General features: G+C 48.9%; 67 protein-coding genes (2 of these 67 only partly in view). 20 read left to right on the top strand and 47 right to left on the bottom strand.

Annotated elements, in window-relative coordinates; genetic code table 11:
- The 3 genes from BMZ54_RS25725 to BMZ54_RS25715 all read right to left on the bottom strand — a co-directional run.
- A protein-coding gene (locus BMZ54_RS25725) for a Crp/Fnr family transcriptional regulator (protein ID WP_162277670.1) crosses the window boundary here: on the bottom strand, positions 1–24 show its start. 480 nt of this gene lie to the left of the window's left edge; the window shows 24 of its 504 coding nt (coding positions 1–24); its start codon is at positions 22–24; its stop codon lies off the left edge, out of view.
- Positions 25–95: 71 nt separating this feature from the next.
- Positions 96–293 carry a helix-turn-helix domain-containing protein gene (locus tag BMZ54_RS25720; RefSeq protein ID WP_449384819.1) on the bottom strand — a complete coding sequence of 66 codons (198 nt, stop codon included), beginning with the start codon at positions 291–293 and terminating at the stop codon, positions 96–98.
- Between the two features lie 30 nt (positions 294–323).
- Entirely contained in the window at positions 324–803 is a 480-nt protein-coding gene (locus BMZ54_RS25715; RefSeq protein WP_089918892.1) for a DUF2975 domain-containing protein, read from the bottom strand.
- A gap of 212 nt (positions 804–1,015) precedes the next feature.
- Here BMZ54_RS25715 and BMZ54_RS25710 point away from each other — a divergent pair, with 212 nt between their 5' ends.
- Positions 1,016–1,315 (top strand): antibiotic biosynthesis monooxygenase family protein, encoded by a 300-nt coding sequence (locus BMZ54_RS25710; protein ID WP_143081134.1) that lies wholly within the window; start codon positions 1,016–1,018, stop codon positions 1,313–1,315.
- On the opposite strand, the gene BMZ54_RS25705 is transcribed toward BMZ54_RS25710, so the two are convergent.
- The 11 genes from BMZ54_RS25705 to BMZ54_RS25655 all read right to left on the bottom strand — a co-directional run bounded on the left by BMZ54_RS25705 (position 1,312) and on the right by BMZ54_RS25655 (position 20,369).
- Entirely contained in the window at positions 1,312–2,718 is a 1,407-nt protein-coding gene (locus tag BMZ54_RS25705) for a S41 family peptidase (protein ID WP_089918887.1), read from the bottom strand. The genes BMZ54_RS25710 and BMZ54_RS25705 overlap by 4 nt on opposite strands.
- Positions 2,719–2,763: 45 nt before the next feature.
- A complete protein-coding gene (locus BMZ54_RS25700; RefSeq protein ID WP_089918885.1) occupies positions 2,764–3,837 on the bottom strand; it encodes an SGNH/GDSL hydrolase family protein in 1,074 nt (357 codons plus the stop codon).
- 146 nt (positions 3,838–3,983) lie between these two features.
- Positions 3,984–7,157 carry a glycoside hydrolase family 2 TIM barrel-domain containing protein gene (locus BMZ54_RS25695; protein ID WP_089918883.1) on the bottom strand — a complete coding sequence of 1,058 codons (3,174 nt, stop codon included), beginning with the start codon at positions 7,155–7,157 and terminating at the stop codon, positions 3,984–3,986.
- A 43-nt stretch (positions 7,158–7,200) separates the two neighbouring features.
- A complete protein-coding gene (locus tag BMZ54_RS25690) occupies positions 7,201–8,169 on the bottom strand; it encodes a discoidin domain-containing protein (protein ID WP_162277669.1) in 969 nt (322 codons plus the stop codon).
- A gap of 42 nt (positions 8,170–8,211) precedes the next feature.
- On the bottom strand, positions 8,212–9,432 hold the full coding sequence (locus BMZ54_RS25685) for a RagB/SusD family nutrient uptake outer membrane protein (RefSeq protein ID WP_089918879.1): 1,221 nt from the start codon (positions 9,430–9,432) through the stop codon (positions 8,212–8,214).
- Between the two features lie 36 nt (positions 9,433–9,468).
- Positions 9,469–10,002, bottom strand: a complete 534-nt coding sequence (locus BMZ54_RS25680) for a RagB/SusD family nutrient uptake outer membrane protein (RefSeq protein WP_089918876.1) — start codon at positions 10,000–10,002, stop codon at positions 9,469–9,471.
- Between the two features lie 32 nt (positions 10,003–10,034).
- Positions 10,035–13,292 (bottom strand): TonB-dependent receptor, encoded by a 3,258-nt coding sequence (locus tag BMZ54_RS25675; RefSeq protein WP_162277668.1) that lies wholly within the window; start codon positions 13,290–13,292, stop codon positions 10,035–10,037.
- Between the two features lie 166 nt (positions 13,293–13,458).
- Positions 13,459–14,658: a FecR family protein gene (locus tag BMZ54_RS25670; protein ID WP_089918872.1), complete on the bottom strand. Its 1,200-nt coding sequence runs from the start codon at positions 14,656–14,658 to the stop codon at positions 13,459–13,461.
- Between the two features lie 63 nt (positions 14,659–14,721).
- A complete protein-coding gene (locus BMZ54_RS25665) occupies positions 14,722–15,333 on the bottom strand; it encodes an RNA polymerase sigma-70 factor (protein WP_089918870.1) in 612 nt (203 codons plus the stop codon).
- A gap of 306 nt (positions 15,334–15,639) precedes the next feature.
- The gene (locus BMZ54_RS25660; protein WP_089918868.1) at positions 15,640–17,181 is read right to left on the bottom strand and encodes a SusD/RagB family nutrient-binding outer membrane lipoprotein; all 1,542 of its coding nucleotides are present in this window, start codon (positions 17,179–17,181) and stop codon (positions 15,640–15,642) included.
- A gap of 11 nt (positions 17,182–17,192) precedes the next feature.
- The gene (locus tag BMZ54_RS25655) at positions 17,193–20,369 is read right to left on the bottom strand and encodes a SusC/RagA family TonB-linked outer membrane protein (protein ID WP_089918867.1); all 3,177 of its coding nucleotides are present in this window, start codon (positions 20,367–20,369) and stop codon (positions 17,193–17,195) included.
- 162 nt (positions 20,370–20,531) lie between these two features.
- On the opposite strand from BMZ54_RS25655, the gene BMZ54_RS25650 reads away from it, so the two are divergent.
- From BMZ54_RS25650 to BMZ54_RS25625, 6 genes are all read left to right on the top strand, one after another.
- Entirely contained in the window at positions 20,532–21,419 is an 888-nt protein-coding gene (locus BMZ54_RS25650) for an AraC family transcriptional regulator (protein ID WP_089918865.1), read from the top strand.
- 11 nt (positions 21,420–21,430) lie between these two features.
- Positions 21,431–22,987: a gluconokinase gene (locus BMZ54_RS25645; RefSeq protein ID WP_089918863.1), complete on the top strand. Its 1,557-nt coding sequence runs from the start codon at positions 21,431–21,433 to the stop codon at positions 22,985–22,987.
- A gap of 10 nt (positions 22,988–22,997) precedes the next feature.
- Entirely contained in the window at positions 22,998–23,945 is a 948-nt protein-coding gene (locus tag BMZ54_RS25640; protein WP_089918862.1) for an RraA family protein, read from the top strand.
- An 18-nt stretch (positions 23,946–23,963) separates the two neighbouring features.
- Positions 23,964–25,244: a mandelate racemase/muconate lactonizing enzyme family protein gene (locus BMZ54_RS25635; protein ID WP_089918860.1), complete on the top strand. Its 1,281-nt coding sequence runs from the start codon at positions 23,964–23,966 to the stop codon at positions 25,242–25,244.
- 150 nt (positions 25,245–25,394) lie between these two features.
- Positions 25,395–26,285, top strand: coding sequence for a right-handed parallel beta-helix repeat-containing protein (locus BMZ54_RS25630; RefSeq protein WP_089918858.1), 891 nt, complete (start codon positions 25,395–25,397; stop codon positions 26,283–26,285).
- A gap of 132 nt (positions 26,286–26,417) precedes the next feature.
- Positions 26,418–27,749 carry a DEAD/DEAH box helicase gene (locus tag BMZ54_RS25625; protein WP_089918856.1) on the top strand — a complete coding sequence of 444 codons (1,332 nt, stop codon included), beginning with the start codon at positions 26,418–26,420 and terminating at the stop codon, positions 27,747–27,749.
- Positions 27,750–27,754: 5 nt separating this feature from the next.
- Here BMZ54_RS25625 and BMZ54_RS25620 read toward each other — a convergent pair whose 3' ends face one another.
- Positions 27,755–29,080, bottom strand: coding sequence for a hypothetical protein (locus tag BMZ54_RS25620; RefSeq protein WP_089918854.1), 1,326 nt, complete (start codon positions 29,078–29,080; stop codon positions 27,755–27,757).
- A 179-nt stretch (positions 29,081–29,259) separates the two neighbouring features.
- Here BMZ54_RS25620 and BMZ54_RS25615 point away from each other — a divergent pair, with 179 nt between their 5' ends.
- Positions 29,260–30,315: a hypothetical protein gene (locus BMZ54_RS25615; RefSeq protein WP_143081133.1), complete on the top strand. Its 1,056-nt coding sequence runs from the start codon at positions 29,260–29,262 to the stop codon at positions 30,313–30,315.
- Between the two features lie 51 nt (positions 30,316–30,366).
- Here the strand turns inward: BMZ54_RS25615 and BMZ54_RS25610 are convergent, their stop codons facing one another.
- Genes BMZ54_RS25610 through BMZ54_RS25600 form a run of 3 tightly spaced genes read right to left on the bottom strand, consistent with a single transcriptional unit; the run spans position 30,367 to position 58,027 of the window.
- Positions 30,367–32,190 (bottom strand): OmpA family protein, encoded by a 1,824-nt coding sequence (locus BMZ54_RS25610; RefSeq protein WP_089918849.1) that lies wholly within the window; start codon positions 32,188–32,190, stop codon positions 30,367–30,369.
- 18 nt (positions 32,191–32,208) lie between these two features.
- The gene (locus tag BMZ54_RS25605) at positions 32,209–33,201 is read right to left on the bottom strand and encodes a PorP/SprF family type IX secretion system membrane protein (RefSeq protein WP_089918847.1); all 993 of its coding nucleotides are present in this window, start codon (positions 33,199–33,201) and stop codon (positions 32,209–32,211) included.
- Positions 33,202–33,241: 40 nt separating this feature from the next.
- Positions 33,242–58,027, bottom strand: a complete 24,786-nt coding sequence (locus tag BMZ54_RS25600; RefSeq protein ID WP_089918845.1) for a DUF8202 domain-containing protein — start codon at positions 58,025–58,027, stop codon at positions 33,242–33,244.
- A gap of 483 nt (positions 58,028–58,510) precedes the next feature.
- Here BMZ54_RS25600 and BMZ54_RS25595 point away from each other — a divergent pair, with 483 nt between their 5' ends.
- Complete coding sequence (locus BMZ54_RS25595) at positions 58,511–59,152, top strand: response regulator (RefSeq protein ID WP_089918843.1); 642 nt, start codon at positions 58,511–58,513, stop codon at positions 59,150–59,152.
- On the opposite strand, the gene BMZ54_RS25590 is transcribed toward BMZ54_RS25595, so the two are convergent.
- Positions 59,149–62,235, bottom strand: a complete 3,087-nt coding sequence (locus BMZ54_RS25590; protein ID WP_089918840.1) for a sensor histidine kinase — start codon at positions 62,233–62,235, stop codon at positions 59,149–59,151. The genes BMZ54_RS25595 and BMZ54_RS25590 overlap by 4 nt on opposite strands.
- A 150-nt stretch (positions 62,236–62,385) precedes the next feature.
- On the opposite strand from BMZ54_RS25590, the gene BMZ54_RS25585 reads away from it, so the two are divergent.
- Together BMZ54_RS25585 and BMZ54_RS25580 are read left to right on the top strand one after the other, a co-directional pair.
- Entirely contained in the window at positions 62,386–63,192 is an 807-nt protein-coding gene (locus BMZ54_RS25585; protein WP_089918839.1) for a 3-keto-disaccharide hydrolase, read from the top strand.
- Positions 63,193–63,379: 187 nt separating this feature from the next.
- On the top strand, positions 63,380–63,922 hold the full coding sequence (locus BMZ54_RS25580) for a hypothetical protein (RefSeq protein WP_089918837.1): 543 nt from the start codon (positions 63,380–63,382) through the stop codon (positions 63,920–63,922).
- A 31-nt stretch (positions 63,923–63,953) separates the two neighbouring features.
- On the opposite strand, the gene BMZ54_RS25575 is transcribed toward BMZ54_RS25580, so the two are convergent.
- The 4 genes from BMZ54_RS25575 to BMZ54_RS25560 form a co-directional block, all read right to left on the bottom strand.
- Positions 63,954–64,847, bottom strand: a complete 894-nt coding sequence (locus BMZ54_RS25575; protein WP_089918835.1) for a helix-turn-helix domain-containing protein — start codon at positions 64,845–64,847, stop codon at positions 63,954–63,956.
- 91 nt (positions 64,848–64,938) lie between these two features.
- Positions 64,939–65,706 carry an SDR family NAD(P)-dependent oxidoreductase gene (locus BMZ54_RS25570; RefSeq protein ID WP_089918834.1) on the bottom strand — a complete coding sequence of 256 codons (768 nt, stop codon included), beginning with the start codon at positions 65,704–65,706 and terminating at the stop codon, positions 64,939–64,941.
- A 149-nt stretch (positions 65,707–65,855) separates the two neighbouring features.
- Positions 65,856–66,260: a VOC family protein gene (locus tag BMZ54_RS25565; protein WP_089918832.1), complete on the bottom strand. Its 405-nt coding sequence runs from the start codon at positions 66,258–66,260 to the stop codon at positions 65,856–65,858.
- 124 nt (positions 66,261–66,384) lie between these two features.
- The gene (locus BMZ54_RS25560) at positions 66,385–67,020 is read right to left on the bottom strand and encodes a class I SAM-dependent methyltransferase (RefSeq protein WP_089918830.1); all 636 of its coding nucleotides are present in this window, start codon (positions 67,018–67,020) and stop codon (positions 66,385–66,387) included.
- Positions 67,021–67,221: 201 nt separating this feature from the next.
- On the opposite strand from BMZ54_RS25560, the gene BMZ54_RS25555 reads away from it, so the two are divergent.
- Positions 67,222–69,624, top strand: coding sequence for an ABC transporter permease (locus BMZ54_RS25555; RefSeq protein WP_089918828.1), 2,403 nt, complete (start codon positions 67,222–67,224; stop codon positions 69,622–69,624).
- A 95-nt stretch (positions 69,625–69,719) separates the two neighbouring features.
- On the top strand, positions 69,720–70,823 hold the full coding sequence (locus BMZ54_RS25550) for an acyltransferase family protein (RefSeq protein ID WP_089918826.1): 1,104 nt from the start codon (positions 69,720–69,722) through the stop codon (positions 70,821–70,823).
- On the opposite strand, the gene BMZ54_RS25545 is transcribed toward BMZ54_RS25550, so the two are convergent.
- The 8 genes from BMZ54_RS25545 to BMZ54_RS25510 form a co-directional block, all read right to left on the bottom strand.
- Positions 70,813–72,486: a glycoside hydrolase family 28 protein gene (locus tag BMZ54_RS25545; RefSeq protein WP_089918824.1), complete on the bottom strand. Its 1,674-nt coding sequence runs from the start codon at positions 72,484–72,486 to the stop codon at positions 70,813–70,815. The genes BMZ54_RS25550 and BMZ54_RS25545 overlap by 11 nt on opposite strands.
- A gap of 174 nt (positions 72,487–72,660) precedes the next feature.
- Positions 72,661–74,034: an alpha-L-fucosidase gene (locus BMZ54_RS25540; protein ID WP_089918822.1), complete on the bottom strand. Its 1,374-nt coding sequence runs from the start codon at positions 74,032–74,034 to the stop codon at positions 72,661–72,663.
- 310 nt (positions 74,035–74,344) lie between these two features.
- Positions 74,345–74,794: a cupin domain-containing protein gene (locus tag BMZ54_RS25535; RefSeq protein WP_089918820.1), complete on the bottom strand. Its 450-nt coding sequence runs from the start codon at positions 74,792–74,794 to the stop codon at positions 74,345–74,347.
- Positions 74,795–74,872: 78 nt separating this feature from the next.
- A complete protein-coding gene (locus BMZ54_RS25530) occupies positions 74,873–76,942 on the bottom strand; it encodes a CehA/McbA family metallohydrolase domain-containing protein (RefSeq protein ID WP_089918819.1) in 2,070 nt (689 codons plus the stop codon).
- A gap of 45 nt (positions 76,943–76,987) precedes the next feature.
- Complete coding sequence (locus BMZ54_RS25525) at positions 76,988–77,776, bottom strand: DUF2306 domain-containing protein (protein ID WP_202909357.1); 789 nt, start codon at positions 77,774–77,776, stop codon at positions 76,988–76,990.
- 77 nt (positions 77,777–77,853) lie between these two features.
- Positions 77,854–78,435 (bottom strand): Crp/Fnr family transcriptional regulator, encoded by a 582-nt coding sequence (locus BMZ54_RS25520; protein WP_089918815.1) that lies wholly within the window; start codon positions 78,433–78,435, stop codon positions 77,854–77,856.
- Positions 78,436–78,500: 65 nt separating this feature from the next.
- Complete coding sequence (locus BMZ54_RS25515; protein ID WP_089918813.1) at positions 78,501–79,424, bottom strand: polysaccharide deacetylase family protein; 924 nt, start codon at positions 79,422–79,424, stop codon at positions 78,501–78,503.
- A gap of 30 nt (positions 79,425–79,454) precedes the next feature.
- Complete coding sequence (locus BMZ54_RS25510) at positions 79,455–79,805, bottom strand: DUF6249 domain-containing protein (protein ID WP_089918812.1); 351 nt, start codon at positions 79,803–79,805, stop codon at positions 79,455–79,457.
- Positions 79,806–79,942: 137 nt separating this feature from the next.
- Here BMZ54_RS25510 and BMZ54_RS25505 point away from each other — a divergent pair, with 137 nt between their 5' ends.
- Together BMZ54_RS25505 and BMZ54_RS25500 are read left to right on the top strand one after the other, a co-directional pair.
- On the top strand, positions 79,943–80,515 hold the full coding sequence (locus BMZ54_RS25505) for an RNA polymerase sigma factor (protein ID WP_089918810.1): 573 nt from the start codon (positions 79,943–79,945) through the stop codon (positions 80,513–80,515).
- Positions 80,516–80,531: 16 nt separating this feature from the next.
- Positions 80,532–80,912, top strand: coding sequence for a hypothetical protein (locus BMZ54_RS25500; protein WP_089918808.1), 381 nt, complete (start codon positions 80,532–80,534; stop codon positions 80,910–80,912).
- Between the two features lie 9 nt (positions 80,913–80,921).
- On the opposite strand, the gene BMZ54_RS25495 is transcribed toward BMZ54_RS25500, so the two are convergent.
- The 8 genes from BMZ54_RS25495 to BMZ54_RS25460 form a co-directional block, all read right to left on the bottom strand.
- Entirely contained in the window at positions 80,922–81,326 is a 405-nt protein-coding gene (locus BMZ54_RS25495; protein ID WP_089918807.1) for a hypothetical protein, read from the bottom strand.
- 114 nt (positions 81,327–81,440) lie between these two features.
- Positions 81,441–83,345 (bottom strand): glycoside hydrolase family 97 protein, encoded by a 1,905-nt coding sequence (locus BMZ54_RS25490; protein ID WP_089918805.1) that lies wholly within the window; start codon positions 83,343–83,345, stop codon positions 81,441–81,443.
- A gap of 2 nt (positions 83,346–83,347) precedes the next feature.
- Complete coding sequence (locus BMZ54_RS25485; RefSeq protein WP_089918804.1) at positions 83,348–86,767, bottom strand: alginate lyase family protein; 3,420 nt, start codon at positions 86,765–86,767, stop codon at positions 83,348–83,350.
- Positions 86,768–86,796: 29 nt separating this feature from the next.
- The gene (locus BMZ54_RS25480; RefSeq protein WP_089918802.1) at positions 86,797–88,635 is read right to left on the bottom strand and encodes a RagB/SusD family nutrient uptake outer membrane protein; all 1,839 of its coding nucleotides are present in this window, start codon (positions 88,633–88,635) and stop codon (positions 86,797–86,799) included.
- Between the two features lie 16 nt (positions 88,636–88,651).
- Positions 88,652–91,837, bottom strand: coding sequence for a SusC/RagA family TonB-linked outer membrane protein (locus BMZ54_RS25475; protein WP_089918800.1), 3,186 nt, complete (start codon positions 91,835–91,837; stop codon positions 88,652–88,654).
- A 189-nt stretch (positions 91,838–92,026) separates the two neighbouring features.
- Positions 92,027–96,103, bottom strand: coding sequence for a hybrid sensor histidine kinase/response regulator (locus BMZ54_RS25470; RefSeq protein WP_089918798.1), 4,077 nt, complete (start codon positions 96,101–96,103; stop codon positions 92,027–92,029).
- An 82-nt stretch (positions 96,104–96,185) separates the two neighbouring features.
- Positions 96,186–97,820, bottom strand: coding sequence for a tannase/feruloyl esterase family alpha/beta hydrolase (locus BMZ54_RS25465; protein WP_202909356.1), 1,635 nt, complete (start codon positions 97,818–97,820; stop codon positions 96,186–96,188).
- 80 nt (positions 97,821–97,900) lie between these two features.
- Entirely contained in the window at positions 97,901–98,509 is a 609-nt protein-coding gene (locus tag BMZ54_RS25460) for a sigma-70 family RNA polymerase sigma factor (RefSeq protein WP_162277667.1), read from the bottom strand.
- 164 nt (positions 98,510–98,673) lie between these two features.
- Between BMZ54_RS25460 and BMZ54_RS25455 the strand changes: the two genes are divergently transcribed.
- Positions 98,674–99,048 (top strand): hypothetical protein, encoded by a 375-nt coding sequence (locus tag BMZ54_RS25455; RefSeq protein WP_089918795.1) that lies wholly within the window; start codon positions 98,674–98,676, stop codon positions 99,046–99,048.
- 9 nt (positions 99,049–99,057) lie between these two features.
- Here the strand turns inward: BMZ54_RS25455 and BMZ54_RS25450 are convergent, their stop codons facing one another.
- Positions 99,058–99,882 (bottom strand): AraC family transcriptional regulator, encoded by an 825-nt coding sequence (locus BMZ54_RS25450; RefSeq protein ID WP_238386694.1) that lies wholly within the window; start codon positions 99,880–99,882, stop codon positions 99,058–99,060.
- A 93-nt stretch (positions 99,883–99,975) separates the two neighbouring features.
- Here BMZ54_RS25450 and BMZ54_RS25445 point away from each other — a divergent pair, with 93 nt between their 5' ends.
- From BMZ54_RS25445 to BMZ54_RS25430, 4 genes are all read left to right on the top strand, one after another.
- The gene (locus BMZ54_RS25445) at positions 99,976–101,310 is read left to right on the top strand and encodes a TolC family protein (protein ID WP_089918793.1); all 1,335 of its coding nucleotides are present in this window, start codon (positions 99,976–99,978) and stop codon (positions 101,308–101,310) included.
- A gap of 5 nt (positions 101,311–101,315) precedes the next feature.
- Positions 101,316–102,380, top strand: a complete 1,065-nt coding sequence (locus BMZ54_RS25440; protein ID WP_089918792.1) for an HlyD family secretion protein — start codon at positions 101,316–101,318, stop codon at positions 102,378–102,380.
- Entirely contained in the window at positions 102,373–103,962 is a 1,590-nt protein-coding gene (locus BMZ54_RS25435; protein WP_089918790.1) for an MFS transporter, read from the top strand. The genes BMZ54_RS25440 and BMZ54_RS25435 overlap by 8 nt, the downstream gene beginning before the upstream one ends.
- Positions 103,963–104,052: 90 nt before the next feature.
- A complete protein-coding gene (locus BMZ54_RS25430) occupies positions 104,053–104,550 on the top strand; it encodes a hypothetical protein (RefSeq protein WP_089918788.1) in 498 nt (165 codons plus the stop codon).
- 66 nt (positions 104,551–104,616) lie between these two features.
- On the opposite strand, the gene BMZ54_RS25425 is transcribed toward BMZ54_RS25430, so the two are convergent.
- From BMZ54_RS25425 to BMZ54_RS25395, 7 genes are all read right to left on the bottom strand, one after another.
- The gene (locus BMZ54_RS25425; RefSeq protein ID WP_089918786.1) at positions 104,617–105,639 is read right to left on the bottom strand and encodes a LacI family DNA-binding transcriptional regulator; all 1,023 of its coding nucleotides are present in this window, start codon (positions 105,637–105,639) and stop codon (positions 104,617–104,619) included.
- A gap of 27 nt (positions 105,640–105,666) precedes the next feature.
- Positions 105,667–106,878, bottom strand: a complete 1,212-nt coding sequence (gene fucP, locus BMZ54_RS25420) for an L-fucose:H+ symporter permease (protein WP_089918784.1) — start codon at positions 106,876–106,878, stop codon at positions 105,667–105,669.
- A gap of 132 nt (positions 106,879–107,010) precedes the next feature.
- Complete coding sequence (locus tag BMZ54_RS25415) at positions 107,011–109,284, bottom strand: GH92 family glycosyl hydrolase (protein ID WP_089918781.1); 2,274 nt, start codon at positions 109,282–109,284, stop codon at positions 107,011–107,013.
- Between the two features lie 10 nt (positions 109,285–109,294).
- Complete coding sequence (locus tag BMZ54_RS25410; protein WP_162277666.1) at positions 109,295–110,467, bottom strand: DUF4185 domain-containing protein; 1,173 nt, start codon at positions 110,465–110,467, stop codon at positions 109,295–109,297.
- Positions 110,464–111,603: a prolipoprotein diacylglyceryl transferase gene (locus BMZ54_RS25405; protein WP_089918778.1), complete on the bottom strand. Its 1,140-nt coding sequence runs from the start codon at positions 111,601–111,603 to the stop codon at positions 110,464–110,466. Before BMZ54_RS25405 ends, BMZ54_RS25410 begins: the two co-directional genes overlap by 4 nt.
- 10 nt (positions 111,604–111,613) lie before the next feature.
- A complete protein-coding gene (locus tag BMZ54_RS25400; protein WP_089918776.1) occupies positions 111,614–114,754 on the bottom strand; it encodes a SusC/RagA family TonB-linked outer membrane protein in 3,141 nt (1,046 codons plus the stop codon).
- Between the two features lie 35 nt (positions 114,755–114,789).
- Positions 114,790–115,343: the 3' portion of a RagB/SusD family nutrient uptake outer membrane protein gene (locus tag BMZ54_RS25395; protein WP_089918774.1), read on the bottom strand. Its footprint extends 1,213 nt past the window's final position; the window shows 554 of its 1,767 coding nt (coding positions 1,214–1,767); its start codon lies beyond the right edge, outside the window — the gene reads right to left on this strand; the stop codon is at positions 114,790–114,792.

The following is a 115,343-nucleotide window of genomic DNA, read 5'->3' as shown; positions in this document are numbered from 1 at the left end:
CTGTACATATATCAGTTCCTTCAAATTTTCCCATTCCTGATCATTTAAAGGAGCAAGGCTGCTTAAATAAGTGCGCAGGGGCGTAAAGTCGTGGCTCATGAATGAGTTCTTTTCTCGTCATTTACATATTCCAAAATGTCGCCCGGTTGACAGTCTAATGCTTTACAAATTGCGTCTAATGTGCTGAAACGGATTGCTTTTGCCTTTCCTGTCTTTAAGATAGAAAGGTTAGATAATGTCAAATCAACTCTTTCAGAAAGTTCATTTAGAGAAATTTTTCGCTTTGCCATCATCACGTCTAAGTTTACAATAATTGGCATAGCTTAAATTGTTAAGTCATTTTCAGATTTCATATCTATGGCATTTTGCAATATTTTTTCAAATATTGCCGCAGCAGTTGCAACTACAACAGTAACAAAAGTAGTCACGATACACATGGCAAGAAACCCCGCAGGATCGTCCTCTTTATTATGAGCTACCCTTATATACAGTCCTGCTATCACAATTAAAACACTTAGTACGACCGCACAATACTTTATACTCTTTAAAGCTTTAACAGAGGCTGATGAGAATACTTTATTCTGTCCGATATATCCAAGTAATCTGAATGCCTTGTATAGCGCAACAAAAAAAGCGATGGATGCTGCGTATCCATACAGGATGAACGGGTCAGCGTAAATGCTGAACAAGTCTAAGTTTGCAGCTCTTCCTTCAGTTAGGGGAAACCGGATCAAAATGGCAAGTGCCACAAGGCCGATAAGCACGACAACTGCCTGAAGAAATACTATTGAAATTCTTTTCATAATGATTTTATGAATTTAGGATTCTACTGCAAACATAATAAATAATTATTGATAAACAATAAATATTTAGCGTTTTTAGGAGATATTGGGAAATAAATGTCTTGACCGGGTCAAACTGATTTATCAATTTCAGGATTTGAATCCGGCTGTAAAGATGCATTGATCTGACTTTACTATTCAGTAAATTGCTTGGATAAGCAAACCAACAAATTATGATCTCCCGGCAATGGACTGGTATCACCTCCGAAGAAAAAGCACCTGTATATATTGCTCATCTCCAAAACGATACCTTTCCCCAATTATCGTCTATGAAGGGCTTCATAAAAGCATCCATACTGAAAAGAAAAGTTCCGGAAGGTGTAGAATTCCTGATCATTACTGAATGGGAATCGCCGGAGGCCATCAAACAATTTGCAGGCGCTGATCCTGAAGTGGCAGTAGTACCGCCGGCAGTGCAGGAGATAATGATCCGTTATGATAAAGCGGTGAAACACTACGAAATAGCCGGCTAGGATCTTTCCTTCAGGTCTTTCAATACATACTTAACCCATTCCTCTTCAGGAATAGTAAGCTTCACATCGGGCGTAAAACCGGTATCATCAATCGGGTTTTCATCGGTCCAGCTTGATTTTGAGACGGGGATCATTAATATGAACTGTTTATGCGGAAGAGGCGTTGTTGTCCCGGGCCCCTCATAATCCATCATACCAACACTGTTTATGCCGTATCTCACTGTTTTACTGCTTTGCGCCATCAGCTTAAAAAAGTACTCCGCAGAGCTTCCACAGAGATCATCGGTGATGAGCGCTACTTTTGAAGGGTGCTGTAATATGCTGTCAACCGGAATGGTTAATCCGGGTATCGCGTAAAAAGCATTTTTTGTTACCGGCAATTCCTCATATGCTTTTTTAAGCTGCGCAATAAACGGATCTGGAAAGTATTTCTTTGCTTCCGCGGGAACCGGGTTTTTAACAAAATACTCCAGCTCTCCCCTTTTCAGCTTCACATTATCAGGCGAAACCCTTAGTAAGGGAACATCCTGTTTTATCGGGTTGGTCATCACATAAGGCAAAAGAAAGCTCCAGCCTGAATTACCTCCGCCATTTCCCCGCAGATCTATCACCAGGTATTTACTATTTCTGATCTCCTTATCATGAGCGGCGATCAGCTTCTCAATTTTGCTGTCATTATTGAAAAAAGTGGGGATCTTAACCAATGCGGTTTCCTTATCAGGCATTTGAAAATCCAACCCGTTATTATTATCCCGCCATTTGTTCAGCTCTGCTTTTTCCGCTGTGGTCATGGCTGTTGGGCCCACCTTTCCATACAGCGCGAAGTTCCACAATTGCAACAATCCGCCTCTTTGCTTTGCGTACATATCTACGCTATTGAACACATTATATTGTTTGAGCAAAAAACCTTTCTTATGGGGTGTCAAAGAAAAATACACGAGCCCTTTCTTTAGCTTTTCATCTTTTGCTTTTACAATGATGGCTTTATACTCGTTTCCCGGAAATTTTTTGATCCTGAGCCAGACCGTACTATCAGGATTTACCCACATCCCTTCTACAGCATCAGGTTTACCACTTATGGCATCATCCTCAACCATCTCCAGATCAGAATCATCCGCGTTCACGTAGGTAAACGAAAAGTGCTTGTCTTTAAAAAAACGTACATAGTCCCTGATCAGGTAAAAGCAACGCTTTGCATCCTTCTCTGAAGCTGCCTTGGATTGAAGGGCTCCGACAAGCTTATGATACCCGGCATTTTCTTTTGCAGGAAAGCCAGCATAGTTTTCCTCTGTTTTCTTAATTGTTTCATTGAGGTTTGCAAGACAATCACAAGCGCTCCCCTGGCCGGAAGCCAGGAAGGGCAGGGTAAAAACAGCAAATAAGATGATCAGTTTCACTTTCATAAAAATAGAAGGTTGAATTCACACGCGGATTACATGCCGGCTTTATTACCACCGGATATTATGCTCTATATAGCTGATCAGGTCTTTTGCCATGGCTTCCTGCTCATGCTTAGCCGGATGGCCCGGCGTATCTTTATAAGGAAAATAATGCGTGCTTATCCCAGTGTCGTGAAGATTGGCCACTGCTTTGGATATATACCCGGGCCAGGCTGAACCCTTCTTTGTTGCATCCATATTTCCCAGCGCGCATATGATCTTTGCCTGGGGATAGCGCCTCCGGATACTTTGCACAAATTTCTGGTAAGCTGCAACAATTTGATCAGCGGTTGGCCGGCTGCTGCCAAAACGGTGAATAAATTCAGCATGCTGCGGCTGGTTTATTAACCATGAATCATTCTGGAAAAGATTTATGACTACTACATCCGGTTTGAACTGACTGAAATCCCACTTGCTTTTTTCATCGGTCGCATCCTGGCGGTCAAACATTTCCGGCATAATGAGCGGAAACCAGCTTACCAGCACGCCAATACCGCTTTTAGCTATACAGCTATACTCCGCGTTGAAATGACGGGCGGTTATTGCGGCATAGCTCAGGGAATGATCCTCAAAAGGCGCAGAGCCCCGGTCCTGCCCCGTTGTGTCCAGCACTGCATATCCGCAGGTAATGGAATTACCATAGAACTCGATCTTCCGTTTTTTAGCCGCAGGCGCCGGGCCGATCGTGGTATTGGGAGCCAGCTCAAACTGATAGAACCAGGTTTTACCAAAGCTCCATTCCGTACGTTTAAATAAGGTTAACCGGTGTTTGCCGGCAGGTAAACCTGCTACCAGCGTATAAACATGCTTTGATGAATCAAGCTGCAGATCGGGCAATAAGCTGTCATCTACAATAACCTTGAAATAATTAGTCCCAAACTGGTCCTTCAACAGTGCCTTCACCCCGGTGCCGCTGAAATTTATGCTAATGGAATTACCAGGCCAGCTTAATTCAGCTGCATCCTGTTTAAAAGCCATGCGGCCCATATAATGAATATGCGGATCGTTGCTTTTTACAACGGTTTGTGCAGCACAGCTCTGCAGAATTAACAAGAACAGGTGAACAATTAAGAATATTCTCATCAATTAAAATGTTTATACAGTCCGGTAAAAATATATTAAAACAGTCATAAATTTTACCGGTTCAGGCTTTTTGCCTTTAAGCCATACCGTATAGGCGTGCTTACAAAAACGGCTGCATGAACTGCAGCCGTTTTTTACTGAAGATCCTACTGTAACTGCAGGCGGTAGCTAAACCGCGCCGGCGCTGCATGCACCACATAGGGAGGCAGCGGACGGGGTCCGCATGAATTGGAGCCTACGCCCAGCGTATACCGGCTAATACACAGCACCGTGCCCCGGGACACCGGCAGGTCTATCTTGTACTCTGTTTTTTCCAGATCGTCATCACTGTAGGGTAAGGCAGATACCTGCAGCAGGGCTGTATCCCGCTGCACGGTAAGGGAAGCGCCCCGGGAGCTGTTCAATTTTGCCCAGCGTACATCTTCATGATTACCGCACTCCATTGGCTTTTCGTAAGGGGTAAGCTGTTCTTTCACCGTGCTTTGATAAACACCTACATCAAAACCACTCTTCCGGTCGGCATAGTTTTCCATAGGCCCACGGCCAAAGTAGCTGAACCGGTCCAGATCTTTTGCCAGGAACAGCCGTACACCCAGGCGGGCCAGCACCAGATCGGGGTTGCTGAAAACAACGCTGTTATCTGCCAGCAGGCTGCCATCGCCATGGATGGTATATACAACAGTATGATGCACGGTAAAGTGTTGCCGGCCCGTTCCCGTGAGATGCGCGATGACCTGCACCGTACCTGGCGCGGGCTGTACAACGCCAATACTGTCTGCCGACCATTGCAGGTGTTTCAGGCCATATTTTTCCCATCCCTCATTGGCCCACATATCATCATTGCGGTGCGGTGCGCGCCACAGGTGCAGCAGTGGGCCGCCGCCTGCCTGCAGCAGCTGCCGGCCATTCACTGCCATGCTGCTGAAAGTGCCGGTATGCCTGTTAAACACCAGCAAAAAATTCCGGCCGCTGATCTTTATACTGCTGTCAGCTTCTGTGAGCTGTAAAGGAAGATCGCCCGCAGCCGTCGCCGGTGGCTGCATACCGGCAACAGGCAGCGCCAGCTGCTGTGCTGCCACCTCAAAACCTTTAGGCGCCCATAGCTGGCGTTGCAGGGTGGTAAAGGAAACCCGTAAAAAGTATTCAGCCCCGGGTTCCGGTTGCGCCAGGTGATAAGGTACTTTTACGGTTCTTTCTGCGCCCGGCTCCAGTCCGGCTATGGTAAGGCGGCCGCTGTCTGTTACCTTCCCGTTCTTTGATAAGGTCCACTTGCAGGCAAAGGAATCCAGGTTAGTGAACTGGTAACGGTTTTTAATGGTTACCATACCGTTTGCCAGGTCGGTACCCTGTATACCTATCCACTGGTAAGCATGCTTTAATTCCGGATAGTGCGGTTTTTCCGAACGATCAGAAGCTACTACGCCTTTGTGTATAAAATAATGATCATTCGGGTACTCCCCAAAACCGCCGCCAAAGGCCAGTATGGGGTGTTTGGGATCACGCCGGTTCCACAGGCCCTGGTCCTGCCATTCCCAGATACAGCCCCCCAGCAGCGAAGGGTATTTGTCAAAAAGGTTATTATAATCATCTACCGCGCCCATAGAGTTGAACATGGCATGCGCATATTCGCACAGGTAAAAGGGTTTAGTATACCCGTTATCGTTAGCCAGCTTTTCTACTTCTCCGGGCGAGGTGTACATGCGGCTGTCAATATCAGCCGGGTTATCCTTATCAATGCCAAATCCTTCGTAGTGTGTAAACCGTGTGGAGTCAATGTCACGGATGGCCTGTAATGCTGCGCGGAAGTTGGAGCCTCCCCTGCCGCATTCATTACCTAAAGACCAGATAATAACAGACGGGTGATTTTTAAAGTTCTCTACATTGGCCACATTGCGGTCTATGATGGCGGCCTTTATACGCGGCTCTTCATCAAAATCGCCCATGGCGCCGTGGCATTCCACATTTGCTTCTGCCAGCACGTAAATACCGTATTCATCACACAGCTCATACCAGCGGGGATCATCTGAGTAATGGCAGGTGCGCACGTGGTTGCAGTTAGCTTGTTTGATCAGTACCAGATCCCGTATCATCTGCGCTTCTGTAACGGCATGGCCCACATCAGGCCAGTGCTCGTGCCTGTTAACACCTTTGAGCTTTACCGGAACACCGTTCACCAGGAACTGGCGGCCTTTAATGGCAAGGTTGCGGAAGCCGGTACGTGCCGACAGGATCTCTTCTGCCCTGTTCCCACTTTTCAGGGTCAGCACGGTAGTATACAGCCGGGGCGTTTCTGCTGTCCATTGCTGCGGGTGCTGTACAGGCACTGTAACGTTTACAATGGTTTCCTCGCCGGGCGCTAATGCCGGCACAGGAACATGGCCGCTGCTTCCTTTTACGGGCTGCTGGCCGTTGTACAGGTCAACCGTAAGCTGCCGGGCCGGTACTGCGCTGCTGCCATAGTTCTTTATTTTAGCAGCCACCTGCAAGGCAGCATCACGGTACTGCCCATCCAACTGTGCATGCACGGTAAAATCCCGTATATGCGTTACCGGGCTGCTCCAAAGGCTAACGTTACGGAAAATGCCGCTCAGGCGCCACATATCCTGGTCTTCCAGGTAACTGCCGGTGGTAAAGCGGTATACTTCCACTGCAATCATGTTATTACCTGGCTGCACAAAAGAGGTAATGTCAAAATCCGCTGCGTTACGGCTGTTCACGCTGTAGCCAACCTTGCGGCCGTTCACCCACAGGAAAAAGCCGGCATCCACCCCGTCAAATGTAATAAAGATGCGGCGGCCCTTCCAGCCGGCCGGCACTACAAAATTGCGCCGGTAGCTGCCTACAGGGTTACGCTCTTTGTAAGTGGTGTATTTTTCAGGCGGTGTGCTCATTACATGCGGAAAGTCCTTCTGAAAAAGAAAGGTAAAGTTGGTGTAGGCCGGTGTGCCATATCCCTCTACCTGCCAGTTGGAGGGTACTTTGATCTCTTTCCAGCCTGAAACATCATAACCGGGTTTATAAAAATCTACCGGCCGCTGTTGCGGCCATGCTACCCAGTGGAACTTCCACATGCCGTTAAGGCTAAGGTTAAAGGAAGAGGCATGCCGGTTGGCCCGTAATGCTTCCTTCAGATCGCCATAAGGCATTAAGGTGGCATGTGCCGGCTGCTTGTTAATACCCAGGCATTGCGGGTCTTCTATTTCATGCGGAACGGGTGCGTTGCCACTGCTGTCCGTATTAAAGCCAGTTCTATTCGCATAGGCCGCCGGTTGCAGCGCCAGGCCGGCAGCCAGTAACCAGGTAATTTTGTTCATTCGCATTGCTGTTCTGCAGGTGTTTTATTTTAGCTGAGAAAATTAATATTTAAAAGGCATTCAACTCCGCCAGGTGTGTATAAGTGGCGTTATAGGAGGATAAGATATTCACCCGGAAATACCTGGCATCCCTGAAACCTGAAAGGAACTGCTTTTGCAGGTCTTTGGTATTCTGCAGGGTAAAGGAGCCGGCCGGCTCCCAGCTGAGATTGTCTATGCTGGTTTCTACCGTCACCGACTGTGGCTTACCATCATTATCGCTTTGCCGGTCCAGGAAAGACAATCCGTGCAGGGTTTTCACGGCGCCCATATCAACCGTAATATAATGCGGCGGGCCAGGACTGCCGCCCTGCCACTGGGTATGCCAGTAGGTAGCAGCATTATTGTCAATGGCAAAAACCGCCCTGCCATTATCCGCTCCTTCCCCGCTGGCTTCCTGTGATGAAAAGCCTATGATCCTCCATGCCGACCTGTCAAAATCGGGATAATCCGCCAGGTTCGGCTGCGCCCTGATAACGAAGTACACTGTACGCAGCTGCTCATTTACTGTTATGGTTGATTTTACGATGCTTATTGGCAGCAGGTAGTCTTTAAGTGCGGCAATGCCATCGGCACCGCTGGTTTTAACAGCCAGCTCCAGCGGCGGTGTGCTGAGCTGCCCGCGGGGTATTACCGCACTGGTTTCACTGAGCGTGTAGCCGTGCTCCGGCAAAAGCGTATATGCGGTATTGTTAGCCCGGTTAAAGCTGTCCACCAGCGCGGGGTTTACACTAAAGGTTACGGGTATATCTGCCTGCGGATAACCGGCCCCGCCATAGTCCGCGCCGTAAATGATCACCTGGGCGCTGTCTGTGATCGCTAAAACACGGCTTACCGGGTTATTAACAGCTGCCGGCATATATACTTTTATATAATTAGCCAGGGGCTGATCTGGCAGGTCATATTTGTTCTTACAGGCGGCCAGCAAAAGCAGGCTGGCAATAATAACATACAGCGTGCGGAATTTATTGAAAGACATATTTTTCATTTTTTCAGATCATTCAAAACTATTGATACAGCATTACCAACCCGGGTTTTGCACTACCAGGCGGCCCCTGTCCAGCTCATACTGGCTAATGGGGAACCAGTAGCTGCCGGGCAGCCACAGATGCTTTACGGCTACTATCCGCTGGTAAAAGCTATTGTTGTTCTGGTTAATGTTCATACCATGCAGGTCGCCCATTACCTGCGGCGCTATTTTCCAGCGGCGTATATCAAACCAGCGGTGGTACTCAAAGGCCAGCTCCACCCTTCTTTCCGCACGGATCTTGGTACGCATCTCAGCCTGGCCTGCCGGTACCTGCAGCGGATTATCGCCGGCGCCATATTGCGGAATACCGGCGCGCTCCCGTACCAGGTTCAGGTATTTAAGTATACCGGCATTGCCAGGGTCATACTCATTCAGCGCTTCGGCATAGTCCAGGTATATTTCTCCCAGGCGGAACAGCACCAGCGGCCTGTTTTGATGCTGGCCATTGCCGCCGGAACCGGCGTTGGTTTGCGGGCCTACATTTTTGCGAATGAGGTAACCTGTTTTAGACCAATCCGTAGGATGCCCGTTCTTACCATTAGGGCCGGAAATAAAAAATGATACCGGCGCCGGCGCGCTCATATTACCGCCCTGAAAAATGCTGTTGTTGTAGGTAATAGCGGCATAAAAGCGGGGCTCCCGGTTTATGTACATATTGAACACCTGCACGCCATTTACATCCGTAAAACCTGTTTCCGAATACAGGGAAGATTCCCGGATAGAGCGGCCATCTTTCATAAAATAGGCATCTACCTGCTCCTGCGTGGCCGCAATACCACACCATCCCCCGGCCTGGCGGGGCATGGCGTTCACGTCCCAGTCCCAAAGGCTATTATCTTTGCGCACAAAGATCTGCTCATTGTTCCAGGGCTCCATCAGGGCGCCCTGTACAGATTTAACAGGATCTCCGCCCGGATCTTTATACAGCGAGTAGAGATTAAGGTCTATAACTGCTTTAGCGGCATCGGCTGCACGCTGCCATTTTTCCTGGCTATAGCTTTGGGAAATGAGTGCGGTACCATCTGCATTCCTGAAACCTGCCATCTCTGTATTGCCGTTATAAAGCGGACTGGCGGCATATAGCAGCAGCCTTGCCTTTACCGCCAGGGCCATGCCTTTGGTGGCGCGGCCATATTCGCGGTCGGCATTAAGGCCATTGCTCTGTGGTGTCAGCGGCAGCACCGCTGCAGCCTTATCCAGCTCTGCTACCACAAAATCAACGCAATTATCAAAGGGGCTGCGCGGCAGCTACATGTCGGCAGCCGGCGCATCCGGCGGCGTAAGCGTATCGCTTACAAGCACTACCGGCCCGTACTGCCGCATCAGCAGAAAGTAATAATAAGCGCGCAGGAAACGGGCTTCCGCCTTGTACTGGTCAATCAGCTGCTGACCGTTCAAAGAACGGATCTCTTCATTTTCATCAATATGGGCAATGAAATATCCGGCGGAGCGGATACCGTTATAATAGTAGCCCCATTTCTCAAACAGGTTATTACCTGCGCTGATGTTGCCGATGTTAAGATTGTAAATGGTATATTTTGACCAGGTAATATCTCCTTCATCGCTGTTGCCCAGCCAGGGCCAGCCATCCCATTGATTGGATTCATCATCCACATAACTGTACACATTGGCAAGGTATTGTTCGGAGGTGGCTTTTTTATGGAACACCTCTTCTATTGTAATGCGGTCGTCGGGCACCTGGTCCAGGTATTTTTTGCAGGCAACGCTGCAGCTTACCATCACGAATAACAGGATGCTCCGGTAAATCAGGTTCTTGTTCATTGTCAGTAGATCTTTGATTGTTAGCAGCTGTTTTATTTCAGTGTGAGCCTTGCGCCCAGGTTATAGGTTTTTACCAGCGGGTACTGTGAGCCGCGGCCATCTCCCAGCTCTACATCCCACAACTTAAAGCCGCTTATGGTCCAGAGGTTGTAGCCAATGAAATACAGGTTCAGGTTGGAAATGCCCATGTTGTTCAGCCATTGTTTTCCTGCCAGGTTATAGCTGAACTGCAGCGTTTGCAGGCGCAGGAAAGCACCGTTCTTCACCCACCAGGAGCTGTTGGCATAGTTCATATTATCGTTACCATAGGTAAGGCGCGGGTACAGGGGATGGGGATGTGCGCCGTCCGGCGTCCACCGGTCTGTGATCTGTGACAGCAGGTTACCGCGCTCCCCGCCCTGGCTGAAAGGCTGCAGGCCATCGCCGTTCAGCTGTATATCCACATTGCTGATACCTTTGAACCAGCCTGCCAGCGACCAGCCTTTCCAGTTAATGGTAGGTCCGAAGCCATATACTATTTCCGGTATGCTGCCATAACCAATGGGCCCCTGATCGTAGGTGTCTATTTTACCATCGCTGTTCAGGTCCTTGTACTTAATATCCCCCGGCCGGTTGGTACCGGTCTGGTAAGGGCTGTTGGCAATTTCCTTATCGCTCTGGAAAAGCCCCAACGCCGTATAGCCGAAGCGCTGGCCCAGCTTGCGGCCGATGCGCTGCTGCCAGGGATAGGGCCAGGGTGCGTTTGCATCGTTGATCACAAAAGCCCTGTTCCAGGTAAAATTGCCACGCAGGCCAATGATCAGATCTTTGCCTATTCTTTTATTGAGCTCCAGGGTTGCACCCACTCCCCTGTTATGGATCTCGCCCAGGTTAGCGTAGGGCAGCGTGCGGATGCCTTCATATAGCGGTACATCACCGCGTTGCCGGAATATGCCCGTCCTGTTCTCATTAAAAACATCCACTACCAGGGAAAGCGCGTCGCGCAGGGTTTTGATCTCTACGCCAACATTAGTTTTCTTTGCTTTTTCCCAGGTAACAGCCACCGCGTAGTCGCCAATATCCAATCCGTCTCCTATGTTATTGTCAGCGCCGTTGCGCCCATAGGAATAACCACCATTACCACCGCCGACCGTAGAGATGTAGGCGAAGCGGCGGCCGCCGATATTGCTGTTTCCCACCAGGCCGTATGAAACACGGAGCTTGAGGAACTGTATGGCATTGCCGAGCGGTTTAAAAAAGGGCTCTTCAGAAGCTACCCAGCCGGCTCCAACAGAAGGGAAAAAACCGAAGCGGTGATCCGGCGCAAAAGTTTCTGAACCGTTGTAACCAAAATTGGCTTCAGCAAGATACCTGTTGTCATAAGCATAGGTGAGGCGGCCGGAGAGTCCCATATAACGGTAAGGGATGGAGCTAATGAAATCACCGGCAAATGCATCTTCCTTGTCGGACTGGTTGTATAACAACATGCCTGTTACATTATGCTTGCCAAAGGTGTTGTTATAGTTGATGGCTGCTTCCGTATAAAACTGCCGGGTGCCGCCGTTGCTGCGGCTGTAACCCAGAAAGTTGCTGCCAATGGAGGTTTGGTCCAGCAGCAGCTTTCCGGCGGAGTCCCTGCCACGCGCCAGGTAACCGTCAACAGTTTTGGTGCGGCTTATCGTATGTGCGTTATAGTTATCAAAGGAGAACATGCCTGTTACAGACAATCCCTTGAGCCAGCTGCCCAGGTCCTGTGTCAGGCGGATATTGCTCCACAGCTGGCTTCTGAACTCGCTCACATAACCGCTTTGGGTAAGCAGGTTGTAGGGATTGTTGATATCGCCCGTACGGATCTGGGAATGGAGGCCATTGGAATAAACAGGAGGTATAAGTATGGGTGGCAGCAGGTAGGCGGAGCCCCAGATCTGGTCTACCGAGCTGCCGGGAAAATTGCCATTGCTGATCCAGCCGGCCGCGCCAAAATCCACTTTTGTTGTTTTGCTCAGCTGCAGGTTCAGATTAGCGGTGAAATTGTAACGGGTGTATTTGATGGCGGAGTTATAATTTGCCAGCTGATCTGTTTTGTACATGCCATTTTCATCATAGTACCCTATGGAAAGATAATACTGTGCATTGTCGGAGCCGCCGCTGGCATTTACGCGGGCACGCCGGTTCTGCCCGTATTTATTGAACAGCGTTTTAAACCAGTCAACATTGGGATACAGATCCGGGTCCTTACCATTGGCGGTAAGCGCAATTCTTTCTGCCGAATATTTCGGCAGCGGATCATCAGGATTGGAGTTACGGTATGCTTCATTCGCCATCTGCATATAAGTAACGCCGTCTGCAAATTTTGGTATGCTGGTGAACTGTGTAATACCCTGGTCATACTGCATATTGATCCGGGGCCGGCCTACCTTGCCGGTTTTGGTTTGGATAAGAATAACGCCGTTGGCGCCTCTTACCCCGTAAACCGCTGTTGCGGAAGCATCTTTGAGGATGCTGAAGCTGGCAATATCCTCAGGGTCCACGTTGGCAAAATCACGTTCAATACCATCTACCAGCACCAGCGGTTTGCTGTTGGTGAAAGTAGATATGCCGCGGATATAAATTTCAGCGTTGTCATACCCCGGCTGCCCGCTGCGCTGCACGCCTATTACGCCTGCTACCCGCCCTGCTATTACGTCGGTGAGGTTGGCCACCGGCTGCTTCAGCTCCTCTGCGCGAATGGTGCTTTGCGCGCCAATAGTGGTGATCCTTTTCTGCTGGCCATAGCCTACTACCACTACATCATTCAGGCCCATGACCTGCTCCTGCATTGCGATGCTGATCTCACTGCGGTTATTTACCGGCACGGCCTGCGTTATATAACTTACAAAGCTGAATAGCAGCGTATCATTATTTGCCCGCAGCCGGATGGTGTACTGCCCATTGGAAAGAGAGGTGGTACCGGTTTTTGACACTTTGCTTGTAATGGTTACGCCGGGCAGGGGCTGCCCTTTTGCATCGGTTACCGTGCCGCTGACCGTTGTCAGCTGCGGCGCTGCGGGGGCCTGCTTTCTTTTTACAACAACGGAATGTTCCAGTACCTCAAAGGTCAGGGGCTGATCCCTGAAACACTGATCCAGCACCTGTTTCAAAGGCTGATTAGTTACAGCGAGGCTTACCGGTTTTGCTTCTTTCAGCATTTCATTTTCATACAGGAAGTCAAAACCGGTTTGCTGCCGCAGCTGCCGGAACACTTCTTTCAGCCCTTCATTGTTTACGTGCAGGCTTACCTGTTGTGCACGCGCCAGAGGCCCCAGCAGCAAACAGCAAACGATCAGTATAAGCTTACGTGAAATTGCATGCCAACGGCGATCAGGGACATAGCAATGCCGTTTGCATAAACATGCATTAAAAAACATACCCATTTGGTTGATTAATTTATGTGGTTGTGGAATTAATACTTCATACGCGGATTAGTTACAATAAAGCTTACGGCATAACAATAATCTTACGATCTTCTTTCTTAAAATGAACAACCCCGGTCATTTCCAGCCGTTTTAACACGGCTGTTACATCGTTATAGCGTGACACTGTTCCCCCAAAATTTCCTTTTATGCTGTTGTCTGTAAATACTACTTCTACATCGTACCAGCGTGCGATCTGCTGCATAACCTCCTGAATACCGGCATTGTCAAAGGCAAAATAACCGTTCTTCCAGGCTACTGCATCTTCCGGGTTCACCGTTTTTACGCGGAAAGCAGCAAGTGGCGAGGACAGCACTCCCTGCTCTCCCGGTTGCAGCAACACCTGGCTGGCAGCCGATACCAGCTTCACAGCGCCCTGCAGCAGCGTAGTCTTTATGAGGCTTTCATCCTGGTAAGCCGAAATGTTGAACCGGGTGCCCAGCACCTGCACTTCCATACCATTGGCCACCACTTTAAATGGCTGCTGCGGGTTGCCGGCTATTTCAAAATAGGCCTCCCCGGACAGCTTCACTACTCTTTCCGTACCGGTAAAAGCTACGGGGAACTGCAGTGATGAAGCTGCATTCAACCATACTTTTGTACCATCTGATAACGTTACCCGGAACTGGCTTCCGCGGGGTGTAGCCAGCGTGTTATAAGCAATAAGCGCTTCTTTTTCTTTTGCCTCATACTGCAGGCTATCCCCGTGCTGGCGAACGGCGGTGCCGCCCTGCCGGATAACCTGGTTACCGGTGCTGTCCAGTGTAATCCTGGACCCATCTGCCAGGGTAAGAATGGCCCTGTTAGCGCCAGGCGCCACATCACCTTTCTGCTGTACAACGGCTGCGGGCTGTTTAAACGACCCGCGCGGCCAGTAATAAATACCGGCTGCCAGCAGCAGGATGATGGCAGCAGCTGCCCATCCCCAGCGGCGCATGAAATGGATACGGGGAGCAGTATGGCCGGAACCTGCTACAGGCGCAAGGATTGCAGCGCCATCCAATTCCGCCATTTGCTGCTTAATTGCTGCAAGCGCGCTTTCAACATCACCTGCATTTGTTAGCCCATGCAGGTTTTCGCGGTTGCATAGCTGTTCAATAAACGCTTCCCAGGCAGCAGCATGCTCCGGTTCCTCCAGCGTTTCACATAACCGCTGCAGGTCTGCAGCAGAAATGGTTTCTGCCAGGTACTGATCAAATAATTTGTCTAGTTCGGCTCGTTGCATTGTACAATTTTACTACCGGCTTATATTAATGGAACCCAGCTTAAGAAAAAGGACGTGTCCGGGTTAAAAAAAATTTTTTACATAACCGGCAAACAGGCATACCAGCAAAATATCCCCATACTGGGTGATATATTTTCGCAGAAAAGCCAGTGCCTTTACAATATAATCCTTTACGGTATGCCCGCTCAGCCCCATTTCCCGGGCAATAGCCTCATGGGACAGGCCCTGTTCCCGGCTAAGCCGGAAAGCACGCTGCTGCTGTGGGGGAAGTTTTCGTATACCTGCTTCTATAAGCTGCTGCAGCTCTTTCAGACGGGCGTTCATTTCCGGGGTGGCTTCAGCCTGAGTAATATAACCGAGAGGATGGGACAGGGATCTTTTATAACTTTCTTCAATGGTAGCTCGTTTCAGCTTTCTGAGGATGAAATTCCGGGTGGCCTGGTACAAATAGCCACGTATATTCTGTACCGTAGTCATTTGCTGCCGCTCTTTCCATACCCATAGAAAGACTTCCTGTGCCACATCTTTGGCAAAATCAGCTGATCTTGAAGCCAGGAATGCAACAGAATAAACATGATCCCAATGTAGGCGGAAAAGGGTATCAAAAGCAACAGTATCCCCCGCTGCCATGCGCATCAGCAAATCCTGTTCGTTATGTACCACCTGGTTTGACAATCTGAATAACTCTGCTTTAGGTTTGCCAAATGTAGCGCAAAATGTTCCTGTTCAAAGCTAAAGCCTTGTATATCAATAAAGGGAATCAGGTCTTTACAACGATGCAGGCTATAGTAGCCTGCATCGTGTACCCGCTTTAAGGCGGCTGAAATTACAAAAATCTGCAGAAGTTTATTTTTTATTCACCCTGGAGAAGGGAACCGGTGGCTTATGTGGGTGTCTGATATCTACCGCATCAGGGTATAGGTATGGCGTCCATTGGCATAAAAGCTATCCAATGGAAAAGTTAAACTATGTATGGCAGCTTTACGGTTTATCCCACCATACCCGGGTGCTCAGCTTATCAGCGCCCTGCCGTTCAATGGCCTTATTCACCTTGTCGGTATTCACACTCAGCTCAGATGTTGGATAGGTGAGCCTTCTGATAAAAGTACCATTTGGCACATCCGGGTTACTGGGCTGCCCGTATGGATTGGGTGTGAGGGCCGGGAAACCGCTTCTCCTGAAATTAGCAAAAGCTTCAGGCCCGTTCAGAAAGGAAGCGATCCAGTATTGAGTATTGATCTGCTGCAGCTCAGTGCCGGCCGTCAATGGGTTGGCGGTAACATAAGTATCGCGGGCTGCCGCAGGAACAGCGGAATTGGGATCATATGCAGCCATCTGGTCCATATGCGCCCGGATGCCGTCGGCAAAATATTGGGCTGCAGTACCGCCGGTGATCCAGCCCCTGAAGCTCGCCTCCGCCAGCAGCAGATTGGTTTGCGCGGCAGTTACCAGGAATACCGGCGAAGAGATCTTCACGATCCTGCGGCGGTCTACCTGGCTGTAATCATAGAAGCTGGCCAGGCCGTCGGCAGTGGCGGCGGCCGTGATGGTACCGTTGTCTTTTCCAATGGGCATACCTATTTGCTTTGCGGGATCCGTGGAGCCAATTGCTACTGTTTGTCCTGCACCGCTGCCGGCGCCTACATACCGGATGGCAATGGCCGCTAAACGGGGATCATTCGTATTCTTTAACTGGTCTACAAACGGTTTGGCAAGGTAAAAGTTGGCGGCTTCACTGCCGTTGAGCGTAGCACCTATGGGTTGGGTGAAATTAGGATCATGACGGATATACGCATTATCTGCATTGGCGGTGATCACACCGCCGGTAACGGCTGCCTGTACCGTGCTCTGTGCTTTTGCTGCATCCGCTTTTATTAACCGCATGCCGGCGCGCAGCAGCAGGGAGTAAGCAAATTTTTTCCATTTAGCTACATCACCGGCGTATAATAGATCACCGGTTTCAATGGTGCCGGCGGGGTTCAGGGCGGCTGCCGCCTCTGTCAGCTCCTGGATGATCTTTGGATAGATGTCCTGCTGCGCGTCGTATTCAGGGAACAGGATACCGTCCGAATAACCGGCTCCGCCTTCTGTATAAGGTATATCTCCATATTCATCTGTAAGGATCATAAAAACGTACGACTGGTAAATGCGCGCCATATTGTACATATTGCTCCTGGCAGGATCGTCTTTTGTACGCATCAGGGCATCATGCGTATTCTTGATCACACTTTGATAATAGGCGGCCCATAAAGGCTGTGTAGTTACATCACGGCTGTCCTGGTTAAAATTGGCGCCGGCCAGCACCCCGCCGTTGGGTGTTACCATTTGCTGCACAATACCCACATCAAATACCAGTGATTTTACAGGAAAGGAAGTATTGATGATAGCCTGGTTCAATAACAGGGCCGGATCCAGCGAAGAGGGATTGGTTTTATTCACATTCAGATCAGACAATCCACTTTCGCAGGAAGCCATGGCCAGTACTAATAGGAACCCAATGCTATAGTTTAAGATCTTTTTCATAACGGAGGTTGTTAGAATTTAATATTCAAATTCAATCCAAGGCTGCGGGTGCTGGGCAGGCCGGGTGATTCCAGCCCCACCTGGTTATCTGATCCAAAACCAAATGTTTCAGGATCGATATTGTCTACCCATTTCTTGATGATCAGCACATTATTGGCTACAAAATCAAGCTTTACACCTTTGATGGGCCATTTAGGGGAAAGATGTTTTGTAAAGTCATAACCCAGGCTTAGCTGGCGCAGCTTCCAGTAACCACCATTATAAACAACTGCTTCCACGATCTGCTGTGTACGAAGATGTTCCCAATAGGTTTGTACCGCAGCCACCGCATTATTCGGGTTTCCGTTGGCATCCACCCCGTTGCCTTTCACACCCGATTCACGGCCCTCCAGCGTCATTTTATGCAGGCCATGCCGCACTGCGTTGAAGTTGGTGCCCGACAACATTTTATTGCCCAGCTTATAGTCAATGAGCACATTCAGTGTAATGCCGTTGTAATTAAAGGAGTTAAGGAAACCGCCTACCCATTTAGGCAGGGCACTGCCAAACAGTACGAAGTCGGAGGTACGCTGGGGCAAACCGTTCGACTGGAAGATCATCTGGCCTTTGTCGTTCCGCGCATATCCGTAGCCGGCAATCTGTCCGATCTCCTGCCCTACTACCTGCCTGGTTTCACCATTAAATACATGCGTGCCCGTAGTAATGCGCTCACCGGGTTTGTCAGTAACAATGCTCAGCACTTTAGTAATGTTGTAAGAAGTATTGGCCGTAAATTCCCAATTGAACTTTCCGGTCCTTACCGGCACCAGGTTTAATAGGGCCTCAAATCCTTTATTGCGGCTTTTGCCGCTGTTGATGGGTGTATTGAAATAACCGGATGCATCGGAGATCTGCACCAGTACTATCTGGTCGCTGGTGATCTTCCGGTAAGCTGCCAGATCTAAATTTACACGGCTGTCAAACATGCGCAATTCCAGGCCCACCTCTGTTTCTGCCACACGGCTGGGTCTCAGCCGGGGATTGGGCAGGGTGGTGCCGGTAACGCCGTTGCTGATATTACTGGTACCTACCGGTACCGGCACCCCGTTGGGATTAGTAGCAAAATTGGCGTTCGGAGTATAGAATAGCCGGTCCGAATAAGGCGCTACATCACCGTCGCTGCCTACCTCCGCATAGCCCAGCCGCACTTTACCGAAATTCAGCCAGCTTAAGGCTGGCAGGTGCTCAGAAAACACATAGCTGCCTGAAACAGATGGATATAAAATGCTTCTGTTGGCAGGTGCTAGTGTAGAGAACCAATCGTTACGCACCGTACCTGTTAAATAAAAAGTTTGCTTCCAGTTCAGCTCCGCTGAGCTGTAGAGCGAGTTCACACCCTGTTCCGTGAGCGTATACACCGGATCTTTTCCCCGCCCGTTCTGAACCGTATACAAACCCCTGATGATAAAATCGGTTACTGCCACTCTATTGATGTCGGACCTTTTGCGCATGCGGTTGCCGCCGCCATTCAGGTTCAGTCCCAGATCACCGAACTGCCGGTTTGCGTTCACCAGGAAATCCAGGTTGGTTTCCCGGAAGCGGCGTGATTCCTGTGTATATATACCGTTCACGAAACCGGGAGGCGCAGCTGCCCTGGAAGCCTGACCGGTTGGGAAGTTATTCACCTCCTCATCACGTGACCAGTAATCCTGCCCAAAACGGCCCTGTATACTTAGCCATGGCAGTATGTTATATTTCAACGCTACATTGCCAAAGATGCGGTCGCGTTTAATGTTGTGGAACTGCTCCGCCAGCACCCAATACGGGTTGGTGCGGTTCGTGAACCTGGACCATGGATATTCATTGCCTGCCGCGTTGTATTTGTTCTCATTGAGCAAATTTAACGGCATGGAGGTTGACATGGCCATTAAAGAAGTAGGAATGGAATTATCCTGGTTAGCGATATTCGGCGGGTTCTTATTAACCTCCCTGGAATAGTTGATATTGCCGGACAAGATGAGCTGTTCTGACAGGTTATAGCTATAACCCAGGTTCATGGACTTACGGTTAAACGAATTATTAGGCATGATACCTCTGTTCTCCGTATTATTCAGCGACAGGCGCATACCGCCTTTATCATTACTGGCCTCAAATGCCACCGTGTTGGCAACATTCTGGCCATGGCGGTAGAACTCCTTAATACGGCTGCCCTGTGGCTCGTATGGAACCGTTAAATTATTGAACAGCACCTGCGTCATGCCGGGTGCAAATTTTTCTCCGAACGACCACTGCCCCGAAGTAGGATTAGGAGTAGTAGGGCGAACGCCGCCCTCACCCTGGCCATATTCGCGCTGATAATCGGTAAAGTCCAATGGGGTATCATTCGTATAGTTCAGGTTATAGGTAACGCCAATACCTTTTGTTTTTCCTTTTGTTTTAGTGGTGATCATGATGACGCCATCTTTAGCGCGTGAGCCGTAGAGCGCCGATGCCGGTGCACCTTTTAAAACGGTCATGCTTTCTATATCATCCGGGTTTATGCTCGATAAGCCATCTCCCCCATCTGCAAACACCCCGCCCTCTTTTACATTTCCTGAAATAATATTGTCATTGAAGTTAGTGTTATCAATGGGCACGCCGTTAATAACGATCAGTGGATTGTTCTGCCCTGAAAGGGACGACTGGCCACGGATACGGACCTTGGAGGTACCACCGGGACCGGTACCCAGCGATGAAATATTAAGCCCCGCCACCTTGCCCTGTAAGGCATTCATTACATTGCTGGTGCGGTTCACCGTCAGCTCTTCGGTTTTAACACTGGTGGCGGAATATCCCAGACTACGGGCCTGCCTTCTGATGCCCAGGGCCGTAACCACCACCTCACCCAGGCTCTGGTTCTCCTCTGCCATAGACACATCCACCACGGTGCGCCCGGCAACTTCCACATTCATTGTTTTATACCCTACTGAGCTGAATACCAGCGTGGCATTGGCTGCAGCGGGAATACTGTATCTGCCATCGCCATCGGTGGTTGTGCCATGTGTGGTTCCTTTTACTCCCACAGAAACACGGTAGAGTTTCACACCTTTATCATCCGACACAGTACCCGTAACCGTTTGTGCATAAGCAGCAGATCGCAATAGAAAAAGAAAGAAAAGCAGCCGGAAGCTGGTCAGGCAGGGACGCCTGGCATTGGTATGTATTTTCATAACGGGAAGTTGTGAGTTCGCTCAACAAATTATCCGGTATTACATTCAAAAACTTCCAAAATAGAACGGCGTTGAATTTTGTACATCTCTAAAGAATAAATTTCTTTTCTTTATACAGTATTCCACGAGTGAAACTGATTACCCCGCATTTAGATAAACCTTATGCATCAATTTGTACTACAACGCGGTAAATCGGCAGAACTGAGGTTGTTCCCGCATATTTCCGAACTGGGCATAAAAAAGAATGGCGCTATTCAGCTCAATACCTTTCTAAGCACAGCCACAGAAGACATCCGTCTGTATTATATACTGGATGGCAAATTCGGATGGCGCATCAATCATCAGCCTTATGTTTTATATCCTGGCGATGTGGCCCTGGTTTTACCCGGCGTACCATTTGGCAGCGATAACGGTGTGCTGGATATCGGCTCCTTTACCTGGCTGCATATCAGCATGCAAAAGCTGGAAAATGGCCATTTGCTGCCCGGTAAGTGGAGCGGCTTATCGGAAAGCGAAGGCGCCGCTATCGGCAAAATATTATTATTAAACTACTCCCCCGTTTTGTGCAGGTTCAATGAAGCCGGTAAAATACTCAAATGCATACACGCAGAATTGTCCGGTCATGAAATAGGTTATCAAACGCGGGTCAATCACCAGCTTGATGAGCTATTGATACAGACAACCCGGCACATGACCATGCAAAGCAATCCCGGCCGCGACTTCCCCAAAACATTCATGCACCTTGAAGAGGCTTTGCGCCGGGACCTGAGCTATCAATGGACGGTAGAAGAAATGGCGGCGCTGGTTGGGCTGGGCACCACCCTGTTCACAGAGCGGGTAAAAAGCTATTCCGGTTTTTCACCCATCAATTACCTGATCAACATCCGTATTTCTGAAGCCATTAAGCTGTTGAAGCGGCCGGATATCAGCGTTACAGATATAGCGCTGGATACCGGCTTCTATTCATCGCAACATTTTTCCACCACCTTTAAAAAACTGACCGGTTACCGGCCCAGTGAGTTCAGAAAAAATCATTTATACAATAAATAATTACGATAGACATGGAATGTATCATTACTATTGAGCTGGGAACGAACGGGGTAAGGGTTTTTGCCTTTGACCTCAGCGGCCACGTCCTCCATTCGATGAAAGGCCATTATCCTACATTTCATACTGATCCCGATCACAGTGAGCAGGATCCCGAACAGATCTTTATCACCACCCTGTATGTGGTAAAGAACCTGCTGAACCAATATATTTACCCAAAAAAATATAAAGTAGCCTGCATTTGTTTCAGCGCAGCCATGCATAGTTTGCTGGCAGTGGACAAAAATGGTAATCCGCTCGGCAACGCCATTACCTGGGCCGATAACCGCGCCAAGAAAGAAGCGCAGGAGCTGCGCCGGTCGGCCCTTGGCTCCAGCCTGTATGCAGCCACGGGTACGCCCATTCATCCCATGTCGCCCCTGCTGAAAATAGCCTGGCTAAGGAACCAGGATAATGAACGGTTCAAACAAACCAGTAAATTCCTTTCCATAAAAAGTTATATCATTCACCAGCTCACAGGTAAGTACCTGATAGATTATAGTATTGCTTCTGCTACCGGTTTGCTGAACATACATACCGTTGCCTGGGAAGCGGATGCTTTGCAGTATGCAGGCATTACAGCCGCCAAACTACCTGAGCTGGCGCCCATATTTACCACTGCCGGTAAGCTGAAAATGGCTTACCAGCAATCACTGGGCCTGCCTGCCGATGTTAAAATACTTATCGGCTCCAGCGACGGTTGCCTGGCCACGCTGGGCGACGGTGTAAAAGGCGAAGGAAAAGCCACCATTACCATTGAAGACAGCGGGGCCGTACGGGTAATGGGCCCCACCGTGCTGAAAGATGAACAAATGCGTTTTTTCAATTACCTGCTTACCGACGATTGTTATGTAAGCGGCGGGCCGACCAATAATGGCGGGAATATCTTTGACTGGTTTGCCAAACAGTTCGGCGATTTCACGCAACCCTTTGATATAACACACAGCATACAACAGCTCCTGGACGAAGCAGCGCAGGTACCAGCCGGTTCGGACGGCCTGCTGTTCCTGCCCTATTTGCTGGGCGAACGCGCGCCCATCTGGAATGCCAATGCCCGGGGCGCCTATTTTGGAATAAACATTAAACATGAGCGCAAACATTTTATACGCGCTACCATTGAAGGCATATTGTACGAGATATACAGCATTGGTAAAAGCCTTGGTGAACAGCGCACTATCAAAAGCCTTTCAGTGAACGGCAGCTTTGGTACTACTCCCTTCTGTACCCAGATCATTGCAGATATGTTCAACAAACCCGTGCACCTGCGGCGGGAATTTCACAGCGTAAGCTTTGGCGCCTGGTTACTGAGCGCTACTGAAATGGGCCTTTACAGATCGCTGGATGAAGCGGCCCGCATTGTGGAGCTGCCTGATATGTATGAGCCGGATCAACAGCGCCATGCAATGTATGCCGACTACTTCAACATCTTTGAAAAGCTGAGCACCAAATTGTTTGATGAATTTGAGGCCATTGGCAACCTGCAGCAGCAATATGCTGCCACTAACCTGTTACCACATAATTCACCATTATAAACCTATTGCTATGCACAGATCAAAATATTGGCTGATGGCCGTACTACTGTTTTGGGTATACGGCTCAATACATGCCCAGCAGATCAGCCGCGAGCAGCTTATTGCACTAACACCTGAATGGAAAGGCGAACGCTTTGCCGATGGCAGACCCAAAGTACCTGACAGCCTGCTGGACCGTATGAAGCTGGTAACCCTGGAAGAAGCATGGGCCGTACTCCGGAATGAAAATTACAAGCACCAGTTTGAAGGCGAATGGCAGACCATTAACCCCGACAGTGTGCTGGTAGGCCGCGCTGTTACCGCCATCTTTGTGCCTGGCCGCCCTGACCTGCACCGCGTTATAGACCAGTTTGGCGTGCGTGATAAAAGAGTGAAAGCGCAAAACTCCTGGCCTATTGACCTGCTGGTGAAGCGTGATGTGTATGTAGTGGACCAGTTTGACGCTTATGAAGACGGCCCGACCATAGGAGATAATCTTGGCAATTCCATTTATGCCAAAACCGGCAACGGTATTATATACGATGGCGCCATCCGTGATATCAAAGGATTGAAAGAGATCGGCTCCTTCACTTCTTTTTTTCGCAGCTACCATCCATCGCACCACCTGAATAATCCTGCAGGCGAATTAAATACCACACTTGCCGGCATTAACCAGCCCACCCGCATTGGCAAGGCCACTGTAATGCCCGGCGATGTGGTGCTGGGCCGGGATGGCGGCGTGATATTCATTCCTCCCCAGCTGGTACAAAAGGTGGTGGTAACCTCTGAGATCGTGCGCCTGCGCGATATGTTCGGGCATGAGCGGCTGCGCGCAGGAACCTATACTCCCGGGCAGATCGACTCGCGCTGGAGCGATGAGATAGAAAGAGATTTCTCCAAATGGCTGCACGATCATATTAACGAGCTGCCTGTATCCAGCAGCCAGATACAGGAATTCTTGAAAGGAAGAACATGGTAAACCCAAAAACGAACTATAATGACCAATCCAACATCACGCAGATCTTTTATAACCAAAGCTGCCATAGCAGCCGCAATGGCACCCCTGGCCGGTTTACCCGCCTTTGGACAGGGATATGAACAGGCCGTGAACCGCGCTCCCAAAGCTTCCGCTCCTTCCAAACTAAAGATCACCGAAGTTAAATGCGGTTACATCAGGGGCAGCCTGTTTGTAAAAATATATACCGACCAGGGTATATGGGGATGCGGCGAAGGCGTGGACGCCATTCCCGGTACCTATTACCTGGTAAAGAATTTCGGTGAGCGCATCAAAGGGCAGAATCCTTTAAATGTGCACCGCCTGTTTGAGGACATCCGCAAATCGGGTTTCTTCCAGGGGGCGCAGTCGGGCATGTACGTAGCCGTATTATCAGCCATAGAAGCAGCCCTGTGGGACCTGGCCGGCAAGGCCCTGCAATTGCCCGTGTACCAGCTGCTGGGCGGCAAGTTCCGGGATAAGATACGTGTATATTGCGATACTGCTTTGTACCAGCAGCACCTGCCCAAACCGGCGGATTTTGCCGAAGCAGCTACGAAAGCAAAAAACATGGGCTTCAATGCTATTAAGTTTGACCTGGACCAGGCCAACGATCCTAACAAATACGACCGGTATAACTGGACGGCCAGCCCTGCCGAACTGCAACGCATGTACGATCAGCTGAGTGCTGCCCGCCAGGCCGTAGGTCCTGAAATTGATATCTGTGCCGACATGCACGGACGATATGATGCGGTAACTGCACAAGCCATCACTAAAAGGCTGGAGCCCCTGAACCTCATGTGGCTGGAAGAACCGATACCAGCGGAAAATGTAGAAGCGTATAAGCTCATCACCGAATCAACGAGCACTCCCATCTGCGCCGGTGAAAACCATTACCTGGCCTATGGTTTCCGGAGAATGCTGGAAACAGGCGCTGTAGACATTGTAATGCCGGACCTGCAAAAATGCGGCGGACTGGGAGAAGGACAACGCATTGCCAACCTGGCCAATTTATACTATGTACCCTTTGCGCCTCACATGGTAGCCTCTTTCCTGGGCGCCATGGCCTGTGCGCATGTTTGCGCAGCCGTACCTAATTTCATGATCATGGAATGGCAATCCTATTTTCATACACAGCCTATGTTTAAAGAGATCGTTACCTATGATGGTGAATGGGTGAAAGACAGCTTTATAACGGTATCGGATAAACCGGGCATCGGCGTGGAGATCAATGAAGCCGGCATGAAAAAATATGCAATACCAGGGGTACCCTTTTTTGAGTAAGCAGCAAAACAGCATAACGGGATCCTACGTGCAATCGTTGCCGATAACGATTGCGTAAATAAAACAACGCAGTGGCAATCAACTTATCGATTAATTGCTGAATTTCAGCATACCCTAATTACTATCTCCTAATAATTAAAACCCACTGTTATGAAAAATGGAACCCTTATTACTTTGCTGTGCATTGCATTTGCCGGCTGTCAAAAAAACAATGGCGTAACCCCTGGCATTGCTGATGAAAAGCTGGCTTCATCTGCTGCCACACTTGTTACCGCAGCTGCCACCAGCGTAACCGTAACCACAGAAACAGCCCTGAAAGCTGCTATAAAAGCAGCACAGCCGGGCGACATCATTACCGTCAGCGGCACTATTAAACTTACCAGCACCTTACAGCTGCTTAACAGCGGTACTTCCAGCGCCAAGATCAATTTCACCGGCGGCACGCTGGATTGTTCCGGCATCTCATCCGGCTGGGGTGTAAAATGTAACGGGAGCTACTGGAACATCACTAACATGAACATCAAGAATGCTCCTGATTGCGGGCTGGTATTCCAGTATGGCGGCTATAACTACGTGTATAACGTTACTACTTCGGGTAATCACGATTCCGGTTTGCAGATCTACAACCAGTCGCATCACAATAACGTGAGCTACTGTAAATCCAATGACAATTATGATACGCAGAACGGTGGTGAAAATGCGGATGGTTTTGCCTGCAAATTATCGGCCGGTGCAGGGAACAAGTTTGATCACTGCACTGCCAACCACAATTCAGACGACGGCTGGGACCTGTACGGACAGCCTTCTACCGTTACCATCACTAATTGTACTGCTACCAACAACGGATATGGCGGCAACGGGGATGGCAATGGTTTTAAACTGGGCAGCTCCGGCCAAAATGTACCGCATACGGTAACAAACTGCACATCGAGCTATAACATGGCCTCCGGTTATGATGGGAACGGAAATACCGGTCATATTACCATTACCGGCAGCACCGGCACTGGTAATGGGAAAACACTGTTTTACAGGTTGTATTAATCTACTTTACAGTGCCCTCAAAAGTGTATCATTTTTGGGGGCACTTTTTTCTATCAGTGCCTGAAGAATAATATGAATTTCGCCTAACCCCGGAATAACGCTACTTTTGTAGTTCATTTTTTATTGGCACATATGACTTTTGAGGATTTAAATCTGAATAAACCTTTACTGGCAGCGCTGAAGGATCTTAATTTCACAACGCCTACCACTATTCAAAGCAGGGTATTTTCCGTAACCATGTCAGGCCGGGACGTGTGTGGCATTGCCCAAACAGGTACCGGTAAAACGTTCGCTTACCTCCTGCCCTGCCTGCGTATGTGGTCTTTCACCAAAGACAGGTTTCCGCAGATCCTGATCCTTGTACCTACCCGGGAGCTGGTGCTGCAGGTAGAGGAATCTGTTAAAAGACTTACGCCCTACATGAGCGTAGCAGTAGCCGGCTTCTATGGCGGTGTGAATATGAACCCGCAAATGGCTACAGCAGCGGGTAAGCTGGATGTGGTAGTGGCTACGCCGGGCAGATTGGTAGATATTGTGCTGAGCGGCGCATTAAAATTGAAAGCCATTAAACAGCTGGTGATAGATGAGATGGACGAAATGCTGAACCTTGGCTTTCGCGCTCAATTGGTGAAGATCCTGGATCTGTTGCCCGCAAAAAGACAAAACCTCCTTTTTTCAGCTACCATCACACCGGAGGTGGAAGCGCTGATGGATACTTTCTTTAATAGTCCTGTTACGGTTGAAGCAGCTCCTGCCGGAAGCCCTTTAACGAATATCAGTCAGCATGCCTACCTTGTTCCCAACTTCTACACAAAAGTAAACCTGCTGGAGCTATTGATCCGCGAGCAGGCGGATATGACGAAAGTACTGGTATTTGTATCTACCAAAAAACTGGCAGATGAGCTGTATGAGCCATTGGCTGCAGAGTTTCCGGATAAGATAGGTGTGATCCATTCCAACAAAGACCAGAATTACCGGTTTAACGCCATAGAACAATTCCAGGAAGGTAATTACAGGGTGCTGATCGCTACAGATATTATTGCGCGGGGGCTGGATATTGCCGAAGTAACACATGTGATCAACTTTGATATGCCGGAGCTGCCCGAAAGTTATATTCACCGTATTGGCCGTACCGGCCGCTTAGATAAAAAAGGGATAGCGCTCAGCTTCATTTCAGCGCAGGAGCAGCCGCTGCGTGAAAAAGCAGAGACCCTGATGAATTATAAGATCCCGGAGCTGCCTTTACCGGAGCACCTGGAGATCTCGGATAAACATACAAAAGAGGAAGAACCGGAATTTATTGTACCAAACATCGTGTTAAAAGAACGCAAGCGCGAAGATGCCGGAGCTGCTTTTCATGAGAAATCAGCGAAGAACAAAAAGGTGAACGTGAAGATCCGGCACGCTGATAAGATGATGAAGAAATATGGCAAACCTAAAACACGGGGCGCTAAAAAGAAATAGGAAAACTACTTAGTTCCTGCCTTCCACAGCCTGTCCAGCTCTGCCAGGTAATCTTCTTGTTTAAAGATCCAGTTAATGGTTCTCAGATCTACTTTCTTCGCTATATCCAGAACATGATTGTTACCCACTTTATATATTGTTTTACCGCCGGGATGCAGATCATTTATTATTGAATTGTACATCACATCTGATCTTAGCTCCCGCATGATGGGGCTGGTGTCCTCTGCGTCCCTGCCTGCTGCTTCCTTTATATCATCCATTAACCCGAGCATTTCATCGGCCGGGCCTCTGACCTCTTGAAGGCCAAAGAATTTTTCTCTGTCCTGTTCATGCTTGTCCGCCAGCTCCAGGGTCTCATACATAATAGTTTTATATTCTATCAACCTTTCGTAAGACATGATAGGCTTCCCTTTATAGACTAATCCTGTTTCTATTTGTTTAGGAGTATAGTCGCCATGCTCCTTTATACATTTTTCGTAGGCTACATCCATTAAACCTTTAGCACCCCCCTCTCCCCGCTTATAGGCAAGCAAAGCCTCATAAAACTGCTCCATAAAATACAGGATGCGCAAAGCTCCGGGATCCGGGCTTACAGCGCCTTCACCGGTCTTTATAACTCCGTTCTCATATACAACCTGTATACCCTTTTCACCCCATACCTGTTTTTCCTTTCCCTCTACTCCTTCCATCCCATGCGTTTCGCCGGCTAATATTACATTCCTTGTTTTCAAGGCATTCAAAACAGGTCCATCATCTACCGGTACTATTTCCGGTGCTGTTTGCTGTGGTACAGGCTCCGGTGTTTGCCGTTTAATTTGCCAGGCTGTTACCAGCTGTTTGATACTTCTCGCCACGTATTGCGCCTGGTTGAGTCCCTCGTAGTCGCTTGCCCGGTCACTTGCTGTTGTCAGGTGCAGCAACAACCTGTCCACTTCCTGATTGTTGCCCTGCTTTAATAAAGCGATAACATAGTTTGTTATTTTATGCGGTTCTTCCGTATCCAGCTGCTCTCCATCCTCACCATTAAAGGGGATCTTCTTTCTTTGTATAATACTTTGAGCTGCATGATCACCTTTTAACCGGAATGGCGCTGTTTGCGTTACCGGCTGCCCTCCATTCATGCTACCCTGCTGCAGCACAAACCGGCCCGGTGCGGGCTGCCCTGATACGGAAGCTTTCTGCAGTACAAATGGTGCGGCGCTGGCCGGGCCTCCTTCTTTTAATAACTGATGGGGGGTAGTAGCGGGTACACTAATGCCTGCTGCATAACTGTTATGGGCTGCTGCCCTTCCCGGGGGATGCCCGGGGATTGTTTCGTGATCATGAGGCATTGAATGGGATTTTAACTGGTTATTTTGCAGCCGGAGGGCACTGGTACGCCCTTCATTCCTTCTAAAGATAAATGATAAATCATTATTCCGCTAACCCCGGCGGTGAAAAGTGCTTATGGAAAATCTTTTCTCCTGCATCTTCTTCTAAATATTATATTTATCAACCCTCTTTATCTTGTATGCAGCAGATCTCCTTCTTCAAGAAACTCATTACCTGCACCCTGGCAGGATTGGTAATCGGCGCTTCCACCTTACGCATAAGCTTTACATTCCTGCGGGCATGGATCCCGGTCAGGATGATGAGTATTGTGCCGCTTCTGCTGCTGGTTGCTGCTATTATTTATGCAGTTATATGGCAGCTCCGGAAAACCAATCATCCGGCCACCCTGGCTTTCTGGCAAGGTCTTTTACGTTATGGCGTGGCCTTTGACCTGGCTACCTTTGGATGGGAAAAACTTTTTCATCTGCAATTTGTTGTGTCACTGAGCAAGCTGGACCTCCCTTACAGCAGCTTTTCATCACAGGACCTGTTCTGGGCCTTTTTCAGCTACTCTTATCCCTTTGGCTGTATTATTGCCGGGTGCCAGCTAACCGGAGCGATGCTGCTCCTGTTCCACAGAACAAGACTGGCAGGCGTTTTCATCCTGCTGCCTGTGCTGGTAAACATTTTACTGATGGATATTTTTTATAAGATCGGCCCCACCGTAGTTGTTCACGTCTCCATCATGCTCTCCGGCACTTTGTATTTCCTGTTCATAGAATTTAACCGGCTAAAGGAATTCTTTTTTGCGGCAAAAGATCAGCTGCCCGCGCTTCATTTTCCCCAATATTTAAAAATGGCGGTACGTCTTTCTATTATTTATATCCCCCTGCTGTTAATTGCTATGCGTGGCAAACCGGATCACGACCCACAGCTCAGGGGAAAGTATGAAGTGGAGCAGCTAAAGATAGATCAGCAGATCCTTAGCCGTACCAGCTGCGCCGACAGCATACTTACCCTCGTGTACTTTGATAGTAAAAACGGATGTGTATTTGAATATAACAGCCTGCAAAGAAGATGGTATGGTGTTTATAAAAAAGAGAACGATCACCTGGAAATAAAATGGCGTACTCCGGCGGGAAAACCCGTTTTCACAGCTGCAATGTCTCCGGTTAACGCCGCGGGAAATTTAATACTGACCGGAATGATGGGGAATGATCCAATGACAATAACATTGAAGAAAATAAATAATTAAAGCCGGCCGGTACTAACAAAAAAGCCGCCCTGAGGCGGCTTCTGTTATTTTTTACCAGCGAACTTTTAGCTCTGAACGCCGGTTCTGCTTATATTCCTCTTCCGAGCACGGCACCTCATCCTTACACTTGTTCACGGGATCCTGCTCACCTTTATTGGTATAATACAGCCGCTTAGGATCAATACCTTTGTTAACGAGATAGTCTATTACTGCATAACAACGTAAGGCCGACAGATCCGTGTTATACTGATCGGGGCCACGGCTGTCTGCAAAAGAGGCAACCACCATCTTCCAGCCAGGGTTCCGTTTCAGCACGCCTGCCACCATATCTAAAACCTTTCGTGATTCCGTGAGCAGGGACGCGCTGTTATAATCATAATAGAACTTCAGCTGTTCCAGCTGACGCTTATCCTCTTCTTCCTCCGCGGTATGTTTTCTTATAACCGGTGCTGGCTGCCCGCCGGGGGTAGCAGTTCCGGGCACATTATTATTACCTGTCGTTTTATGCTCATCATACGGAGAAGGGTTCCCATTAATCCTGTTAAAGTAATTGGGGTCAGCAAAATAATAAATATCATCACGGCCCATACCCCCTGGTTTATTGGATGCCAGGTACCCTTCATAACCATTTTGCTTCAGTATAAGCCCTATATCATCGCCACCGGAATTGAACGGAGCTTTCATATTCACCGGCACTTCCCAGCTGGCTTTACTGCCTTTTACGCGATAGATATCATATCCTCCCAAACCGGCGTATCCCTTGCTGGAAAAATACAGGATGCCATCTTCATTAACCGTGGGAAAAATTTCTGCGGCTACGGTATTTACCTTATCACCGCAGTTAACCGGCTGGCCCCAGCTGCCATCTGCCTGCTTTTCGCAGTACCAGAGATCTGTTTGTCCATAGCCTCCCGGCCGGTCTGATACAAAGTATAAGATACTTCCGTCGCTGTTCAGTACAGCATGGCTGGATGAATAGCCGGTCACGTTCAACCCCGGCAACATCACCAGTGGTGTCCATTTCCCGTCTTTTTTTATGGACTGAAAGATCTGCAGGCGCCTGATACCATTAACAGGACCTTTGCCGGTGTAGGGTATATCTTTTCCCTGTATATTGATAGTGGCATACAGGGTGTCTTCGGTTCTGTTAAAACAAACCGGCCCTATATGATAGTCGGCCTTACCTAAAAGTGCAGGTACCAGCTCTTCCAGGAACATATTGGCGTTACCCTGTGAATACTGTTTATAAACGTATGCTTTATAATAAGGTTGTTCCGTACGTTTATCCGTAGCCGGGTGCGCCTCTGCCCCGCCGTTCAGCCCCAGTGAACGGTAACCGTTTGACATTAACAGCAATCCCCGTTGAACCACACCGCTTACCAGGTCGGAGCCGGATGTATTCAGTTCCTTTAACGCCTTCAGCTGTACGGAAGCAGGATGCCTGGCCCATACGGCAGCGCTGTCGCAGCTTTGCAATGCCACTGCCTTCAGCTGCAGGCTGTCTGTATTGCCGGTGGAGAACAGGGTATATTGCTGCCTGGCGGAATCATACTGTTCCAGCTGCCGCAGGGCTTCCCCATATGCAAAATATGCGGAGGATGGATGGTCCGGCCGGTTGATGATATGCTGGTAAAAATCAGCTGCTTCCTTAAAATAACCTATCTCCTGATAACAGTGGGCCATTTTCATCCACTGGTCAACCGGCATTTTATCTCCCCTGCTACGTGCCAGCCGCTTATAAAGCGCACCTGCCACCGCATATTCCTCCCGGGCATACGCTTCATTTGCCGACCGTAATACGCTTTTCTGTTCCTGGCTATACAGCCTGGCGCTAAGTACTATTAATAGGGCTAATGTTAAACTGCAACGTATCATAGAACGTAAGTAAGGTGGTTAAAAATATCGGGGGTTCTGCACAGTATATTTTTTGGAGGGGAATAAAAATCCCAGGGATATTTCATGGGAGCCGCCCTGGTAGCCTGCCATTTTATTCACGTTCAGGTCATAGGAATAACCGATGCGCATCTTCTCTGAAACATAATATTCCACCATTGCACTGGCAGCATCCAGCTGGTTCAGATCACCCGGGAGGTTATTTTTATTCCACAATTTTACGCCGGTGCGGTAAGAGGCGCCTATCCAGAGTACTTCATTGATCAGAAGAAATGCATTCACATCTACATTTGTTGGCCCCTTAAAATCTTCCTTTACCAATATGGATGGTTTTAGCTGCAGGTATTCTGATAAGGGAAACATGGCGCCGGTAGTAACATACAGGTGCTGCGTTTTCCGGATAGTGGAATAATTGTTCCCTTTCCAGGAATAGCGGGAAGCATCTGTGTACAGCGAAAACAGGTCCATAATAGAAGCCCCGGCATAAAACCGCGGTGTGTAATAGTAGATCCCGAAACGGGCATCCGGCACCCAAACGCTCTTTTTACCCAGTGGCAAGGCTACATCGTCATTGTCGGTATATCGCAGGGCATTGCCATCTATGGAATACTGGGTAACGCCGCCGCCTATACCAAAACATAAGCGCCGTGTGCCTTCATCGTCCAATGGTATGCGGTATGAATAAGAGCCATATAAGGACAGCGCTTCCTGCGGGCCCAGCTTGTCAAATAACATCTGTAACCCAAGCCCTACTTTTTCACCTGTAATACCATCTATAGATACTCCGCCGGTACGCGGCGCGCCGGGAAAGCCGGCCCACTGATGACGGTACACGGCATTCACATACAGGTCTTCCTTATATCCGGCATAAGCAGGATTTATACTTAAGCCGTTAAAGACGTACTGGCTGAACTGTATGTTCTGTTGCGCATTTACGCTTAATCCTATGTTTAACAGCAAGACAATTATTCCTGCTCTGATTACTGTTTGCATCTTTAACACTTTTTAGATCAGCAGATGATATTGTTGTCTTTTACCGTACGATTGTTACCCAGCCTTTATACTTCCTGATGCCGTCCGGCTTCTTCACTTCCAATATATAGTAGTATGTACTTTCATTCAGATCCGAGCCGTTCCAGTCATTGCGGTAATCTTTTGACTGGTACACCATACCACCCCAGCGGTTATAGATATACAGGCCTGAACCCGGATATTTTTCCAGACCGCCGATGATGAACCTTTCGTTCTTGCCATCGCCGTTGGGTGTGATCGTATTCGGGAATGACAGGTCTGTACCTTCTATCGCTATGCTGGAAGCTGCAACGTTATTGGAAGAATCTGCATCCGGCATGTCTGCGCTGTAGGCCGATGCTTCGTTGATCAGCTGCCCGCCTTCTATTACACGGGAGGTAAGCGTCATTTGTACGGTGCTGCCCGGCTGCAGATCGCCTATATTCCATTCTACCAGCTTGGTATTGGGCGTTACTGTTACCACGCCTCTTTCCGCAGAGGTATGTGTAGGCACATCCAGCTGTACCGGTAAACGGTCTTCTGCTTTTATGCCTGTTACGGCTATGTTACCCTTATTCGTTACCGTTATACGGTAGGTCAGATCTTGTCCCATCCGGTAAGGACCAACTGCGGGCACTACTACTTCTTTGGTGATCAGCAGGTCGCCTGCCAGCTTATCATTGTCCATGATGGTTACAGTGGCCTGGCCTGGAGCCGGTGCCGTGTAAGTATAGTCGGCAGACTGACCGCCTGTAAGGATCATTATCACCGTTTCTGCAGGTTCCACCTCGCTGTCATCTATCACGGTTACCGGAATGCTCACACTGTTCGCACCTGCCGGGATGGTAATGGTACCGGTAATGGCCCTGTAATCTGCATCCAGCGTGGCGGTACCACTTATCATGTATTGGAGGGTAATGGGTGCTGCCGTGCGTTTACCACTGGCCAGGCTGATGGTGTATTCGCCATTAGTGGCTGGTTCTGCTGCATCCGGTTTGCTGGCCCTTATTACCAGGTTCAGGTTCGTATGGTCATCATCTGCAATGGTTACCGTGGCTACATTCGTGCTGCCCGGCGTAAAGGTGAAGCCGGTGGCAGTACCGCCTGTTATAGTGGCTGTTACTGTTTCTGATGGTTCTATCAGGTCATCGTCCAGCACACTAACCGGTACGGTTACACTGTTCTGGCCAGCCGGTATCACAATGGTACCGGTAAGCGCTGTATAGTCGTTAGCAGCGGTGGCGGTACCACCTATGGTATAGGTAACCGTAATATCCTGAGCTGCAGTAAGCCCTGCGGGCAGGCCAATGGTAAAGGAGCCATTGGTAGCTGGTTCTGCTGCCGCACTGGTACCGGTTACATTCAGCACCAGGTTAGCGGGGATATTCTCATCATCCGTAATATTTACCGTAGCATTACCATTCGTAGTGCTGGGCGTATAGGTGAAGCTGGTGGACACTCCGCCGGTCAGCGTCAGGATCACTGTTTCGGTTCCCTCTATCACCTGGTCGTCGGTTACGGTTACCGGTACGCTTATGCTGTTAGCACCTGCTGGTATTACAACTGTGCCGGTAAGTGTGGTATAATCTGCGCCGGCTGTAGCCGTACCACTTACCGTATAATTTACGGTGATGGCTTCGGCAGCCATTATACCGGTGGGCAGGCTAATGTTAAAGCTGCCGCTGGTAGCCGGTTCTGCTCCGTCGGTTGTTTTTGTTACACTCAGCACCAGGTTAGCCGGGTTACTTTCATCTGTAATATTCACCGTGGCATTGCCCGTGGCGGTGAAGGTAAAGCTGGTGGAGGTACCGCCGGTAAGTGTCATGATCACCGTTTCAGTTTGCTCTATCAGCAGGTCGCTCATTACGGTTACAGGTATGCTTACACTGTTTGTGCCTGCAGGGATAGTTACGGTGCCGGTAAGGGCTGTATAGTCTGCACCTGCGGTAGCCGTACCTGCTATGGTATAGTTCACCGTAATAGCTTCTGATGAAGTGATGCCTGCCGGCAGGCTAATGTTAAAGCTACCGTTAGTGGACGGTTCTGCACCGTCGGCACCTTTGGTTACCGTGAGCACCAGGTTAGCCGGTGTGCTGGCTTCATTATCGGTGATATTCACGGTAGCATTGCCGGCAGCTGTGAATGTAAAGCTGCTGCTGCTACCACCGGTGAGCGTCATGATCACCGTTTCGGTTTGCTCTATCACCTGGTCATCTATAACTGTTACCGGTATGCTTATACTGTTCGCACCTGCGGGGATGGTTACTGTGCCGCTAAGGGCGGTGTAGTCTGCACCTGCGGTGGCTGTACCTGCAATGGTATAGCTCAGGGTTATGGCCTCAGATGAAGTGATGCCTGCCGGCAGGCTAATGTTAAAGCTGCCGTTAGTGGCCGGTTCTGCGCCATCGGCACCTTTGGTTACAGTAAGCACCAGGTTAGCCGGTGTGCTGGCTTCATCATCCGTAATATTCACGGTGGCATTACCATTCGTTGTACCAGGAGTAAATGTAAAGCTGGTTGATGTGCCGCCGGTGAGGGTAGCTATCACGGTTTCTGTTTGCTCTATCACCTGGTCGTTTATCACGGTAACCGGTACGCCTACACTATTCTGGCCGGCCGGTATTACTACCGTGCCATTCAGGGTGGTGTAATCTGTGCCTGCGGTAGCGGTACCTGCAATGGTATAATTCACCGTAATGTTTTCTGATGAAGTGATACCGGCAGGCAGGCTGATATTAAAGCTACCGTTCGTAGCCGGTTCTGCACCGTCAGTGTCCTTCGTTATGCTCAGCACCAGGGTTGCCGGTGTGGCGCTTTCGTTGTCTGTAATATTCACGGTGGCATTGCCATTTGCAGCGCTTACGGTATAGCTGTAGTTAGCAGATGTACCGCCGGTGAGCGCCAGGGTTACGGTTTCTGTTGGCTCTATCACCTGGTCATCTGTTACAATAACCGGTAGGCTTACGCTGTTGGCGCCTGCAGGGATAGTGACCGTACCGCTGATAGCAGTATAATCCGTGCCGCCGGTAGCTGTACCGGCTATGGTATAATTTACCGTGATGTCTTCAGACGGTATGATACCATTGGGCAGGCTAATGCTAAAGGCGCCATTGGTGCCTGGTTCTGCGGCATCGGTTGTTTTGGTTACACTCAACACCAGGTTAGCCGGGGTGCTCTCATCATCTGTAATATTAACGGTAGCATTACCATTGGTGCCGCTGGCCGTAAAGGTGAAGGTTGCAGCCGTACCGCCGTTAAGGGTGAGGATCACCGTTTCTGTTGGCTCTATGAGCTGATCGTCCAGTACGGTAACCGGAACGGTTATACTATTCTGGCCGGCTGGGATCACCACGGTACCGCCCAGGGTGCTGTAGTCTGCACCGGCTGTGGCGCTACCGCTGATGGTATAGTTTACGGTAAGATTATTTGCTACCGTTATACCGGCAGGTAAGCTGATCGTAAATGTACCATTGGTGCCTGGCTCGCTTCCATCAGCTGTTTTTGTTACGCTGAGTACCATGTTAGCCGGTATGGCATCGTCATCTGCAATATTCACGGTGGCGTTACCATTGGTGCTGCTGGCAGTGAATACAAAGCTGGCAGATGTACCGTTGGTGACTGTGAGCACCACTGTTTCTGTGGCTTCTATGATCTGGTCGTTGGTAACAGTTACCGGTACGGCAACGCTGTTCTGTCCCGCCGGTATTACTACTGTACCACTCAGGGTAGTATAATCCACACCGTTTGCTGCGGTACCAGTTACCGCGTAATTCACTGTAATGTCTTCAGATGCTGTTACGCCCGCGGGCAAACTAATGTTAAATGCGCCATTGGTACCCGGTTCTGCCCCATCAGTTGTTTTGGCAACACTCAGCACACGGTTGGCCGCTGTGTTATCATCATCTGCAATATTCACCGTAGCATTACCATTGGTGGTGCTGGCCGTGAATGTAAAGCTGGCTGATGTACCACCGGTAAGAGTCAGGATCACGGTTTCAGCAGGTTCAATAACCTGATCATTGATCACTGCTACGGGAACGCTCACACTATTCTGCCCGGCAGGGATGGTAATAGTACCACCCAGGGTGGTATAGTCAGTGCCGCCAATGGCCGTGCCACTAATGGTGTAGTTCACAGTAATGTCCTCTGCGCTAATAACACCTGCAGGCAGGCTAACCGTAAAGGCACCATTGGTACCCGGTTCTGTGGCATCCAGTGTTTTTACAACGCTCAGCACCAGGTTAGCAGGTGTGCTCTCATCATCTGTAATGTTCACCGTGGCATTACCGTTAGTGGCGCTGGGGGTAAGTGTAAAGCTGGTGCTAGTGCCACCGGTCAGCGTCATGATCACGGTTTCGGTATTTTCAATGAGCTGGTCATTGATCACAGTAACCGGTACGGTTATACTATTCTGGCCGGCCGGTATTACTACGGAGCCATTCAAGGTGGCATAATCAGTACCATTCACCGCTGTGCCGCTGATGGTATAATTCACGGTAATATCTTCAGATGCTGTTACCCCACCAGGCAGGGCGATGCTGAAGGCGCCGTTTGTACCCGGTTCTGCAGCATCACCTGCATTGTTTACGCTTAATACCAGGTTAGCCGCGGTATTATCATCGTCGGTAATATTTACCGTTGCATTGCCACTGGTAGTGCTTGCCGTAAGCGTAAAGCTGGCAGAAGATCCCCCCGAAACGGTTGCTATAACCGTTTCTGTATTTTCAATGATCTGATCGTTCGTTACTGTTACCGGTATTGCTACACCATTCTGGCCGGCAGGTATTACCACCGTACCGCTTAAGGTAGTGTAATCGGCGCCACCTGTGGCTGTACCACTTACCGTATAATTTACGGTAATGGCTTCTGCTGCCGTGATACCGGCGGGCAGGCTTACGTTAAAGGCGCCATTGGTAGCCGGTTCTGCCCCATCGGTTGTTTTGGCAATACTTAATACCAGGTTAGCCGCGGTGTTATCATCATCCGTAATATTTACCGTAGCATTACCGCTGGTAGTGCTGGCAGTGAATGCAAAGCTGGCAGATGCGCCACCGGTAAGGGTTAATACCACTGTTTCGGTGTTTTCTATGATCTGGTCGTCCAGCACCGGTACGGTAACGGTTACACTATGCTGGCCCGCCGGTAACACTACTGATCCGCTCAATGCGGTGTAATCAGCGCCACTGGTGGCTGTGCCTGCGGCTGTATAAGTTATTGTTACGTTTTCAGCGGCTGTGATACCTGCAGGCAGGCTAATGGTGAAGGTACCATTGGCAGCCGGTTCTGCGGCATCGGTTGTTTTCACTACGCTTAGCACACGGTTAGCAGCGGTATTGTCATTGTCTGCAATATTCACCCTAGCATTACCACTGGTGCTGCTGGCAGTGAATGCAAAGCTGGTGCTGGCGCCGGCTGTGAGGGTGAGCGTTACGGTTTCCGTGCTTTCTATCAGCTGATCATCCAGCACAGGCACGGGTATGGCCACGCTGTTCTGACCTGCTGGTATTACTACTGTACCACTGAGGGCAGTATAGTCTGTACCACTGGCAGCGGTGCCACCTGTAGTGTAAGTCACGGTAATATCTTCAGCGGCAGTAATACCGGCCGGAAGGCTAACGCTGAATGTGCCGTTGGTACCTGGTTCTGCACCGTCGCCTGTTTTCACGACACTCAGCACGCGGTTAGCTGCCGTGTTATCATCATCTGTAATATTTACGGTAGCATTGCCACTGGTAGCGCTGGCCGTAAGCGTAAAGCTGGCGCTGGCGCCACCGGTGAGCGTGGTTATTACTGTTTCTGTGTTCTCGATCAGCTTATCATCCGTTACGATAACCGGCAGGGCCACACTATTCTGGCCGGCCGGTATTGTTACGGAGCTGCTCAGCGGCGTATAGTCGGTACCGCTGATGGCAGTACCTGTTACGGTATAATTCACCGTAATGCTTTCAGCTGCGGTAATGCCTGCAGGCAGGCTGATACTAAAGCTGCCATCCGTTGCCGGTTCTGCGGCATCGCCGGTGTTGGCAATGCTCAGCACCAGGTTGGCCGGCGTATTATCGTTATCTGCAATATCCATTGCGGCGTTGCCATTGGCAGCGCTGGCCGTTAACGTGAGGCTGGTGGAGGTACCGCCGCTAAGGCTTATTATTACGGTTTCTGTATTTTCAATGATCTGGTCATCTGTTACAGTAACCGGTACGGTTACACTGTTCTGACCTGCCGGTAATACAACGGAGCTGCCGATAGACGTATAATCTGTTCCACTGGTGGCTGTGCCGGATACGGTATAGTTCACCGTAATATCTTCGGCTGCTATAACGCCTGCCGGCAGGCTGATGGTAAATGTACCATTAGTGCCCGGTTCCGCAGCATCGGCCGTTTTGGCCACATTCAGCACCAGGTTGGCCGGCGTATTATCATCATCTGCAATATTTACGGTTGCATTGCCGCTGGTAGTGCTGGCTGTAAATGTAAAGCTGGTGCTGGCGCCGCCGGTAAGGGTCAGTACCACTGTTTCTGTGCCCTCAATGATCTGGTCATCGGTAACAGTTACGGGTACGGTTATACTGTTTTGTCCTGCCGGTATCACAACGGTTCCGCCCAGGTTTGCGTAATCTGTTCCGTTAACAGCGCTGCCGCCTATGGTATAATTCACCGTAATGGGCTCTGCTGCTGTTACACCTGCCGGTAAGCTAATGGTAAAGGCGCCATTAGCAGACGGTTCTGCACCATCTGTGGTCCTTACCACGCTCAGTACCTTGTTAGCCGGAGTATTATCGTCATCTGCAATATTTACCGTAGCGGTACCATTGGTGCTGCTGGCAGTGAACGTAAAGCTGGTGCTGGCGCCGCCGGTCAGCGTTAAGATCACTGTTTCGGTATTTTCTATGATATCATCGTCCAGTACAGGTACTGTTACGTTCACACCGTTCCGGCCCGCAGGTATCAGCACTGTACCAGTCAGGGTGGTATAATCCGTGCCGTTGATGGCTGTACCTGTGATTGTATAATTTACCGTAATTGGCTCTGCTGCGGTGATACCTGCAGGCAGGTTAATATGGAAGGTGCCGTTGGTACCCGGTTCTGCTGCATCGGCTGTTTTAGCAATGCTGAGCACCTGGTTAGCGGCGGTGTTGTCATTATCTGCAATATTGCGTGTAGCGCTGGCATTCGTAGTACTGGCGGTGAAGGTAAAGCTGCTGGAGGCGCCGCCGGTAACGGTGAGCGCTACGGTTTCCGTACCTTCTATGATCTGGTCATCTATGGGTGCTGCGTTTATGATCACGCTGCCCGCTCCCGCAGGGATCGTTGCTGTACCGCTAAGGGTAATATAATCTGTGCCGTTAATTGCCGTACCGCTAATGGTATAATTCACCGTAATGGCTTCGGCAGTGGCAACGCCTGTTGCCAGGTAGGCCCTGAAATCAGCATTCGCACCACCTTCTGCTCCGTTGGTTACGGGATCTATGGCCAGCACCAGGTTAGCCGGGGTGTTTTCATCATCTGTGATATTTACAATGGCATTGTCGTTGCCGGCAGCCGGTGTAAATGTAAAGCTGGCAGATGTACCACCGGTGAGGGTGAGCGCTACGGTTTCCGTATTTTCTATCAGGTTGTCGTTTATTACGGTTACGGGCACACTTACACTATTTGCACCGGCAGGTAACACTACTGTTCCGCTGAGTGCCGTGTAATCTGTGCCGCTAGTGGCGGTGCCTGCTACGGTATAGTTCACGGTAACCGGTTCTGCCGATGTATAACCCGCAGGCAGGCTGATACTGAAGGCGCCATTGGTGGCCGGTTCGGCAGCATCTGCCGTATTGGTTACCAGCAGTACCTTATTAGCGGCGGTATTATCATTATCTGCAATATTCAGTGTTGCAGTATTACTACCTGGGGCGGCGCTGTAGGTAAAGCTGTTACCATCGGTACCACCCGTGAGGTTGAGTATAGCCGTTTCCGTATTCTCAATGATCTTATCATCTATTACGTTTAATGGCAGCGTTACACTGTTGGAGTTAGCCGGCAGTGTGATCGTGGAGATCGTATAGTCGGTATTGCGGGTAGCAGTGCCGCTCATGGTATATGAAAGCGTAAGATTAGCGCTGGAAGTATAACCGGCGGGCAGGCTCACGGTGTAAGTACCCGGGGTGCCTGGTTCAGCTGCATCGGTAGTTTTCACTACGGCCAGCACCTGGTTGGCGGCAGTGGCGTCATTATCCGCAATGTTCACGGTAATGTTACTGTTAGCCGGGTCCGGCGGGAAGATGTAGGCGTTACCACCGCCATCTGTGGCGCTGCCGGACAGCAGCGTGAACGTCATTGTTTCTGTAGGCTCAATGATCTGGTCATCCAGCACATCGAGGTTAATGGTTACGCTGTTGGTGTTTGCCGGGACCACGACATTACCGATGCCCGTGTAGTCAACGCCGGAAACGGCGGTACCGGACACACGATACCCTACCGTAATGGGCCATGCTGATGTGGCAACGCCTGCCAGCTTCACGGTAAAGGTACCGTTGGTGGCCGGTTCTGCTGCATTGGTGCCGGTGATCACCTGTAATGGGGTACTGCTTGCAGCATTGGCATCCACAATGTTCACCACCGCCCCATTGCCTGAGGGGTCTATTGTGAACGGATAACTGGAAGAAGCAGCACCTGTGAGGTTAAGCACCACGGTTTCAGGGCCTTCTATGATGCCGTCATTACCGGCATCAACATCAATGTACACTTCATTGGCCCCTGCAGGGATAACGATATTACCGGAGGACAGACCCAGTAAGACATAATCGGTTGTGGTGGTAGCAGTGCCTGTTGTGTTGAAAGTAATTACCACGTCTTCGGAGCTGGTGACACCCGGCGGCAGGGAGATCCTGTACTGGCCGTTGGTGCCGCCTTCTATAGCGTCGGATACTTTTGTAAGCAGCACAATATTACTATTGGCTACCTGGTCATCATCCGCGATGTTCACGGTGGCGCTGCCGCCGCCGGAAGCTACGGTATAGCTGAGCTGCGTATCAGTGCCACCGCTGATGTTGAGGATCACGGTTTCGGTAGGCTCTATTACGGTATTGTCTATAACAGCCACAGGAATGCTCACGCTGTTTGCTCCTGCCGGTATAGTTACTGTACCGGTGATGGCACGGTAATCAGTGCCAGGTGTGGCTGTACCGGCGCCAACGCTGTAGGTTACCTGTATATCCCTCGCAGCAGTAATGCCGGTGGGCAGACTTACGGCAAAGCTGCCGCTGGTACCTGGTTCGGCTGCATCCGCTGTTTTAGTGACCGCAAGCACCTGGTTGGCGGCGGTATTATCATCGTCTGCTATGTTTACAGCAGCACTGGCATTGGTGGTACTGGCCGTATAGGTGAAGCTGGCAGAAGCGCCGCTGCTTACGGTGAGGATCACGGTTTCTGTACCTTCTATGATCTGGTCATTGGCAACCGTTACCGGCACCACTACACTATTCTGACCAGCCGGGATGGTGGCTGTACCGCTTAATGCCGTATAGTCGTTCACCGCGGTGGCTGTACCGCTAATGGTATAAGTTACGGTTACATCTTCTGACGGTGTTACACCTGTTGGCAGGCTGATAGTGAAGCTGCCGTTAGTGCCCGGTTCTGCTGCGTTGCCGGTATTGGTAACACTCAGCACACGGTTAGCCGGCGTATTCTCATCATCGGTAATATTCACCGTAGCGCTGCTGTTGGTAGTGCTGGCCGTGAACGTAAAGTCTGTAGAGGCGCCGCCGGTAAGTGTGAGTACTACTGTTTCTGTATTTTCTACCAATGCATCATTGATCACGGCTACCGGTACATTCACACTGTTCTGACCAGCCGGTAATACTACCGTGCCGCTGAGCGCAGTATAATCTGTGCCGCTGGTGGCAGTACCTGCTATAGTATAGCTAATGGTAACCGGTTGTGCTACGGTATAACCTGCAGGCAGGCTAATGGTAAAGGCGCCATTGGTGCCCGGTTCTGCTGCATCACCGCCGTTGCTTACGCTAAGCACCTGGTTAGCGGCTATGTTATCATCATCCAGGATATTGGCCGTAGCGCTGCCATTTGTAGTGCTGGCCGTAAAGGCAAAGCTGGTAGAAGTGCCGCCAGTGAGGGTGGCTATTACGGTTTCTGTACCCTCTATGATCTGGTCATCTATTACGTCTGCTGATATTAATACGCTATTCTGGCCGGCAGGTAAAACCACAGATCCGGTAAGTGTCGTATAGTCTGTTCCGTTAGTACCGGTACCGGTTACGGTGTAATTCACAGTAACGGGTTCGGATGACCTGATCAGCGACGGAAGACTGATCCGGAAGGCGCCGTTGGTAGCCGGTTCTTCCACATCGGTCAGCTTCTGGATACTAAGCACACGATTGGCTGCAGTATTATCATCATCCGCAATATTCATTGTTTCATCGCCATCTGTTGTACTGGCAGTGAAAGTGAAGCTGGGGGAAGTGCCACCGGTAATAGTTACCACGACTGTTTCCGTATTCTCGATGAATTTATCATCAATCACATTTACCGGCAGTGTGGTACCATTTGCACCGGCAGGAATGGTAACGGTGCCGCTAAGGTTAGCGTAATCCGTTCCGGCGGTGGCCGTGCCGCTTACAGTATAATTCACTGTTACAGGCTCGGACATTGTTACTCCTGCAGGCAGGTTAATATTGAAAAGATTGTTTGTTGCCGGTTCGGCTGCGTCGCCGGCTTTGGTAATGCTGAGCACACGATTGGCCGGTATGTCGTCATTATCAGCAATGTTTGCAGTAGCACTGCCCTGAACAGGATCCGGGGTAAAGGTATAGCTGGGTGAAGAGGCGCCGGTAATGGTGATCACCACTGTTTCGTTGCCTTCAATGATCGGGTCATCTACCACAGTACCGATTAAAGCGGCGCCTGATCCCGGTGGAAGCGTGATTGTTCCCGTGAATTTTGGCCCAACGGAATTCGTATAGTCGCTATTAAATACCGCTGTACCGCCTATTGTATAATTTATGGTAACTGTTTCAGAAGAGCTGATCCCTGCCGGAAGCTGGAAGTTGAACCTGAATGTAGAGCCGCCTTCTGCCCCGTCACGCGCAGTTGTAACTATTGCCCTGAGATTGGCCGGGGTATTATCATTATCCGCAATGTTCACTGTAGCGGTCTTACCTGTTGCAGAGGCTGTAAAGCTGAAGCTGGCAGCGGTTCCGCCGGTAATCGTCATTATAACTGTCTCTGCCGGTTCAATGATCTGATCATCTGTAACAGCCACTGGCACGGCTACACTATTCTGGCCGGCAGGTATGGTTACCGTAGCACCCAGGGCGGTATAATCTGTTCCACTGGTGGCTGTACCGGCCACTGTATAATTCACCGTAATGTTCTCAGCGGCTGTTACGCCTGTTGGCAGGCTGATGCTGAAGGCGCCATTGGTAGCCGGTTCTGCTGCATTAGCGGTGTTGCTTACGCTTAGCACACGGTTAGCCGCGGTATTATCGTCATCTGCAATATTTGCAGAAGCGCTGCCACTGGTAGTGCTGGCAGTATAAGTAAAGCTTGTGCTGGTACCACCGGTAACTGTCAGTACTACTGTTTCTGTATTCTCTATTACCTGGTCGTTGGTAACAGTAACCGGAACGGCTACGCTGTTCTGGCCGGCCGGTAAGGTTACCGTACCGCTCAGGGTAGCGTAGTCTGTACCGTTAGTAGATGTACCGCCAATAGTATAGGAAATTGTAACCGGTTCTGAAGCAGTGATACCAGTGGGCAGGCTAATGCTGAACCCTCCGTTGGTAGATGGTTCTGCGCCATCCGCCGTTTTGGTGATGCTGAGCACACGATTGGCCGGTGTGTTGTCATCATCCGTAATATTTACGGTTGCATTACCATTGGTAGTACTGGCCGTGAACGTAAAGCTGGTGGAAACGCCACCTGTGGCTGTTAAGATCACCGTTTCCGTGTTTTCCAGCAGCTGGTCATCGGTGACAGCTACCGGCACCGTTACACTGTTCTGGCCTGCAGGTATTACTACCGTACCGGTCAGGTTAGCATAATCAGTGCCGTTTGTAGCTGTACCGCCTGTCGTATAAGTTACGGTAATAGGTTCAGAAGAAGTGAAACCTGCGGGCAGGCTGATAGCAAATGCACCATTGGTAGATGGTTCTGCTGCGTCGCTGGTGTTGCTCACGCTTAATACGCGGTTAGCGGCGGTGTTATCATCATCCGCAATATTTACCGCAGCACTTGTGCCGGTACTGCTGACAGTGAACGTAAAGCTGGTGGAAGCGCCACCTGTGGCTGTTAGGATCACTGTTTCCGTGTTCTCTATGATCTGGTCGTTCAGTATAGTTACTGGTACGGATACACTGTTCTGGCCTGCCGGTATGGTTACTGTGCCGCTTAACGCTGTATAATCCGTGCCACTGGCAGCTGTACCGCTTGCGGTATAGGTAACTGTAATTGGTTCTGCTGCAGTAATACCTGTGGGCAGGCTGATGCTGAAGGCGCCATTGGTGCCCGGTTCTGCTGCATCGGTGGTTTTTGCCACGCTCAATACACGATTGGCTGCCGTGTTATCATTATCCGCTATACTGGCCGAAGCGCTGCCGTTAGTGGTGCTGGCAGTATAGGTAAAGCTGGCAGATGTACCACCGGTTACTGTTAATAATACCGTTTCTGCTGTTTCAATGATCTGGTCATCGGTAACAGTAACAGGAACGGATATACTATTCTGGCCGGCAGGTATGGTAACCGTGCCGCTTAATGCCGTATAATCAGTGCCACCTGTGGCTGTACCTGCAATATTATAATTCACCGTGATGGCTTCCGAAGGTATAACACCTGCAGGCAGGCTGATACTGAATGCAGCTCCGGTGGCCGGTTCTGCGCCGTCCGCCGTTTTGGTGATGCTCAGTATACGGTTAGCCGGGTTGTTATCATCATCTGTTATGTTCACGGTGGCATTACCGCTAGTAGTGCTTGACGTGAAGGTAAAGCTGGTTGAGCTGCCGCCTGTTACCGTTAATACAACGGTTTCTGTATTCTCGATCAGCTGATCGTCTACCGGTATTACAGGCACCACTACTCCATTCTGTCCGGCAGGAATTACCACGGATCCGCTCAGGGCGCCATAATCCGATCCCGGTGTGGCAGTACCGGTAACGGAATAGTTCACCGTAATGTCTTCAGACGCGGTAACCCCTGCTGGCAGACTAATATTAAAACCACCGCTGCTGCCCGCTTCTATAGCATCGCTGCCATTAGCTACGGCTATCACTGTTTTAGCAGGATCGTTGCTGTCATTATCATTAATTACTACGGCAGCATTATTCGCTGTACCGATCGTATAGGCGTTGCTGCTGGTATTACCTGTAGCTGTGTTCAGCGTAACGGTTACCCCTTCTGCCGCTTCAATAATGTTATCGTCCGTTATAGTAACAGGCAGGGGCACGCTATTACTGCCTGCCGGGAATGTTACGGTACCGGTAAGGGTAGTATAGTCCGTACCGTTAGTTGCTGTACCGGTAACTGTATAGTTCACGATGATATCTTCAGTGGACATTACACCTGTTGGTAAGCTGATGCTGAAAGCACCGTTCTGAGTGCCTTCTGTGCCATCCTGCACCTTCTGGATACTCAATATCTGGTTGGCTGTGGTTACACCACCGAACGTAGAGAAATTCTGGATGCCGCTGAACTCAACGTAATCAACACCATCCTGCTGGCCGGTGCCGGTGGGCACCATTTCGGTGATGTTTGCCAGGCCTTGCGGAGCCAGATCTGCCAGGGTAGCAGTAATATCACCAGTATGTTTGAACCATGTCCACTTCTGAGTGCCTGTTACACCACGGGTACCGAAAAGCATTGTTTCCGCATTGGTCCTTTCCACGGGGTTCCAGAACAGGCGAAGTGTAACACCGGCGTTCTGTGTAAGGTCAGCACCTGTGTAAGTGATCTGCAGCAGCCTGCGCATGAGCTGTGTACCATAATCCGTACCGCTGTTCTTACCGAGTGCAGCGCTCATATCCCTGTTCACATCAACTACGGCAGAAAGCTTGGTAACATCCATGGTATTGCCATTCAGTGCAATGCTGGCAACGTATTTATTCGGATCAGACGGATCAATGAAATATAAGGTCCCGTTTTCAATACAGGTAGCGGTCACTGTTCTTACCGTTGCATCCGGCACCAGGTTAGCGGTGCGTTCAGGATGGTTTGTGATCAGTGTGAACACTGCGCCGTTGGTAAGCATGTTTATATTATCAAAGCCCACAACACCGGCACTAAAATCTGATGCTGGTATTTCTGTAACAGCGCCGGTGGCAAAGTTACCATCCCCATCCTGGTCTATCATTAGTGAAAAATCCGCAGCCGCAGTACCTGTAACGGTGATGCCGGTAAGGTCAAACTGCAGGCGCAGGGGATGCGTGCTGATATCGTAATTGGCGAGCGATGCTTTCCATTCCTGGGTAAGGCGTTCGCTGATACAGCTGCCAACAGGCAGGTCTGTACCGGTTACGGTTAAAGCCGCGCTGTTGCTGGCCACCATAAAGAAACTTCTGTCAGTGGCGAACGTGTTGGTATTATCCGCATTGGTGGCTGCAATGGTGCGCAGACCTACTGTGAGTATGCTTCCCGGGTTTACGCTGCGGGATTGCTTTTGCAGCAAGGCAGAAGCATCATCGCGGCCAATACCGGCTATATTGATCTTATAGGCTCCGTTAGCAGCGGCGTTCCACATAATGGAAGCATCTGATGCTACGTAATTAGTGGCGGTGGTCTGATCAAGCGTCAGGCCGTATTTGATGCTGAGATAGGATTCTACACGGTTGTTTTCTGTTGCTGAAAGCGCGGATCTGTAAACGATCACTTCAGGGATCTTACCGTTAAAAATACGGGCATCATATACAGCGGCTCCTGATGTGCGGCCGCCTACTTCAAATAAGGTCGTTGCATAACCGAGACAGTTTGCACCGGCGGCCACTTCTGTTCTGCCATTAACGGCAAGGGTAGAATTAAGGCCATTACCTGATACTGTGTAAATACCACGTACTGCCCTCGGCACTCCTGTGGTCGGTGAGGTGCTTACACCGGGATTACAGCCAGATCCATCAAGCTGATAATTAGCCGGGCCAGCATTCAGGCCCATTCCCGCTGAAGGCGTCGGACTATCAGATATCCAATCGTTCAACCCGTCAAATACACCTCCAAAGGATCCGGCACTGGCATTACCCATTGGGCCTTCCACTACGCTTACACTAAAGAGCGTTGTTGGCGTAGCGTTCCAGTCAGCAACGGCATTACCTTTCAGCGATCTGCCTGCGGTTCCCGCAAAATCAAGGGAGGGGTTGAAGTTAATAGCGTTTGGCACCTGTACAATGGCCGCTGTAGGCGTAATAGGATCTGTATGAGTGATAGCAGCAGCGCGCAGCTCTGTAACCGTATTGTTGCTGCCGCTCTGGTCTATCCACTGTTCTACCTGGTTACTGCCATCTACCTGTACGCCGGCATCTGCTTTTACCCACAATACGTCACCCAGCACGCCGCCCGGCGCTGTTACCAGCGCAGCAAAGGTGAAGTACTGGCCGTTGTTCAGGTCAATGGTAGCGGCGTAGTAGTCCACACCATCTATAGTGGTCAATGAAAGCGCGCTATACTGGTCGCTGCCATCAATGGTTGCATCATTGCTTACCACCAGCTGAGGCGATGAAACGCTGGAGGATACGGCGGTAGCAGGAATGGCTATCTGCACATTACCTACCGTACCGGTTTCCTGTACTTTCCATATACGGGTCATGCGGGCGGTAACACCCGGTATTCCTGTCATGGCAGTGGCAAAGCCGGTGGATGCACCATCATCACCCCATACCAGGTATGTTTTATCTGCAGTAAAGTTATTAGCGTTTGAAAGGTTATCTTTTGCAATAGCGCCCAGGCCCACTATGGGCTGGAAGCCTGTATTGATACTGCTGGATTGCTTCTGTGCTAGACCTTCCACATCATCGCGGCCTATACCTGTGATGTTGTTCTTATAGGCAGTGTTAGCGGTAGCATCCCATACTTTAGTGGCGTCAGTGGCCAGGTAGTCGGTAGCAGAGGTCTGATCTATTGTATAGCCGTACTTAACAGCCAGGTAAGTAGACACACGCTGCAGCTCAGTGGCGGTTAACGCAGTGGGATATACGATAACATCACCTAGTACACCAGTCCATGACTGGGCATTATCCCAGGGAGCGTTGCCTATGCGTGCGCCGCCACTGGTTGTATTCCATGCTTTTGCCACTGGCCCGCCTAAAACCTTCATCTTGCTGTACAGGGTGGCGTTTCCGCCATTGCCCGCCCATATACCAGCCATTTCATTAAATACACCCGGTTGCCAGTTGCCGGCAGGGCTTAGCACATCATTGCTCCATCCCACAAAATCGGCGGTCCCAGTTCCGTTTACAACGGCAATACCGGTACCCTGATTGGTAGTTCCACTGCCATACCCGAGAATAAATTTATTGCCGCCAGCGGTGCCGGTTAAGCTACCGGAGCCAAAGAATGTTCTGGCAGCGGTGCCCATCGGCAGCTTGGTAATATCCAGGTTCAGATAATCTGCACCGTCAAATTTCACTACCGGGTTAAAGTTAACATTGTTGGCAGTGTTGTTCAGGTACAAGGGCTGGCTGGCAGGAACGGTTGTTTGTGTGGCGTTATTCAACTCAGAAGCGTAATCAGTCCAGCCGCTGATAGCCGTATTATCCGTAGTACTGGAAGTACCTGCATCTGCACGCAGCCAGAGTGAAGTACCCACTACGCCGCCGGGCGCCTTGATAGAAGACGCAAAGCTGAAGTACTGTCCGTTAACCACATCAACTGTGGCGGCATAGTGTTTCACTCCATTCAGGGTTATTTCGGTTAATGGGAGGAACTGGTCTGTTCCGTCAAAGGTTGCATCGTTACTTATAATGAGGAAGGTTCCATTTGCGTTGGGAAGGGCATCATAGGGTACTGCAATCTGCACATTACCTACGGTAGCTGTTTCCTGCACTTTCCAGATACGGGTCATGCGGTAGTTCACGGCAGGATTGCCTGTAATGGCTGTTTTAAACAATGTGCTGGCACCATCGTCGCTCCACAGCATGTATGTTCTGTCTGCGGCGAAGGCATTAGTATTGCCCGCATTTGTTTCGGCAAGGCTGCCCAGGCCAATGGCCAGCTGCATACCGGGATTAATGCTGCGGCTCTGCTTTTGCTGCAGGTCTTCCGCATCGTCACGGCCTATGCCGGCAATGTTATTCTTATAAGCGCTGTTGGCAGCGGCATCCCATACTTTGGTAGTGCCGTTGGTGGCCAGGTAATCAGAAGCGCCGTTGTTCAGGGTAATGCCGTACTTGATGGCGAGATATGTATTTACACGCTGCTGCTCTATAGGCGTCAGCGCATTTGCATACACGATCAGGTCACCCATGCGGCCGTTATAGGAGTTACCGGCATTATAACCCAGCTGGAAGGGGCTGTTGTTACCGGTAAAGGTGCTGGTATTATTACCTGTAGCCACGCTTAAGCCATTCTTGTAGATGGCCTGCTTATTGGCTGCAAGGCTAATGTCGCTGGTGGTTGTCCAGAGGATTGTTTGATTATTGATGCCGCCCGTATTATAGGTAAGGCGGTTACTGGTATATGGAGCATCCCAGTATACAATATTATCAGACCAGGTAGCATGCAGCGTAAACTGGGTACCTACACCGGTGGGTTCCGTGTAAATAACCGTTGCCAAGGCAGCTGCCTGGTTGCCCACAAAGAAAGCTGCCGCGCCGTTGTAAGTGCCGGTCTTCAGCATAGAGTTACCCGTCATCGCATTAGGAGCACCATTAAACCTTACCACAGGGTTAAAGTTCAGGTTACTGGTGGCATTATTGAGATACAATGGTTGATTGGCCGGCGTAGCCTGCAACACATTATTCATGTTGGGGCTGTAGTCGTTCCAGGCGCTTACAGGCGTATTGTCCGCTGTGGCTGATGTGCCTATATCTGCACGCAGCCATACCAGCGTACCGCTGCTTACACCGCCCGGATATTTAACAGGGGCGCCAAAAGTAAAGTAGATGTTGTGGGGCAGCAGGCTGCTGTTCAATGTAATGGTCTTATCCGCATTCAGGGGCAGCTCCTGCGTGATCGTAGCAAAGGTTGGATCAGTGCTGATCAGCATATATACATTCGTGCCGGTTGCATTGGCTTTCAGAGTAATATTCTGATCCGCCCAGTTGGTCTTATTCACCTTCCAAACGCGTGGCAGGCGGCGGGTAACGTTGGTACCGCTTACATTATTTGCGTAAGATGTACCGGACAGCCCATTGTCTGCGAAAACAAAGAATGATTTATCGTTGGTAATAGTATTGGTATTCTGTTCATTGGTAAGGGCAATGTTGCTGCCGAGCGCGATGGTAATGAAACCGGTATCAACGCTCAGTGACTGCCTGGTATTCAGATTGGTTGCATCATCACGGCCAATACCGGTAATACGATATTTATAGGTCGTATTTGCCGTCCAGTAAGTTGAGCCATCTGCAGCCAGGTAATTGGTGGCGCCATCGTTCAACGTAATACCGTATTTAAGACCTAGGTATGATTCTACTGACTGGCGTTCTGCATCCGACAGCACGCGGTTATAGGCGATCACCTCTCCCATGCTGCCTGTCCAGTAAAGCGCGCGGGCAGCCATCGTACGGGAGCCTATAGAAATTAAATTGTCAGTGAGTGGCGTTAAATTGATGGTACCCTGGTTATCGAGCTTATAGTTTTCAAAGATGCGTACACCATTGGGAGTGTTATTTACCTGGGTGGCACTGAAAATATAGGGTTTACTAGGCTGGATTGTGTTTAGGCCGGTTACCGCTACAACTGATGCGGCATTCTCGAGGTACTGTACTTTGTTGCCTGTAATAGTCCGGAATTCCATTCCTTGAGCAGAGCCCACTGCGCCGGAACCAAGAATATCCCCTAAACCACTGCCAACAGCAAAAACGGTAGATGTAGCAGGGTCTATGCGGGTAGTATTAATATCCAAAAAGTCGTCCGTACCATCGAACTGGAAGCTATAGTTGAAGTTCAGTCCACGTGCATCTGTAGTAGGCTGGCCGCTTACTACATTCTGTGAAGCATCATTGCCGAAGTTACTGTAGTCGCTCCACACACCGCCGTTAGACTTACCATCATCCGCACGCAACCAGAATGAAATGCCGTCCTTTACGCCATTGGGTCCTTTTATGGCCCTGGCAAATGTAAAGTAAGCACCATTGCTTAATAAGCTGCTATTAATGGTTACGGTGCTGTCTGCCTTTAATACATAAGCAGCATCACCCGCGCCAAAGCTTGCATCCGTACTCACCAGCAGGTAGGTTTCTGCATTGCCGCCGGATAACTTGAACGTAATATTCTGATCAACCCAGTTTGTTTTCTGGGCTTTGAAAATGCGGGCCATACGGTTGTTAACGCTGGTAATACCCGTAACCGGGGTAAGATAGGTGGTAGCCCCGCCATCATCACCAAAAGTAAAGAAGGAAAGATCATTGGTGACAGCCGTTGTATTCGCCTTATTGGAAGCGGCTATCGTTGCACCCACAGCGATGGTAACCATACCGGTATCTGCGCTGACAGATTGTTTCTGATACAGCATGCCCCTATCGTCACGGCCAATGCCAGTGATGTGCTGGGCGTAGCTACCGCCGGCGGCAGCCTGCCACATTTTGGTGCTGCCATCGCTGGCCAGGTAATCAACAGGCGTGCCTATGCCAAGTGTAAGCCCGTATTTCAATGCCAGGTAGGATTGCACCTGCTGACGTTCTATGCTGCTCAGCTTACGGGAATACAGGATCACTTCCGATATATCACCATAGAAAACAGTATTATGGCCGGCGCCTATATAGTTGGTTAATGGCACTGAGCTCAGGCTAACCGTGTTAACATTCGACGTTAACAGCACCTTGCCGTCAAAACCGGCGGCCCAGTCGTTAGGCGCGCTCCAGGTATTGAGCAGGTGGGGGTTACGTCCGTCTACCGTTGTTGGAATCACAAAATTCCTGCGGGCATTGGACGAACCAAAATAGGTATAATGGCTGTTAGCCCATGCATACTCAGCGCCGGCGCTGTAGCTGCCGCCGAACTCCCATGGGAATCCCTGGCCGGTAGCGCTGTTAGGCTGCGTTTGGATCTGAACGGAAAATATTTCAGCGGCAGTAAATGCCTGTGCAAACTGCGGCAGGGTAAAATAGCTTGCGCCTCTGAAACCAAGCCCGGGGTTGAAGTTAAAATCAACCAGGTTCAAAGGCACTGCATTGCCATTAGACTTTGGCCATATACGGCCGGAAGGAGCCTGATCTATCCATTGTGTTACATTGGCAGCTGTACCAACAACGCCGGAATCCCCGCGGGTCCATACTTCCAGACCGGCTATTACGCCTGCCGGACCGCGTTGTGTATTACCAAAAGTAAAATATGCACCGTCCGGCAGCAGATCGCTGTCAATAGTCACCTGCCCGCCTGCTTCCAGCTGGTAAACCTGGTCGCCTGCTCCGAAAGTTTCATCGCTGCTCACCAGCAGATAGTTCGTACTATCACCTCCTGTTAGTGCAAACCGGATGTTACTTTTTGCCCAGTTAGTGCGGTCTACTTTATAGATGCGTGCCTGGCGCAGGGTAACATTGCCCAGTCCTGAAACAGGCTGTGTATAGGTAACTGCCCCGCCGTTATCGCTGAAGGTAAAGAAAGAGCGGTCATTGCTAATGGTACTGAGGTTCTCTGCGTTGGAGTTGGCAAAACCAGTGCCCGCGGCAATGGCCAAAACGGCTCCGTCAAGCTGCGAGCGGCTTTGCTTCTGGAACAAGGTGCCGTTATCATCCCTGCCAATGCCGGTAATGCGCGCGCCGTAGCCGGTGTTCTTGGAGGCGGTCCACATCCTGGTGCTGCCGTTACTGGCTATATAGTCGGCCGGATTACCTGCGGTATTCTTCAGGGTCATGCCGTACTTCAGGGCCAGGTAGCTGTTCACCTGTATGCGTTCAGGATCGGTCAGCTGCCTGTTATAGAGTATCACCTCGGAAATGTTGCCGTTGAAGATGGAATTATGCCCGGCGCCAATAGCACTGTTTATGGCTGCTCCCCTGCTGAAAGTAACCGGGAAAGCAGTGCTGCTGCCTATTGTTTTGCCATCGAAGTTGAGCGACCAGTTGCCGGGTGCACTCCAGTTATTTAATATGTGTGCCCGTTGCATATTGATGCCGCCCAGCGGGAATCCCGGCCGTGAATTGGTGCCAAAGTGCGTATAGTGGCTACCGTTACTATAATGGTAGAACTGGTCTGTAAGTGTGCTGGGATCTCCACCGAACTCCCAGGGAAAGCTGGCAGTGGTGGAAGCAGCGGCCAGGTTAGAGAACTGCACAGAGAAGATCTCTCCTGCTGTAAATGCGCTTGTAATAGTGGGTATCGTAAAATAGTTGTTGCTGGCGAAGTTAACAGCCGGGTTATAGTTAACGGCATTCGCCTGCCAGGGAAGCGCAACAGCAGGAAAAGCTTTCGGCCATTCTCTTTGCACGGCCTGATCGGTCCATTTGCTAACGTTACCGCCAACAGCTGTGATACCTGCATCGGCCTTCACCCATGCCTGCAAATTGGCAGCCACTCCGCCGGGGAACCGTTGCTGCTTGCCGAAAGTAAAGAAGGCACCGTCAGTCAGGTCGGCACTGGACAGGGTAACTGTACCATTACTGCTCAATTTCAACTCACGGGCAAGGGTTCCAAAAGCAGCGTCGGTGCTAATGAGCAGGTAATTATTCTCCGAACCGCCATCCAGCTGCAGCGTTACCTGCTGGCTATTATTCCAGGTGGCAGTTTTCTGCACCTTCCAGACGCGGCCCATACGATGCGTTACATTTGTGCCGGTTATTGCCGTAAAATAATTGGTAGTGCCGTTATCATCACTAAAAACCAAAAAGGTTTTATTCTGGGCGATGGTATTGGTATTGGCTGCATTTGAAACGGCAATTGTATTTCCCAATGCAAGGGTTACAATACCGGTATCCTGGCTCAATGACTGCTTCTGGTTTAACATGCTGCAATCATCACGGCCAATACCAGTGATACGCTTACCGAAACCGGTGTTGGATGCGGCCGTCCACATCTGCACAGTACCATCGCTGGTAATATAATCTGTTGCGCCGTTATTGAGCGTGATCCCATATTTCAGGCCCATGTACGATTCAATGCGCTGTATTTCTGCCGCGGTAAGGTCCCGGTTATAAATAAATACTTCGGGTATAAATACTTTGGAATATTCCCCGTAAGTAGCTCCGCCTACATCCAGCGTCCACACGCTTGCATCGGAAGCCGCACCTGTTTTTACAGATGCACCGTTCCCCTTGAATTCATAACTGCCGGTTGCGGCCCTTTCCAGGGTATACAGCCTACTGTTTGCGGTGATGGCATTCCCGGTATTCAGCCATGCTTCCATATATAAGCGGTTCTCAAAGCCGGCGTGCCAGCCGAATAATTTGTTACCGGTTGAGCTGTTAAACACACGGCCGTTCTGCGTGCCTTCCAGCCGCCCCATACCACCCATGGTATAAGCGCCTGTTACGCCGGCTGCAGCCGGTACCAGGTGAGCATCATTGCCATCATAATAAATGGCGGGGTTAAAGTTCACCATACCGGTGGTATTATCGGGGTCGCCAATAACTGTCATATGATTGGCATTACCGGAGATATCGCCCCAGTTCACGCCATTCACCGCCTGGTCCGCACGGTACCATGCAAGAATGCCATTGTTTACACAGGCAGGGCCCTGTAAGCTCATGGCTATGCTGTTGCCAAACTCTGAGGTACCGCAGCTATTGGCGGGTATACGCAGGGTAGCGGTCCAGAAGCCAAGTCCCGTAGCACCGGGGCCGGCGTTATAGGTGATCGTTTGCGTAGAGGCACCTGCGCTCAGGCCTGTTAAGGATGTAACAAAATATTGCCCGCTCGTTTTTTTCGTAGCGGGATCGTTGGCATAAATATCAACCGTGTATTGCGCACCTGCCGTTATATTCGGAATGGTGAGCTGTAGCTGATACTGCCCTCCGCCCAGCGCAGTAGAAGACACCAGCACCGGCGTTCTGCCGGCAGCCGCAGTATAGGTACAGTTGCCGGTGGGATTGGCTATTCCCAGGCCGGTATTATTATAAATAGAGTTGTTGGTGATGACCACCTTGTTGGGCGCATCGTTATTAATACCTGCACCGCCATTATCATGAATCACGCAACCGCTAACCTGCGCATCTGTTACACCTGCGCCGCCGTAAAACCAGATACCGTGGTTGACGTTATTCATTACCGTATCGCCGCTAAGGTCTACATCCGTAAGGGCGTTAGCGCCGTTCACCAATATACCGGAACGGGTGTTGCCGGTAAACGAGGAATTAATGATATCTACATTACTTCTGGCGGCATTGTTGTAAAATTCAATACCGTCCATGTTATTAGTGAACTTCGAATTATTGACCTGAAAATCGGTAGCTGCAGCAGCTACCGTGATGCCATCTGCATCCAGCTCATTCATAGTTACATTATTGATGGCAACGCCCGTTGCAGCACCAACAAAATAGATCCCATTGTCCGCTTCGTCGGTAGTACCCGGTTTATCTGCATTCAGCACCGAGTTGCTGATATTGACCGTATTGGCGGTTGTTTCAAAGCGGATCAGGGTGGAGCCGCCATAAATACCGGGTGTCCGGTTCTCCAGCGTGGTATGATCGATGGTGATATTGCTGGCAGCACCGTTGAACCAGATATAGTGGATATCATCCTCGTTTATATTTATTGTATCGAGGATAACATTATTAGTAGTGTTATCAAACCGGATGGCATAATCCCCGTCATCATCCGCACCGATCACATCAAGGTCAATGGAAGTACGTTTGATCTGTATATTGGTATTAACGAAATCAGAATAGAATCCCAAGGCTACACCGCTCCAAAGGGAATCAATGGTTACGCTTCTGAGCAACACATTGTTAGCCGTTTCTACCGCCCCGCCTGTATTATCCAGTATAACCGCATTCTGGAAACCGCTGATATTGGAATTGGTAAGGGTGAACCCGTTCACAGACGCGTCACGGAACACAATACCTTCGCCACCACGGGTATTACCGGCTGTAGTAAGCTGGATATTATCCATTACCACGTTGGTTTGCATGCCGCCGGTGAAGTAGAACGCTCTCCCGTTATAGGTACCGCTCCCGGGTTCCGCATCTGAAGATGTCAGGTTCCGGATAGTCAGATCAGTAGAGGCGCCTGTTACTCTTAATACCGCATTCAGGAAGTTGCCTACCGTACTATAAGTACGTATATTCTCAATAGTGACCCCTTTTGTGTTTGCCAGGATATCAAAATCAATATCCCCGTTATTGGTCAATGTAAAATTGCGGACAGCTACGCTGTCTGCATTGATCACAAAAGGATTCACGATACTATTCGTTCCGGTGGAGTTAATAGTGATCCTGTTCTGCCCGTCTATCGTGAGCTTTTTTGCCGTAATAGTAGGCAACGAGGTTAAAAGAGTGATCTGCCCGTGCACATTGAACACGATCTGATGCGGCCCCGCCCCTGCCGCATTTGCATCCAGAATGGCCTGTCTTAATGAACCCGGCCCGGCGTCATTGGTATTGGTGACCGGGAAACTGGCTGCCAGTGCGGTGGCTGTTATGATCATGCTGCATAACAACAGTAAGATATACTTACTTCCTCTGCTGAAAAACCGGGTATTCAGGATAGATACAATAGATACAATTGAACGGGACATGGTGCAATACTTTGGGTAAAAAGGGGGCTTGTGCGGCTGTCATGAACAGCGCACCCGGAAAACTCTATAGGGGAATTCAAAACAGGGCAATATAAACCTGTTGGCTAAACGCCCGTAAGAACAGGTAACCTGTACCGGTAACAACCGGCATTAGGTAACAAGACTAATATTGGGTATGCAAGCAACAGCAATAAAAGAGATAAAGGATCTTTTGAGCGTTGGGACTGGGTAAAGTTTCCCATAGGATATAGTTGTGGTTATTTTTATATAGTAAAAATTCTACATTTGATCACAGGACAGTTTAACACATCACACCGAACATTCTCACATTGCTAAATTAGACAAATAAACTACCGGCATTTATAGTAGTACTTCGTAGTGTGTGTAGTAATTATTCTACACGAAAATGCGTTCAGGGTAAAAAGATATATTATATCTTAGCCCTTGTGAACCTGATTATTTATACATTAACCATCCCCTGCTATGAAAACCGTACTCATTGCCGATGACCACACCATAGTCCGGCTGGGCGTGTTACTTATCATAAAAAGCATGTTCCTGAATGCGCAGGTTATAGAAGCTGAAACACTGGACCAGGCTATAACACAGCTGGAATCAAGACCTTTTGACCTGTTAATACTGGATATTAATATTCCAGGTGGCAACAACCTGCAGATGATCGATGCGGTACGCTTAAGGCAGCCCGACATTAAGATACTGATGTTCTCCGGCTACGAGGAACAGCTGTTTGCACTTAATTATATACAGGCAGGCGCTGATGGTTACCTGGTAAAATATTCTTCTGAAGAGCAAATAAGAACGGCCCTCCGGACGGTAATGAATAACGAGAAATATATCAGCGCAGCGGTAAAAGACCAGCTCCTCTCGCGGCTGCAGCAACCAAGGCCGGCTGCTGAAAACCCGCTGAACTCACTATCCGGCAGGGAAAGAGAAGTATTGAACCTGCTGATCAAAGGCAGCAGCATGGCCAAAATAGCAGCTACATTACACCTGCAGCTAACAACAATAAGTACCTATAAGACCAGGATCTTTGAAAAGATGGGGACCGCGAATATTGTTGAGTTAATTGAAAAAGTAAAACTTTATAACCCGAACATGGGCTAAGCTGCAGGCAGCTCTATTTTTAAGGTAGCTCCTTTCTCCTGATTATTTTCCGCTATCAGTTTTCCGTTCACCAGCTCCAGCAGCTCTAATACGATCAGTAAGCCGATACCGCTATGCATAGGTGAAGCTTCGTTCCCGTTTAAACCATGGTAGCCATTGATCCAGTCCAGTAACGACGGCGGCAGCCCTGTTCCGGCATCTTCCACTATAATAGATACCATTCCGTTACCATTCACTGCGGAAAGCCTGATCACTCCGTCCACCGTGTTCTTTACTGCGTTGTCCAGTAAATTATGAATCACTACTCCCAGCACCTGGTAGTCGGCCTGGAATTGCAGATCCGGTGGCACGTTGTTCACAATGCTGGTAGAGCGGGACAATGCAATGCTATGAAAAATATCTATTTTTTCTTCAAGCAGCTCATGCAGGTCAACTTCTTCAGGCACTGTAGTTCCGTTCTTGATATGTGTTCTTATATACTGAATGAGGTTTTCCAGCAGGTAGTACATACGGTAAGAGGTGTCGTAAATAGCCCTGGCGCTTTTTGTCATCATTTCCGGGGCCAGCGTCTCTTTGTCTTTCCACGACATGTTGCCGGCTAACATCATCAGATACTTCATAGGAGTTTTAATGTCATGGGTAATGGATGCCATTAAGCGTTCCTGTGTGCGTGCCTGGCGGCGTAACTTTTTCTCGGATGCAGCCAGGGATGCCAGAATGGTTTGCAGCTCTGCAGTGCGTTCGGTTACCCGGGTTTCCAGCACCCGGTTCTGCTGCTTTATCTTGTACGTGCGTAACCTGGTATAAACAGCAAAGGCTATTACTAACCCCAGCACCACCAGCAAACGGAACCAAACTGTTTCATAATAGGCCGGCTGCACCGTGATCAGTAATACTTTCTCCGTATAATTATTTTTCCCAAAGCCGTTTATTTTCCGGATGCGCAGCTGGTAAGTACCGGAAGGGAGTGTTGAAAATGAAAGGGTATGATCATTGCCAAGGGGCAGCCATACTGCGCTATCCTTTTGCGATGCTTCTACCAGTGCATAGCTTAGCTGCAGGTTGGCTGCATCTCCGAAATAAGGCGTACTTACACTTAATTTCAGCTGCTGAAAGGTATTTGGCAATACCAGTGAATCACCAAGAGGAACCAGCTCACCGTTCAGCACTGCTTCCTCAATATACAGCTCCTTATCCGGCAGCTCGGCGCTTATGCGGTTGGGGGCAAAGTACACCAACCCATCCATGGATGGGAAGGAAATATTTCCGTTACTCCATTTCACCCCACAGGGTTCACAACCGCCGTTAAATTCATTCGTTTTAAATCCCCTGTCTTTCCCATAGTACAGATAGTAGACGTACGACTGCTGTTTATCAGCATAAGCCAGCAGATCTTTTCGCGCTGCCTGAAAAAGGCCCTTATTGGTAGTGATCCAGTAATACCCTTTATCGTCTTCTACCAGGCAATGTACCGTTTGAAGATATTTATGCTGATCCAGCGGAAACAGGTGCAAGCGGTTTTGCCGGTACAGAAAAAACCCATCGTCATAGGTGGTAATCCAAACTTCACCGGGGCGCGGGATGTTTAAGCTGCGAATATGTTTACCATTGAGTTCTTTGATAGTATCAATACTGCGGGAGGAAATATGCAGCCGGTAAAGGCCTCTTTTGTTACCCATCCATAGCAGATCTGCGGTCTCCTGCTGCAGGTAGGATGCATTTACCAGCTGTTCAGCCACCAGCTCCGGCGCCTGCTCCGGCGCTGCCGGAGCTAAACGGTAGAGTCCCGCTGTTTTGGTACCTATCCAAAGGCGGCCATCTTTTCCCATATATAGCTGGTTAATGGGCGAAGGGCCCTCCCACTGCCACTGCAACCGTCCTTTACTGTTAAATTTATACAGCATTTGTTCATTCTTATACCATACATTCTCCAAACTGTCTACAACCATGCTGTACCTGCCATCGGTGAAGCTCCGGGCGTGGATCTGCCCAAACAAGGAGCTGCGGCCGGCTGAATCAAAGAGCATGCCCTGTGCCGTTAATACCTGGTTTTCATCAAGCTCCGCCTGGGCATAATAAACTTCGTCATCAGAGTTCTGCTCACCACTCAGCACATTAAAAGGCTGCCGGGTAAAAACATATAGTCCCCTGGTAACGCTGCCGAGAAAAGCCCGTTCATGCGCTGCATCGTAATAAACAGACATGATCCTGTTTGATACAAAATCAAAACCATTCACCACCAGCCTGGTATGTAAGCTGCCATCCGGCATGCGCCGCAGCACATAACAATGCTCATCCAGGTAAACAAAAGTTTGTTCTGCCGCAAAATTCCAGTATAACTTTAAATAACGGCGGCGGCTCCTGTAGCCGGGGTTCTGCAGGATATCGCCCGTAAACGATACGGTTTTTACATTCTGTCCGTTAAACACCATCACTTCACCCGAGGCATTTAAATAATATAACTGTCCTTTCATTGAAAAAAAACTCCAGGGGCTGGTATAATGGAAGGCTACACGGAACTGCTGCTGATGCTCCGCTATAAAGTCAATACTGTCCTTACGGATTAGAAAAAAGCTATTTCTTTTTACAGGGATCAGGTACCGGCCTGCCCGGATATTCTTCTCATATAAATTTGGCAACCCGATAACAGGGTAAGTATCTGCTCCCTCTTTATAGATCAGTTCTGCGTCTGCGCTTGCATTTGCAGCTATATCCTGCTGCACCGTAGCCTTACCGCAGCTGATACCGATCAGCTGATGAAATTCTGTGAGGGCAAACAATTCATTATCACCGGGAGCTGAATAAAGGAAGCTGATCCGGCTGGAAGAAATATCCAGCTCGTTCTTATTAAAATTCCTGATATAATGGCCACTCTCTAAACGTACCAGCCCATTTTCGGTTGCCAGCCACACATATCCGGCTTTGTCCGCTGCAATGAACTTTACGCTATTCTGAGGAAGGCCGTTCTCATCCGTAAAATGCTGCAGATGATAATGAACGGTATCCAGCCTGGCAAAGGCCGGGTTATGACAAAGTAATAATAAAAATACGGCTAGATTAACAGGCTTGGCTAAACGTAACATTGCTGGGTCATAGGATTTTCAATCATGTTGCCGGTACGACTAACATATGACCCCTAAATATAGAACAAGACTACGTAGCTTTAATGATACGATAGTTGTATATTGATTCCCATCTGGTTGAATGGCAACCTTTTACTAATATTTTCCGTTATGATCAACAAGCAACTTCCCCGCACACTGGCTTTCCTGCTGCTGGTAATTATTTTTCATCCTGCCGCGCAGGCCCAGGAACAACAATGGATACCGCTATTTAATGGTACGGATATTAATGACTGGATAGTAAAGATCCATCACCATGAAACGGGTGATAACTTCGGCAATACCTTCCGGGTGCAGGACAGCATGATACAGGTGCGTTATGATCAATATGGAAATTTCAATGACCAGTTTGGCCACCTGTATTATAAAACCCCTTTCTCCCACTACCATCTTAAACTGGAATACCGCTTTGTGGGTGAATGGTGTAAAACGGCGCCTTCCTATACGGAACTTAACAGCGGGGTAATGTATCATTCCCAGGACCCGCGGACCATACCCAAAGAACAGGACTGGCCAATTTCTATTGAAATGCAGTTCTTAGCGGGGCTGGGTGATGGAAAGCCCAGACCCACCGGCAATATGTGCTCCCCCGGCACACATATCGTATACCAGGGCAAGCTGGATACCCGGCACTGCATCAACTCCAGCTCAAAGACCTATGATAAAGATGAATGGATAAAGGTAGAGCTGATCGTGTTAGGCGATTCGCTGATCACGCACATTATTAACGGGGATACGGTACTTCAATATTCCAAACCGCAAATAGGCGGGCCGGTGGTGAACCGGTATGACCCAAAACAGAAGCAGGACGGGAAGCTGCTCTCGAAAGGATATATTGCCTTGCAGAGCGAGGGACAGCCGATCGATTTCAGGAATGTTATGATCCTGAACCTGGAGGGTACTCCACCTGCACGCTAACAGGGTGTTCGGCCTGTACTCCCGGCATTGGAAGAACGTAACGTGTAAACGCTCTACAGAAGTGTTTCTTTACAGACACGTCTTTCACAAAAAAGAAACATAAAACCGGGTAAAGAACTTTGCCTGCATTCTATGTAGCAGCCGGACGCCTGCTGGCACAATATTTCCCCTGAACATTAAAAAAAAGATGAAAAACCCGTTCATTAACAAACAACATCTGAAAGACTATCTTATATATGGTGGCATGGCAGCTCTTTTTTACCTGGTATTTCTATTTTACCATTTAAAGGACGACGATTATAAAAGCTCCTATCTTTTATATATCGGAAATGTGGCATTTTCTATCCCCATCCTTTTATATAATCTGAAACTTTTAAAACAGCCGTATCAAAAAGAAAGAGCCGTGGCAATGTCCGGGTCCGCTCATATCGCAACGGCGGTAGGCACCCTGCTTTCAGTTGTTCTTGGGGCACTGCTGATGCTTAGTTTTCATCCCAATATTTTCTCTACTGCACCTTCAACGGATGCATTAACGAACGCCCCTTCCAACGCGTCCATGGATCGTCCGGCAGGCTGGCTTTTTATGGTTTGCATTAATGCGCTCCTCATAAACTTCAGCGTGGCATCATTTGTTTCCCTAATGATCACTTATGTGGGTAAGCGCGACCAAACAAAGGATAAGCCTGTTGACGTTTCAAAGTACGGGGAAAATAGAAGGGGAACGGACTGATGGGAAAGCTGATGCAAGTTCCTACCCTGCCTCAATTCAAATTCCGGAATGCCCGCGGCGAATAACCTGTTCTGGATTTGAATAATTTTGTGAAGTGAGACGGATGTTCAAAGCCCAGATCGTAAGCTATTTCTGCGATGGAGCTTTGGGTGCTCCATAACAAAGATTTTGCTTTGTCTATCAATTTCAGGTGAATATGCTCCTGCGTTGACTTACCGGTGTATTTGCTTAACAGATCGGACAAATAATTTGGAGAGAGATTAAGGCGCGAGGCGAAATATTTTACATCCGGGATCCCTGATTCAATGGGTGTTTCCTGTGCGAAATAATCGTTCAGCAGCCGCTCAAATTTCTCTGTAATATCATTGCCGGCCTTTGCTCTTGTAAGGAACTGACGGTCATAGAACCTGGAGCAGTACGATAACATCAATTCAAGATTCGTCAGGATAAGATTGTGTGAATGGGTATCCAGGTTCATCGAGATCTCCCGCCTGATATTTTGCAGGCAATCTTCCAGCACATTTTTCTCAGCATCTGAAATATGCAGGCACTCGTTGGTATCATAACCAAAAAACGAATATGCGGTTAGCTTTTGTCCCCTGCTGTTTGCGTGCAGAAAATCCGGGTGGATATAAATTGCCCAGCCTTCCACCTTGTTTTCAATTCCGGGTGATAAAACCTGGTGCGGGGCGGTGAACATCAAGGAACCTTCTGAAAAATCGTAGGAGGTGCGTCCGTACTTAAAGGAGCCTTCTATTTTTTTACAGGCAATGGAATATAAATTCAAGCGGTACGCATCGCCTTCCCTCCGGTGCGAGCGGTCCACTTTGGCCAGGTCTATCACGCTTATTAACGGGTGCAGCGGCTTATCGTAATGAAAGAAGTCGTGCAGCTCCGAAATCGATTCTATATCGATATATTCCATTGGAGGAAATTGAGTTGGTAAATTTACAAAAAAGGGCGTTTGCCTGCAGCATGGCGCCAATACAGGGGGCATTTGCTGCCCCCATGAATGATCAGATAACAATGCCGCCACTTACTTCGATCCGTTGTGCATTTACAAAGCGGCTGTCGTCTGAAAGCAGCGATGCAACAAAAGCCCCCACATCATCCGCTTCACCGAGGCGGCCCAGTGCTGTCATACCGGCAATTTGCTGACGGTGGCTTTCATCCCCTTTTCCTCCGCCAAATTCCGTATCAATTGCCCCTGGGGCCACACTGTTGAAACGGATCTTCCGTTCCGCATATTCTTTGGCAAAATACCTGGTCAACCCTTCCAGCGCAGCTTTGAGCGAGCCATACACTGCAACACCTGGAAAGGCGAAGCGGGCAAGCCCGGATGAGATATTAATAACCTGACCGCCATCCACCATCAAAGGGATCAGTTTTTGAGTAAGAAAAAAAACACCTTTTAAATTTACGTTTACCAGCTCGTCGAAGATCGCCTCCGTGGTGTCTTTGATGAGCGTGCGCTGGGCTATCCCTGCATTATTTACAAGATAGTCGAAGCTGTCCCGGTTCCATTCTTTCTTAAGCGCCTGCAATACCTGGCCGGCAAAATCGCTGATGGAGCTGATCTTAGCTGCATCCATTTGTAAAGCCACTGCCTTACCACCATTCCGGTTGATAGTATCCGCTACAGCCTGCCCCTGTTCCGGGTTGTTGTTGTAGGTGAGGATTACGCCCAGGTTACGTTTAGCTGCATTTAATGCAATGCTTTTCCCGATCCCCCGGCTGCCACCGGTTACCAGAACGATCTTTGATTGCTGATCCTTTGTGTTCATGATTATAAATTTTATAACACAAAGTTCCTTCAACCGTTCTTCCTGCACTTGAACATTTAACGGCAAAACTTATACATTTCTCTGAAATGGATGGGGCTTGGACAGAGACAATATATTCAACGGGTTGTGCGGTTAAAAAGCCGGCCGGTTTACTCTACAGCCTTATCCTGATCCGTATCTTCTTTGGGTTCCCAAAGCTCAATAATGTTCCCTTCCGGATCAAGCACATGAACGAATTTGCCATATTCATAGTCCACGATCTCATCAACAATGGTTACGTTGTTCTTTTTCAGCTCCTCTACCAGCGCAACGAGATCATCCACCCGGTAGTTGATCATAAATGGTTTGGCTGAGGGATTGAAATACTTGGTATCCTGCGGAAATGTACTCCAGGTGGTAGATCCTTTTTTAGAAGGATCACCGGCCTCCCGCCACTCAAAGGTTGTTCCGTATTCGCTGGTAGGCAGCCCAAGGTTTTTGGCGTACCATTCATTCATGCCTTTCGGGTTATCGCATTTAAAAAATACGCCACCAAGGCCTGTTACTTTTGCCATATTAAATTTGTTGTGCGGTTAAAAAAGGGGATCTAAAAACGGAAGGATAAGTTATGCATTTTAAATGTTTCTTTAGGCATAAGCTTTGAAGCAATTTTCATTTATTTTTGAACATTGCCAAATCTTAATGGCCGCCTTTAGCACCTTTTCTGCATTTAATTAAAAAGAAGGGATAGTTTTCAGTGATCTCCGTGATCTCAAATAATCCGGCGCTGTCAAATTCCGCATGGATGGATGCTACATCATAAAAGAACATTTTAACGCCCCCAAACATTTCATAACGGTCCTTACTAAGCAATGTGCCCTGCCCGTAGGTATGAGCGTCTTTTGAAATAACGGTGAAAACCATGTATCCATTTTCCGAAAGCTGGTTATAACAGTCATGGATCAGTTTCAGCCTTTCACTGCTATCCAGCAAATGAATCAAAGCATAGCAAAATATGCCATCATACTTGTTGTTATCAAAAGGCATATCTGTTACAGAGCCATGATGTATGATCATATTTGCGCCATAATGCTTTCCCGCCATTTCAATGGCTGTTTTTGAGATTTCGATCCCTGTTACAGCTATTCCATTGTTTATGAAGATCTGCGCATTCCGTCCATAACCGATACCTGGGATCAGGATGTTTTTTACAGATTCCCTCACAAAAAGATCCTTCGTTAACACGGCAGATTTTGCCGGCTCAAAGCCCCACATTTCATGTTTTTCATTAAAGGCTGCTTCCCAAAACTCTGGCTTAGCGGTATTATCTGCCATGATCCTGTTTTATTTTTTGCAACAAAGTTACATATTTTATTTATCCTTGGGCCGGCATGCAAATGCCGTTTCAGGCGGTCCGGGATCGTACACCCCTGTCCGTAACCGAACATATTTCCAGGTGTAATGCTTCTTAGTGTATTGAAAATCAACCGGTTTTATTTTGGTATATTCATTGAGCCGTAAAGTTTTTTTCAGCCTATGTTTAAGAATTATTTCAAAATTGCCATCCGCAATCTTACACGCAACAAAGTATATGCTTTCATTAACGTAGCCGGGCTAAGTATTGGCCTGGCCTGCGCCATGCTGATCTTACTGTACGTGAAAGATGAAGTCAGTTTTGACCGGTTCCATACGAACGGCTCCCATATTTACAGGATCGTTACCAGATCCGTACACAACGGCGTAGCCTCTAAACAGTCCAGTACAGGCCCGCTGCAAGGTCCCCGGTTCACACAGAACGTTACGGGCATCCGGGCGTTTGTACGTGTTGTAAGCGGCAACGAGGATTTTAAAAAAGGTACTGAGGTGGAAAGCCGGGAGCTTCTGCGCGTGGATTCCAACTTTTTCTCGGTCTTTAATTTTGCTTTGATCGATGGCGATAAGAAAACCTGTTTGACACAACCCCACTCGGTAGTGCTTACCAAAGACGAGGCAAAAAAACAATTTGGCAGTGCGGATGCTGTTGGCAAAATACTGATGATGCGGGAAGACAGCGCCTTTGTACCCTATAAAGTAACCGCTGTAACGGCTAACTGCCCGCAGAACTCGTCCATTCAATACAAGATGCTGCTGCCCTTTAAAGAAACAGCAGCAGAAGCAAAGAATAACGAAAACTGGTTTAGCTATTACCTGAATACATTTGTGCTGTTAGATGACCATGCCAGCCCGGTAACAGTATCCAACCAAATGCAGCGGTTCTATGAAAGAGATGCTTCGGAGACTTTCAAAACCATGAATGCCAGGTACGGCACTGGCGGGGATGCACAGATGGATACTTATTTCCTGCAGCCTTTCGGGGAAATGCACCTGAGTACAGAGCTGCCGGCACAAAATGGCCTGCAGAACGCCAGCAACCCGATGTACGCTTACATCCTTTCATCTATTGCATTGTTTGTGCTGCTGATCGCATGCATCAATTTTGTGAACCTGACCGTTGCGCGATCCGTTAAACGGGCAAAAGAAATAGGCATCCGCAAAGTAGTTGGAAGCGACCGGCGGCAGCTGGTGATACAGTTTCTGGGCGAATCTTTCCTGTTATGCGCAGTGGCCTTTACCATGGCCATTCTCCTGGCGCAGATCATACTGCCTCTCTTTAACGAGCTTGCCAACAAGCGGCTATCACTAACCTATCTGCTGGATGGAACACTTGTTAGCGGGTACCTGGTCCTGTTTATTATAACAGGGTTGCTTGCCGGATTTTACCCGGCACTGGTCTTATCCGGCTACAGACCTGTTGAAACGCTCTACAGCAGGTTTAACCTGAAAGGCAAAAGTTATCTGCAAAAATCGCTGGTGGTGTTACAGTTTACCCTGGCATCGTTCCTGATCATTGCTACTTTCACTATTTATGCGCAGTTCAGCTTCCTGACCAAAACACCCCTTGGTTATGATGACAGCAATATCGTGATGGTCAATAGAAACAATATGTCCCATGCAGAGGCCGCGGCGTTTAAAGCGGAGCTGCTGAAGTATCCCGGTATTGAGCATGTAGCACCTAAGAATGGCGGCATGTGGGGTACCGCTGCCAAGCTGGAAAATGATTCCTCCATCAACTACTTTGCGTATGAGACGGTGGATGAATCCTACCTCGAAACCTTAAAGATCCCGCTGCTCCAGGGTCGGAATTTTTCTGCTGATTTCCCGTCTGACTCTGTTCATTCGATCCTGGTCAATGAAGCATTTGTAAAGCAGGCCGGATGGAAAAACCCTATCGGAAGATCCGTGATCTTTAACTTTGACAATAATAGAGTTTACCAGGTGATAGGCGTTGTAAAAGATTACCATTTTACAGCACTGAATCAAAAGATCACGCCGCAGCTTTTCACCATGAAAAATGCTAATCCCTATGGAACCTTTTACATCAAGATCAGGCCAAATACAATCACCGCAAGCCTTCAGTATATTCAAAAAGCATTTAAACAATTCTTTCCACTTAGTCCCTATACTTATACCTTTAAGAATGAAGCAAACCTGAAAAGCTATGAATCAGAAGCCAAGTGGAAACAGATCATCCTGTTTGGCGCTATCCTGACTATTTTTATTTCCTGCATCGGCCTGTTCGGGCTCTCTGTTTTATCTGCAGAAAAGCGCACCAAGGAGATCGGTATAAGGAAAGTCCTGGGAGCATCTGTTCAAAGCATTGCCGGCATTCTTTCAAAAGACTTCGTAAAGCTGGTGCTCATTGCCCTGGTGATTGCGGTTCCCCTGGCCTGGTTTGCCGCAAATAAATGGCTGGAAAATTATCCTTACCGTATTACACTAAGCTGGGCAATGTTTGCTTTTGCTGCAGGACTGGTGATCATGGTTGCCCTTTGTACCGTGAGCTTTCAGGCCATTAAGGCGGCGCTCGCTAATCCTATTAAAAGCTTAAGGATGGAATAAATACAATTACCAGTAAAAATTGTCAGCTTATTATTACATCTTTGTCCCCGCGTTATTAAATATTTTAGCATCGGAAACGTCATTGGATATTGCACATGTACGAACAAAACGGGGTATCAGGTCTTAATACTACCAAACAACATTTTAAAATACTGGATGGCCTCCGGGGATTAGCAGCGGTTGCGGTTGTTATTTTTCATTTCATGGAAATAGCTGTACCGGATTATAGCAACAATTTTATTGCGCATGCTTATTTGGCCGTTGATTTCTTTTTTTGTCTTTCGGGCTTTGTGATCGCTTATGCCTATGATCAGAAATTACTGAAGATCGGTGTTGCGAACTTCTTTAAGCTAAGGCTGATCCGCCTGCACCCGCTGGTTATAATTGGGGCTGTTATCGGGATCATTGCGTTTATTTTGGATCCGTTCAGCGATCTTTATCAGCATTATTCCGGTAACCTGGTTACGATGTTCCTTACAGCCTGCCTGATGATCCCTTACCCGGTAGTGCCTGAACGCTATTTTAACCTGTTCCATCTCAATCCTCCCACCTGGTCTTTATTCTGGGAATACGCTGCCAATGTTTGCTATGCTTTTATCCTGATCAGGGTACGTAATAAATTACTATGGGTCCTGACCATCGTTGCCGGCGTAGCGCTCTTTTATGAAGCACACCGGTCTGGTAATTTAAGCGGAGGCTGGGGCGGCAATAACATCCTTGGCGGCTTTATCAGGGTATTTTATTCTTTCCTGGCTGGCATCCTAGTGTACCGCTCAAAGTGGATCATTAATTCAAAACTGAATTTCCCCGCTGTAGGCATGCTATTGGCTATTGTATTTTTAGTTCCCTTCAGAGAACATTTAAATCCAATAGTGGAGCCGCTAATTGTGATCTTTTATTTCCCATTCCTCATCGCACTTGGCGCGGGTGCACGGTTAACAGCATCTACAACCCGTATTTGCAATTTCTCAGGGGAGATCTCTTACCCGCTTTACATGGTGCACTATCCCTTTATATGGATCTTCTTCAGCTATGTTGAAAAATACAAGCCGGCCATGAGTGAGCTGACTATTGTTATTATCATAGGTGTGATACTGCTGATTGCCTTTGCCTATCTGGTGATGATCTTCATTGACATTCCGGTGCGCAACCGGCTGAAGGGTTTGTTGAGGAAGAGTGTGCCACCCCTCACCCCTTAAAAATCACCTCCCGCTCACTCGCGCCATTGCTAAAGCCCAATGCCTTGTCGGCCTTCGACAGATCGCCGCCATCTATCCGGATGTTCCGGTTATTGGCTCCTTCCACCTGGAGAAATACGGGGACAGGCGTCAGCACCCGGGATGCGGTAAGCAATACATCCACACTGTCCGTAAAACGCAGCAGGGATGCTGCTTCTTTCTGTCCCTGCATGCTTAAACCATTCACGGCTGCATCTTCCACATGATCAAATATAATGGCCGGCCTCAGATCCGGTGCAGCAGTTTCCAGCCGCAGTCCCTGGAGGGAAAGCCCCCGTACATTCCGGGCAAAGATGCCATAAGCGGGCGGCGTTCCGATCTCAAAATATTCCCCGGCAATTTTAGGAACCTCCTGCATGGCCTGTTCTGCGGTTCCGCCGCCGGGGAAGGTAACTTTTACATCATTGAATGAAATGTTTTCCAGGTATACATTATCCATGGCATTGAGCACAATACAGGAATGCATCTCCCCTGGCCGGTAACTGCTCAAAAAACCGGCATCGGGCAGCGGTACGGGCAATACCACTGTTGCCTGGATGTTATTGAAGGAGATATTACGCACAACCCCGGGAGCCTTTCCGGCATCCTGGGGACGGCGGCTTTGCGAAGCAAGCCCGATGGAAATGGGGCCTGTCACATCTTTCATGATGATGTTTGAAAATGAAATATTCTCAAACCGCGAGCCCGGCCCGCATCGCAATTTGATCGGGCAGCCATAGGTTTGATAGATAACACAGTTGGAAACCGTGATATTTTCCGCTACACCGCCACCGAAGCGGAAAACAGACCAGCGTGTGCTGAATGAGCAATCGCTTACTGTAACAAATTTGCAGCTGCCAAAGAGCGCACAGGCATCATCCTGCGTTTGTATATCACAGCTGCTGACATGCACATACTCACTGCTGATAAAATGAAAACCGTCACTATTGTGAATAATGCGGCTATGAATGTGCAGCCCTTCCATTTTTACATACGCGCTTTGTATGACCCTGATAGAATGAAAAGCGCTGTCCTTCAGAAAAATATCCCGCACGGTCAGATTCTTACATTGATGAAAAAGCAGGTGGTAAGGCCGTTGTGGGCCGCTGATCCCGGCCGGGGGCGGCATGTCCTTGGAAGGGCTGCGGAATTGCGCGCCCTGCCCGTCAATAGTACCGTTGCCCTCAATGGTAATATTCTCCGCCTTCACGGCATAGATCAATCCTACATTCCCATCCTCCAGAGTGGAATCTCCGTGAAGCGGGATCGCATCATTTGCATAATACTGTTTCCCATCAGCAGTGCCTAATAAAACACCCTGTGAAGCGATATGCAACGTTACATTGCTCTTTATTTCAACGGTACCAATTACAAACACGCCGGCAGGTACCAGCACCATGCCTCCCTGGTCTTTATTGCAGGCGTCAATTGCAGCCTGCAGGGCTTTCGTGTCCAGGGATCTCCCATCTCCCTTAGCTCCAAAATCACGGATATTGTAAACACGGGCGCCGGCATCATTACCCCTGATTTGACCCGGGCTGAAAGAGCTGCTGCTCACACCCAGCAGCCCGGTGCCCAGGGATGCTGTTGTAACCTGTCCTAGCCAGTTGCGCCTTGATAAGGGCTTATTGCTTGAGTGGTTCATGTTTAGTGTTTTTTCCTGAGGCTTATCATCACAACGCCATGTTGTGCAACCTCCGTTTTAAATGAGCCTTCAAAGGTGCCTATGTCTTTTTGCCGCCAGCTTCACACCTGCAGGAAGACCTTTTGCAGAAAAGGTCATATTTTGAGACAGGGAACATAACGGGTATAATTACGATTATAAACTACCTTTTACTTCCAGTTCAATTACGGTTGCAATGGGATCAGGGCTTATCCCGGAAATGCTAATATCCAACCCATTGCCGGAGGCTGAAGTCTGCAGCTTCTTTCCGTTTGCCAGTAGCTTGCAGGCCACCACGCTGTTTTTGATCCCGTCAACATGCAGGGTTCCGCCAGCCGGCATATCAAATACGGAAAGGTAAAGGATGGTATTTCCGTTATGTTCTTTTTTAGTGCAACGGCCCCATGAGAGCGCAGGCAGGGGACTTTTTTGCGTTGCATAAATGGCATCGCCGTTCTTCTCCATCCAGCTGCCCATTCCCTTCAGGATCTCAACGCTTTCCTGTGGAAAAGTTCCATCTGCCTTAGGTCCTACATTCAGCAGGTAGTTCCCTCCTTTTGAGGCAATATCGATCAGGTTCCTTACCAGCGTTTGTACGCTCTTCCATTTATCATCAAAGCTTTTATATCCCCAGGTGCCGTTCATGGTCATGCATACTTCAAAATCTTTTCCGGCCATGGCTTCGGCAGGAATGTGCTGTTCCGGCGTTACAAAATCACCGGGATAGTTGGGGCGTTTCAGGCGGTCATTGGTGATGATGCCCGGCTGCAGCTTCAGCACGGCTTGCAGCTTCTCCGCAAATTCATCTGTCATATTCGTGGGCGTATCCCACCAAAGCACTGCTACATCTCCATAATTGCTTAATAATTCTTTCACCTGGGGAACCGCTACCTTGTCAATATAATCTGACATGGACTGGCTGGTCTGAATAGGGTCCCAGTGGCCTGTATGCGCTTTCGTATACTCGTCTATTTTAGTGGAGTCCGGGTTGTCCCAACCTTCTGAAGCTACTTTCCTGGCTGCTGCACCACCGGGGTTGTTCCAGTCCTGCGCCTGCGAGTAATAAAACCCCAGCTTAATGCCATACTTGCGGCAGGCCGATACCAGCGGCGTTAGCACATCCTTTCCGTATGGGGTAGCATCCACCATATTCCATTTACTGGCCTGCGATTTGAACATAGCAAAACCATCGTGATGTTTTGCAGTGATCACGATATATTTCATACCGGCATCCTTCGCCATTTTTACCCAGGCATCCGCATCATATTTTACGGGATTGAACTGTTTGGCGTATTGCTGGTATTCGGATACAGGGATCTTTGCCCGGTTCATGATCCATTCACCTCCGCGCTTTACCTGCTGGCCTTTATAATTGCCTGCAAGCACTGCGTAATCTCCCCAGTGAATAAACATCCCGAAGCGGGCCTCCTGCCACCATTTCATTTTCTGGTCATGGTCTGTATGCTGCTGAGCAAAAAGCAGTATGGGCGCCAGGAAGAGGGTGCATAAGGAAATAGCCAATTTTTTCATTTAAATTTTTTATGATCAGTTAATGAATTACTCCGGCAGCGTGTCTTTCATAGTTTCCAAAGCATGCCCTGGCAATAGTTGAACAGGCAACTATTGCAAAATGACGGGTGGCCATATGTGTTAAAAATTTTTCGCTTCGGGAGCTGACGTTATTTTATGCAAACGTTAGCATAACATTTCAAAAAAAACGTGGATTTATTGAAAACTGAAATTATGGATAAATCCATGATAAAAAAATATCCAATTTTCACCAATGGTGGTTCTTTTTTACCATAAGGGATTACAGGTAGCTATTATATAGGAAATGCATTTATTTAGCCTTGGGCGTTTTTTCTGTTTTCCATTTAATAACATGGTACACCGCCTGAGTAGTGCCCACATTTCTAAGCCCATGCAATTGATTCGATGCCTGGAAAATAACAGAGCCAGGGCCCACACGCTTCGTGATGCCGTTTACAGTAGATTCAACCGTTCCCTCTTTTATGATGATCAGCTCTTCATCCGGATGTTTATGCGGTGGGTGAGGCGCCTCTCCGGGGTTCAGGGTAGTTACATGCAGCTCCAGCTCATCTAATGTGGGCGTGGGAGCCTGCAGGAACTGGCGCCTTTCACCTGTTTTAGTAGATTCCACTTTAATGCTGTTCCAGTCATATATAGTAGATGATAAAGGGGCCTGCTGGTATTTATGTGCAATAATGGCCATGGGGATGCACATTACCAGTGCAGTGATACAAATAAGGGTTATTTCACGTTTTGTCATGATGTTGGGTTTAGGTAAATTAATTTACAAAACATTGCTTACAACTTTGCAGGTAATTGTAAATAGATTGTATTGTTCTTACCTTAACCAGAACGTTTGGCTGAAAGCCCCGTTGGCAGCAACATCCCAGGCTTCCACACGTACCCATTTCCGGCCCGCCAGCCTGCTGCTGAACCGGAAACTTTTTTCCCCGAATGCTTCTGTATCGGTCAGTGTTATTTTTTCACGGTATACTTTTTCACCGTCGCCGGAAATGATCTCTACGAAGTTCATAGGAAAGGTCCAGCGGAGCTGCAGTTCAATGTTGGCAATACCATTGGCCGGGAGCTGCAGGCTATCGCCGGAAATATGACCATTGATCTTCAGCAGCGGCATCAATACTTCTCCCGTGCTGCCGAAGAAGCGTCCGTGCTGCATAGCGTCCAGGATGGGGTTCCAGCTCTCCTTATAAGCGGGCAGCTTATCAAGCATCAGATAGTTCACATTCATGTGCGCATACATCTCGTTGCGCTGTGTAATGGTAAACAGATCTGCTTCGCAAATGACCGTCTTTTTTGTGCCCCAGTTGTTCATGTCATCCATCAGATCAAGCACCCTTTTACCCAGGCGGGGCTGTGAAAGGTCTGCGGGCATGGCTTTCCAGGCAGCTCCCATAAAGCGGTCTGATAAAAAGAAGGCTTCGTGATTATAGCTGTCGGGCGTATTCACAGATCCCTTGGTCCGCGGATGTGCGGTCCAGGCCAGTCCCTGCTCGTCCTGGAGCAATCGTAACATCTCCTCCTTGTTCCCGATATGATATACTTTCCCGTAACCGGGCTTTTCTTCTACATAAGGCTGGTCCGGCTTGCGGGACATAACCCAGTACACCGGCCGTGGAAAAAGATCCAGCCAGTGGCCACCGAAAAATTCATTGGGCTCCTCGCCTGGCAGCAGTAGAAATTTACTGTCTGACTGCTTTTCGCATAATTCAAAAAGCGCTTTCAGCTGCGGCAGCCGTTTTTCATCCGGCCCTTTGGGATCAGCGGTGTAGTGAAATTCTGCGAGGTGCACAATGTCCAGCCCCATATTCTTAAAAACTTTTACGAACTCAGGATGCTCCGGCACAGCCCCTCCTGCCATCATAACTTTCATCACAAACTCGTTATGAAAGTGGCTGGACATAGTTTTGAATCCAGGCAAAGCTGCGTACCGGTCGTTATGTGTAAATGCTTTCAGGGCAGTGAGTGCCGCTGCATCATTATCCTGGCTCAATAAACAAAAGAAATTGAGCCGCTGTTTGGTGCCCGGAGGTGCATTGAACCAGGGCACGTAACGTTTATCGCCCTGCAGCTCCTGCCGTATGCCAATGCCGTAGCCATTTACCAGCTGCCGGTATTGATTGCCGTACCAGGTGAAATCCAGGTTAAAGGCTTCATCCAGCGGATAAAAATATTGGTGTGGTGGTGGAAAGATGGCCATAGCGCCCTGTTTTCCAGCTGCTGCAATGGCCCTGTATTTTACAGCAAGATTACGTGCAGTATCGTTTGGAATAACCCGCGTCTGCTGCAGGCTGTCGCCTGTGCCCATCCATGAAACGCGCTGCCAGTCGGGCTGCCGGCTTACCATACCGGCGTCGAAAATGATGGCCTTCGCTGGTGCTTCCGTGCTGATCACAGCGGCGATATTGAATAAGGGGCTTCCATTATAGAACGTAATTTCCAGCGTGCCGGAAAATTGTTCCGCCGTAACCGGGCCAATGCTGGCTACTGTACGGCTACCCTCCGTTCTCACTGCAACCGCAGTTTTTTTAAGTGTCAGGGGATAAGTTTGATGCGGCTTGTTGGGCACCTTATCAAAGAAAATATTCCAGCCGTTCTGGGACACCAGATCCCTTTCGCCAATGGTCATCACAAAAGCCGGATCTACACCGGCAGTGATCTGTTGCCGGCCAAGCGATATAGTTTTAAAGAGCGGCCGCGAAGAGGCCAGATCGAACACTACCCTGCCTTTGAGCGAATTGCCTGCTGGCCAGCTGATCTCCAGCAACTGACCCTCTTGAGTAACTAAAGCTCCGTTTGCCTGCTTATATTCTTTCAGATCCACCTTTGCCTGTGCACTGGTTGCAACAGCCATGAATAGGAAGATCACGGGTAACAAAAAAAACTTCATGACGTGGGTTTAGCCCCCCAAGATAAAATGTTTTTCCCACCTTCCCTACCATTTCATACGTGGCAGCCACATTCCCATGGTTGCAGCAAAAACACCAACTAACATTCCCAGGGTAATACACAGCAGTGCGATGGAGAACATCCATTTAGGCCATGCAGTCCCTGCCTCCTTTGCCTGGAAATACCACCATACGATCACTTGCGGAAATATATATACTGCAATGGCTAAGGTGGTCAGGAAGGGGCCCGTGAACGTATCCGGGTCAAAGCCTACCGGCCCCTGGTTAATTACCAGCCACAACATCAGGAAAACGCGGAACAGCCATACCCCGCTCATGGCCAGAACCAGGTGCACTGCCCAGCGGTTATGTATTGCCAGCTGCCGTTTTATTGCGTAGCGGATGGTGTAATAAGCGCATACCAGGATAATGACTGCATTGATGGAAATAATGAAATGATCCGTGGTTCCGCCCACCGCCCCTTTCCGCCAGGCCAGCAATATCCCATCGATGCCGATAGCAAAGGCAAAGAAGATATAAAAACGCCCGCTAACGCGGTGAAACCGCGGCGCATACCGCCGGATGGCCGGTAGCAGCTGCAAAGGCCCCAGCAGGCTTATAAGCGCGGCTATTCCTATATGCAGCGCAAACACCGAATTATGAAGAGGGGCGCCTTTAACATATAAATGCGGCGTTGCAGCATTCCAGCGCTCCAGGCGTCCCAGTGCGGCGGACCACCAGTAGAGCAGGATAATATAGGAGGCAAAGATCAGCTGCCCTGCGAAAAAAACGGCAAACCAGCTCCGGACGGCCCACTGCAAGATTTTTGCAGCCACCGCCTGAGGGGCTTTTAACAGATATGTAAGCATACTGCAAAAATATCCGGCGCGCAGGCAAATCCACTTAACAATTGTTAGGAAATCTCCCGCCGGATACGGCTAAGGCTTTCAGGTTTGATACCCAGGTAAGAGGCAATATATTTCAGCGGTACATGTTTCATAATGTTAGGCGACCTGTCTATGAATTTCCGGTAACGCTGCTCTGCTGTCAGGTTGGCCAGGTCGTTGATCCGTTCCAGGTATTCTTCCTGTACCTGGTGGAACAGCCGGATAGTATAATCTTTCTGGGTATAGCTGGTGCCTGCCGTACGGTCGGCATCCGGCTTGGAAATGCGCAGCAGCTCGCAGTCGGTGATGCAGTGCAGGTATTCATTGGACACCGTTTGATTAACGAATGCCATGTAGGAGGTGAAAAAACGGGGTCCATCATTCAGGTCACTGGTCACCTCCTCGCCTTTTTCATTGATATAGTATTTCCGCATATAGCCTGAAACAATAAAGTTGTGGTATAATGGCACCTTACCGGCTGTTTCCAGCAGCGTATCCTTAGGTACTGTCAGCGGATGAAAGGTTTCCCGGCAGGAGATCTTGTCGTGCTCCGGCAGCTCAAGTATGCGGGCGATATAGGCGAATAAGGTATCGTAATAAGATGTCATTTGGAGGAATTAAGTGACCGATTTCCTCCAAATTTAAAGATTTTAAATGAGCTGAATATTCCCTGTTAAAGCGTTGCGAGGATCTCTTTCCAGGTAATAACACGGATCCCTTTTTTTTCAAGCAGTGTTTTAAACGCCTCACTGGTCACATAATTGAAATCATTTTGCCGCCAGGCAGCGCCAAAATCAGGATGCTCAATGGTAACGGCCTGCATTTCATCATTATCATACGCCAGGTGAAAAATCATTTCGTTCAGTCCGGGTTTTAAGCGGTCCAGCGCCTGGTCATAATACACATGCCATTGATCAGCCGGAGCGGCTTTATAGGCAGATATAAACTGATCAACGATCACGTTATTCATGGTGTCGATATAGGGCAGCATTTGCGGGGCCATTAGCTGTATCATATTCATTGGCACCAAAACCGGTAAATGAAATTCTTTACCAACCTGCTGGTATATTTCTACCAATTCCGGCGATGCATATACGCTGCCCATATGAGTATCCAGGTGGCTTAATTTGATGCCGGCAGCCATTGCCTTCCGGATCTGCGCCCGGATCTCTTTCCGCACTTCTTCCGGTTTTGCATGTTTCTTAAATTCTTCCACCGAAGCATAAAGATACCCATCCTTATCCAGCAGGCTTGGGATCTCATTGGCGGATGACACACCACCCCATTTATAATTTTTCCATTCAGCGGTTAAGGTAATATGGATACCCCAATCCAGTTCAGGATGCGCTTTTGCATAGGCGGCTATTTCAGGGAACCAGGGGCAGGGCACCATAATAGCAGCGGAGCTGATGGCCTTTTTTTCATAAGCGGCGATGATAGCAGCATTTGCTGAATGGGAGACGCCGGCATCATCCGCATGAATGATCAATAACTTAGTGTCTTTAGGGTATCCCAGTTTTTCCGCTAATGCTTTTTTAGATTGTGCGGATGCAGTAAAGGGTAGTAAAAGAATGGACACAAGCAGCAAGGCTTTCATAATCTGTTTTTAAGGGGTGAAATGAACTGTTTATTCCGGGCGTTTATCCAGGAGCTCCTTTTTTTCGATGCGGTAAGATGCAATAAGGCCAATGCCCCCAAAGATAGCAATAAGGGCAAAATAGATAGAGGCATTGTCTTCCCCGTTAATGACCGGCACGGCAACATCTATAAGATATGCCAGCAATAAGCCAAACCCACCGCCGGTAAGCAGTAGGCCATATTTTAGGTTGGTGTAAGGGGCCGGCCGGTCTATTTTAGGGTTCATGCCCTTTTCTATCATGGCCAGGTTCTCTTTCCTGAGGAGATATATAATCCCAAAAGCTAAAGCCATAGCGGCCAGGGGCACCAGTACGGCCGTCAACATTTCATTACTATTCATGATAAAGCATTTGTTGTGAATATTAAGTTTATACAAGCTTTGACTACCATTAAAAAGATCAGGTTACAGGAAACACCTTAATTATTTTAAATTGTAGTGTAACCTCCGGGTTATAATAGTAGTCATACCTCTCATCTATGCACGCAGGAATGGATGACATTGAAATTATCAACCAGGTACTACAGGGTGATCAGCAAAGTTTTGAGGAATTGATAAAACGGTATCAGCACTTTGTATTTACCATTGCGCTACGTTATAGCCGCAACCGGGAGGATGCGGAAGAAATAGCCCAGGATGTATTTGTGAAGGCTTACCGCTCCCTGGCAGATTTCAGGCGGGATGCCAAATTCAGCACCTGGCTGTGTACCATTGCCATGAATACTACCAGGACCTTTTTACGAAAGGTAAAACCACGCATGGATCCCCTCGACCCTGGAACGGTGCATGCACAACATACCGGGAATAGTGCTGATCCAACGGAAAAGCGCTCCACACACCTGCTGGTCAATCATGTGATCGGGCTGTTAAGCGCAGATGATGCAACGATCATTACCCTATTCTACAAAGCGGAGCAAAGCATTGAGGAAATAGGCGTTATCATGGGCCTTACCCCCAATGCAGTAAAGGTGAAGCTGCACCGGGCGCGGTTACGGCTCAAAGAAAAGCTGGAGCTCTATTTTGCAGATGAAATAAAAGAAATCTTAAATTAGTGTTAAGTGAACGGATATGGAGAAACGTTTTGATATAGAAAAACATTTACGGGAAGACCTGGAGCTTACCCCTCCCTCCCCTGATTTCTCTAAAAAAGTAATGGGCGCTATTGCCGGAACACGTATTGCACCTGCATCCCGCAGCTATCTCAATAAAAAGGTGGTGTATGGCACCGGCCTGTTCTTCCTGTTGCTGATAGCCGGTGCAGTGGTGTATGCCCTCCCCTCTTTTAACTGGTCTGCAGCGGGCAAATTCCGTTTACCCGTTGATGTTAGCAAGCTGGATATAGGCCGGTACTTTAACCGTAAAACCGTTAATTGCCTGCTTTTCCTGAATGTGCTGCTGGGATTGATGTTTTTGGATAAGTACCTGGTCAGAAGAGACCGGGCGGTGTGAAATCCGGTTCTAAGGCTCCTCTATTTTCGCGGATAAATGCCTAACCTTTAATTCGTCATTTTCCAGGTAAAACTGATGGGCGCCGGCGCGGTGGTTCAGCGAATCAAATGCAAATTGTACTTCAAGCGGCCGTCCTTTCAGGGCATGTATATACTCCTTTATTTTTGCAGTGGCTTCATTTAGCTTGTGCCTGGTATCTTCAATAGTCTTATCCAGGCTTTTTATTTCGTCATAGGCGCTTATGATGGGAGCTGCTGTATGTGTGTTATAGCTGTTACCGGGAGGGTGATGTTCTTCAGTGAGGTGGTTATATCTTATCAGGGTTTCTTCTCTTGCCTGAGCGCATTCTTTCAAGGAGGATTCAGCATTTAGATAATCCTCTAAAACAGCTTTTATCTGTGCTTCTTTTGACATGACAGTATAAATAACTTCATACTGAATATAGGAAAAAAAAGCGAGAATGGCAAAAAAGAAAAAATAGGGTCTTCAAGGTGCTAAAACCGGTTTTCATGGATACTGTATAATTAACTAATACACCCATACTGCAAGCCCGCCTGAGGCAGGCAGCCGGATGTTTAAGATCGTATTTGCATCAACGCTACGCTGTTCTGTTCTGACCCTGGTAGATGTTTCCATTGCAGGATCATCGCTATAGATCTTAGCAGTAAAAGTTTTTCCGGGCGGTAAAAAGTTAAACGCCAGCTGCAGCGTACGTGCATTATTGTTAGTAATGGTGCCTACAAACCATTCCGCTCCTTTTCTGCGGGCTACGGAAATATACTGGCCGGGGGTTCCCTGCAGTACCCGGGTCTCATCCCAGGTGCAGGGTATATGATCCCAGAATTCCAGCTCCGGCTCCCCGTTGCTCAGCTCCGGCTTATCGTACCAGTAAAGGGTTTGCAGCGGACTGTAATAAATAGCTGCCAGCGCCAGCTGATGCGCATGCGTGGTTTTTATGCGCTTATCATAATAACAAATGGTATAATCAGCGGCGCCGGCAATGTAACGGGTAAAGGGCAAAATAGCATTGTGTGTGGCATCCGGCATTTCTTCGTTGCCGCGGATGCCTTCTGCGCTCATTAAATTGGGCCAGGTACGCTGTTCACCGGTAGGGCGCCAGTCATCGTGCACATTTACCATCATATGGCTGCCGGCGGCTTTATTAAACATTTCTTCCAGCCAGGTGGTCCAGCGGTGGGAGCCTGCCTGCACAAAGCCGAATTTTACGCCTTTTACGCCCCATTGTTCGTATACCCGGAAGAGTGAGTCGGACTGTTTCAGCAATGCCTGCTGGTTTACATACAGCCAAACACCAATACCTCTTTCCTTCCCGTATTGTATGATACCCGGCAGGTCAAAATCAGGAATCGCTACTTTGGTAGCGTCTGAATTAAAATCAAAGGCAGGGCCGTACCATTTCCAGTCGAACAGGATATACTGCAGGTGGCGTTTTACTGCAAAGTCAATACCGGCTTTGGCGTCAGCGGTTGTTTGCGACATTACCCGAAAGATCTTGCCGGGCTTTATCCAGCTCAGGTCTTTAATACCGGTTGGCTGGTTCAGGTTCAGCAGCACAAAATTATTTTCTATTAAACGGCCAGGCTGCTCAGCCACCATGATCAGCCGCCAGGGCGTTGCAAAAGGCGAGATCAGGTCGGCCGGTGTATACATGGCCGTTATAATAGTATTAGGCTTTTTCGGGTGTAAGGCAAATTTAGTCCTTGCATAGTCCACCATCTGCGCTTCCGCCAGGCAGGCATACAATCCATTGGGCAGCTTTAAGGTGAGCGGACGTTCTGCTTCGCCAGGCCAGTTTTTCAAAGGCATCTCCTGATAGGCAGCCTGCCCCCATAAAGCATGGAAGGCAGTGGTGCCTGCCGGTAAAGCGAACTCGGTATGTTCTGCCGTAACGTGGTAATAGCTTCCTTTTTCATTCAGCGGAAAATAATAACGGATGGCAATGCCTTCATTATAGGCCCGCAGCTCTATGTTCATATGATAAACCGGATTACCTGCTTTTTCCATGGCAATGGTAACCGCATTGTAATGATCACGTATTACCGACCGCTCCCCTGTTACCGGTACCCAGCTGGTATCCTGCTGTTGCCGGGTAATGTGTTTAATTACCAGGTTGGATGTCCAGCGGGTAAGCGTATCTACAAAAAGCGCCATGGCGCTTTCAGATAAATGATTATCCAGCAGGATATCCAGTACAGACGGGCGTATTACGGTTTTACCCTTATAGCTTACCTCGTAGTACATGGTTTTACCGTTCCCTTCCTGTACCTGGTAAAACTTAGCTACCAGGTTACTATCCGGCGATGAGAAAGTTACCTTTGTTGGCGACTGCCCAAAACAAATACCTGCATATAACCAGCAAAAAATAAAACCGGCGTGTTTAAATGCCTTGCTTAGATAATTAGTTCCGCTCATTTTTAAAATGTTTCTTCCTTTGTGATGGCTGCGCCGTTCTTTTCCGTCATTGCTACCTTTACCTTCTCTGTCTCCTGCTCAAGATGGCTGATGTTAAACTCCTGTACCCTGCCATCCAGCAGCTCCACACGCAGCTTGCCGGCAGCAGTGGCCTGTACGCTTTTGATCACTGCCTTATTTTCATACGGCTCAATTACAGAAAGGTATACCGCCTGCCGGCCCTTGCTGCGGACTGCATAGGTTTTCCTTCTGGGAGTTTCATCGCCAAAAGGATAATCGCTGCCCAGCTTTACTTTTAAGCGTACTGCTTTTATGCTGCTTAGATCAATGCTTACCACTGCAGGTTGTAAAACATCTGCAGGCGTGGCTGCCAATGCGGTAAACATAGAATCGCCACTTAGCTTCACCGGCCCGCCCAGGTAATCTTTATTTTCCACCCCAGGTTGCCGGATGTTTGTATATGTAACGGGTAAGCTGCTTAGTGGTATGTTCTTTCCATTTTGCAATACAATAATGGCATTACCCCAGAACAGGGCGGAGTTTGAAGCAGCGCCCAAACGCAATTCCAGCGACAGCTGTTTTACATTATTAAGCGGCAGGTCAAGATCTGCCGTGCCCAGGATCCATGCACCGGTGCTATCTGTTTTCAGGGTTCTGCCATCACCTTTTATCGTATATACTACCTGGTTACTGATGCCATGATCTTCAGGCGTGGTAGCTGTCATGATCTCTTTTTGCAAAGGCCATGCATTGTATACATCCAGCTGTAAAACGCCATCTTCACTATTCGGCGCGCGGGTGCCGCTGTTATCACAATCCTTGCCCCAGCAGGTGCTGAAGGAGGCTTTGGCGGCGCCGCTTACGTTCCACCAGCTGCAATCTGTAATGAACTGCGCGCTGCCCAGCGGGTCGGTATTCATTTGTGCAGTGTGGCGTGCAAATTGTTTCTTGTTTGCGGTGATGCCTTTAAATCCCTTGGCATTAAACAGCCAGTCATAGGTATGTTCCTGCTGTGCTTTTACATAGTCGGCCAGCACTACATAATCATCTGTTACGATCATGAGGCGGCGCTGAAATACCGGTTCCGTATACCCGGTAACTGCGCCATAGGCAGGCGCTCCGGCTGGTGTGGGCACTGAGCGGCCCTCCTGCCAGCATTTTTCTGCAAAAGAAATACCGCCGCGTTCTTCGTACTGCATACCACCATAGGGCGGGTTTGACCATCGTGCCTTGGTTTCCACCACGGTTGCCTGCATTTTGCTGCCGGTATAAAAAAGGGTACGATGACTTTCAACCGGTTCCTGCATTTTCTGATCAACTACTACCATGTTCTTTGACATGGATGTTTGTACATAGAATTTATACATGAAATTACCGTAGCCGTACCACACCATTTCAGGATTATAAAAGCTGCGGCCATACCGGCTAAGGTTCAGCAGGTTAGTACGGTCAAAGTGGCCATGAAAGCCTCCATGGGTACCGTAATGCAGCGCTGCCTGAATCTGTTCCCGCTGCGGCCTGCCGCTTTTATTGGAGCGTAACATTACAATGCCCATATTGTCTGCAAAGGCCGATTTACCGGTTAATACAGAGGATACCTGCGGCAGCTCCGGCATACCATATAACAGGTCCCGGTCATTACTTCTGCGGATGATGGCTGCATATTCAGGATCATGATAGAGATAATACGCCAGCTCAAAGGGCTGGCCCGTTACCAGGTTCTCCTGCGCATCATTTACAGCAAACATAATACCCCGGTAGTCTGTGAAGGGTGGCAGCGCATCCCACATGTCTTTAATGCCGGTGCTGTTCTTAGTTACCGGCCCCCATTTGTCGAAGTTCATACCATACAATCCCGGCTGCATCATGTCGGGCATCAGCGAGTAATAACGCGTGGTGCCGGAAGGCAGGCGCATATCTTTAAAGTTAATGCCCCATGGTTCCAGGGCCAGGGCTATCTGGGAAAACTCGCTGGCGCACCAAACGTTGTAGCTGATAGAACATTCATACCACCAGCCGTCGTTCATTACGCCGTTTGAAAGATGATCGGTAATGCCGCATGGCCCGCTGAAAATGCCTTCCGCCAGGTGCCAGTCCTGCAGGGCCAGCGCACAATACAAAGCGCCGGTTTCTTCACTGAGCTGCCAGTTATTGATAGCGCCGCCACGTGCACCCAGGTTTACTGTTTCAATAAAAAGGCGGAAGGTGTTTTCTATGTCCGCAAGATCCTTTTGCGTTAGCACACCGGATGGAACGATCATATCATAGGCCATGGCAATATGCTGAAAGAAATGTCCTTCCTGTACAAAGCTCTGGTGGCAGGCCCGCAGAGTTTTAGGATACCCGCTCTCCGGATTGCTCAGCCGCCGCAGGAAAAGGGCCACTTTTTCTGCATACTGCTTATTGCCGGTAAGCTGGTAAGCAATACCTGCCGCCATAAAATTGAACTCCTCCTGCGTATTAAAAAGATGCAGGCCTTTATCAGCATTATCAGTACCAATTCGTGAAGCCGGCTCCGGTACCTGCCATTTATCGGCCAGGTCTACATATTTATCCTGCGCTGCTTTGGCCCACGCGTAATGCGCTACCTTACCCCTTACCTGCTGCCAGCGCTCCGCTGTGTGTAAGATGTTGGGATAAGGCAGCGCCGATGCCGTGATCAGCGTTATACCAGCATCCGCTAAAGTTCTGCCATTGGCCAGTACACTGATCACCTGCTTTTCGCGGCTGCCTGCCGGTGAACGGTCCGTAACTTTTACTTTTACCGTGCAGGTTTTTGTTTCGCCGGGCGCCAGTTCCAGCAAAGCCGGTTCCAGCGTGGTTTGCATGGATTCCCAGCCATAATGGGCTGCCTGCAGGCTCACGGATTGTTTTTCCTGCGTGGTATTACCCACGGAAAGTATATACGTGGCCGTTGTACCGGGTTGGGCAGATTTACCCATAACCGGTGTGGTAATAGCAATCACCTCCCCTTTTGTAAGCTGTACATCCCGCACGCGTGCGCCTGCCGCCCGGATGATCAGCTCCTTTACTGCTTGCAGCGCTTTTGTGCGCTGCGCCTCACTGATACGGAACTGCCGCCAGGGCACTACCACCCGCTGCCAGCCAGTACCGGCAAGGGGAATCGCTGCTGCTATTTCAGGATAGATGTTATCTTTTTCATAGCCAGGTACTTTTATCACCACCTCTACATTTACCGGCTTATCTGCAAACACCTGGAAGCTGATGCCGTAAAACTTTGTCCAGTCATGCACACCTTCGTTAATGATGCGGAAACCATGGTTATATTGCCTGCCATCCGGGTAACGATATGCGCCGCCCTGCCAGTCTGAAAGGTCGGCCTTCCCAACAGGTTCTGTTAGCTGTGCCTGCAGCTGAATGGTAATACAACACCCCAGTGTTAAAAGCCATAAAAATTTCATAATTGCCTGTCTTTTTTAATTCAAATCCTTTAGTAGCCCGGGTTTTGCACCAGCGCATGATTAATCCCTATCTGATCCTGCGGAATGGATGTTAAATAATTCTTGCGGGTCATGGGTGCTGTTGGCGGTGCAAATAATTTCAGCGCGCCATTGGCAGGATTTACACCGTAAGGAAAAACACTGGCCCTGTAAATAGGCAGGTTGTTATTTGGATTTACGGCAGTGGCAAATTCCGTGGGCTGGCCGTTATACTGGATCACTACTCCTTCTGCCGGCTGGTTCAGGTTTGCTTCTGCTATGCCCCAGCGGAACAGGTCTGTAAAGCGGGTATTCTCATTCTGCAGCTCAATGGTTCTTTCCCTGCGGATCTCTCCCAGCATAGTAAGGCCGGGATGCTGTGCTATCAAAGCATTGGTGAGGGGCGCTACACCAGCCCTTTCCCGCACCTTGTTCACAGAAAGGTTCAGGTCTGCATCGGAAATACTTCCATTACCCAGCTCACATTTTGCTTCTGCATAAATAAGGTATACCTCTGCCAGGCGGATCTGCGGGTAATCATACGATTCCTGGTAATCGTTCCTGTTCGGGTGTTCCGACGACCATTTGCGGTTGCTGTAACCTGTGTTACTGTTATTATAAAGATCCGGGTAATAGGGTTTAATACTGGAAGGCCAGTTAAACAGGTCTATATAGTTGGCTAATGTATAATTAGCGCCGAAGGCGGAGCTAAAGCCCCAGTAACGGTTTCCGGGAATACCTACCATGCCGCGCATGCGGTAATCGCGGTTCTCATACTCATCCCTCATTTTAGCGTATCCTTTAAATAGCGGGGAGGCTGAGGGTGGCAAACCATCTTTACAGGTATACATATCAGCCAGCTTGCGGGTAGGCGCGCCTGCACCAGTATGCGTAAGGTTTGCATTGCCCTGCAACAGCGAATAATCATATTTGCTGTATAGTATAAACTCCTTATTATTAGCCTTGGTAAGACCTTTGGGGTTGGACAGGTTATCTTCCAGCACAAAAAGGTAGTAATAGCTTAAGGAGTCCAGGTCATTAAACAGCTTGTAATCCGGGTAGCTCATTACATCGGCAGCCAGGCTGGCGGCCTGTGTAAGATAGGCCGGGATGTTGGCGGCGTTAGCGCCTTTGGAGCCTGCTCCTGTGCTTACCCCATCGCCATCCGTAGTATTGCCCACATATTTTTCATAGGTGCCTTCGTATAGCAGTACCCGTGCCTTAAACGCTTTGGCTGCCTGCTGGCTTACCTGGCCTTTGTCGGCAGCGGCTATGGCGGCTTCCAGCGGCAAGCCGGCAATGGCCACATCCAGGTCTGATAAGATCTGTTTTATTACTTCATACCGGCTGTTGCGCGGACCGTACAGCTCCGGGCTGTTAATATTTACCACAATGGTATCAATGGGTACGCCGCCAAAGCGTTTCAGCAAAAAGAAATGATGCCAGGCACGAAAGAAATACGCGGCGGCCACGTACCTGGTTATATCCGCGGCATTGCCGGTATATTCCCGCGCTTTTTCAATTAAAATATTATTACCGCGCAGGTATTTATAGGGATTGTTCCAGTAAATATCGCTGGCATTCAGCGCCACCGGCCATCCATAGCCACCATCAATAATATCACTGCCCTTGTCTTCCCAGTTATAAATGCTGCTGCCATCTACCGGGCGGAAGCCGATCATCTTGTTATAAAAATCATTGGCTGCGGCCTTAAAATGTTCCGGCTTGGTAAAGTATACGGCTTCTGAAGGCGCATCCAACGGATCCAGCTCCAGGAAAGTTTTGGTACAGGCTGATTGTAACAGCGTAGCTGCAACCAGTATCAGTATATAAAATCTTGCTTTTTTCATCCATAAAATTTTTTGCTTAGAAAGTAATATCAAGGCCAAAGGACCAGGTTCTGAAAAATGGATAGCTGTTATCAGAGCTTTCTCCCCTTTCCGGGTCAAAACCATCCTTTACAGAAGTGATCTCAAACAGATCGTTGCCGGAGAAATAAAGGCGGGCCTTTTCCATTTTTATAACCGAGGTAAGCGATGCCGGTATGGTATACCCTATTACCAGGCTCTTTAACCTTGCGTAGCGCAGGTTTTGCACATTCACATCATTGTTCTGCCAGTTCCAGTTGTTGATATTACTGTCGAACGACAAACGCGGAAATTCCGCGTCCGTATTTTCAGCGCTCCAGGTTTTGCCAATGTAGGTAGTGTTCACATCCAGGTAATTGCGGAAGAAAGGTGCGCGGGCATTGCCGGTACGCAAAATGTTCCATTTGGCAACGCCCTGTATAAAGGCGCCGAAATCAAAGCCGTTCCATTGCGCGCCCAGGTTAAAACCAAAGGTGTAATGCGGGTTAGCATCGCCGTAATAAGATACGTCGCCACTGCCTTTTACGCCGGTACCGGTAGTCGTGATCTTACCATCGCCATCCAGGTCTACGCGTTTGAGATCGCCGGGGTGAAAGGTATTGGTAACACCGGTATAACCGGCGGCATCACCTGATGCGCCGTATTTCGCCATGTAAGCGGCAACCTCTTCCTGGGTTTTAAAATAACCATCTGTTTTATACAGGAACAGCGCATTTAAAGGATAGCCCTGGCGAATGGCGTTCTTGCCGGCCACCCAGGTATCTTTCCCGGCGTAAGAGGTTACCATGGTCTTATTATCGCTCAGGTTAAAACCCAGGTTGTAACGTACCTTACCGTTAGCGGCGCTGCCATCCCAACGGAGAGCCAGCTCCCAGCCGCGTGTTCTGAAGGTGCCATTATTGGTAGTGGGTGCATTGCCGCCTAACAGGGTAGGATATACGAGCGCTATCAGCATGCCCACATTCTGTTTTTCAAACAGGTCAAAGCTGCCGCTTAAGCGGTTGTTCAATACACTGAAATCAAGGCCAATATTCTTGTTCACCATGCGTTCCCAGGTGCGCTGGTTGGTGGTGATACCTGCCAGGTAAGCAGTGCTTTGCAGGCCGGGCGTAGCGCCGAATAATGCCGTACCGTTCACATTCACCGTAGCAATATAATCGTACAAGCCGATATTGGCCTGGCCACCCGTTTCGCCGTAGCTGCCCCGCACTTTCAGATCATTTAACCAGCGCAGCTTTTTCATAAACGTTTCTTCCGTGATACGCCATCCTCCTGAAACGCTATAGAAATTCGCCCAGCGGTAACCTGCCTGAAAACGGCTGGAACCATCCCGCCGCCCCAATACTTCCAGTAAATATTTTTTGCGGAAGTCATAGTTTGCGCGGCCTATGTAGGAGATAAGGCCCCAATGGCTGGCCCCTCCGCCGTTCAGCTGATTATACGCGGCGCTGGCGGGAGAAATGGCGGTATTAATATCATACAAACCATCAAACTGCAGCTGTGAGCGCGAAGCGCTAAGGCCCCTGGTTTCCGACAGCTCCGCTGTATTGGCCACCATAAAGGCCAGGTTATGATCCGCACCAATCGTTTTCGTATAGTCGAGCTGAACGCCATAGTTCTGGTAAAGAGTATTGCCTACTGTATTTGTTACTGACGGATTATTGGGTGGCGCGTATTGTACAGAGTTCACTTTATCGCCCACCCAGTTGTACAGGCTAAAGGTCTGGTTGTAAGCTTCCTGCCAGCCGTTCCTTTTTACAATGGCTGCGGTACCGGATAAGCGCAGCCCGTCTATGATCTCCGCCGTAAGCTTACCATTGAGCCGTAAAATACCTTCTGTATTTTTGGTGGTGCCGCCGCTCTTTGTAAAGGCTACGGGGTTACGGTACCCGTAATCATCATAATACTGGCCCGTTGCATTATACACCGGGAAAACGGGTGCATCAAAATAACCATTGCCTATACCGTTACGCGGGCTTTGCACTAAACGGTCGTCATAGGCCACCTGTGTTTCCAGCTTAACGGCTTTGGAGATATTATAATCGTAATTCAGGCGCAGAGTATATTTCTTTTCCCCGTCATACGCTGTTTTTAAAAGTGATTTACTATTGGCATAACCGAGCGACAGCATATACCTGCTTTTATCCGAACCGCCGCGCAGGGATACATTCTGCTGGGTAGACCATGCCGGCCCGTATAATGCATTTTGCCAGTTATTATCGGCATAGTGATGTATGATACCATTGGGATCTGTGTAGTCAAATGATTCGTTGTTGGCCATGCGCTGCAGGTTGTCTTTGGTCCATTGCGGGTACCATTCCACCGGGTTGCCATTTGCATCCCGCTTATCGGCAGTAGCGGTAGCCAGGTATAAGCCGGCCCATTGCGGCATATTAGCCCATGGTACATTAATGCCTACCGTGTTTACGCTTACATTACTGTTCACGCTCACCTGCATTTTGCCGCTTTTACCGCGTTTGGTGGTTACCAGCATTACCCCGCCCTGTGCGCGGGCGCCATAAATAGCGGCCGATGCATCTTTCAGCACCGTTACCGTTTCAATATCATAAGGGTTGATCTGGTTTAGCTCCCAGGTGCCTATTACCGGCACACCATCTACAATGATCAGCGGATCCACACCGGTTACAGATGATTCACCCCGCAAACGGATGGCCAGCCCCTCGTTACCGGGGCGCGAAGATGTTCTGGTGATGCTAAGCCCCGGTACAGCACCCTGCAACGCAACTGCTGCATTGGCCACCGGCCGGTCTTTAAACACTTCGGCGCCTACCTGCGCAATGGCGCCGGTAAGCGTGGCTTTTTTCTGTGTGCCATAACCTACTACCACCACATCGTTCAGGTTAGCATTGGTTAATTTTAAAGTGATGCGTGATACCCGCGCGGCATTGGCAGGTACATCCTGCGACTCAAAACCCAGGTAACGCACCTCCAGCACCTCGTTACCGGATGCATTGATCTTAAATGAGCCGTCACTGTTACTGTGCGTGCCCCTGTTTGGCACACCTTTAATAATAATACTGGCGCCTGCTACCGGTGCGCCGGCGGAATCCACCACTTTACCTGCTACAACAGAAGTTTGTGCATAGGTGATTGTAAATGTGAGCGTAAAAAAGGCCCAAAGCAGTGAAACCAGGCCATACCTTTTACAACGTGTTTTTTTCATACGGGAATTTTTGATTTACGGAGTGTTCACCTGACGCTTGTCCCTGGCCAGTGACAAATCAAAAGTATCAGATACCCCCAAGATCATGGAGGTACAGATTCGGATAAAAAGGGTATATTTTTCGCCCAAAACACCCGGAAAGGCGCATTAACAGCGGAAAAGGGAGGGTATAGAACTGGTACGAGGGATTTAGCCCTGCTTAAAATTTACATGGTGGGTATTGTGGAAAGGTTTGCGGAACTTCTTAATGTACTCCGAAGGGTTCATGCCAAAAAGCTCGTTAAAATACTGGCGGAAGTACTTAATATTATTAAAGCCTGCCATGGAAGCTATTTCGGTGATGTTATTTTCGGTATTGATCATAAACTCCGCTGCTTTGCGCAGGCGTATGAAACGGATAAATCCACTGATGGACTGCCCGGACACTGATTTTACTTTTTTATACAGGCCGGAATGACTCATGCCCATTTCCCGGGCCAGGGTGCGGATGGAAAAGTTATCGTCGTCCAGGTGGCTTTCCACTATTTTAATACAGCGGTCCAGGAACTCTTTATACTCAACGGAAACTTTGAGATCGTTCCTTTTGAGGGTGATCTCATTATAAAAATACTGCTGCAGGATGTTACGCTTTCTTAAAGTACCCTGTACCCGGGCTTTCAGCAGCTCTTTTTCAAAGGGCTTGGTAATATAATCATCGGCCCCGCTTTCAATGCCTTTCAGCTGGCTTTCGGAGGTGGTGGTGGCCGTAAGCAGTATAACCGGGATATGGCTGAGCGCCGGAGTGCTTTTTATGCTGCGGCAAACATCTATGCCGCTCATTTCCCGCATGGTTATATCGCTGATAATTACATCCGGCAGGTAATCGGTGGCCATTTTCAGCCCTTCTTCCCCGCTGGCGGCTTCCAGGATGGTAAAACCGTCTGCAAAAAGCTGGGCCACATATTTACGCAGCTCTTCATCGTCATCAATCACCAGGATGGTTTGCTGCTCCGTAACCAGCACGGGCAGGTCTGTTCCAGGCTTTTCAGGTATAGTATCTGCAGCCAGCTCCCGCAGGAAGATGGAATTTTCCGGCACATCCTGGAAAATGGTTTCATGCCCTAAGTGGGTTTGGCCTTTTAGCAGCACCAGCTGAAAGCAGGTGCCTTCCCCTTCCTTACTTTCATAGCTCACCCGGCCGCCATGCCGGTCCACAAAGTGTTTTACCAGGTATAAGCCAATGCCAAAGCCTTTGGCAGATGGCGCTGCTGCATTTTTCACCTGGTAAAATTTGCGGAACAGCTGATCGCCGGTTTCCAGCGCAATACCACAACCGGTATCTGTTACCGATACCTGTACACTATCATTCAGCTCCGTTATGCTAAAGGTAACAACGCCGCCGGCGGAGGTGAACTTCAATGCATTGGATAACAGGTTAAAAAGCACGATCTCTATCTTTTCCCGGTCCACATACATGGGCAGCGGCGTATCCGGGCATTCAAAACGGTAGTCTATCTTTTTGATCCTGGCCTGGTGAACAAAACATAAGTACACTTCTTTGCAAATGTGCCCGAAATCCAGCTGCACTATTTTAAGCTGGTCGGCCTCACTATCCGCTTTGCGGAACAGCAGCAGCTGATCTACCAGGCTCAGTAAACGGCGCGCGTTGCGGTACACGGTGTTCAGCTCTTCCTGTTCCTGGCCGCCGGTTCCGGCCGTAAGCATTTCTTTAACCGGGTTAATGATCAGCGTAAGCGGGGTGCGGAACTCATGCGAGATATGCGTAAAGAACGACAGCTTTTTCTCATGCAGGTCCCGCTCCTTTTGTGCATTCACATGCGCCAGCCGTACCTCGTACTTCAGGCGGTTCTGCCGCATTTTATATAAAAAGTACAGGTAAACGGAGCCCGTTAACAGCAGCGTATATAACAGCCAGGCCCACCAGCTGCGGTACCAGGGCGGCAGCACTGTAATTACCAGGGCAATCTCCTGTTTGTTCATTATACCTTCTGCGTTGGTACAGCGCACCCTGAAAGTATACTTGCCTTCATTGAGATGCGTATAGGTGGCAGTGCGCATATTGCCGGCATTGTTCCAGCCTTTATCCCAACCCTCCATATAATAGGAATAGATAATTTTATTGGGGGATGAAAATTCAAGTGCGGTGAATGCAAAGGAAAAAACTGCTTTATTATAGGGCACTTTAATTGCTGCTATGGCTTCAGAACTAATGGCAGTAATAAACGCTTCGTTCTTTTGCAGGGGGGCATTGTTCACCGCCACATCCGTTAATACCAGCTTTAGCTGGTTATCCTGGCTTTTGATCTGCCCCGGGTAAAAAAGGCTAAAGCCTTTAATACCGCCAAAGGCCATTTCGCCCGAGCGCAGCTGCCGGGCTGCATTGTAGAAGAACTGGTTACTTTGCAAGCCATCGCCCTGGTAATAATTTTTGAAGCTGCGCGCTGCCCGGTTGAACTTTGACAGCCCGTTATAGGTGCTGATCCACAGGTTGCCGCTGCCATCATCCAGCATATTTAAAACCGCATCATTACACAAGCCGTTCTCCGTAGTGTAACGCGCAGTAATGGTATGCGTGCGTTTATCAAACAGGAACAAGCCGCCGCCTTCCGTACCTACCCACAGCTGGTTGCTGCCATCATCATAAATAGCGCGCACCGTATGGCCAATGGTATAGAAGGCATGCTGCCGGTTCACCTTATCGATTTTTATCAGCTGGTTCAGGTTACCGCCCCAGAGATCCCCGTTCGCATCTTCCTTTAAACAGAACAGGTCCGACAGGCGATCATCAAACATATCAAAAGCATCTTTGGCGGTGTTGTAACGGTACAAAGCGCCGTACACGCCACCACTGCGCAGCGTAGATGCCCACAGCTGCTTATCCTTATCCGTATACAATACAAACACCACCTTGTTCTCTGCATGTGAAACGGGGTTAATACAGGGATAATGTTTAAACTGCTTTGTGGTATTATCAAACTGCTGAATGCCTTTTGTATAAGTACCTATCCACAAATGCTGCTGCGCATCCCCTTCCAGGCAGGTAATAAAATTATCCGACAGCGAATGCGGATTTGCAGGATTGTGAACATAGGCTGTAAAGGTATTGGTATGGCGGTTCCATTTGTTAAGGCCATAACCATCTGTGCCTATCCAAAGGCTGCTGTCGGGTGTTTCATAAAATGCAGACACCACATCACCCGTCATAGTATTATTGGCGCCACGCTCCCTCCGGATGGTTTGAAAACGGCTTTTCCGCGGATCAATAATATTGATACCGCCCCGCAAAGTGCCGATCCATTTACGTGAGGCACCATCTTCATACATGGTATGAATAGCGCCGCCGCTCAGTTCATCCCGGCCCTCTCCTGCTTTAATATGGCCTACTTCGCCGGTGTAGGTATTCCAGGTACAAATGTTGCCGGTTTCAGTGCTGATCCATAATTGCTGCTTATCTTTTGTAAGCATGAGTGAAAGCACCAGGCCAGGTTCCAGCGGATCGTTTATGCCGTCAAATATTTTATTCAGCTCATGGGAAAGTACGTTATAGGCATATACCGCCGTACCTGCGCCTATCCAGATGGTTTTGCCATCTGTGGCCAGGCAGGTGGCGCCTGGCAGCAAGGTGTTCACGAGGTTCAGCTTTTGCGTAGTGGCGTTGTACAGGGCCAGGCCCTGGTTCTGCACCATTACCCATACGTGGTCGCTGGCATCCGTAAGAATGGCGTGTACCCCATATTTATTGGTTTCCGCGCCATTGAGGATAAGTGGTATTGAGCTGCAGGAAGCGGCGCCCTGCCGGCTTAACAGCAACCCCAATCCCTCTGTTCCTATAAAAACATGGTCCTGCTTATCGATACCGATACTTCTTATAACGGTGTTGAGCTTTTGTGAAGATGGCCCATAGGTAATGCTGGTAAACCTTGATAGCAGCGGGTTATAGCAGCTTACACCCTGGCGGGTGCCTATCCATAAAAAATGACGCTGATCTTCTGCAATGGCAGTAATAATATTATTAACCAGGGAATTGGTATCGCTCAGCTTATTGCGGAACACTTTAAAACCATAACCATCATACCGGTTCAGCCCATCATAAGTACCGAACCAAATAAAACCATTGTGGTCCTGGAAAATACAGCGGACCGTATTGTTCGATAAGCCCTGTTCAATGCCCAGGTGATTGATAGCCGGGTACGGCGCCGCGTATACTGCATGGAAATATAAAAAAGCAAACAGTGTATAGAGAATCCTGCGTACAGCTTTTTTCATAACGTTTCATTTAACCCCTCTCCACTAATCTAGCAAATTTTAATCAGGATGGCCGGGATTTTTCCCCGTTCCCTTTCTACCATCATTTCACATATTTCCCCGCCGGCTTTACAACGCCTCCACGCAGGTGATCCACTGCTTTATAATTTGCAGGATTGTTCGCTTCACCTCCGGTATATTCAGGAAATTCCGGATAAGGATAAACAGGTCTTTGAAACCTGACATCCTGCGTACCGCAGCAGCCTAACGCGCTGGCAATAATTTTATCCGGGGCTGCACCCCGCTCCACCCATTTCACCAATGCCAGTAAAATATCATGCTCACTGTCCTGCTTTGTAGCGGTAACAGAATTTTGTCCGAAATCATTAATACCTGGCCCACCGCCACAGTGGCCCATTCCCGGTATCAAAAAATAGCGAAAGAAATGTTGTGTCTTTTTTAAGCTGCCCTGCTGCTGTATCACCCGTTCGTAATAATTTATAGCGTCCGGATATGGCACCAGCGCATCTGCCGTGCCGGTGAACATGATCAATTTTCCCCCAGCTTTTTCAAAGCGGCTCAGATCAGGATTATTGGCATTCAGTGCTGGGCCCAGCACCGAATCTATGATAGCCTGATCCTTATCAAAATCAAAACGCCGGTAATCGAACCCGGCGCCAAACACCCAGCGGTAAAGATAAAACAGGCCGGCAGCTTTGGCCGTTTGCTGGTATTCCAGCCCACCACCTGCATTTTCACTGCCAGGTGGCGGAGCGCAATAAATTTGCTCTCCTGTGCGGGGATTCACCGGCCCTCTGTATATTTTCTTCAGGGCAGCTATCTGTGTATCCGTAAGGCATTGGCCGTTGCTGGCATTCCCACATTTAAAGAGTGAATCAAGGTTAAATTTTACCATTCGCGGATCGGTAAGAAAGCTGTCCCTAGCTGAGCCGCCATCAGTGCCTGCAAATTTTTCAACGATCGTTCTGGTGATATAGGAAAGGTCTGCCGCTGAAAAATGACTGCCCGTTGTTTCATTGGTGGCCTGATGATTTAATATAAATCCGGTGTGTAAATGGGTGCGGTTATTTGCCGGCGCGCCTGCAATAATCCCGTTATAATCGCCGGGATAGCGCTGCGCTTCCATTAATGCCTGCTGACCGCCGGTTGAGCAGCCCATAAAATAAGCATGATGGGCGGTTTTCCCGTAATATGCTTCCAGGATCTGTTTGGATACAACCGTCATCAAATGAGTGGAACGGTATCCGAAATCAATCCAGCGCTCCGGCTTGCCGATGGCGGAATCCACATGAGGGGATGTACCCATATCCGTATTAGCCGTTGCGAACCCTTTTCTTAATCCCTGGGCCAGCTTATCATAAACAATATTACCGGCGCTGCCGCCATTACCGGTTCCCAGGAAACGGCCGTTCCAGCTGCTGCGCGGCATCCAGAGCGCTATCCTTATGTTTGATGCCGGCGTTGGTTTAAGGGTTGCTGATACCAGGCAAAATGCAGGAAGCCCATCCAACGTTTTTGCAAATGCAGTTGGTTGGTAAGATCCGGAATCTATGTATTGAATATCCGTTACAGTTAGCCCAGGCACTTTTAAAGCAGCGATCTTTTGCCGCAGGCGCTCAATGGTGATCTTATTGCCTTGCGCGCTCACAGTATTTAACCTCAGCAAGGCTGCCCCAATTACAAAAGCAATGATAAAGGTTCGTTGTTTTGATCTCACAATAAAATTGTTTATCCTTTCCCGGTACAATATTTATTGAAGATAAAGATCATCGGTCTAATTTTATAACGCAATTGTATTCAGGCAATTCCAAGGTTCTGCATTACATTGTTCACGATCTTATCGCAACGGCTCAGATGGAAATTGTAAACACGCTCTTTCAGATAACCCGTTAAATTTTCCCGCAGCATTGTTTTAGCCCTGTTCAAACGGACCTTTACATTCGGCTCTTCAATATTTAGAACGGCGGATGTTTCCCGCACAGACAGATCTTCCATTTCCCGCAGTACGAAAACAAGGCGGTACTTTTCCGGCAGCTGCGCAATGGCCTGCTCCAGCACGTGGCTCAGCTCCTTATTGTCTAATTCATTGGCCGGTGTTTGCATACTTATGAAATTATCAGGTTGTTCAATACTGGAAAGAACGCGCTTACTTTTGCGTTTTTGCTCATAACACTGGTTCAGCATGATCCTTGTTAGCCAGGTGCCAAATGAGGAACGCTGCTCAAAGCGGGGCAGATTTTCATAAGCATTGATATAAGCTGTTTGCATGGCATCTTCCGCTTCTGCCTCAATTTCCAGGATAGACATGCCTATCCGGTACAATCGCTGGTTATATTTTCGGATGAGCAGCTCAAAGAGCCGCTTTTCACCTGCAAGGATCCTTGCTATAAGTTCCTCGTCGGACATGGAGCCCGATATTGTACCCGGTTGACCTGTCATATCATTTTAGATGAAATCATCCTTAAAAGGTTACATTTTTGGGTAAAAAATCTTCAGCCCGGCGTATTTGAAAAATTTTGTAACCTTTTAAGCGGTCATTGCTCTAAAGTGTATATCAAAATTAATCTATCATGGCAACTATTAAGCAACTCCAAAGCACCTTAAAGCTCACATTTGGTATTGTACCAATCGTAGCCGGGCTGGACAAATTTACCAATTTGCTCACTAATTGGGTTGACTACCTCGGCAACAATAAAAGCATGATCCCTTTTGATCCTCTGACGTTTATGAAAATGGTAGGCGTTATTGAGATCATTGCCGGGATCCTTGTGCTGGTACGGCCGCTGATTGGCGCTTACGTTGTAATGGCCTGGCTGATCTGTATTGCCCTGCAGCTGATCATTGGCGGTCATTATTTCGATGTAGCCGTACGTGACCTGGTAATGGCGATAGGCGCTTACACCCTTGCCCAGCTCACTAAAATGCAAACAGCTGGTAACCGGTAAATACATCCTTTATTTTCTCCGGAAATCGGTGGGGCGTGATTGGGTAAACTCCTGGAAAGCATCGCTGAAAGAGCTGATGGTGAAATACCCTACCTCATATGCAATATTACTGATAGGCTTTTGCGTTTTCAGGATCATTTCTATGGCCTTCACCATACGAATGGTTTTGAGGAACTGAAGAAAGGACAGCTGTATGGTTGACTGGAACAGCCGCGACATAGAACGTTCACTGATATTAAAGCGGCTGCTGACGATTTTCAGGGTAAGCCGCTCACCCATATTTTTTTCCAGGTACCGGATGATCTTTTGCATCTGCTCATTATCCGTTGTCGGCAGGATAATGGGCAGTGCTTTATTATTAAGCTGCGGCAGAATATTTTTCAGCGCAACCAGGAACTCAAAATTTTCATCCTTATTACTGACATGCCTGCCGTCCCAGCGCTCGGTATAATTGATCATCTGGATCAGCAGCTCACTGGCCGGATAAATACCCAGCTTACCATAAAAAGGATTTGTCCCATCCTCCTGCGCATAGAAATACAATGACCGGAGCACCGTTGCTGAATAACCGATACGCAGAATATGCTCCATCCCCTGCGGGATCCAGAAATAATGCCTGGCCGGCACCACATAAGTGCGGTAATCAATTGTAATATAGGCAATACCCCCTTCCACATAGCTGAGCTGCCCTTTGGTATGCTTATGCAGGGGGATGAGCTTTTCTGATTTCTCGTGCATCACGAACACGCTGTTCTTCTGCTTGTCAATTTCCGGCAGGGCGGCAATCAATCCCATATTATAATTCCAGGCAGCGGCTTTTATCTGCCGGAACAAAGGTAAAAATTACTTTGGCCGGAATGATGTAAAAATTGTCTTTTTAAGGGAAACATGGCATGCATCCGCTTAATACTTTTGCGTCCAGAAATTATGAGCCGCAGAATAAGTACATTTTTAGCCGGTTTGTTATTTGCAGGTTATGCCTTTCCCGCCTATGGACAAGCTATCCCTGCTGCAAATGACACACTGAGGATCTCCCTGCCGGAAGCCTGGCAAAAAGCAGAAGCGCACAGCCGCTTAATTGAGATCAAAAGAAAGGCTGCCCAGGCAGCAGATGAAAAGATCCGGGATGCCCGGACAGAGCGCTATCCCGAACTGGGTATCATGGGCAGCGCAGAAAAAGCAACCAATATTCCCATCTATGAGCACGGGCTGTTTTCCTCCCCCACCCAGCATGAGGTTATTCATACGCTATACCGGGTAGGTACGGACTTTTATCTGAACCTCTATAATGGTAATAAGCTCAACCTGAAAATAGAGGAGGATAAAACACTGCACCAGATCAGTCTGATCCGGAAAGACCAGGCTGTTTCAGATATCCATTATAAAACCGCAGCACTGTACCTGGAGCTGCAGCAATCCCTTATTTTCCGGAGCCTGATCACAGAGGATATTGCCGACCAGGAAAAACAGCTTAAAGAGATCCGCTCGTTCCACAAAAACGGGACGGTGCTTAAAAGCGATGTGCTGCGGGTAGAGCTTGACCTTTCCAAACGGAAAATGACACTGGTAACTATTGAAAATGATATACTCATTGCCAGTCAAAAGCTTAATATTATTATGGGTGAACCGGATGAACGGCCCCTGCTGCCTGCTGAGCTCAACACTCACCAGGATGAGCACATTTCCTATGAGCAGTACCTGGCAGAAGCCCTGCAGCATTCTTTCGATTATCATATTTCAGCACAACAAACGGAGCTCAGTAAAATACACCTGCGACAGGTTAAAGCCAATGCGCGTCCGAAAGCCGGGGCCTACGGAGATTTTTACTATGCCAACCCGCAGATCTTTTTATATCCCTATAACCCCTACTGGTATTCGCTTGGCATAGCCGGCGTAAAAGCTTCCTTTCCCATTTCCGCACTCTATCACAATGTGCATAAGGTAAGGGCTGCAAAACTGGAGCTGGAACAGGAAGAAGAAGCCCATAAGGATACAGAGGATAAAGTACGGCAACAGGTAAAAGAAGCGCTGCTGCGCTATAAAGAAGCATTGGTGCAGATCGGGGTAGCGGAAGTGAACGTAGCGCAGGCAGAAGAAAATGCACGCATCACCAGGAATACCTACTTCAATCAAACCTCGCTGATCACTGACCTGCTGGATGCAGATGTGCAGGTGCTGCAAACCCGCTTTGAGCTGGCAGCAGCGCGTATCAGGGCCCAAACCAAATACTATTTACTCCAAAACATAACAGGCGTTCTATAAATACAATGAAAAAGAAATATACCGTTACAGACCGGCTGATAACGATCATAACCGGGTGGATAGCAGGCATTATTGTTATTGCACTTGCCGTTTGGGGCATTTACACCATATGGGGCTATTATACTTACGAGCAGACCAATGACGCGCAGGTAGAGGAATATATTAACCCGGTAATTTCAAGAGCAGGCGGTTTTATTGTTGCAGTAAAATTCGAGGAAAACCAGCTTGTGAAGAAAGGAGATACGCTGCTGATCATTGACAACCGGGAATATATCCTGCAACAGCAGCAAACCGAAGCCTCTATAAAAAAATCTGAAGCGCAGCTGCAGGTGCTGGAAAGTATGTCCCATACCCTTGAAAAAACGGCCAGCGCATCCAAAGCACAGATCACGGCCAGCCAGGCAAAGGTCTGGAAACAGCAGCTTGACTACGACCGCTATCAACAGCTGTATAATGAAGAATCGGCTACCAAACAACAGCTGGAAAACATGAAGGCAACACTGGATGTTAACACCAGTGATTTCCAGACCGCGCAGGACAATTACAATGTAGCCACTTCGCGTATAGAAGATATTAAAGCGGAAAAAGTGGTGGTGATGGCAGAAATTGCCCGGTTAAAAGCCCTGCTGGACCGGCACAAGCTGGATGTAAGCTATACGGTTATCACCGCATCCTACAATGGGCGGATGGGAAGGCGTACCGTGGAAGTCGGGCAAATGATAGATGCAGGTGAAACGCTTGCCTTTATTGTAAATGACGAAACGGATAAATGGGTAGTAGCCAATTACAAGGAAACGCAGGTAGGCCATATGCGTATAGGCGATTCCGTAAAAGTGATCGCAGACGCTTACCCCGGCCTGCAATTTAAAGGAACCATTATTTCACTGTCGCCCGCTACCGGTTCCAGCTTCTCACTGCTGCCGCCGGATAACTCTACCGGCAACTATGTTAAGATCGTGCAGCGTGTACCGGTGCGCATCCGGATCGATGGCAACCGGAAGGATATAGCTATGCTGAAAGCCGGCATGAACGTGAATGTATATACGCCCAAAGACCAGCATCATGAATAGCGCTGTTCCTATATTCCGGGGCTGGGCGCCCGAATGGCTTATAAAGATCATTTTGTTCCTGGTGATGCTGCCCAGCATAGTGCTGTTCTTTCTGCCCCTGGCCAATATCAATGCAGCAGCAGGCTATTATGGCAGCGAGCCTGCTGATATACAATTTGCCGTAGCGCTTTTTTATGCGGGCTATGTGGGCTTTTATAGCCTGGAACGCCGCTTCTTTAGCTACCTGGCCACCCGGGAGTATTTTATCCTGTTCACCTTTCTGCAAATACTCACCAGCTTTGTATGCTATCATACCCATGAGCTGTATATCCTGTTCCCGGTGCGTTTTATCCAGGGAATGCTGTTCTCCAGTACGGTGAACCTTTCCCTGACCCTGATGTTTACCCGCCTGCACAGCGAACGGGCAAGAGAGGTGAGCTTTTCCGTGTTCTTCGGATTGCTGCTATGCGCCATGCCGTTCAACAATTTTGTAACCGCCGACCTGATTGACGCCTATAATTTCAATATTGTTTATAAAGGTGCGCTGTTCTCTTACCTCCCCTGCCTGATCCTGTTACTGCTCACCATGAACAATGTGCGGTTAAATGTGCGGTTCCCATTGTATAAGCTGGACTGGCAAAGCTTTACCCTGTACAGCATTATGCTTTGCCTGTGCGGTTATATTATGATCTATGGGCAGGAATATTACTGGCTGGAAGATCGCCGTATAAGGTACAGCGTTATAGCTATTGCCGGGCTGGCAGCTATATATATACTGCGGCAAAAAGCCATGAAACGCCCCTATATTGATCTGCGCACACTCCGGTTCCGCAATTTCAGAATAGGGCTGCTGGTACTGTTTGTAATGTATATCTGCCGTTTTGCTTCCGGCATCACCAATAGTTTCTTTGCAACAGTACTGCGCTTTGATCCCATGCATGTTTCTTATATCAACCTGCTGAACCTTGCGGGCCTGGTTGCAGGCGTGGTGATAGCCTGCTGTATGATCCTTCAGCAAAAGCGGATACGTTATGTATGGCTGCCGGGATTCTTATTGCTGCTGGCATTTCATTTAAGCATGTTCTTTCTTTTTGATGTGCAGGCCGATGAGCACAATTATCTTATCCCATTATTTATCCAGGGTCTTGGTGTAGGAATGATCATGGTACCCACGATTGTTTACTCCATTTCTTCCGTGCCGGTATCATTAGGCGCCTCCGCTTCGGCCATTTGCCTTGCCATACGTTACCTGGGCTTTTGCGTTAGTATTGGTATCATCAATTATTTTGAACTCTTTGAAAGGAGCCGGCATTACAATGCGTTCCAGGATCATCTGACTAAAATTGATCCGGTGGTACGGCAAACCTTTCACACGCAATCCGGGCATTTGATGGCAAAAGGAATGTTGCCGGGCCAGGCGGCAAAAGCTTCCCACAAATTATTGGTGAATGGCATTAACGGGCAGGGACAGCTGCGGTTTGCAATGGATTACTATGAGCTTATGTGCTGGCTCATTGTGGGCACACTGTTGCTCATTGCCCTTTTCCCATACCTGAACAGGACCGTAGTTTATTTAAGATCACGGAGCCTTTCCCCGGCATAAAGCACCGACGTTATCGCCCCCCAAAATTGACGCGTTTAACCCCACTTTAAACGTGCGGATCGGAGTACCTTCGGTATAAATTACAAAATCATGGAAACAGCAATAGTTAGCAACAGGATGCTGGGGTTAATAGCCCTGTATGATCTGCAAACTCCTTTTTTCAATAATGTGCTGGATGAAATTTCAGATGAAGATGCCCATAACCGCCTGAACACAAAAGCCAATCATGTTGCGTGGCTGGCCGGGAGCCTGGTGCAGCAACGGTTTGACCTGGCTGAAATGTTTGGCGCAACCGGACATAAACAGGCAGCCTACGATCTTTTTAAAGAGAACAAAGGTATCCAGGAAGGTGTCACCTACCCCTCACTGGAATCGTACAAAAAAGACTGGGCGCGTATTACTCCGATTTGCAGGGAAGCACTTGCCAAAGCTACCGATGAAAAGCTGAACAGCATGTTTGAAATGCCCGGCATGCAATTTCCTTTTTTTGACATGATCACTTTTTCCATGTACCGGGAAGCCAATTGTATAGGGCAGATTGCATTATACCGCCGGTTATTGGGATACGGGGCTATGAAGTATATGTAAGATCACTCTCTTTCCGCCATTTGAGCCTTCAATATTTTCTCAGGTGCGGGCATCCTTTTAAGGTGTTCACTCAGCTTTCACCCCCGATGATGCCCGTACCTTTAGCCTGGTCTTTAAAACAATCTCCTTCACCACCCCGGCTCCGTTCTCTGCATCCAGCCTGTCCAGCAACAGGCTGATCACCTTGTGCGCGATCTTCTCAATTGGCTGCGCAATAGCCGTTACCGGCGTAGCAAACAGCTCAAAAATATCATGATCATCAAAGGAGATCACGGCCAGGTCCTGCGGCACCTTCATCTTCAGCTGGGTCATGGCTTTCAGTCCGCATGCGCCTGCCTGCACCGCTCCAAACAGCACCGCATCCAGCTTCGGGTTTGCTACCAGGAAATCCTTCACTGTTTGCACCATTACTTTTTCATCCGGGGTAAAATCTATTTCCAGCACATAAGGCTTCCACCCTTCTTCTCTAAGCGCAGTTCTATATCCCTTCATACGCCCTTTCATTTGTGTGAGCGACGAAGAGAAAGTAATAAATCCAATATTCCTATACCCTTGCTTCAGCAGGTAACGGGTAGCATTTTCCGCGCTAAACTCATTGTCAATAACCACGTAATCCGTTTTCACTTTTGCCAGGTAACGGTCAAACATTACTACCGGCATTCCGGCTTTGATCAGCTCATTGATCTCCTTTTCCACGCCTGGCGGCGGAGAAATAATATAGCCGTCCACGTTCCTTTCCCGCAATACGTTGATCAGCTCTTTCGTTTTTTCCGTATCATTATCCGTACTGCAATAAATGATCCTGTAGCCTTCCTTATAAGCCTCGTTTTCAATCAAACGGGCAATGGTAGCGAAGAAGGGATCGGAGATGCTTTCCACCATCAGCCCAATGATATTAGACTTCCCCGTTCTTAAGCCACGGGCAATAGCGCTGGGCCTGAACCCCACTTCCTGGATATACTTCTCCACACGCTCCACCAGCTCCCCGCTGATCCTTTTCTCCTGCGCCCTTCCGTTCAGGATAAAAGATACAGCTGTCTTGGATATACTCAGGTCCTTTGCGATATCCTTGATTCTAAGTTTCTTCACAAGTGGTTATTTAAGATCAAAAATAAATTAAAATTTAGCCAGCCTTGGATAGCTGTATCCGAAAAGCAATATCACCAGGTAACAAACAATTGGAAGATAATATGCCTCCGCCACGCTATGATTAGCAATGAGGCCCATGAGCGGTGGAAAAATGCCGCCGCCTACCACGCCCATTACAATAAAGGAAGAAGCCTGCTGCGTATGCCTTCCCAGGTCCTTCAACCCCAGGCTAAAGATGGTAGGGAACATAATGCTGAAAAAGAAGTTGATCATGATCAGGGCAATGAACGAGATCCAGCCAAGCTGCTGCGCCACGATAATACACATCAGTATATTCATGCCCGCAAAAACCGCCAGCAGCTTATACGGCGCTATAAAACGCATTAAAGCTGTACCAGCAAAACGCCCGGCCATCAGCATTACCATACTCAACGAAAAGAAGTATCCCGACTTTTCATCACTCAGCTCCATTACATCATGCCCATAGTTAATGAAATAAGCCCAGGTACCTCCCTGTGCCGCCACATTAAAGAACTGGGCTACTGCAGCAAATACAAAATGCTTACGCCGGAGCAGCTGTTTGATATTGCCCCCACCACCATCGCTTACAGCATGCGCCGTATGGAGCGAAGGTATTTTAATGAACAGAAAAGCAAGCCCCAGCAAGGCAATTACAAATCCGATCACCATGTACAGATCTCTTACAGCCAGCAGATCGCCAGAATGCTCCTGCCCTGCTTTCAGGATGCAATAGCTGCCGATGGCCGGGCCTATCACGCCTCCCAGCCCATTGAACGACTGGGAAAAATTGATCCGCTGATCACTGGTACGCTGGTCGCCAAGGGCCGCTATCAAAGGATGAGCAACGGTTTCCAGGGTAGCCAGCCCGCAGGCCAATATAAACAGTGCAAACCTGAAGAAATTAAAAGAGGCTGCTTCCGCTGCCGGAATAAACAGGAATGCGCCCAGCGCATACAATCCAAGCCCCAGCAAAATGCCTTTCTTATAACCAAACCGCTTCATGAAAGCGCCTGCCGGTATGCCCATTACAGCATAAGCGCCAAACAGGGACAGCTGCACCAGTCCTGAGCGTGATTTCGAGATGTGCAGCACATGCTGAAAATGCCGGTTCAATACATCACCCAGCGTGAGCGCCACCCCCCAGCAAAAGAACAGGGAGGTTACAAATAATAACACCGTCAGGTATTTTTTTTCTGTAAAATTTGCTTGAGCACTCATCTTATCTCAGTTTATTCATTCCTTTTTACCGGCTGCCACTACCGCTACTTTCGCATCCACACAGCCATAATAAAGGAAGCATTTATTCCTGAACAACACAAGTTCTTCTATAAAAACCGTAATCCTCACCTCTTAATTGATCGCTGTCAGTGAAAAAGGACGGTCATCCGGAGCGCCTCCCCGTTGTAAAGCAGGCTTGGGGCCCATTACCAGATGCAGCACACCGCCTTTCATAATATCCGAATGCGAGATCCAGTTATGCGTGTAAGGCTGCCCGTTAAGGGTGGCCGACTGGATATACACGTTCTCCAGGCTGTTATGCTCCGCTTCCACTACAAACTGTTTTCCATTTTCCAGGGTGATGGTCATTTTAGGGAACAGGGGGCTGCCGATCACATACTGATCTGTACCCGGGCACACGCTGTAAAAACCTGCAGCGCTCAGCACATACCAGGATGACATTTGCCCCTGGTCCTCATCGCCCGGATAGCCGTTCTCCGTAGCATTGTACATGTTTTGCATGATCTGCCGTACATGCCATTGCGCTTTCCAGGGCTGCCCGGCATAATTATACAGGTATACCAGGTGATGAATAGGCTCATTGCCCTGCGCATGTTGCCCCATCTTAAAAGCCGCCATTTCTGTCATTTCATGGATCACCTGCCCGTAGCCTCCTACTTTGATGGTGCCAGGCACGCTGAACACCGAATCTATTTTAGCGGTAAAATTTGCCTCACCCCCCATGAGGTTAATCAGTCCCTGCACATCATGAAACACAGACCAGGTCCAGTGCCAGGCGTTGCCTTCTGTATAAGGACCGCCCCAATCCAGCGGATCAAAAGGTGTGATCCACCGGCCTTCCTCATCCTTTGCGCGCATAAAACCTGTAGCGGGATCATACAGGTTTTTGTAATTGTACATTTGCCTGCTAAAAATTTGCGCGTAAAAAGGCTGCCCCGTTGCTTTTGCCAGCTGGTACCCGCAAAAATCATCATAGGCAAATTCCAGTGTCCAGGAAGCAGCGCCCTGCGTTTGCTGTGAGTAAGGCACATACCCCAGCTGGTAATATTCCTTCCATCCCGGCCTGCCGTTAGCGCTGCCCCAGGGGCCTTTATTGGTGGCTTCGTGTAAATACGCCTTCAGCGCCTGTTGCGGGTCAAAGGTGCGGATCCCTTTTACCCAAGCATCTGTAAGCAGGGAAATGGCATGATTGCCCAGCATACCGCCTGTTTCCCCCGGGAACGACCATGCAGGCAGCCAGCCGCATTGCTGCTGCGCATCCAGGAGGGCCAGTACATAACGCCCCTGCATGGTGGGATGCAGGATGGTATTCAGCGGGAACTGCCCCCTGAAGGTATCCCAGAAGCCATTATCCGTATACATATACCCGTTATGCACCTTTCCATCATAAGGACTGTAATAATAAGGCTGCCCATCTTTCCCGTATTCAAAAAACTGGTGGGAGAACAGGTTGGCATGATACAAACAGGAATAGAAAGTTGCTTTTCCTTCCTCCGTTGCTCCTTCTATCTTCATGCGGCCCAGCAGAGTATTCCAGATCTTATCTGCAGCGTAGCGCGTATCTTCAAATTTCGCAGCACCGCCCAGCTCACGCTGTAAGGTAAGGGCTGCCTGCTCAGGACTGATATAGGAAGACGCTACTTTGGCCTCCACCTGCTGTCCTGCTGCAAATTCAATATAAGCGCCTGCACCCTCTCCTTCTGCAGCCATACTATCAGCCTGTATGGTATTATGCCTGTTCTCCCAGGTACCATAGCTTTTAAAAGGCTTATTAAAAGTGATCTCAAAATAATTGCGGAAGCCCTGTGGCGCCCAGCGGCAATTATTTACATAACCGGTAATTTTCTGTGAAGCGGGATCAATCTTCACCTGGCTCATTTTCGTATAGCCATCCAATATAAGCATCGCCTTTTTGCCTTTAGGATAAGTGAACCGGAGATGCGCCCCTCTTTCCGTAGGAGAGATCTCTGTTTTTATACCATTATCGAAAACCACCTTATAATATCCCGGCTGTGCTACCTCCTGCTCATGCTTAAACGAAGCCGCCCGTTGATCCTCATCCACCACCAGCTCACCAGCTTCCGGGAAAAGCGAAAAAACAGCATAGTCATTCACCCAGGAGCTGCACTGGTGCGATTGCTGAAAGCCACGGATGGTATGCACAAAATACTGGTATTTCCAGCCATCGCCGTTCTTACCTGTTTGCGGTGTCCAGGTATTCATACCAAACGGCAGCGCAGTTGCAGGATAGGTATTACCATAGGAAAATTCATACTTACTGTTGGTGCCCTGCCTGGTGTTCACATATTGTACCAGGTTATCCTGGCCAAAGCCCGGCAACACAGCTCCCATAACCAATACCAGGCTTACGGATAAATGCTTCATCCTCCTTGTGTTATTTTAGCGAATTAATTTTTAGCCTGATGAATCTCGGACGGTATAAATGAGGATGCTTTTGCAGATCTTTTAAGAACTCCACTGAATTTACATTGTAGCTAATGAGCAGCTCTCCCGGCGCTGAAATAGCCGGGTGTGCCTTGGCGTTATACATGACGTACGTTTTTTCCTCTGCATCGCTGCTGCAATCCCATAACCTGGTAACAGGCCCGAAAGGCCCTACAGGACTGGCGCCTATGCGCATGCTGATGTGAGTACCCATGCCTCCTTCCTGGAATACCAGGATATAACGTCCATCCCCCAACGGAGAAAGGCTTAATTCATTTGATACCTTATCCGTTACATCTGCTGCCTTGCTCATTTCCTTATTCCAGCCCGCTCCATCCCAGAAACGCCACTGGTCAAACTTGTCAAAAGCAGCGGGCTTTACCCTGGCTACCACCATTTGTTTTGCCATGCCATGTACCCCATACACATACACGTAACCATCCGGCGCAAGCGCACCAGCTTTAGCGGTATTCACAAAAATGCCGGCACCGTAAGATCCGGTATGCCCGTCTTTATCCTTGAAAAACAAAGGCGTGTCCATTTCCTTATATCCTTTAAACGGGGGCTTGCTGCCTGCAGGGATCCTGATCAGCGTATTACCTACTTCACGAAAGCCAAACGCTTCTTCAGATACATTCCGGATCCGGTAACCAAAAATGTAAAGGGTATTATCCTGCTCCTGGTTCACAAAACCATCGCCCAGCCAGTAGTAATCTGTTTTCCCGGTTTGGGGAGTATGCGGCTCAAATACGGATATTGCCTCTTCCTTTTCATTAACATCCCATGCAAAATGCATTTTGTTGCTGTCCGGTAAATGCCCCTTCAGTGTAGCCACACTATTATGGATCATCCTGGAACCCGGCAGCAGCGAGTCATTCACAATGCTGCCGATCATAGAATCACTGAATATAAAAAGCAGGCTATCAGATGCCTGATGCTCTTTTCCGTTAAACGGGATGGTGTAGATCCCATCTCCGCCAAACCATCCATTATTCCGGATGAAAAGCGCTGACCATTCCGGTGCTTCCTCTACTTTAAACCGCGGCGGTGTAAGGTCCGGCGTTTGGGCGTGCACACCTGCAAATAATAACGCAGCTACTGCAGTAAACAACATTCTCTTCATATCCATGAAAATTTTTTACGTTGAGAAATAATACCTGCTACCCCGCCGGCTATGAACAGCAAGGCTATCATCTGTGCCTGGCTTAGCTGCATGCCACATACGGGGTACTTTGGCGTGATGCGCAGCAGCTCTATCAAATATCGCTCTGCACCATTCAGTATAAGAAATAAAAAGAACATAGCACCTGCTGTTTTCAACCGTTTCCGCAGCATCCACATTACGCCAAACAACAGGATGCATAAGACCGCTTCATAAAACGGTGTCGGATATACGCCAAGAGGCAGCTCATGGCAATGCTGTAACGTGCAGCCCGGGATATATACACCTGCATCAATGGCGTTATGCGGATAGGTAGAAGCCCAGGCCCATTGCGGCATCCAGGCAGGTTTAACATGCCTGTTCACAATGCCCCAGTCTCCATCACCGGACAGCTGGCAGCCGATCCTTCCGATACCATAAGCCAGCATCATGCCCGGCGAACCTATATCTGCCATATGGATCAGCGGGATCTTATTCCGGTATCCTATGTACAGGTAAGTTAAAGCACCAAAGATCAAACCACCATAATAGGTAAACCCGCTGCGCGACAACAATACCTCCAGCGGCTGGTACCGCAGCTCCTGGAAATGCTCCGCTGTATCAAACAGCTTTGCGCCCAGGAACCCCCAGATGCCCACCATAAAAGTAATGAACGGCATCAGCTGGTAAGGATGAATATAACGAACTATTTCCTTCGGTTCCGCTAACCGGGATCTCTGCCGGTCTATATACACCCATGCGCCCCAAACAAGGGCCAGGATAAGGCCTGCTACTATATTGCCCCGCAAGGAAAGGAAACCGGGCGCAGGATCATCTCCCCGGAAAAGCGCCCACAATACATCCAGTCCTTTATATCCTAACAGGAAGCCCAGGCTCGCATTCAGCAATAGTTCCGGCAGTGATGCGGGCAGCCCCTCCGTTTCTTTAACCGTTATTGCCCGGATAGTGCCATCAGCTTCCTTCCTTTTAAATTCCGCTACAAATACAACATAGGCCCCGGCAAATGCCAGGGCCATCAAGGTACCGAAGGTCTGTAAATTGACCTTTACAGGTATAGGGAATAAATAGCTGACGAGGTCTCCTATAGTCGGGAACATACGGCATATTTTAAAGACTGATCTGCAGCCCCATTATCAGCACACGCTGGTTAATATACGCATCTCCGGCGGTATTGGTGCTGATCTCCGGATCCTGCTGGTATTTACGGTAGTTATCCCAGGTGAACAGGTTGTAGGCGCTCATATAAAGCCTTGCGCTGTTCAATTTGAAAGGTAACAGCCTGGTTGGGAACTGGTAACCAATATCCACCGTTTTCAGGCGCACATAATGCGCATTTACCAGCCAGTAATCTGAAGGGTAATAGGTAGGACTGTTCACAGATGATTTATTGGTGGTAAGCCTGGGATACCCTGCAGCAGCTGCATTCTCAGGCGTCCAGGATTCCAGGTGTACCGGCTGGAACTGCCCGATGAACGGCTCTATACCAGTGCCCGTAATAATAAAGCTATAGTTGAAAGAGCCCTGCAGCAGCACACTCACACTAAAGCCCTTGTAAGATGCCTGCAGGTTTAAACCCAGGTTGGTATTGGGCAAATTGGGATGCCCGATAGCCCGCTGGTCAAAGATATTAATAAAGCCATCCCCGTTCAGATCCTGGTATTTGAGATCGCCTGCATGCAATGGCAGCCCGTTATCCGGGATGGCGACTGTTTTATTACCCGCATTGCTGCCGCCATTTGCATTCTGATAGGTTGCTACATTCGCAAGATCCTGCTCGGTATAATACCCTAAAGAATGATACCCGAATGGCTGGTTCAGCGGCTGGCCCGTGCGTGCCAGCCAGGTGTATGCCGGCGCTGCTTCACTCTCATACAATATTTTATTTTTTGCATAGGAGAATACAAAGTTAGTTCCCCACTGTACATTGCCAATGCTGCTGTGATAGCCTATCTGCCCATCAAAGCCCTGGTTACGTGTACGCCCCACGTTTATAGCCGGCAAGCCTATTCCAATAATATCCGGTACATTGTTAGGCACTATCAGCTGATCGTAACGGATGTTACGGAATACCTCGATGGTAGCGGAAAGCCGGTTATCCTTCAGCATGTTCAGGTCCAGCGCGAGGTTTGTTTCCCGCTGCTTTTCCCATACCACATTGCCGTTGGCCAGGTTGCCCTCATAAAACATGTTATAATTAATGGGCGATTCCCCGAATGGATAGGCACCTGGATTTTGAATGTAGTTCTGCGCATAGATATACCTGTTATTAGGCGCTGCATCTGAACCTACAATGCCATAGGAGCCGCGGATCTTGAACAGTCCAAACACGGGGAAGGCTTCCTTGAAGAACTTTTCACCGGATAAATTATACCCAACGCCTATAGCAGGAAAAAGCCCAAAGCGGTGGTTAGCCGCAAAACGGTCCGTTCCGTTATAGGCGGCTTTCAGGTCTAATAAATATTTGCCGTCATACTCATAATTAGCGGATACAGATACCCCCTGGAACTTTGCCGGTACGCCTACTGATGCGGGATCCAGGTTATCATACGCATCAAAGGTCTGCGACTGCTGATTCAGCAATACCAGGCCGCTCACATGATGTTTGGAATTAAAGGTGCGGTCATAATTGGAAAAGAGCTGCACATTGACATTGGTGGTATAAATATTTGTATTACCACTATAGTAAATATTCGGGAATACATAGGTGCCGCCAGGGTTCAGCAGGTAAGATTTACTGGCCGGATCATAGTGGTAAGATGGAATAGGCCCGTAGTTACCGGTACCCCGGGTGTATTGCTCCTGGCTGGAATAAGCCACCCGCGCGGTAACAGACAATCCATCCGTAATCGCGTTCAGCTGCTGGGTAGCATTGAACATTATGTTATAATCCGTCCGCTTTGCATTCTGGTAACCACCGGTAGCCAGCCTTGCATTCAGGGTAGGCAAATGCCCACTGTTGAAACGCGAGTAGGCGTAAGCGTAAGAGCCATCCGGATTAAGGAAGGGCGCCGTAAAAGGCGTTAAGCGGCTAAAGTCAAACACCTCTGATAAAGCACTGGCCGCACTCAGGTTAGGCGAGTTAGTGGTGGAAAAACGGGTGGTCACATCCAGCCGCAGGTCCAATGTTTTATTGGCCTTCAGATCCAGGTTAGATCTGAAATTATACCGCTTAAAATTGTAGTTGGTATTAACGTTGCCCCGCGGATCAGGGAAACTACGCACCAGCCCACTCTGGTTCAGCGCACCACCGGAAATAAAGTATTTCACCACGTTATTACCACCGGAAATATCCAGGTTAGTATTTTGCTGATAACTATATTGTTTAAAGATCGCATCATACCAGTTCACATTGGGATGCCCGTAAGGATCCTGCCCGGTCTTAAACAGGTTAAGGTCATCCTGAGTAAACTCAGGTGTCAGGCCATCATTTGTCTCTGCCTGGTTGATCAGGGTGGCCGACTGGTAGGCATCCAGGAACTTAGGGATCTTTGTAGGCGTTTGCACCCCGCCTTCCACGCGCACATTGATCTGCGGCTTACCCAGCTTACCACGGCGGGTCGTTACCACCAGCACCCCGTTCGCTCCCTTGATACCATAGATAGCGGTGGTGGAGGCATCTTTCAGCACCGAGATGGAGGCTATCTCATTCACATTGATCTGCTGCAGCTGATCATAGGTATACTCTACATCATCCACAATGATCAGGGGCTTATTGCCTGCAGGGTTCAGCGAGCTTACACCCCGTATATAAAAGTCGGAAGCATCTTTACCCGGCTGCCCTGATCCCTGCTGGGAAAAGAAGCCCGGCAGCCTTCCTGTTAGTGCATTCTGCACATTGGCTGTTGGCACGTTCCTGATCTCCGCTGCGTTGATGGTGCTTACAGAACCGGTATTGGTGATACGGGTGGTTTTGCCGTAACCTACCACCACTACTTCACCCAGCGCCTGGTTATCTGAAGCCATGCTTACATCAATATTCTTCTCCTCGCCTGCAACGTTCAGCTCCCGGGTCACATATCCCACGAAACGGAATACCAGCACATTGGATCTACCCTTTAACGTTACTCTGAACTTACCCCCGGCATCAGTCACCGCCCCGTTACCCGGCATATTCTTCTCGCCCACAGATACCCCGGGCAGCGGCCCCTGGAGATCCCGAACGGTACCGGTGATAACGCGGTTCTGCGCCAGCAAATAACCGGGAATGATATTTATAATTATACAAATGAGCAGTATTATTTTCCGCATATCTGTTTGTTTATAATTTTAGGAATGCAATGGGTTTACTGTCCCGGATTTTGTTTCATATTCGGGTTCTTGGCCACCTCATTGTAAGGGATGGGATACAGATATTGACTGTCTTTAAATACCGTTGTGAGCACCGTAACAGGATTATAGGTAAATGCGTTACCACTCTTTACTACGGATACGCCTGTACGTGGCTTGTTCATCACCGTTCCGGCTATCTTCCACCTGCGGATATCAAAGTACCGGTGCTCTTCAAAGGCAAACTCTATCCGCCATTCATTCTGTATAACAGCTCTCATCTGGTCCCGCGTCATACCAGGCGCCAGGCCATAGTTGCCGCCTGCCCCGGCCTCAATCCCTGCGCGTGCCCTGATGGCATACAGCTGCTCATACACATCTGCCTGCGGCGCGGGTTCTATTTCGTTACGCGCCTCTGCATAGGCCAGCAGCACCTCTGCATACCGCATAATGATCCAATCGGAAGAATGATTGCTGAAGGTGGCGGAAGTTTCAAAATTGCCCATGAACTTGCGCATGTAATAACCGCTTACGGTTTGCTGTAAAGAGGAATTAGGCTTGCTTTGCCCCC

Origin of the sequence: Chitinophaga rupis, assembly GCF_900109685.1 — a bacterium.
GTDB classification, from domain to species: Bacteria; Bacteroidota; Bacteroidia; order Chitinophagales; family Chitinophagaceae; genus Chitinophaga; species Chitinophaga rupis.
This window is presented reverse-complemented; position numbering and strand designations above follow the sequence as displayed.

Bases quoted from the DNA above. Each gene is read 5' to 3' on its own strand.
- BMZ54_RS25720 (WP_449384819.1), bottom strand. From the start codon at position 293: ATGATGGCAAAGCGAAAAATTTCTCTAAATGAACTTTCTGAAAGAGTT.
- BMZ54_RS25715 (WP_089918892.1), bottom strand. From the start codon at position 803: ATGAAAAGAATTTCAATAGTATTTCTTCAGGCAGTTGTCGTGCTTATC.
- BMZ54_RS25710 (WP_143081134.1), top strand. From the start codon at position 1,016: ATGATCTCCCGGCAATGGACTGGTATCACCTCCGAAGAAAAAGCACCT.
- BMZ54_RS25705 (WP_089918887.1), bottom strand. From the start codon at position 2,718: ATGAAAGTGAAACTGATCATCTTATTTGCTGTTTTTACCCTGCCCTTC.
- BMZ54_RS25700 (WP_089918885.1), bottom strand. From the start codon at position 3,837: ATGAGAATATTCTTAATTGTTCACCTGTTCTTGTTAATTCTGCAGAGC.
- BMZ54_RS25695 (WP_089918883.1), bottom strand. From the start codon at position 7,157: ATGCGAATGAACAAAATTACCTGGTTACTGGCTGCCGGCCTGGCGCTG.
- BMZ54_RS25690 (WP_162277669.1), bottom strand. From the start codon at position 8,169: ATGTCTTTCAATAAATTCCGCACGCTGTATGTTATTATTGCCAGCCTG.
- BMZ54_RS25680 (WP_089918876.1), bottom strand. From the start codon at position 10,002: ATGAACAAGAACCTGATTTACCGGAGCATCCTGTTATTCGTGATGGTA.
- BMZ54_RS25670 (WP_089918872.1), bottom strand. From the start codon at position 14,658: ATGCAACGAGCCGAACTAGACAAATTATTTGATCAGTACCTGGCAGAA.
- BMZ54_RS25660 (WP_089918868.1), bottom strand. From the start codon at position 17,181: ATGAAAAAGATCTTAAACTATAGCATTGGGTTCCTATTAGTACTGGCC.
- BMZ54_RS25655 (WP_089918867.1), bottom strand. From the start codon at position 20,369: ATGAAAATACATACCAATGCCAGGCGTCCCTGCCTGACCAGCTTCCGG.
- BMZ54_RS25650 (WP_089918865.1), top strand. From the start codon at position 20,532: ATGCATCAATTTGTACTACAACGCGGTAAATCGGCAGAACTGAGGTTG.
- BMZ54_RS25645 (WP_089918863.1), top strand. From the start codon at position 21,431: ATGGAATGTATCATTACTATTGAGCTGGGAACGAACGGGGTAAGGGTT.
- BMZ54_RS25640 (WP_089918862.1), top strand. From the start codon at position 22,998: ATGCACAGATCAAAATATTGGCTGATGGCCGTACTACTGTTTTGGGTA.
- BMZ54_RS25635 (WP_089918860.1), top strand. From the start codon at position 23,964: ATGACCAATCCAACATCACGCAGATCTTTTATAACCAAAGCTGCCATA.
- BMZ54_RS25630 (WP_089918858.1), top strand. From the start codon at position 25,395: ATGAAAAATGGAACCCTTATTACTTTGCTGTGCATTGCATTTGCCGGC.
- BMZ54_RS25625 (WP_089918856.1), top strand. From the start codon at position 26,418: ATGACTTTTGAGGATTTAAATCTGAATAAACCTTTACTGGCAGCGCTG.
- BMZ54_RS25620 (WP_089918854.1), bottom strand. From the start codon at position 29,080: ATGCCTCATGATCACGAAACAATCCCCGGGCATCCCCCGGGAAGGGCA.
- BMZ54_RS25615 (WP_143081133.1), top strand. From the start codon at position 29,260: ATGCAGCAGATCTCCTTCTTCAAGAAACTCATTACCTGCACCCTGGCA.
- BMZ54_RS25610 (WP_089918849.1), bottom strand. From the start codon at position 32,190: ATGATACGTTGCAGTTTAACATTAGCCCTATTAATAGTACTTAGCGCC.
- BMZ54_RS25605 (WP_089918847.1), bottom strand. From the start codon at position 33,201: ATGCAAACAGTAATCAGAGCAGGAATAATTGTCTTGCTGTTAAACATA.
- BMZ54_RS25600 (WP_089918845.1), bottom strand. From the start codon at position 58,027: ATGTCCCGTTCAATTGTATCTATTGTATCTATCCTGAATACCCGGTTT.
- BMZ54_RS25595 (WP_089918843.1), top strand. From the start codon at position 58,511: ATGAAAACCGTACTCATTGCCGATGACCACACCATAGTCCGGCTGGGC.
- BMZ54_RS25590 (WP_089918840.1), bottom strand. From the start codon at position 62,235: ATGTTACGTTTAGCCAAGCCTGTTAATCTAGCCGTATTTTTATTATTA.
- BMZ54_RS25585 (WP_089918839.1), top strand. From the start codon at position 62,386: ATGATCAACAAGCAACTTCCCCGCACACTGGCTTTCCTGCTGCTGGTA.
- BMZ54_RS25580 (WP_089918837.1), top strand. From the start codon at position 63,380: ATGAAAAACCCGTTCATTAACAAACAACATCTGAAAGACTATCTTATA.
- BMZ54_RS25575 (WP_089918835.1), bottom strand. From the start codon at position 64,847: ATGGAATATATCGATATAGAATCGATTTCGGAGCTGCACGACTTCTTT.
- BMZ54_RS25570 (WP_089918834.1), bottom strand. From the start codon at position 65,706: ATGAACACAAAGGATCAGCAATCAAAGATCGTTCTGGTAACCGGTGGC.
- BMZ54_RS25565 (WP_089918832.1), bottom strand. From the start codon at position 66,260: ATGGCAAAAGTAACAGGCCTTGGTGGCGTATTTTTTAAATGCGATAAC.
- BMZ54_RS25560 (WP_089918830.1), bottom strand. From the start codon at position 67,020: ATGGCAGATAATACCGCTAAGCCAGAGTTTTGGGAAGCAGCCTTTAAT.
- BMZ54_RS25555 (WP_089918828.1), top strand. From the start codon at position 67,222: ATGTTTAAGAATTATTTCAAAATTGCCATCCGCAATCTTACACGCAAC.
- BMZ54_RS25550 (WP_089918826.1), top strand. From the start codon at position 69,720: ATGTACGAACAAAACGGGGTATCAGGTCTTAATACTACCAAACAACAT.
- BMZ54_RS25545 (WP_089918824.1), bottom strand. From the start codon at position 72,486: ATGAACCACTCAAGCAATAAGCCCTTATCAAGGCGCAACTGGCTAGGA.
- BMZ54_RS25540 (WP_089918822.1), bottom strand. From the start codon at position 74,034: ATGAAAAAATTGGCTATTTCCTTATGCACCCTCTTCCTGGCGCCCATA.
- BMZ54_RS25535 (WP_089918820.1), bottom strand. From the start codon at position 74,794: ATGACAAAACGTGAAATAACCCTTATTTGTATCACTGCACTGGTAATG.
- BMZ54_RS25530 (WP_089918819.1), bottom strand. From the start codon at position 76,942: ATGAAGTTTTTTTTGTTACCCGTGATCTTCCTATTCATGGCTGTTGCA.
- BMZ54_RS25520 (WP_089918815.1), bottom strand. From the start codon at position 78,435: ATGACATCTTATTACGATACCTTATTCGCCTATATCGCCCGCATACTT.
- BMZ54_RS25515 (WP_089918813.1), bottom strand. From the start codon at position 79,424: ATGAAAGCCTTGCTGCTTGTGTCCATTCTTTTACTACCCTTTACTGCA.
- BMZ54_RS25510 (WP_089918812.1), bottom strand. From the start codon at position 79,805: ATGAATAGTAATGAAATGTTGACGGCCGTACTGGTGCCCCTGGCCGCT.
- BMZ54_RS25505 (WP_089918810.1), top strand. From the start codon at position 79,943: ATGCACGCAGGAATGGATGACATTGAAATTATCAACCAGGTACTACAG.
- BMZ54_RS25500 (WP_089918808.1), top strand. From the start codon at position 80,532: ATGGAGAAACGTTTTGATATAGAAAAACATTTACGGGAAGACCTGGAG.
- BMZ54_RS25495 (WP_089918807.1), bottom strand. From the start codon at position 81,326: ATGTCAAAAGAAGCACAGATAAAAGCTGTTTTAGAGGATTATCTAAAT.
- BMZ54_RS25490 (WP_089918805.1), bottom strand. From the start codon at position 83,345: ATGAGCGGAACTAATTATCTAAGCAAGGCATTTAAACACGCCGGTTTT.
- BMZ54_RS25485 (WP_089918804.1), bottom strand. From the start codon at position 86,767: ATGAAATTTTTATGGCTTTTAACACTGGGGTGTTGTATTACCATTCAG.
- BMZ54_RS25480 (WP_089918802.1), bottom strand. From the start codon at position 88,635: ATGAAAAAAGCAAGATTTTATATACTGATACTGGTTGCAGCTACGCTG.
- BMZ54_RS25475 (WP_089918800.1), bottom strand. From the start codon at position 91,837: ATGAAAAAAACACGTTGTAAAAGGTATGGCCTGGTTTCACTGCTTTGG.
- BMZ54_RS25470 (WP_089918798.1), bottom strand. From the start codon at position 96,103: ATGAAAAAAGCTGTACGCAGGATTCTCTATACACTGTTTGCTTTTTTA.
- BMZ54_RS25460 (WP_162277667.1), bottom strand. From the start codon at position 98,509: ATGTCCGACGAGGAACTTATAGCAAGGATCCTTGCAGGTGAAAAGCGG.
- BMZ54_RS25455 (WP_089918795.1), top strand. From the start codon at position 98,674: ATGGCAACTATTAAGCAACTCCAAAGCACCTTAAAGCTCACATTTGGT.
- BMZ54_RS25445 (WP_089918793.1), top strand. From the start codon at position 99,976: ATGAGCCGCAGAATAAGTACATTTTTAGCCGGTTTGTTATTTGCAGGT.
- BMZ54_RS25440 (WP_089918792.1), top strand. From the start codon at position 101,316: ATGAAAAAGAAATATACCGTTACAGACCGGCTGATAACGATCATAACC.
- BMZ54_RS25435 (WP_089918790.1), top strand. From the start codon at position 102,373: ATGAATAGCGCTGTTCCTATATTCCGGGGCTGGGCGCCCGAATGGCTT.
- BMZ54_RS25430 (WP_089918788.1), top strand. From the start codon at position 104,053: ATGGAAACAGCAATAGTTAGCAACAGGATGCTGGGGTTAATAGCCCTG.
- fucP (WP_089918784.1), bottom strand. From the start codon at position 106,878: ATGAGTGCTCAAGCAAATTTTACAGAAAAAAAATACCTGACGGTGTTA.
- BMZ54_RS25415 (WP_089918781.1), bottom strand. From the start codon at position 109,284: ATGAAGCATTTATCCGTAAGCCTGGTATTGGTTATGGGAGCTGTGTTG.
- BMZ54_RS25410 (WP_162277666.1), bottom strand. From the start codon at position 110,467: ATGAAGAGAATGTTGTTTACTGCAGTAGCTGCGTTATTATTTGCAGGT.
- BMZ54_RS25405 (WP_089918778.1), bottom strand. From the start codon at position 111,603: ATGTTCCCGACTATAGGAGACCTCGTCAGCTATTTATTCCCTATACCT.
- BMZ54_RS25400 (WP_089918776.1), bottom strand. From the start codon at position 114,754: ATGCGGAAAATAATACTGCTCATTTGTATAATTATAAATATCATTCCC.